The organism is Micromonospora sp. WMMD998 (assembly GCF_029581235.1).
GTDB lineage: Bacteria > Actinomycetota > Actinomycetes > Mycobacteriales > Micromonosporaceae > Micromonospora.
Map to the genome: position 1 here is coordinate 3379937 of NZ_CP120740.1, position 115343 is coordinate 3495279.

General features: G+C 74.0%; 100 protein-coding genes (2 of these 100 running past the window's edge). 73 read left to right on the plus strand and 27 right to left on the minus strand.

From position 1 onward, the window contains the following. Both O7619_RS15745 and O7619_RS15750 read left to right on the plus strand, forming a co-directional pair. Positions 1-58: the 3' end of a CocE/NonD family hydrolase gene (locus O7619_RS15745; RefSeq protein ID WP_282281635.1), read on the plus strand. 1526 nt of this gene lie to the left of the window's left edge; only the last 58 of its 1584 coding nucleotides appear in the window; its start codon lies beyond the left edge, outside the window; it ends in the stop codon at positions 56-58. 54 nt (positions 59-112) lie between these two features. Then, on the plus strand, positions 113-2077 hold the full coding sequence (locus tag O7619_RS15750) for a right-handed parallel beta-helix repeat-containing protein (protein ID WP_282281636.1): 1965 nt from the start codon (positions 113-115) through the stop codon (positions 2075-2077). A 230-nt stretch (positions 2078-2307) separates the two neighbouring features. On the opposite strand, the gene O7619_RS15755 is transcribed toward O7619_RS15750, so the two are convergent. Next, positions 2308-3696 (minus strand): hypothetical protein, encoded by a 1389-nt coding sequence (locus O7619_RS15755; protein WP_282281637.1) that lies wholly within the window; start codon positions 3694-3696, stop codon positions 2308-2310. A 341-nt stretch (positions 3697-4037) separates the two neighbouring features. Here O7619_RS15755 and O7619_RS15760 point away from each other — a divergent pair, with 341 nt between their 5' ends. Then, entirely contained in the window at positions 4038-6443 is a 2406-nt protein-coding gene (locus tag O7619_RS15760) for a helix-turn-helix domain-containing protein (protein WP_282281638.1), read from the plus strand. Positions 6444-6500: 57 nt separating this feature from the next. Here O7619_RS15760 and O7619_RS15765 read toward each other — a convergent pair whose 3' ends face one another. The 3 genes from O7619_RS15765 to O7619_RS15775 all read right to left on the minus strand — a co-directional run bounded on the left by O7619_RS15765 (position 6501) and on the right by O7619_RS15775 (position 11123). Next, on the minus strand, positions 6501-8015 hold the full coding sequence (locus O7619_RS15765; protein ID WP_282281639.1) for a cellulose binding domain-containing protein: 1515 nt from the start codon (positions 8013-8015) through the stop codon (positions 6501-6503). 122 nt (positions 8016-8137) lie between these two features. Continuing rightward, on the minus strand, positions 8138-9589 hold the full coding sequence (locus O7619_RS15770; protein WP_282281640.1) for a fatty acid--CoA ligase family protein: 1452 nt from the start codon (positions 9587-9589) through the stop codon (positions 8138-8140). Next, on the minus strand, positions 9579-11123 hold the full coding sequence (locus tag O7619_RS15775) for an NAD(P)-binding domain-containing protein (protein ID WP_282281641.1): 1545 nt from the start codon (positions 11121-11123) through the stop codon (positions 9579-9581). Before O7619_RS15775 ends, O7619_RS15770 begins: the two co-directional genes overlap by 11 nt. A gap of 63 nt (positions 11124-11186) precedes the next feature. Between O7619_RS15775 and O7619_RS15780 the strand changes: the two genes are divergently transcribed. From O7619_RS15780 to O7619_RS15815, 8 genes are all read left to right on the plus strand, one after another. Continuing rightward, the gene (locus tag O7619_RS15780) at positions 11187-12674 is read left to right on the plus strand and encodes an aromatic amino acid ammonia-lyase (protein WP_282281642.1); all 1488 of its coding nucleotides are present in this window, start codon (positions 11187-11189) and stop codon (positions 12672-12674) included. A gap of 12 nt (positions 12675-12686) precedes the next feature. Next, entirely contained in the window at positions 12687-14249 is a 1563-nt protein-coding gene (locus O7619_RS15785) for an NAD(P)-binding domain-containing protein (RefSeq protein WP_282281643.1), read from the plus strand. Beyond that, positions 14236-15327, plus strand: a complete 1092-nt coding sequence (locus tag O7619_RS15790) for an alpha-hydroxy acid oxidase (protein WP_282281644.1) — start codon at positions 14236-14238, stop codon at positions 15325-15327. The genes O7619_RS15785 and O7619_RS15790 overlap by 14 nt, the downstream gene beginning before the upstream one ends. Next, positions 15324-16655: a cytochrome P450 gene (locus O7619_RS15795; protein WP_282281646.1), complete on the plus strand. Its 1332-nt coding sequence runs from the start codon at positions 15324-15326 to the stop codon at positions 16653-16655. The genes O7619_RS15790 and O7619_RS15795 overlap by 4 nt, the downstream gene beginning before the upstream one ends. Further along, a complete protein-coding gene (locus tag O7619_RS15800; protein ID WP_282281647.1) occupies positions 16652-17920 on the plus strand; it encodes a cation:proton antiporter in 1269 nt (422 codons plus the stop codon). The genes O7619_RS15795 and O7619_RS15800 overlap by 4 nt, the downstream gene beginning before the upstream one ends. A gap of 52 nt (positions 17921-17972) precedes the next feature. Continuing rightward, a complete protein-coding gene (locus tag O7619_RS15805; protein ID WP_282281648.1) occupies positions 17973-18644 on the plus strand; it encodes a response regulator transcription factor in 672 nt (223 codons plus the stop codon). Beyond that, positions 18644-19900: a HAMP domain-containing sensor histidine kinase gene (locus O7619_RS15810; protein WP_282281649.1), complete on the plus strand. Its 1257-nt coding sequence runs from the start codon at positions 18644-18646 to the stop codon at positions 19898-19900. Before O7619_RS15805 ends, O7619_RS15810 begins: the two co-directional genes overlap by 1 nt. 123 nt (positions 19901-20023) lie before the next feature. After that, the gene (locus O7619_RS15815; RefSeq protein WP_282281650.1) at positions 20024-20434 is read left to right on the plus strand and encodes a hypothetical protein; all 411 of its coding nucleotides are present in this window, start codon (positions 20024-20026) and stop codon (positions 20432-20434) included. A 6-nt stretch (positions 20435-20440) separates the two neighbouring features. On the opposite strand, the gene O7619_RS15820 is transcribed toward O7619_RS15815, so the two are convergent. After that, positions 20441-21643: a DUF2254 domain-containing protein gene (locus O7619_RS15820; protein WP_282281652.1), complete on the minus strand. Its 1203-nt coding sequence runs from the start codon at positions 21641-21643 to the stop codon at positions 20441-20443. Between the two features lie 118 nt (positions 21644-21761). Between O7619_RS15820 and O7619_RS15825 the strand changes: the two genes are divergently transcribed. Beyond that, positions 21762-22625, plus strand: a complete 864-nt coding sequence (locus tag O7619_RS15825; RefSeq protein ID WP_282281653.1) for a L,D-transpeptidase family protein — start codon at positions 21762-21764, stop codon at positions 22623-22625. Positions 22626-22667: 42 nt separating this feature from the next. Here O7619_RS15825 and O7619_RS15830 read toward each other — a convergent pair whose 3' ends face one another. Beyond that, entirely contained in the window at positions 22668-23348 is a 681-nt protein-coding gene (locus O7619_RS15830) for a hypothetical protein (protein WP_282281654.1), read from the minus strand. 72 nt (positions 23349-23420) lie between these two features. Continuing rightward, on the minus strand, positions 23421-24707 hold the full coding sequence (locus O7619_RS15835) for a low temperature requirement protein A (protein ID WP_282281655.1): 1287 nt from the start codon (positions 24705-24707) through the stop codon (positions 23421-23423). Positions 24708-24839: 132 nt separating this feature from the next. Between O7619_RS15835 and O7619_RS15840 the strand changes: the two genes are divergently transcribed. From O7619_RS15840 to O7619_RS15850, 3 genes are read left to right on the plus strand one after another with little or no spacing between them, the layout of a single operon-like run. Then, positions 24840-25274, plus strand: coding sequence for a phage holin family protein (locus tag O7619_RS15840; protein WP_282281656.1), 435 nt, complete (start codon positions 24840-24842; stop codon positions 25272-25274). Between the two features lie 20 nt (positions 25275-25294). Further along, entirely contained in the window at positions 25295-25729 is a 435-nt protein-coding gene (locus O7619_RS15845; protein WP_282281657.1) for a ChaB family protein, read from the plus strand. A 55-nt stretch (positions 25730-25784) separates the two neighbouring features. Continuing rightward, positions 25785-26999, plus strand: a complete 1215-nt coding sequence (locus tag O7619_RS15850; protein WP_282281659.1) for a cation:proton antiporter — start codon at positions 25785-25787, stop codon at positions 26997-26999. A 44-nt stretch (positions 27000-27043) separates the two neighbouring features. Here O7619_RS15850 and O7619_RS15855 read toward each other — a convergent pair whose 3' ends face one another. Next, on the minus strand, positions 27044-28027 hold the full coding sequence (locus O7619_RS15855; protein ID WP_282281661.1) for a hypothetical protein: 984 nt from the start codon (positions 28025-28027) through the stop codon (positions 27044-27046). A gap of 472 nt (positions 28028-28499) precedes the next feature. Between O7619_RS15855 and O7619_RS15860 the strand changes: the two genes are divergently transcribed. The 12 genes from O7619_RS15860 to O7619_RS15915 all read left to right on the plus strand — a co-directional run bounded on the left by O7619_RS15860 (position 28500) and on the right by O7619_RS15915 (position 40703). Further along, positions 28500-30074, plus strand: coding sequence for an ANTAR domain-containing protein (locus O7619_RS15860; protein ID WP_282281662.1), 1575 nt, complete (start codon positions 28500-28502; stop codon positions 30072-30074). Between the two features lie 141 nt (positions 30075-30215). Continuing rightward, positions 30216-30626, plus strand: a complete 411-nt coding sequence (locus O7619_RS15865; protein WP_282281663.1) for a DUF1622 domain-containing protein — start codon at positions 30216-30218, stop codon at positions 30624-30626. Then, positions 30623-30883: a DUF1622 domain-containing protein gene (locus O7619_RS15870; RefSeq protein ID WP_282281664.1), complete on the plus strand. Its 261-nt coding sequence runs from the start codon at positions 30623-30625 to the stop codon at positions 30881-30883. The genes O7619_RS15865 and O7619_RS15870 overlap by 4 nt, the downstream gene beginning before the upstream one ends. Positions 30884-30946: 63 nt before the next feature. Beyond that, positions 30947-32626 (plus strand): cytochrome c oxidase subunit I, encoded by a 1680-nt coding sequence (gene ctaD, locus O7619_RS15875; RefSeq protein WP_348774320.1) that lies wholly within the window; start codon positions 30947-30949, stop codon positions 32624-32626. Positions 32627-32721: 95 nt separating this feature from the next. Then, on the plus strand, positions 32722-33045 hold the full coding sequence (locus tag O7619_RS15880) for an NADH-quinone oxidoreductase subunit A (RefSeq protein ID WP_282288846.1): 324 nt from the start codon (positions 32722-32724) through the stop codon (positions 33043-33045). Then, on the plus strand, positions 33036-34148 hold the full coding sequence (locus tag O7619_RS15885) for a hypothetical protein (protein WP_282281665.1): 1113 nt from the start codon (positions 33036-33038) through the stop codon (positions 34146-34148). The genes O7619_RS15880 and O7619_RS15885 overlap by 10 nt, the downstream gene beginning before the upstream one ends. Then, positions 34145-35068 (plus strand): NADH-quinone oxidoreductase subunit H, encoded by a 924-nt coding sequence (locus O7619_RS15890; RefSeq protein ID WP_282281666.1) that lies wholly within the window; start codon positions 34145-34147, stop codon positions 35066-35068. The genes O7619_RS15885 and O7619_RS15890 overlap by 4 nt, the downstream gene beginning before the upstream one ends. Position 35069: 1 nt before the next feature. After that, entirely contained in the window at positions 35070-35591 is a 522-nt protein-coding gene (locus O7619_RS15895) for an NADH-quinone oxidoreductase subunit J (protein ID WP_282281667.1), read from the plus strand. After that, on the plus strand, positions 35588-35893 hold the full coding sequence (gene nuoK / locus O7619_RS15900; RefSeq protein ID WP_282281668.1) for an NADH-quinone oxidoreductase subunit NuoK: 306 nt from the start codon (positions 35588-35590) through the stop codon (positions 35891-35893). Before O7619_RS15895 ends, nuoK begins: the two co-directional genes overlap by 4 nt. Then, positions 35890-37809 (plus strand): proton-conducting transporter membrane subunit, encoded by a 1920-nt coding sequence (locus tag O7619_RS15905; RefSeq protein ID WP_282281669.1) that lies wholly within the window; start codon positions 35890-35892, stop codon positions 37807-37809. The genes nuoK and O7619_RS15905 overlap by 4 nt, the downstream gene beginning before the upstream one ends. A 3-nt stretch (positions 37810-37812) precedes the next feature. Beyond that, entirely contained in the window at positions 37813-39294 is a 1482-nt protein-coding gene (locus O7619_RS15910; RefSeq protein WP_282281670.1) for an NADH-quinone oxidoreductase subunit M, read from the plus strand. Continuing rightward, on the plus strand, positions 39291-40703 hold the full coding sequence (locus O7619_RS15915) for a proton-conducting transporter membrane subunit (RefSeq protein WP_282281671.1): 1413 nt from the start codon (positions 39291-39293) through the stop codon (positions 40701-40703). The genes O7619_RS15910 and O7619_RS15915 overlap by 4 nt, the downstream gene beginning before the upstream one ends. 15 nt (positions 40704-40718) lie before the next feature. Here the strand turns inward: O7619_RS15915 and O7619_RS15920 are convergent, their stop codons facing one another. Beyond that, positions 40719-42104: a DUF2254 family protein gene (locus tag O7619_RS15920; RefSeq protein ID WP_282281672.1), complete on the minus strand. Its 1386-nt coding sequence runs from the start codon at positions 42102-42104 to the stop codon at positions 40719-40721. Positions 42105-42203: 99 nt separating this feature from the next. Here O7619_RS15920 and O7619_RS15925 point away from each other — a divergent pair, with 99 nt between their 5' ends. Both O7619_RS15925 and O7619_RS15930 read left to right on the plus strand, forming a co-directional pair. Next, positions 42204-43658: a cation:proton antiporter gene (locus tag O7619_RS15925; RefSeq protein WP_282281673.1), complete on the plus strand. Its 1455-nt coding sequence runs from the start codon at positions 42204-42206 to the stop codon at positions 43656-43658. Positions 43659-43714: 56 nt separating this feature from the next. Then, complete coding sequence (locus O7619_RS15930; RefSeq protein ID WP_282281674.1) at positions 43715-43891, plus strand: hypothetical protein; 177 nt, start codon at positions 43715-43717, stop codon at positions 43889-43891. A 126-nt stretch (positions 43892-44017) separates the two neighbouring features. Here the strand turns inward: O7619_RS15930 and nrfD are convergent, their stop codons facing one another. The 9 genes from nrfD to ccsA all read right to left on the minus strand — a co-directional run bounded on the left by nrfD (position 44018) and on the right by ccsA (position 54226). Further along, entirely contained in the window at positions 44018-45040 is a 1023-nt protein-coding gene (gene nrfD / locus O7619_RS15935; RefSeq protein WP_282281675.1) for an NrfD/PsrC family molybdoenzyme membrane anchor subunit, read from the minus strand. Next, positions 45037-46008, minus strand: coding sequence for a 4Fe-4S dicluster domain-containing protein (locus tag O7619_RS15940; RefSeq protein ID WP_282281676.1), 972 nt, complete (start codon positions 46006-46008; stop codon positions 45037-45039). The genes nrfD and O7619_RS15940 overlap by 4 nt, the downstream gene beginning before the upstream one ends. Positions 46009-46011: 3 nt before the next feature. Continuing rightward, complete coding sequence (gene fdh, locus O7619_RS15945; protein ID WP_282288847.1) at positions 46012-49236, minus strand: formate dehydrogenase; 3225 nt, start codon at positions 49234-49236, stop codon at positions 46012-46014. 43 nt (positions 49237-49279) lie between these two features. Beyond that, complete coding sequence (locus tag O7619_RS15950) at positions 49280-49588, minus strand: hypothetical protein (protein WP_282281677.1); 309 nt, start codon at positions 49586-49588, stop codon at positions 49280-49282. Positions 49589-49710: 122 nt separating this feature from the next. Then, positions 49711-50601: a cytochrome c-type biogenesis protein CcmH gene (locus O7619_RS15955; protein ID WP_282281679.1), complete on the minus strand. Its 891-nt coding sequence runs from the start codon at positions 50599-50601 to the stop codon at positions 49711-49713. Further along, complete coding sequence (locus O7619_RS15960; protein WP_282281680.1) at positions 50598-51149, minus strand: TlpA disulfide reductase family protein; 552 nt, start codon at positions 51147-51149, stop codon at positions 50598-50600. The genes O7619_RS15955 and O7619_RS15960 overlap by 4 nt, the downstream gene beginning before the upstream one ends. After that, entirely contained in the window at positions 51146-53062 is a 1917-nt protein-coding gene (locus O7619_RS15965) for a cytochrome c-type biogenesis CcmF C-terminal domain-containing protein (RefSeq protein ID WP_282281681.1), read from the minus strand. Before O7619_RS15965 ends, O7619_RS15960 begins: the two co-directional genes overlap by 4 nt. Next, positions 53052-53459, minus strand: coding sequence for a cytochrome c maturation protein CcmE (locus O7619_RS15970; protein ID WP_282281682.1), 408 nt, complete (start codon positions 53457-53459; stop codon positions 53052-53054). Before O7619_RS15970 ends, O7619_RS15965 begins: the two co-directional genes overlap by 11 nt. After that, positions 53456-54226: a cytochrome c biogenesis protein CcsA gene (ccsA, locus tag O7619_RS15975; RefSeq protein ID WP_282281683.1), complete on the minus strand. Its 771-nt coding sequence runs from the start codon at positions 54224-54226 to the stop codon at positions 53456-53458. The genes O7619_RS15970 and ccsA overlap by 4 nt, the downstream gene beginning before the upstream one ends. Before the next feature lie 119 nt (positions 54227-54345). Between ccsA and O7619_RS15980 the strand changes: the two genes are divergently transcribed. The 15 genes from O7619_RS15980 to O7619_RS16050 all read left to right on the plus strand — a co-directional run bounded on the left by O7619_RS15980 (position 54346) and on the right by O7619_RS16050 (position 70309). After that, positions 54346-55362 carry a cytochrome c oxidase subunit II gene (locus O7619_RS15980; RefSeq protein WP_282281684.1) on the plus strand — a complete coding sequence of 339 codons (1017 nt, stop codon included), beginning with the start codon at positions 54346-54348 and terminating at the stop codon, positions 55360-55362. 17 nt (positions 55363-55379) lie between these two features. Further along, a complete protein-coding gene (gene ctaD, locus O7619_RS15985; protein WP_282281685.1) occupies positions 55380-57308 on the plus strand; it encodes a cytochrome c oxidase subunit I in 1929 nt (642 codons plus the stop codon). After that, on the plus strand, positions 57305-57925 hold the full coding sequence (locus O7619_RS15990) for a heme-copper oxidase subunit III (RefSeq protein ID WP_282281687.1): 621 nt from the start codon (positions 57305-57307) through the stop codon (positions 57923-57925). The genes ctaD (O7619_RS15985) and O7619_RS15990 overlap by 4 nt, the downstream gene beginning before the upstream one ends. Further along, positions 57925-58323, plus strand: a complete 399-nt coding sequence (locus O7619_RS15995; RefSeq protein ID WP_282281689.1) for a hypothetical protein — start codon at positions 57925-57927, stop codon at positions 58321-58323. The genes O7619_RS15990 and O7619_RS15995 overlap by 1 nt, the downstream gene beginning before the upstream one ends. Further along, positions 58311-59192 (plus strand): cytochrome c oxidase assembly protein, encoded by an 882-nt coding sequence (locus O7619_RS16000; protein ID WP_282281690.1) that lies wholly within the window; start codon positions 58311-58313, stop codon positions 59190-59192. The genes O7619_RS15995 and O7619_RS16000 overlap by 13 nt, the downstream gene beginning before the upstream one ends. Continuing rightward, positions 59189-59578, plus strand: coding sequence for a c-type cytochrome (locus tag O7619_RS16005; RefSeq protein WP_282281691.1), 390 nt, complete (start codon positions 59189-59191; stop codon positions 59576-59578). Before O7619_RS16000 ends, O7619_RS16005 begins: the two co-directional genes overlap by 4 nt. 3 nt (positions 59579-59581) lie before the next feature. Beyond that, positions 59582-60358 carry a c-type cytochrome gene (locus O7619_RS16010; protein WP_282281692.1) on the plus strand — a complete coding sequence of 259 codons (777 nt, stop codon included), beginning with the start codon at positions 59582-59584 and terminating at the stop codon, positions 60356-60358. Then, a complete protein-coding gene (locus O7619_RS16015; RefSeq protein WP_282281693.1) occupies positions 60355-61218 on the plus strand; it encodes a Rieske (2Fe-2S) protein in 864 nt (287 codons plus the stop codon). The genes O7619_RS16010 and O7619_RS16015 overlap by 4 nt, the downstream gene beginning before the upstream one ends. Then, positions 61215-62927, plus strand: a complete 1713-nt coding sequence (locus O7619_RS16020) for a cytochrome bc complex cytochrome b subunit (RefSeq protein WP_282281694.1) — start codon at positions 61215-61217, stop codon at positions 62925-62927. Before O7619_RS16015 ends, O7619_RS16020 begins: the two co-directional genes overlap by 4 nt. Then, positions 62924-63415, plus strand: a complete 492-nt coding sequence (locus O7619_RS16025) for a YetF domain-containing protein (protein ID WP_282281695.1) — start codon at positions 62924-62926, stop codon at positions 63413-63415. The genes O7619_RS16020 and O7619_RS16025 overlap by 4 nt, the downstream gene beginning before the upstream one ends. 164 nt (positions 63416-63579) lie before the next feature. Further along, on the plus strand, positions 63580-65346 hold the full coding sequence (locus O7619_RS16030; protein WP_282281697.1) for a thiamine pyrophosphate-dependent enzyme: 1767 nt from the start codon (positions 63580-63582) through the stop codon (positions 65344-65346). Beyond that, a complete protein-coding gene (locus O7619_RS16035; protein WP_282281698.1) occupies positions 65343-68420 on the plus strand; it encodes an FAD-binding and (Fe-S)-binding domain-containing protein in 3078 nt (1025 codons plus the stop codon). Before O7619_RS16030 ends, O7619_RS16035 begins: the two co-directional genes overlap by 4 nt. Beyond that, positions 68417-69505 (plus strand): enolase C-terminal domain-like protein, encoded by a 1089-nt coding sequence (locus O7619_RS16040; protein ID WP_282281699.1) that lies wholly within the window; start codon positions 68417-68419, stop codon positions 69503-69505. Before O7619_RS16035 ends, O7619_RS16040 begins: the two co-directional genes overlap by 4 nt. A gap of 1 nt (position 69506) precedes the next feature. Continuing rightward, complete coding sequence (locus tag O7619_RS16045; protein WP_282281700.1) at positions 69507-69872, plus strand: hypothetical protein; 366 nt, start codon at positions 69507-69509, stop codon at positions 69870-69872. Next, positions 69869-70309 (plus strand): PPC domain-containing DNA-binding protein, encoded by a 441-nt coding sequence (locus tag O7619_RS16050; protein ID WP_282281702.1) that lies wholly within the window; start codon positions 69869-69871, stop codon positions 70307-70309. Before O7619_RS16045 ends, O7619_RS16050 begins: the two co-directional genes overlap by 4 nt. 5 nt (positions 70310-70314) lie before the next feature. Here O7619_RS16050 and O7619_RS16055 read toward each other — a convergent pair whose 3' ends face one another. Next, positions 70315-72087 (minus strand): glycoside hydrolase family 15 protein, encoded by a 1773-nt coding sequence (locus tag O7619_RS16055; RefSeq protein ID WP_282281704.1) that lies wholly within the window; start codon positions 72085-72087, stop codon positions 70315-70317. Between the two features lie 150 nt (positions 72088-72237). Between O7619_RS16055 and O7619_RS16060 the strand changes: the two genes are divergently transcribed. Then, on the plus strand, positions 72238-73251 hold the full coding sequence (locus tag O7619_RS16060; protein ID WP_282281705.1) for an SDR family oxidoreductase: 1014 nt from the start codon (positions 72238-72240) through the stop codon (positions 73249-73251). A 20-nt stretch (positions 73252-73271) separates the two neighbouring features. Here the strand turns inward: O7619_RS16060 and O7619_RS16065 are convergent, their stop codons facing one another. Beyond that, positions 73272-73799, minus strand: coding sequence for a YetF domain-containing protein (locus O7619_RS16065; RefSeq protein WP_282281706.1), 528 nt, complete (start codon positions 73797-73799; stop codon positions 73272-73274). Positions 73800-73962: 163 nt separating this feature from the next. Here O7619_RS16065 and O7619_RS16070 point away from each other — a divergent pair, with 163 nt between their 5' ends. Continuing rightward, positions 73963-74685 (plus strand): hypothetical protein, encoded by a 723-nt coding sequence (locus tag O7619_RS16070; protein WP_282281707.1) that lies wholly within the window; start codon positions 73963-73965, stop codon positions 74683-74685. A gap of 60 nt (positions 74686-74745) precedes the next feature. Here the strand turns inward: O7619_RS16070 and O7619_RS16075 are convergent, their stop codons facing one another. Continuing rightward, complete coding sequence (locus tag O7619_RS16075; RefSeq protein WP_282281708.1) at positions 74746-75216, minus strand: GNAT family N-acetyltransferase; 471 nt, start codon at positions 75214-75216, stop codon at positions 74746-74748. A 414-nt stretch (positions 75217-75630) separates the two neighbouring features. Here O7619_RS16075 and O7619_RS16080 point away from each other — a divergent pair, with 414 nt between their 5' ends. The 8 genes from O7619_RS16080 to O7619_RS16115 all read left to right on the plus strand — a co-directional run bounded on the left by O7619_RS16080 (position 75631) and on the right by O7619_RS16115 (position 85578). Continuing rightward, entirely contained in the window at positions 75631-76554 is a 924-nt protein-coding gene (locus O7619_RS16080; RefSeq protein ID WP_282281710.1) for an ABC transporter substrate-binding protein, read from the plus strand. Further along, on the plus strand, positions 76551-77378 hold the full coding sequence (locus O7619_RS16085; RefSeq protein ID WP_282281711.1) for an ABC transporter ATP-binding protein: 828 nt from the start codon (positions 76551-76553) through the stop codon (positions 77376-77378). The genes O7619_RS16080 and O7619_RS16085 overlap by 4 nt, the downstream gene beginning before the upstream one ends. A 2-nt stretch (positions 77379-77380) precedes the next feature. Beyond that, complete coding sequence (locus O7619_RS16090; RefSeq protein WP_282281712.1) at positions 77381-78211, plus strand: ABC transporter permease; 831 nt, start codon at positions 77381-77383, stop codon at positions 78209-78211. Positions 78212-78281: 70 nt separating this feature from the next. Beyond that, a complete protein-coding gene (locus O7619_RS16095; RefSeq protein WP_282281713.1) occupies positions 78282-80291 on the plus strand; it encodes a hydantoinase/oxoprolinase family protein in 2010 nt (669 codons plus the stop codon). A gap of 4 nt (positions 80292-80295) precedes the next feature. Continuing rightward, positions 80296-81858 (plus strand): class I adenylate-forming enzyme family protein, encoded by a 1563-nt coding sequence (locus O7619_RS16100; protein WP_282281714.1) that lies wholly within the window; start codon positions 80296-80298, stop codon positions 81856-81858. Then, positions 81858-83216 carry an adenylosuccinate lyase gene (purB, locus tag O7619_RS16105; protein ID WP_282281716.1) on the plus strand — a complete coding sequence of 453 codons (1359 nt, stop codon included), beginning with the start codon at positions 81858-81860 and terminating at the stop codon, positions 83214-83216. Before O7619_RS16100 ends, purB begins: the two co-directional genes overlap by 1 nt. Further along, entirely contained in the window at positions 83213-83962 is a 750-nt protein-coding gene (locus O7619_RS16110) for an enoyl-CoA hydratase/isomerase family protein (RefSeq protein WP_282281717.1), read from the plus strand. Before purB ends, O7619_RS16110 begins: the two co-directional genes overlap by 4 nt. After that, a complete protein-coding gene (locus O7619_RS16115; protein ID WP_282281718.1) occupies positions 83959-85578 on the plus strand; it encodes a thiamine pyrophosphate-binding protein in 1620 nt (539 codons plus the stop codon). The genes O7619_RS16110 and O7619_RS16115 overlap by 4 nt, the downstream gene beginning before the upstream one ends. A gap of 5 nt (positions 85579-85583) precedes the next feature. Here the strand turns inward: O7619_RS16115 and O7619_RS16120 are convergent, their stop codons facing one another. Then, positions 85584-86408 (minus strand): IclR family transcriptional regulator, encoded by an 825-nt coding sequence (locus tag O7619_RS16120; RefSeq protein WP_282281720.1) that lies wholly within the window; start codon positions 86406-86408, stop codon positions 85584-85586. Between the two features lie 112 nt (positions 86409-86520). Between O7619_RS16120 and O7619_RS16125 the strand changes: the two genes are divergently transcribed. The 17 genes from O7619_RS16125 to O7619_RS16205 all read left to right on the plus strand — a co-directional run bounded on the left by O7619_RS16125 (position 86521) and on the right by O7619_RS16205 (position 104596). Beyond that, positions 86521-88539 (plus strand): hydantoinase B/oxoprolinase family protein, encoded by a 2019-nt coding sequence (locus tag O7619_RS16125; protein WP_282281721.1) that lies wholly within the window; start codon positions 86521-86523, stop codon positions 88537-88539. Next, complete coding sequence (locus tag O7619_RS16130) at positions 88536-89519, plus strand: tRNA U-34 5-methylaminomethyl-2-thiouridine biosynthesis protein (protein ID WP_282281722.1); 984 nt, start codon at positions 88536-88538, stop codon at positions 89517-89519. Before O7619_RS16125 ends, O7619_RS16130 begins: the two co-directional genes overlap by 4 nt. Continuing rightward, positions 89512-90348 (plus strand): 2-amino-5-chlorophenol 1,6-dioxygenase subunit alpha, encoded by an 837-nt coding sequence (locus tag O7619_RS16135; protein ID WP_282281723.1) that lies wholly within the window; start codon positions 89512-89514, stop codon positions 90346-90348. The genes O7619_RS16130 and O7619_RS16135 overlap by 8 nt, the downstream gene beginning before the upstream one ends. A gap of 10 nt (positions 90349-90358) precedes the next feature. Beyond that, a complete protein-coding gene (locus tag O7619_RS16140; RefSeq protein ID WP_018783793.1) occupies positions 90359-90649 on the plus strand; it encodes a BMC domain-containing protein in 291 nt (96 codons plus the stop codon). Between the two features lie 22 nt (positions 90650-90671). Further along, positions 90672-90998, plus strand: coding sequence for a BMC domain-containing protein (locus tag O7619_RS16145; protein ID WP_282281724.1), 327 nt, complete (start codon positions 90672-90674; stop codon positions 90996-90998). Continuing rightward, positions 90998-91264, plus strand: coding sequence for a EutN/CcmL family microcompartment protein (locus O7619_RS16150; protein ID WP_282281725.1), 267 nt, complete (start codon positions 90998-91000; stop codon positions 91262-91264). Before O7619_RS16145 ends, O7619_RS16150 begins: the two co-directional genes overlap by 1 nt. 15 nt (positions 91265-91279) lie before the next feature. Then, a complete protein-coding gene (locus O7619_RS16155; protein WP_282281726.1) occupies positions 91280-92791 on the plus strand; it encodes a 2-hydroxymuconic semialdehyde dehydrogenase in 1512 nt (503 codons plus the stop codon). Further along, the gene (locus O7619_RS16160) at positions 92788-93579 is read left to right on the plus strand and encodes a fumarylacetoacetate hydrolase family protein (RefSeq protein WP_282281727.1); all 792 of its coding nucleotides are present in this window, start codon (positions 92788-92790) and stop codon (positions 93577-93579) included. Before O7619_RS16155 ends, O7619_RS16160 begins: the two co-directional genes overlap by 4 nt. Then, complete coding sequence (locus O7619_RS16165) at positions 93579-94514, plus strand: acetaldehyde dehydrogenase (acetylating) (protein ID WP_282281728.1); 936 nt, start codon at positions 93579-93581, stop codon at positions 94512-94514. Before O7619_RS16160 ends, O7619_RS16165 begins: the two co-directional genes overlap by 1 nt. After that, positions 94511-95539, plus strand: coding sequence for a 4-hydroxy-2-oxovalerate aldolase (gene dmpG / locus O7619_RS16170; protein WP_282281729.1), 1029 nt, complete (start codon positions 94511-94513; stop codon positions 95537-95539). Before O7619_RS16165 ends, dmpG begins: the two co-directional genes overlap by 4 nt. Continuing rightward, complete coding sequence (locus O7619_RS16175; protein ID WP_282281730.1) at positions 95536-96267, plus strand: 4-oxalocrotonate decarboxylase; 732 nt, start codon at positions 95536-95538, stop codon at positions 96265-96267. The genes dmpG and O7619_RS16175 overlap by 4 nt, the downstream gene beginning before the upstream one ends. Continuing rightward, positions 96264-96701, plus strand: coding sequence for a RidA family protein (locus O7619_RS16180; protein ID WP_282281731.1), 438 nt, complete (start codon positions 96264-96266; stop codon positions 96699-96701). Before O7619_RS16175 ends, O7619_RS16180 begins: the two co-directional genes overlap by 4 nt. Before the next feature lie 125 nt (positions 96702-96826). Continuing rightward, positions 96827-98281 (plus strand): family 43 glycosylhydrolase, encoded by a 1455-nt coding sequence (locus tag O7619_RS16185; protein WP_282281732.1) that lies wholly within the window; start codon positions 96827-96829, stop codon positions 98279-98281. Between the two features lie 47 nt (positions 98282-98328). After that, complete coding sequence (locus O7619_RS16190; protein WP_282281733.1) at positions 98329-99828, plus strand: family 43 glycosylhydrolase; 1500 nt, start codon at positions 98329-98331, stop codon at positions 99826-99828. Positions 99829-99955: 127 nt separating this feature from the next. Beyond that, positions 99956-101455 (plus strand): phosphoesterase, encoded by a 1500-nt coding sequence (locus tag O7619_RS16195; RefSeq protein WP_282281734.1) that lies wholly within the window; start codon positions 99956-99958, stop codon positions 101453-101455. Between the two features lie 81 nt (positions 101456-101536). After that, positions 101537-103765 (plus strand): hypothetical protein, encoded by a 2229-nt coding sequence (locus O7619_RS16200; protein ID WP_282281735.1) that lies wholly within the window; start codon positions 101537-101539, stop codon positions 103763-103765. Positions 103766-103915: 150 nt separating this feature from the next. Further along, positions 103916-104596, plus strand: coding sequence for a hemerythrin domain-containing protein (locus O7619_RS16205; RefSeq protein ID WP_282281736.1), 681 nt, complete (start codon positions 103916-103918; stop codon positions 104594-104596). A gap of 18 nt (positions 104597-104614) precedes the next feature. Here O7619_RS16205 and O7619_RS16210 read toward each other — a convergent pair whose 3' ends face one another. Then, positions 104615-107923, minus strand: coding sequence for a BTAD domain-containing putative transcriptional regulator (locus tag O7619_RS16210; protein WP_282281738.1), 3309 nt, complete (start codon positions 107921-107923; stop codon positions 104615-104617). Positions 107924-108010: 87 nt separating this feature from the next. Beyond that, positions 108011-108802: a hypothetical protein gene (locus O7619_RS16215; RefSeq protein ID WP_282281740.1), complete on the minus strand. Its 792-nt coding sequence runs from the start codon at positions 108800-108802 to the stop codon at positions 108011-108013. A 144-nt stretch (positions 108803-108946) separates the two neighbouring features. Here O7619_RS16215 and O7619_RS16220 point away from each other — a divergent pair, with 144 nt between their 5' ends. After that, the gene (locus tag O7619_RS16220) at positions 108947-109717 is read left to right on the plus strand and encodes an SDR family NAD(P)-dependent oxidoreductase (RefSeq protein WP_282281741.1); all 771 of its coding nucleotides are present in this window, start codon (positions 108947-108949) and stop codon (positions 109715-109717) included. Positions 109718-109925: 208 nt separating this feature from the next. Further along, the gene (locus tag O7619_RS16225; protein WP_282281742.1) at positions 109926-111881 is read left to right on the plus strand and encodes a TetM/TetW/TetO/TetS family tetracycline resistance ribosomal protection protein; all 1956 of its coding nucleotides are present in this window, start codon (positions 109926-109928) and stop codon (positions 111879-111881) included. A gap of 22 nt (positions 111882-111903) precedes the next feature. On the opposite strand, the gene O7619_RS16230 is transcribed toward O7619_RS16225, so the two are convergent. The 3 genes in view from O7619_RS16230 to O7619_RS16240 are tightly spaced (at most 37 nt apart) and all read right to left on the minus strand, a layout consistent with a single transcriptional unit that may run on beyond the window. Next, entirely contained in the window at positions 111904-113586 is a 1683-nt protein-coding gene (locus O7619_RS16230) for a hypothetical protein (RefSeq protein WP_282281744.1), read from the minus strand. Then, entirely contained in the window at positions 113583-115028 is a 1446-nt protein-coding gene (locus O7619_RS16235; RefSeq protein ID WP_282281745.1) for a VWA domain-containing protein, read from the minus strand. Before O7619_RS16235 ends, O7619_RS16230 begins: the two co-directional genes overlap by 4 nt. Before the next feature lie 37 nt (positions 115029-115065). Then, positions 115066-115343 carry the end of a serine/threonine-protein kinase gene (locus tag O7619_RS16240; RefSeq protein ID WP_282281746.1) on the minus strand. Its footprint extends 1873 nt past the window's final position, so only the last 278 of its 2151 coding nucleotides appear in the window; its start codon lies off the right edge, out of view — the gene reads right to left on this strand; the stop codon is at positions 115066-115068.

Below are 115343 nucleotides of genomic sequence, written 5' to 3' on the forward strand. Positions count from 1 at the left end.
GGAGATCTCCCACGGCGGCGCTCACCCGTCCCGGCTCGACCTGCCGGTGTGGACGTGAGCGGGCGACCGTGTCGGCGGCTACGTGCACCACTCGACCAGGAGGACTCCCCGGATGACATCCGTGTTCCATGTGGCGACCACCGGTTCGGACCGCGCCGACGGCTGCGCCGAGCGGCCGTTCCGGACGATCAACCGGGCGGCCGGCGTCGCGCAGCCCGGTGACACCGTGGTGGTGCACGCGGGGGAGTACCGCGAGTGGGTGAAGCCACGCCACGGCGGCCTCAGCGACCTCCGCCGCATCACCTACGAGGCGGCGCCCGGCGAGCACGTGGTGATCAAGGGATCGGAGCGCGTCACGGGCTGGGCGCCGTGCGGCGGGACGGTATGGCGGGCGGTCGTCGACAACGCGCTGTTCGGCTCGTTCAACCCGTTCGTCGAGGAGGTGGCCGGCGACTGGCTCGTGTCCGGCGAGGACGCGCCACGCCGGCACCTCGGCGACGTCTATCTCAACGGCCTGAGCTTCTTCGAGGTGGCGAGCCGGGCGGAGGTCGACGATCCGCCCCGGCGCACCGAGATCCTCGACGCCTGGACCAGGGTGACCCATCCGATCGGTGATCCCGACCAGACCCCACTCGTCTGGTATGCCGAAGTCGGCGAGCAGACGACGATCTGGGCCAACTTCCAGGGCGCCGACCCGAACACGGAGCTGGTGGAGATCAATGTACGGCGGAGCGTCTTCTACCCGGAACAGCCGCACCTGGACCACATCACGGTCCGTGGCTTCGAGCTGGCGCAGGCGGCCAGCCCGTGGGCGCCGCCGACCGCCGACCAGCCGGGCCTGATCGGGCCCAACTGGGCGAAGGGGTGGATCATCGAGGACAACGTGATCCATGACGCCAAGTGCGCGGCGATCTCGATCGGGAAGGAGGGCTCGACCGGGCGGAACCACTCGTCTCTCCGCGGTGACAAGCCGGGCTACCAGTACCAGGTGGAGTCCGTCTTCGCGGCCCGCCGGATCGGATGGGACCGGGAGCACATCGGCTCGCACGTGATCCGGCGCAACACGATCTACGACTGCGGCCAGAACGCGATCGTGGGTCACCTCGGATGCGCGTTCTCCACGATCGAGGACAACCACATCCACCGCATCGGGGTGAAGCGCGAGTTCTACGGGTACGAGATCGCCGGCATCAAGCTGCACGCCGCCATCGACGTGGTGATCCGGCACAACCGGATCCACGGCTGCTCGCTCGGCACCTGGCTGGACTGGCAGGCGCAGGGCACCCGGCTGTCCCGCAACGTCTACCACGACAACTGCCGGGACCTCTTCGTCGAGGTCAGCCACGGCCCCTACCTGGTCGAGCACAACATCTTCGGCTCGCCCGCGGCGCTGGAGCTGTTCAGCCAGGGCGGCGCCTTCGTGCACAACCTGATCTGTGGCACGGTACGGCTGGAACCGGTGCTGGACCGTGCCACGCCGTACCACCTGCCGCACAGCACGCAGGTCGCCGGGTACGCGGTGATCTACGGCGGCGACGACAGGTACGTGGGGAACCTCTTCCTGGGCGGCGACCCGGGCGCGGCCTACGGGGCGGGCGCGGAGAGCGAGGGGCCGACGCTGGCTGGCACCGCCGGATACGACGGCCATCCCGCGTCGTTCGCGGAGTACCTGGCCCGCCTCGCCGACCAGCCCCCCAGCGACCAGCAGAAATACGTCGACGTGAAACAACCGGTGTACGCCCGCGCGAACGCCTACGCCGCGGGCGCCCGGCCGTTCGCGGGCGAGCGCGAGCCGTGGGTGCTGGGTGCCGCGACCGCGACAGTCGTGGCCGAGGGCGACGCGGTCTGGCTCGTCACCGATCTCCCCGAAGCGTTCGACGAGGCCCGGGTCGGTGTGGTCACCGGCCGGGATCTGGAGCGGGTCCGCTGCGTCGACGCGGAGTTCGAGGAGGTGGACGGCAGCCCCGCCGTCATGGACGTCGACCTGTCGGGCGCGACCCGGCAACCGGGACGGGACGGCGCCGTCGGGCCGATCGCGGGCCTCCGGTCCGGGGCGCGCCGGACACGCGTCTTCTGACGACGGTTCTCCGGCGCCTTCCCGTCGCCGAGCGCCACGGTATGGATCGAGATGACCCGATGGCATCCCCGCCGTAGCGGTGCCCGGCCTGGCGGCGAGCGCCGGCGCCGAGGTGCGATCACGAGGCAGTACGCGGTGCTGCACCTGCGCCTTCAGGGACTCTCTCGTGGTGCCTGCGGTTCCGCCAACGACCTCGATCAGCCTGTTCCCTGTGCCTGGGCCGGGGCGAGTCAGCCCCGGCCGGAGGTTTGTGCGGTTCCTGCCTCGCCCGGCCCGGTTGTCGCCGGCCCCGGCCCGGTCTTCGCCCCGGGCTGGAAGAGGACGAGGGAAGCCGTCCAGTCGCGGACCGGCCGGCCCGCCAGCAGCAGGCCGGCGGCCAGTAGGCCGAGAGCGGCAGAGGCGAGCCACCAGCGGAACGGTCCTTCGCGGAGGAACAGAGTGACCAGGGATGCCAGCGCCGGCCCGCCGCCGAAGAAGGCTGAGCAGAATGCCGTCATCCGGACCGTCCAGTAGCCACCCCGCCAGACCTGGCGACCGACCAGGATCAGTAGCAGGGCCAGGACGCCGGAGATCGCGGCGCTCCACGCGTTCCCGTGCAGGGCGGATCTGATCAGCAGCGCCTCCACGGTCACCACGGCCGGGGCGGCCAGGGCGATGGCCGCCGGGACCGTCCAGGGGCGGGTACGCAGCTCGCTGGGCAGACCCGGCACAGGGATTCCGGCTCGCCCGTAGAGTGGCCAGATGGCCAGTGGAAGAGCGGTTTCGACCCAACGGTCGACCTTGATGATCATCGATCGGAGATCCCCTTCGTCACCCAGCGCCGCCAGATGCGGTGTCCAGTCGGCGTCGAACCACACCACGGCCTGGACGTAGGGCCTCACGTGGCTGGCGCGCTTCACCGGTCGGTACTCGGGAAGCCCGCGGGGGAAACGCGCCGAGAGGTCGGTCCGGAACGCCTCGTATCGTTGCCCGTCACCGGTGATGATCACGACGAGCCGGTGGGCCAGGTTCCGTTCGATGACGCGTTCGGTCTCCCACCGCACGGCGTCGCCCGGCGAGGCGATCAGCAGCACGAGTCGCGCCCGGGCCAGCCCCGCCAGCACCCGGGCCCGCCACTCCTCGTCCCCGGCGTAGTCCCGTCCGGCGCCGACCGGTGGCAGCGAGTCGCGCGGGCTTCCGAGGGCCACCATCCGGCCGAACGCAGCCGTGGCGTTGCCCAGTTGCTGCTCCTCGGTGGTGGGCGCCGCCGCCCAGGGGCCGTGCCGCGGATCTCCGCCCTGGATCCGGGCCAGGTGTCGGTCGTCGTCGAACGAACGCAGCAGCAACACGATCGGCTCGGCCTCGGCGGTGGTCAACGGCTCCAGCAGCCGGGCGCGGTGCCGGGATCCTTGCCGATAGGCCCAGCGTCCGAAGCCCAGCAGCACGGCCATCAGCGCAACGGCCAGCACGGGGTGCACTGGTTGAAGGCCGCGGCTGCCGCCGGAACGTAGACCCGCGTAGCCGATGCTGCCGAAGGTCATGCCGAGGGACAGGGCGACGAGCCCCACCGCCTTTAACACCAGACCCCAGAGGGGACGCTGGCGGATCGAGGCAGGTGGGCGAGGGGGCTGCTGCTCCATCGTGCCTCCTCGGATTGGACCACGGAAACGTGGAGTTGGCGTGACGAACCTTCCTCTCGGAGGCGCTCACAGCTACTGCTTCCCGAGGCAGGCCAGGGTGGCGTCGGCGACGGTACGCCACTCACTGTCGTCAATGGTAAGCGAGCAGTAGCAGGGGGCCGGGGGTACGTCGGCGATGTCGACCTTGGCCGGTGTCTGCGGCTCGATCGCCTCTGCCTCGGCCGCCGCCTGGCTCGCATGGCAATGCTCACACTCCGTCCACAATGTCTCGCTCTACGTCATGCGCATGTCATCATCGGCGCGCGTGACGTAAGCGCGGACGTCGGGTGGTTGGGGGAGCCATGCCCACGAGTCAGATGCAGCGCGACCGGTTCGGAGATGTGCTCAGGACCCTCCGCCTGGAGCGGGGGCTGACCCAGGAGGAGCTTGCCGAGGCGGCCGGATCCAGCGTCCGCGGCATCCGCGAGATGGAGCGTGGCCGGGTGCGTAGCCCGCAACGACGGACGGTGGCGCTGCTCGCCGACGCCCTGCGGTTGGCCGGGGCGGATCGTGACCGGTTCGCCGCTCTGGCCCGGGCCGAACGGCAGCCGCACGGCGGCCCGGCGGCGCCGCACGAGCGCCCGGCGGCGAGCGTACCCGGGGAACTGCCCGCCGAGCTTCCGGACCTGGCCGGCCGGGCGGAGATCCTGGAACGGCTCTCGACGCTGGCCGCCGACGTGACCGCCGGGCGCCCGGACGCCACCTCGGTGGTGGTGCTGCACGGGCCGCCCGGGATCGGCAAGACCAGCCTCGCCGTCGCGGCCGGACATCGGCTCAGCCCGGCCTTCGCCGGCGGGCAGCTCTTCGTCGACCTGCAGGGCACCCCGCCGGCCGGACCGGTCGACCCGGCCGAGGCGTTGGCCGGACTGTTGCGGTCCCTCGGGGTGCCGGCCGATCGGATGCCGGTGTCACCGTCCGAGCGGGCCGGCTTGTTCCGCACCCTGACCCGGGACCGGCCGCTGCTGGTGGTGCTGGACAACGCCGCGAACGAGGCACAGGTACGACCACTGCTGCCGGCCGGGCGGGGATGCCTCGTGCTCGTCACCTGCCGGCGTCCGTTGGCCGGTCTGGCCGGTGCGGTCCGCCTGCCGCTCGACCTGCTCGTCCCGGCGGTCGGTCGGCTGCTGCTGGCGGCGATCGTCGGCGCCGACCGGATCGCCGCCGAACCGGCAGCCGCGGACCACCTCGTCACGCTGTGCGGCGGGCTCCCGCTGGCCGTGCGGATCGCCGGCAACCGCCTCACCAGCCGGCCGGACTGGTCGATCGGCCGGCTGGTGGACCTGCTTCTCGACCAGCGGCGGCGGCTGACCGTGCTGACCGCCGGCGACCTGGACATCCGGTCCGCCTTCGAGGTCTCCTATCGGCAACTGGATCCGATGGCCGCGCGGGTGTTCCGGCGCGCCTCGCTGATTCCCGACGCCACCTTCGCACCCGCGCTTGTCGCGGCCGTGGCCGGCACCGACGACGACACCGCGGCGGCGGCGCTGGAAGAGTTGGTCGAGGCCGGTGTGCTCCGGACCCTCACCGACCGGTACCAGTTCCACGACCTGGTCCGGCTCTACGCCGCCGAACGCCTCGACGCCGAGGAGGAGCCGGCGTCCCGGACGCGGGCGCACGATCGGATGGTCGACTGGCTGCTGAGGCGTACCCGACAGGCCGGGGCGATGTTCGAGCCGGGCGTCGGTCGGGCCGACTCGGAGTTCGACGACGACCGGGCGGCGGCGTACTGGCTGGACCGCGAGGCCGGCAACTGGCTGGCGGCGCTGCGCGACGCCGCCCGGCGCGGTCGGCACGCCGACGTGGTCGCCGTCGCCAGGGCGCTGCACTGGTATTCCGACGCCAACAGCCACCGGCACGCCTGGGACGAGATCTTCTCGCTGGGAGTGGCCGCGGCCCGGGCCGCCGGCAGCCCGCACGACGAAGCCGTGCTGCTGAACTTCCTGGGCTGGGCCCGGTACTTCTGCCGGGACCGCAACACCGACGGGCTGGCGGCGCTGACCCGGGCGCTGGAGCTGGCCCGGCGGATCGGCGACCGCCGGGAGGAGGCGTGGGCGCTGACCTACACCGCCGCGATCCAGGTCCGGACCGGCCGCGGTGAGTCCGCCGTCGACCACGGCCGGCGGGCCGTGGAACTGTTCCGCGAGATCGGGTACGCCCTCGGCGAGCACAGCGCGGCCAGCGTGCAGGGCGCGGCGCTGGCCTCCCTCGGCCGGTTCACCGAGGCGGCCGGCCTGCACCGCGAGGTGCTGGCGTTCTACGGCCGGGACAACGGTCTCAGCCGTACCGGCGCGGCGGTGGCCCGCGCCGGCGCGATGATGAGCCTCGGTGCGGACCTGGCCGGGCTGGGCCGGTGGTGGGAGGCCGCCGCCGAGTACAACCGCGCCCGGTGGGTGTTCCACCGCAGCGGCGCGACGTTCAGCGAGGCCAACGCCGTCCACCGGTACGGGCTGGCGCTCCGCGCGTTGGGTGAGGCCGACGCGGCGGCCGAGGCGCTGCGGACGGCGCTGGCGCTGTATGCCGCGCTGTCCTGCCCGTGGTGGGAGGCGCAGACCCTGCACGCGCTCGCCGCGCTGGCCGACGCGACTCCGGACCGGGCCGCCGACGCCCGCCGGCTGCGCCGGCGGGCACTCGACCGGTGCGGCGAACTGGACGCGCCCGAGGTGCGGACGCTGCGCGCCACGCTGCGATGCGAGTTGGCGGAGGGTTGACCGCGCGCGTGCCGGGCCCCGCCGGCGACGCGGCGGGGCCCGGTGTCGGTGGACAGGTCAGGTGCAGATGGTGCCGTTGAGGGTGAACGGCGCCGGGGTGGCGGGGGTGCCGTCCGCGGTGAAGCCGACGTTCACGGCGCCGCCGGTCGGGATGCTGACGTTGTGGCTCTCGTTGGTGACGGTCACGTGCGGGCCGGACTGCTGGAAGACACCGTTCCAGTGGCCCTGGACGACCTGCCCGCCGGGGAAGCTCCAGCCCAGCGACCAGCCGGTGACGGCCGGGCCGTCGTTGTAGACGGTGACGCTGGCGGCGTAGCCGGTGCTCCACGAGTCGGTGACGACGAAGGAGACCCGGCAGGTGCTGGCGACGTCCGTCGCCGGTACGAGGTCGCCGTAGTCGTCGCGGGCGGTGGCGAAGTCCTGGAATCCGAAGCCCGGGCCCGCCGACCGGGTGGTGGTGCCGGCGGCGAGCACGGTGCCGTCGGCGTTGACGGCGTAGACCGGGCCGCCGCTGTCGCCGCCCCGGGCGGCCTCGTCGCCGTCGAGCTGGGTGGCCTCGACGAGGTCCTCGATGTCGTCGTAGTGGTAGTCGACCCGCAGGTCGCAGACGGGACCGCCCAGCACGCCGGCGGAGGTGTAGCCGGACTGGCACAGCAGTTGGCCGGGGAAGACCTCGGTCCAGCCGGTCACCCGGGCGCGGACCTCGTCGTGCTGGCCGCCGACGTAGATGTGGCCGCCGGGTGCGGACGTCGAAATGATCATCGTGTCGTGGTCGTCGTTGCTGTCGACCGCGTAGCCGACGAGCGTGCCGGTGCCGGTGGCGGTGTTCCAGCCGACGTGCCAGGGTGAGCCGATCGCGCCGCAGTGCTCGGCGGTGAGGATGTAGCCGGCGTCGGTGTCCGCGTCGCGTACGCCGAAGCCGGCGGTGCATCCGGGCGTGGTGAACCCGATGCCCGCCCCGCCGTCGAACGGCGCGGCGTCGTCGGCCCGCGACCGTTCGACCATCCGGTCGCGTGTGACGACGCGGGTCCGGACGCCGGTGGCCGGTAGCGTCGGCAGGCCGGCGCCGGGGGTGCGGTCGACGGCGATCTCGATGCCACTCCCGTCGGTGCGCAGCCGGACCGAACGGCGTGCGCCCGCCGGGCCGGCCTTCACCGCCGGGGCGAGCCTGGCGGCGGCCGTGCGCAGTTCGGCGCGGGAGTAGGTGGCCGCGGCCACCTCGACGGGCGCGGTGTGGCGGGCGGCGGTGACGGCCGCGGCGATGTCGGTGGGTGGCGTGCCCTTCCACCACAGGGTGACATGGTCGTCGACCAGGCCGACGCCGGCGTAGCCGCGCGCCGGAGCGCGTTCCACCGCGGTGCGGATGACGTTGGCCGCGTCCACCAGCGGGGCCTGGGCGACCATCCGGGCCAGCGTCGGGGCCGGGACGAGGTCGAGGATGGTCTCCGCGGATCCGGCCGTCTCCGGCTGGCCGGAGCCTGCGTGCACGGCCGAGGGACCGGTGAGCGCCGTCGCGCCGACCACCGTCCCGGCGATCACCACCCGGGCGATCGCTTTCCGAATGTCTGTCATGACGGTGAGTCAAGCAACGGTCGATGCCGGGGGACAGGCAGGACGCCCGGCACGAGTGGACCTGCCGGAGGATCGGCCGGTGCGTCGCTCCACTCCCCGGCGGGGCTGCCCGCCCGCGGACCCTAGGCCACCGCGACGTCGTCGCCCATCGTCATGCGCGCCAGGGCGCGTTTGTCCGGCTTGCCGGTCGGCCCCACCGGAACCCGGTCGATGCACCGGATCGTCTGCGGGACCGACAGCTCCCCGAGCGCCTCCTTCACCAGGGCACGCAGCCGTCCGGCATCCGGTGCGCGACCGGCGGCCGGGACCACGTACGCGTGCACCGCCTCCCCGGTGACGTCGTCGGGGCGGCCGACGACGTACGCCTCGGCGACCGTGGCATCCGCGGCGAGCACCCGCTCGATCGGGCCGGCGTACACCAGGTTGGCCTGCACGATGATGACGTCCCGGGTCCGGCCGAGCAGGTGCAGGTAGCCGTCGCCGTCCAGCCGGGCCAGGTCACGGGTGCGGACCCAGCCGTCGACGAAGACGCCGGCGGTCTCGGCCGGATCCGCCCAGTAGGCGGCGGCCTGCGCCGGTGTCCGGACGAAGAGTTCCCCCTCGGTGGCGGGACGGCCGTCGACGTCCCGGATGGACAGTTCGGTCACCGCGGGTGGTCGGCCGACCGAGGCGAGGGTCGCCGGGCACGCCAGCATCTCGGCCGGCGTCACCATCGTGATCATGCCGGTCTCGGTCTGTCCGTAGCCGTGGAAGATCACCGGGCCGAGCACGTCGAGCGCCTCGGCGAGCCGGCCCGGCGGGAGCGGCGAGCCGGAGACCATCAGGGCCCGCAGACTGCTCAGGTCGGCCGGATCGGTGCGCTGGTCGCGCACGAGTTGGTACAACTTGCCCACGGTGATCACACTGGCGGTCGCCCGATGCCGGGCGATCATGCCGGGGAAACCCGGGGGCCGGGCCGCGACAAGCGTGCCGCCGGCGGCCAGGGTGAGGATGCCGTACTCCAGCATCACCTGGCTGCTCAGCGAACCGAAGACGAGATAACGCTGGAGCCGGGTGGCGAGGTCGGCGATCGCCGGGGGCCAACGATCCGGGTACGGCGCCCAGGCCGCGCTCATCGCCGCGTACGTCTGCGCGCAGCCCTTCGGGCGGCCGGTGCTGCCGCTGGTCCAGGTGATCCGGGCGACGTCGTCCGGACGTCCGGCGGCGATCAGCGTCCGTCCGTCGTCGGCGGTGGCGGCCAGTTCGGCGGCCCGGGCGTCGTCGACGAGCAGCGTGTGCCCGTCGGGTTGCCGGGTGCCGTGCGCCGGTGTCAGGTCGGGGCGGATCCCGGAGACCCGCGCGCCGACCGCGAACGCCGCGATGACCGTCGCGAACGCCTCCGCGGTGACGCCGAGCCGCAGGGCCACCCCGGTGCCGGGGCCGGCCCCGGCGGCGCGGAGCCCGGCGGCGACGCGACGGACCAGCCGGGACATCTGGGCGGTGCTGACGATCCGGTCACCCTCCTCGAAGACCGGCCGGTCGTCGCCGGCGGCGAGCAGGTCCAGCACGGGCTGCGGCCAGATCTCACCCGGCATCGGAGAGCACGCCCTTGACGAAGAGCACGAGCGGCTGGTGGTGGACGTCCGGCAGGTCCCAGTCGTTCTCCAGGTTCTCCGCGAGGTGGTGCGCCGCGACGACCCGGCCACCGCGATGGACCCGTACGACCGGGTGCAGGTAGCTGGCGTCGTGCGCGTGCGCGGCGTCGTTCTCGGCGATCCTCGGCACCGTGATGTCGAAGGGGTCGACCTGGTCGTGGTCCGGCCCGTACTCCAGCGTCACCACGAACGCGAACGGTTCCGGGCCCAGGCCGCCGTCGTGCAGGTAGGCGACCGGCACCTCCTCGTGGTAGAGCGCGGTGGCGCCGGAGATGACGACGACGTCGCCGAGGACGGCGAACTGCTGCCACAGGGCCGAGGTGCGGTTGATCCGGGCGATGATCGCCTCGGCGATCGCCTCCGGGGTGCTGTCCAGGGGCGTGGCCGGCCACGGGGTGTCGTGGTGGCGGGCGTTGAGAATCCGGTGCAGGGCCCGCACGCCGTACCGGAATCCGTGGATGAACCCGCTCGTCGAGCGCTTGAAGTCGCGCTGTTGGGTGAGGGTGCCGACGAAGTGCAGGTCGGGTACGTTCACCGCCTCGTACGCCGAGGTCTGCTCGGGGAAGCGGTCGTTGATGACGAGCCGGGGCCGGGCGGACGGGTCGAAGATGCTGGCGTCGAACCGGAATCCGGTGCAGAGGATGACCCGGTCGTAGTCGATCCGCCGGATCGCCTCGACGCTGCGGGCGTACCGGAAGTCGATCCGGTAGCCGCCGTCGTCGCGCCGGGCGATCCGCTCCACGGTGCCGTCGAGGACCGCGTTCTGCGACTTGAGCTGATAGGTGTCGAGGAAGTTGTTGTTCACCGCGCGCAGGTGCCCGACGTAGTGCGTCTGCCACGCCAGTCTGATCGAGTGCGGGCCGGCGACGTGGATGACCGCGGCCGTCCCGACGAGCGCGTCCGCGGTCTCGAACGCCGAGTTGCCCTTGCCGATGATGAGGACGCGCTGGTTGGTGAAGTCGTCCGGGTCGACGCTCACGGTGTCGTAGCGTTCGGCGAGTTCGGCGCCCTCGATCGGCGGGACGTACAACTGGGACAGGCCGGTGGCGACGACCACGCGGCGGGCGGTGACGGTGTCGTCGCCGGTGTGGACGGCGAACCCGTCGCCGTCGCGCGCGATCCGGGTGACCCGGGTGTCGTATCTGATCCGCAGGCCGCGGGCGACGTCGGCGAGGTAGCGCAGCAGGTCCGCGGCGGCCGGGAAGTAGCTCCTGCTGTAGTTCTTGAACAGCAGGGCCGGATCGTCGGTGAGCAGGGAGTTCCAGTCCGCGCGCAGGTTGAACTCCGGATCGTCGGAGCCGGTCCAGACCTTGTTGATCGAGATGAGCTGCCGGTGCCGGGGATAGGTGGCGAAGAACGTGCCCGGCGCTGAGCCGGCCTCCAGGACCAGATAGTCGCGGCCGTCGCGCTCGAGCAGGTGAGCGAGCTGCAGCCCGGCCGGTCCGGCTCCGATGATCAGATAGTCGAGCGTCATGCGGCGCAATCTAGCGACCCGATCTCAGAGCGTTCTGAGAATTCGTCTCTAGGGTGCGATCGCATGACGACAGAGGTGGACCTCGATGTCCCACTGCGGATCGCCGACCTCCGCGCCGCCCGTGACCCGATCAAGGTCGTGGTCGGACCGCGGGTCCGGGACCGGGTCACGGCCGCCCGTGCCTTCCTGTCCGAGGTGCTCGACCACGACCGCGCGGTGTACGGCGCCACCACCGGTTTCGGCGCCCTGGTGGGATACGCCGGCCGCGCCGACCTGCGGGACCAGGCCGACAACACGCTCGCCCACCTCGGCGCGGGTCAGGGCCCGGATCTCGATCCGGAGGTGGTCCGCGCGACGCTGCTGCTGCGGGCCGCGTCGCTGGCCCGCGGCGCGTCCGGGGTCTCCCCGCATGTCATCGACGCGCTCGTGGCGATGCTCGCGACCACGTTCGTCCCCGCGGTGCCCCGGCTGGGTTCGGTGGGCGCCAGCGGCGACCTGATCCCGCTGGGCGCGGCTGCCCAGGCGTTACGGGGTCGGGGCCACGCCTATCTGGACGGGGTTCGGCTGCCCGCGGCGGAGGCGCTGGAGCGGGCCGGACTCGAACCGCTGCCGCTCGACGGCCGGGACGCCCTCGCCCTGGTCAACGGCACGTCGTTGACCACCGCGGCGACGGCGCTGGCGCTGGCCGAGGTGCGCGCCACGCACCTGGCGGTCCAGGTGCTCACCTGCCTGCTCGCCGACCTGCTCGGCAGCGACCCGCAGTTCCTCGACGCCCGGCTGCTGGCCGCGTACGGCCATCCGGGCGCGATCGACGTGGGCGCGCGGATGCGCCGGGTCAGCGACGGACTCGTCGGGTCCGGCAAACGTCCGTTGCAGGAGCCGTACAGCCTGCGGTGCGCGCCGCAACTGCTCGGCGCGGCCGAGGACGCGCTGCGTCACGTCGACGCCGTCGTCGCGGCCGACCTGGCGAGCGTCACCGACAACCCGCTGTTCTTTCCCGACGACGACCTCGTGGTGCACGGCGGCAACTTCTTCGGGCAGCCGGCCGCGTTCGCCGCCGACCTGCTGTCGATGGTGGTGGCGCAGGTCGGCAACCTCGCCGAACGGCAACTGGACCTGCTCGTCGACCCGAACCGCAACGGCGGCCTGCCGCCGATGCTGGCCGCCGGCCCGGGACAGCAGCACGGGCTCCAGGGGGTGCAACTGGCGGCGACCGCGCTGATCACCGAGATCCGCCGGGACACCATGCCGGCGAGCATGCAGAGCGTGCCGACGAACCTGCACAACCAGGATGTCATCCCACTCGGCACCCAGGCCGCGCTGCGGGCGCTGGACCAGGCCCGGCTGCTGCGCCTCGTCGTCGGGTCGCTCGCGGTGGGGCTGCGCCAGGCCGCGTACGTCGGCGCGCGTACGCCGACCGCGTCCGGTTGCGCCGAGGCGCTCGCCGCGGTGGCCGCGGTCGTACCGCCGGTCGACCCGGACCGGCCGCTGGACGCCGACGTGCGGCGCGCGGCCGACGTGATCGCGGATTTCTCCGTTTCTCTTTCGTGAGGGGTGAGCGCATTGACGCTTGACTATCTGATCGTCGGGGCCGGGCCGGCCGGCCTGCAACTCGCCGCTCTGCTGGAGGCCGAGGGCAAGCGCGACTATCTGGTCCTGGAACAGGCGGACATCCCCGGGGCGTTCTTCGCCACCTTTCCCCGCCACCGGCAACTGATCTCCATCAACAAGCCGCACACCGGCTCGGACGATCCGGAGCTGAACCTGCGGCTGGACTGGAACTCACTGCTCAGTGACGACCCGGCGCTGCGGTTCACCAGCTACACGGAACGGTACTTCCCCGACGCCGACGTGATGGTCCGCTACCTGGCGGACTTCGCCGCGAAGACGGGGGTGCGGGTCCGGTACAACTCCCGGGTGACCTCGGTCCGCAAGGTGGACGGGGTGTTCGAGGTCCGGGCCGGGGAGGTCTTCCGGGCCCGACGGCTGATCGTCGCCACCGGGGTCTCCCGGCCGTACCGGCCGGACATCGCGGGGCTGGAGCTTGCCGAACAGTACGCGGAGATGTCCGTCGACCCGCGCGACTACCTCGACCAGAAGGTGCTGATCATCGGCAAGGGGAACTCCGCGTTCGAGACCGCCGACAGTCTGATGGAGACCACCACGTTGATCCACGTCGCCGGGCCGAGTTCGGTCCGGCTGGCCTGGCGCACGCACTACGTGGGGCACCTGCGCGCGGTGAACAACAACTTCCTGGACACCTACCAACTGAAGTCGGCGAACGCGATCCTGGACGGCACCGTCACGCGCATCGCACGCGACGACACCGGTTTCACCGTGACGTTCTCGTTCTCCCGGGCGGACGAGGTGGTCAAGGAACTGCGCTACGACCGGGTGCTCGCCTGCACCGGGTTCGCGTTCGACGCTTCGATCTTCGACGACACCTGTCGTCCGGACCTCGCGATCAGGGACCGCTTTCCCGCGCAGACGCCGGAGTGGGAGTCGGTGAACGTGCCCGGCCTCTTCTTCGCCGGCACGATCTCCCAGGAGCGGGATTTCCGGCGCTCGACGAGCGGGTTCATCCACGGGTTCCGCTACTGCGTACGGGCGCTGCACCGGATCCTGGAGCGACGGTACGGGGACGCGCCGTGGCCGGCGGAGAAGGTGGACGCCACCCCGGAGCTGATCGCCGACGCCGTCGTCGCGCGGATCAACCGCACCTCCGCCCTGTGGCAGCAGTTCGGCTTCCTCGGTGACGTGGTCACGGTGGCCGGATCGGAGGCGCGCTACCACGACGAGGTTCCGGTCGAGTACTTCGCCCGCACCGGCCTGCGCACCGCGGACCACGACTACACGGACGCCTTCGTCGTCACCCTCGAGTACGGCCCCGAGCACGACCAGGTGGATCCGTTCGACGTCACGGTCAACCGGGTCGCCCAAAACGCCGTCGGCCAGGCCCACGACGCCGCCTACCTGCACCCGGTCGTCCGCCACCACCGGGCCGGCCAGGTCCTCGCCACCCACCACCTGGCGGAGAACCTGGAGAACCGGTGGGACCGGCCGGACGTCCACGTGGCGCCGCTGGCCGCGTTCCTCGACCGCTGCCTCAGCCGTGTCGAGCGTTGAGACGCGCCCGCTGGACGGCGCGGCGTGGGACGGCGCGGCCCTGAACCTGGCCGAGCTGGCCGCCGACGCGCGGCGTCGGCTGGACCCGGTGCACTGGGACTTCTTCGCCGGTGGGGCCGGCGAGGAACGGACGGTCCGCGCCAACGAGGCGGCCTTCGGCCGGCGCTACCTGGTGCCCCGCGTCCTGCGCGGCACGCGCCGGCGCGACCTGCGGATCTCGCTGTTCGGCAGCCGGATCTCGATGCCGGTGCTGGTCGCGCCGACCGCGTTCCACCGGCTGGCCCACCCGGCGGGCGAGGTGGCCACCGCACGCGCCGCCGCCGAGGCGGGCACGATCATGGTGGTCAGCATGGCGGCCACCCGGCCGGTCGAGGAGATCGCCGCCGCCGGCGGGCCGCTCTGGTTTCAGCTCTACCCGCAGCCGGACCTCGACTTCACCGCCTCCGTGGTACGGCGGGCGGAGGCCGCCGGCTGCGCCGCCCTCGTCGTCACGGTCGACTCGCCCGTGTTCGGCCGGCGGGAACGCGACCTGCGGCACGGCTTCGTCGACCTGCCGGCCGGAATGGTCTGCGAGAACATGCGCGACGCCAACGGCCGGGTGCGCGACATCGGGATGGACGCCGGGCTGGACTGGGCCCGGATCGCCTGGCTGCGCGAGGTCACCACGCTGCCGATCCTGCTGAAGGGGGTGCTGCATCCCGCCGACGCGGCGCTCGCCGTCTCGTACGGTCTCGACGGTGTGCTGGTCTCCAACCACGGCGGCCGGCAGCTCGACGGCGCGCTCGCCACCCTGGACGCGCTACCGGCGGTCGTCGAGGCCGTGGCGGGTCGGCTGCCGGTGCTGCTCGACGGCGGCGTCCGCCGGGGCGCCGACGTCCTGGTGGCGTTGGCGCTCGGCGCGACCGCGGTGCTGATCGGCCGTCCGGTGCTCTGGGGGCTCGCGGTGGGCGGCGCCGCCGGGGTACGCCACGTGCTCGACCTGCTCCACGCGGACCTGGACCGGGCGCTGGCGCTGGCCGGCGCGACCGGACCGGCCGACCTGTGCGGTGACCTGGTCGCCACGGCGGTGTGCGGATGACCGTCCTGATCGTCCTGGCCGGGATCGGCGCGCTGTGGACCGTCCCGTACTGGCTGCCCCGGACGGTGGTCCGGCTGCGGGAGCGGGTGTTCGTCACGGTCAACGGGGCCGAGGGCGTGCCGGTGCCCGGTCCCACGGTGGGCATGGAACACTTCGAGCGGGTGTACGCGGATCCGGCGGCGGACGGACGCAGCCGGGGGGCCGGGTTGTCGGACCTGTTCTGGTACTGGCTGGCCCCCGGACCGCAGATGCACCAGGAACACCTGGAGCCGGGCGAGCGCTACCGGACCGTGGCCGCCACGACCCGGCGGGTGCTCGCGGTGCGCAGCCGGCGCTGCGACGACCTCGCGACCGCCGCCACCGGGCGGGCGCTCGACCGGTTGCCGACCGACCGGATCAGCCACGTCCGGCTGCGCGATCTGATGATGCCGGTCTGGGCCGAGGTCTACTACGAACTCGTCTTCGGCGAGGCGTGTCCCCCGGACGCGCGGGCGTTGATCGTCGCCAACGCCGACGACGTGGTCAGCGGGCTGAAGTGCACCGGCCTGCGACACATGCGACGGCGGGACCGGTTGACCGGGTATCTGTCCGACCGGATCCGGGCGGGAACCTGTCCGGTGACGCTGCCGCCGCCGTTCACCGCCCAGGAGACGGCCTGGTATCTGCAGGGCGCCTTCTTCAACACCGCGGTCGTGCAGATGTCCGAGGCGATGGCGCACGTGCTGCTCGCCCTCGCCACGCATCCCGACGTCCAGGCGGGACTCGACGACGACGACGCGCTGGACCGGGTGATCGACGAGACGCTGCGGGTGCACCCGCTCTTCGGTGTCGCGCACCGGATCACGTCGGCGCCGATCACCCTGCCCACCGGGGTGTCGCTTCCGGCCGGGACGGTGCTGCTCTTCAACTACCTGGCGTTCCACCGCGGCGGGGCGGCCGGCGACGACCGGTTCGCCCCGGACCGGTGGCTGACGCTCAAGCGCGGCGACGCGCACTTCATCCCGTTCGGGGTCACCGCGAACCGGGCCTGTCCGGCCCGTGGTGTGGCGCCGGTGATGATGCGCGCCGCGACCCGGGAGGTGCTGCGCCGGTACGTGCTGGCCTCGTCGGCCTCCCACACCCGGTCGCTGCCCAGCCGAGGTCCGGCGTATCTGACACCGGTCGGGCTCACCGGTCCGGGACGGCCACGGCTGGCCGCGATGCGGGTGCGGGACCGGTGGGCCGACGTGGGGCGCAGTGTCCGGCAACTCGTGTTCGGCACCTGGATGGTGGTCGACGCCCGTCGCAAGCGTCTGTGCACCACCTACTTCGAGAGGGCGGTCCGATGACCCCGACGGAGCTGGCGCCGCGGTTCTTCATCGCGGTGACCGTGATCCTGATCTTCTGCAAGGGCGTCGCCTGGCTGCTCGGCCGGGCGGGCCAGCCGGCCGTGGTGAGCGAGATGCTCGCCGGCGTCCTGCTCGGCCCGTCGCTGCTCGGGCTCCTCCTGCCGGGCGTGCAGAACGCCCTGTTCCCGGCTCCCCTGCTTCCGGTCCTCTACGTCGTGGGCCAGGTCGGCCTGGTGCTGTTCATGTTCCAGGCCGGGTACGCGTTCAGCGCCCACCGGGTCACCGGGCTCGCCGGCACCGCCGGAGTGGTCTCGCTGGCCGGGGTCACCGCGCCGCTCCTGCTGGGGGTGCTGCTGGTCCTGGTGACGGCCGACGCGGTGCCGATCCGGGCCGACGGGACGTCACTCGGCGTGTCGGCCGCGTTCGTCGGCGTCGCCCTGGCCATCACCGCGTTCCCGATGCTGGCCCGGATCATCACCGAACACGGGCACGCCGGCACCCGGCACGGCACACTCTCCCTGGCCAGTGGCGCGATCGACGACGTGACCGCCTGGATCATGCTCGCCGCCGTCCTGGCGGTCGCCTCCGGCCGGGCCGGGCCGGCGATCGTCACCGCGGGCGGGGCGGTTCTGTTCGGCCTGCTGCTCTGGCTCGGCGGACGGGGGATCGCCGCCGCGCTGATGACCCGTCGTGGTCTCGACGACCGCGCCCGGCTGCTCGGCACGGTCGCCCTGCTCTTCCTGGTCGCCTGGTACACCGACGAGATCGGGCTGTACGCGGTCTTCGGCGCGTTCGCGGTCGGCGTGGTGATGCCCCGTACCGAGAACACCGACAGGGTGGTCGGCACCCTCACCCCGGTCGCCGCGACGCTCTTCCTGCCGTTGTTCTTCACCTACTCGGGCCTGCGTACCGAGTTCGGCCTGCTCGGCTCCGTGCCGGTGCTGCTCTTCGCGCTGGCGTGCGTGACGGCGGCGATCGCCGGCAAGTTCGGCGCCTGCTGGGCGGCGGCCCGGCTCCGCGGCGAGCCGTCGGGTGTCGCGCTGCGGGTCGGCGCGCTGATGAACGCCCGCGGCCTGATGCAGCTCATCGCGCTCAACGTCGGGTTGGAGGCGGGCATCGTGAGCCCGTCCCTGTTCACCGTGCTGGTGCTCGTCGCGCTTGTCACCACGCTGATGACGACGCCGACGCTGAGCTGGATCGAGCGCCGGGAGGCTCGGCGGCCCGAGGCCGTCCGCACGCCCGTGCTGGTGGTTTCAGATTATTGAATAGACAACTACCGAGACTTTCATCGTCTCTTATCTATGAGATTGTGGACGGATGCGGGGTGGACGATCGAACCGGCTGCTGCTGGTCGAGGACGACGCGGACCTGACGGAGCTGCTCACCGAGGCGCTGGGTCACGAGGGCTACCTCGTCGACCGGGCCTTCGACGGTCAGCGCGGGCTGCATCTCGGGCTGACCCGATCCTACGACGTGATGGTCATCGACCGGATGCTGCCGGCACTCGACGGGCTCGACCTGGTCACCCGGCTACGCGCCCGGGCGGTCCCGGCCCGGACCCTGATGCTCACCGCGCTCGGCACGGTCGACGACCGGATCGCCGGGCTGGACGCGGGCGCCGACGACTACCTGGTCAAACCCTTCGACCTCGATGAGCTGAGCGCCCGGGTCCGGGCACTGTGCCGGCGCGCGTCCGAGTCGACCCGCGTGCTCCGCATCGGCGCCGGGCTGCTCGACCTGGCGCCACGCGACGCGGTGCTCGCCGACGGCACCCGGGTGGCGTTGTCCGCCCGCGAGTTCGAGCTGTTGCGGGTGCTGGCGGCCCGGCCGAACGCCGTACATCCACGGGCCGTGCTGCGCCGTAAGGTCTTCGAAGAGGCCGCCGCCGCGTCCATCGTGGACACCTACGTCTACTACCTCCGGCGCAAGCTCGGTCGTGCGGTGGTTCGCACCGTGCACGGGCTCGGCTACCGCCTCGGCACGCTCTGATGGAGACGGCCGAGCGCGCGATCGTCCGACGGACCCGGCTCCGGATCGGCCTGCTCGTCGGCCTGACCATCGGTGCCCTGCTGCTGCTTGCCGGCGGCATCTCCTACGCGGTCCTGGTCCGCGGCCAGGAGGCGCAGATCCAGCGCGAGTTGGCGTGGGGCGCGGCGCACGGCACGATCGATGGCCCGCCCGCCTGCAGTTGGATCTTCCAGTACGACGGCACCACCGTGCACACCGGCAGCAACCCGCCGCCACCGGGCTTCCCGCTGCGGGACGCGCTGGACACCGTGGCGCGCACCCGGACCACCGAGATCACCACGGTCGCGGGTGACGGCACGACCTACCACGTGCGCACCGAGGCCCGTGACGACATGGTGGTCCAGGCGGTGTTCGACGCCCGTTTCCAACTGTCCGACCGCCGGCACCTCCTGCTCGCGTTCAGCCTCGCGGCGGCGGTCGGGCTGCTCGCCGCCATGCTGACCGGCGTGCTCGTCGGCCGTCGAGCCGTCGCACCGCTCGCGGAGGCGCTGACCCGGCAGCGCCGCTTCGTCGCGGACGCCAGCCACGAACTGCGCACCCCGATCGCCCAGGTGCACACCCGGGCCCAGGTGATCGCCCGGCGGGCGCGCCACGACGGCGTCGCCGCGAACCTGGACGACCTGGAACGACTGATCGGCACCACCCGCCGACTCGGCGAGATCGTCGACGACCTGCTGCTCTCGGCCCGGCTCGCCGCCACTCCCGCCGACCGGACACCTCACCCGCCGGTCGATCTCACCTCGCTGATCGGGACGACTGTCGCCGCCGAGACCGAACGCGCGGCCGAACGCCAGGTCGCCCTCACCCTGGACACCCCGGGCGACGCACTGCGGGTGCCGGGTGTCGAGTCCGCCCTGCGGCGGGTCGTCGGCGAGCTGCTCGCGAACGCGCTTGCCCACACCCCGGCGGGAGGCCGCATCACCGTGACGCTCCGGGCCGTCGACACCTGCGCCGAGTTCGTGATCGCCGACACCGGGGACGGGTTCGACCAGGCGGACGCCCGGCGGATCTTCGACCGCTTCCACCGCGGCGCGGCCTCCGGGGACCGCCGATTCGGCCTGGGACTGGCCCTGCTCCAGGAGGTCGTCACGAGTCACCACGGCACGATCGTGGCCGAGGGCCATCCGGGCCGGGGAGCCCGCTTCACGGTGCGCCTGCCCATGCCGCGATCGCCGATCACCACGGGTATGGCCGCGCGGATCAGGAACCCGCGGTGACGGGGCTGTGCCGCATTCCGGCCGGTACCCCGATCGTCACCTGATCGTGACAGTTCCGCGCCGGTGCCGTCACCTGCCGGGGAAACGTTCCTACCGGCGCGACGAGGCGGAGGAGGACCAGGGATGGACAGGCGGGCGCTTGTGGCGGTGCCGGTGGGGATCCTGCTCGTGGCCGGTTGCACGAGCCGGCCGGCGGCGCAGCCCAGCCCGGAGCCGACGTCCACGGTCCGGCTGGGCACCGTCGCCCGGGCCGAGGTGGGCGCACGGCTGACCGTGACCGCCACCGTCGAGCGGGTCATCGGCGACACCGCCTTCGTGGTGCACGACGTGGACCTGACCGAAGGCACGCTGCTCGTGTTGTCGACGGCCGCGCCGGCGCCGGAGCCACCGCAGTTGGTGACCGTGCGCGGCACCGTGGTCGAGTTCTCCCATCGCGACCTCGACGGGCGATACCGGCTCGGTGATTCCGGGCCGTACCGTGCCTTCGAGGGTGGGCGGGCGCTCGCCGCGGACGAGGTCACGGCCTGGGACTGACGCGGGCTACGTCGCCCGGATCCGTCGGACGATGTCGGGCAGGTGTTCCGGCAGCGCCACGGTGCGCAGGTCGGCGAGCACGGCGTCCAGGAGTCGGGTGATCCGTGGCTGGTCCTGTCCCGACCGCCGGATGTCGTCGATCGCGACGGCGAGGAAGCCGTCGAAGACCTGTGTCCGGGCCCGGACGCGCGGGGTGCCGTCGGGGTCGTCGACGAGCAGGCGCTGACCGGGCCGGCCGGCGAGGCGGCGCAGCAGGTCGTGCATCTCCTGGACGCTGCGGACGGCGGTGGTGGTGTCGTTGATCCCGGGGGAGAGGGCACGCTCGGCGATGTCGGTGAGCTGCCGGAACCCGAACCCGACGTCCTGTCCGAGGGTCCGTTCGACGCCCAGGCTCACCGCGACGCACGCCCGTGCGGCCGGCACGGGCGTCGGGGAGGATCTGCCGGGCAGCGGGTGGACCGCGATCAGTGGTTGCCCGGCCACGACGAAGTCGCCCGGCGCGGGCAGGACCGACAGGGCGCAGTCGTGCCGCCGGGCCAGCGCGGCGAGCCGGTCGAGGTCGACGTAATCGACCATCCCGGGCGCGGTGGCGGTGATCACCTGCGCCGGTGGGGCCAGCGGCGCGACGGGTCCGGGCGGCGGGCCGACCGGATACTGGTCCTCGATGACCCGGCGGGTCTGCGCGCCGACCGCCACGATGATGTGCGAGACCCGCATGACCGTGGTGACGTGGTGCAGGTAGTAGACGAACAGCCCGCTGCTGGCGAGCACGAGGACCATCGTCACCGCGAGCGACAGCTCCGGCAGCCGGGTGTCGGAGCCGGCCGGGAGCGCGGCCAGCACCACCATGGCGAACAGCGCGGTCGCCAGGAACGTGCCCAACGCCGCCTGCGTGATCCGGTCCTGCAGGAAGGTCCGGAGCACCCGGGGCGAGTACTGGCTGCTGGCCAGTTGCACGGCCACCACGGTGATGGAGAAGACCAGCGCGGTGAACGAGATCATCGCGGTGATGATCGACGACAGCAGCGATCGGGCGCCGGCCGCGCTGCTGGGCAGGAAACCGCCGGTCGGCAGGCCGAGCTGCAGCTCGGCCACGGACAGCCCGAGCGCCAGCAGCACCGCACCGGCGGCGAACGCCGCCGGCACCAGCCAGAAGCCGGACCAGGCCGCGGTCAGCCGGGCGCGAAGGGTACGCGGGGCGGGGTTCACCCCGCCCTAGTCCCCACTGGCGGCCCTTTGCATACCTACCGAAGGGTCTGTTTACCTGGTGGGGGAGACTCCGACCGGATTCGCGAAGGGGGTGGGCCGGGACCCCGGCACGCTGATCATGAAAAGCCGACACATCACGGCAACCGTCACCTCGGCCGCCCTGCTGGTGCTGGCCGCCGGCTGCGGCGACGACCCGGACCCGGGACCGGCCCCGTCCGGCACGAGCCGGGCGACACCGCCGTCGGCGACCTCGACGGCCCCGGCGACAGGTGCGGCGCCCACGCCCGCGCCGACCACGGCGTCGCCCTCGTCGTCGAGCCCGTCGGCGTCACCCTCGGCGTCGTCGCCCCCGTCGCCGTCGAGCCCGCCCGACGCCGGTGCGCCCGACGCCCTGCGTCGTGGCGACACCGGCGACGCGGTCCGGGCGCTGCAGGAGCGGCTGGACCGGCTCGGATACTGGGTGGGCGAGTCCGACGGCACCTTCGGCCCGCTCACCGAGCAGGCGGTCTACGCGGCGCAGAAGGCCGCCGGCCTACGCCCCGACGGGATCGTCGGCCCGAAGACCCGGGCCGCGCTCGACGACGGGAAACGCCCGGACGCCCGCAGCACCGCCGGTCACCTCGCCGAGGTGGACCTGGACCGGCAACTGCTGATGATCGTCGACGACGGCGAGGTGAGCCGGATCTTCCACACCTCGACCGGCACGTTCGAGCACTACACCTACCAGGGCGAGACCTATCTGGCCGACACCCCGCGCGGCAAGTGGACGATCGACTGGCAGGTCGACGGTTGGCGCGACGGCCCGCTCGGCCGGCTGTACCGGCCGAAGTACTTCCAGGAGCAGGGGATCGCGATCCACGGCTACACGAGCGTCCCGCCGTATCCGGCGTCGCACGGGTGTGTCCGGGTGACCCTGCCGGCGATGGACTGGCTGTGGGCGCAGGACGTCCTGCCGAAGAAGACCCGGGTCTGGGTGTACTGAGCGCTCACGTGCGGGCGGCCGGCGCGGGCCGGACGGCGGCGCTCACTCGTCTGGCCGGCGGCGCTCGTCCTCGGCCCGCTCCCGGCTGAGGAAGAACGCGCCGAGCGCGCCGGCCAGCGTGCCGAACACCGCCACCGAGTACGCGGCCAGCACCAGCTCCAGGACCTGCGCGAAGGTGTCGGTCACGCGCAGCGGCTCACCGGTGATGGTGGTGAAGGCCGCGTCGTGCAGCGCGCGGGGAAGGCTGCGGTAGGAACCGGTGACGACGAGCAACTGCCCGGCCGCGAGGATGACGGCCACGGTCACCACGGCGAGCCAGGCCAGCCGGTCGGTGAGCAGCCGGCCGGCGGACCGCGATCCGCGGATGGCGGCGGCGACCACGCCGCCGCCCCGGGCCGCCCGCAGCGCGCTCGCCGCGCGCAGGAAACGCAGGAACGGCACCGCCAGGAAGATCAACTGCCACCAGTTGTGCTTCCAGAACTCGCGCGCGTGGTGGCGGGCGAGCCAGGCGCGGAGCGTGAACTCGGCGACGAAGACCGCCCACAGGATCCAACTGGTGACGGTGAGCACGGTGCTCAGTGGCTCGTCGTGGACGATCGCCTGCGCGAGCACGAGCAGCAGGAAGAACAGCCCCAGGATGCCCATCGGCTTGTCCAACCGGTGGGCGAGGCCGTTGAGGCGGGCGTCGTCCTCGCGGTGTCGTCGGCCCGGATTGTCACTCACCCTGCGGCAGCCTACCGCGATCGGACACCGGGCAGGTCGTGTCGCGCGCCGTGGTCCCGCAGCGCGACCGCCTCACAGGTGCTCCTTCCGCCACTGGCTGACCGCCTCCTCGACGGCGTGTTCCTCTCGGCGCAGCACCGCCTTGATCCGTCTGCGCCCCCCGGCCATCCGCTGGAACACGGCGAGCGCGCCGCAGACCGCGACCAGCACCGCCAGGGAGACCAGCGGCGGGACGAGCGCGCCGGGTAGGGCGAGCGCGGCGACGAGCAGTGCGGTGGCGACGGTGGAGCGCCCGCCCCGGCCGAACGTGCGACGGGACACCGCGGCCTGGCTCAGGAGGTAGATCACGACCCCGCCGTGCAGGACCGCGCTGACCGGGCCGGACAGCGCGGAGTCCCGCATGGCGACGGCTTCCAGCAGCAGCTTCAGGCCCAACGCGACGGTCACCACGCCGGTGATGGTCCCCAGGTGCAGGTAGGTGTAGACGTCCCGGGCCAGCGGCACCCGCACCCGGTCGCGCGTGCGGTGCAGAACCTGCTCCACCCCGGCCGCCAGGCTGTCGAAGTGCAGCCACCACAACGCGGCGACCAGCGCGATGCCCAGCACGGACGCGGTGATGACCCGGGTGGTCAGGGCGAGCTGGTCGAACCGGCCCGGTCCGAGGCCCAGCGAGATGACCACCTCGCCGAGGGCGACCAGCACGATCAGGCCGTGTCGCTCGGCCCAGTGCCCGGCCGACGGCAGTGACCAGTGCGCGTAGGGCAGGACCAGCCCCACCGCGTACTCGACGAGCAGGGCCGCGGTCCACAGCACCAGGCGGGTTTCCAGGACCGCGCCGGCCGGCACCCACCACGGTGCGGTGAGCGAGACCCCGATGAACACGGCGGCCAGCAGCGGCGGGACGGTGACGGCGCCGAGCTGGACGCGGGTGTGCCCGGCGCGGGTGAGCACGAACAGGAACCCGACCGAGGTCAGCGCGCGCACGATCAGATAGGCGCCGGCGAACACCAGCGGGCCGGGCAGGTCGTCGGGCTGGTCGACGAAGGCCTGCGGGATCGTGATCGCGAGCACGAACACCGCGGCCATGATGCCGAAGCCGAGCACCGGGAGCACGCCGTGGTCGGCGCGGACCACGTTGCCGAGCGCGACGAAACCGGTCCAGCACCACCAGAGCAGCGCCACCACCACCACGCCGGTCGCCAGCCGCGACACCGCCAGGTCACGGGCGACCAGCCCGGTGACGTTGAGGAAGGCGAAAACGAAGATCAGGTCGTAGAACAGCTCCAGCCGGGTGACCCGGCTGCCCGGCGCCACCGGGATCAGCCACCGGGACCGACGCAGGTGCGGTGGGCTGCTCACCCGGCCAGTCTTCTGCATCCGGCGGAGCCGACCCGGGCTATTGCCGCCGTACCCGCCGACGGAGAAGCCGGGGGTGTGCGGCCCGCCCGGCCGGGTACGCCGGGAGCACGCGGTGGCGCAGCGGGAGGTGCGATGAGCGACGGGACCGTGGCCGGCGACGGGCGGCGAAGCCCCACCGAGCGGCTGGCCGAGGACGTGGCCGAGGTGGTCCGCGCAGAGGTCCGGGCGGTGCGCGCGCAGGTGGGCGAGGCGGCCCGCCCGGCGGGGGTGGGGATCGCGTTGCTGGCCGCCGCCGGCGGCTGCCTGGTGCTCGGCGCGGGATCGGCGTCCACCACGGTGCTGCGGGTGCTGGAGACGATGCTCCCGCGCCGCCTGGCCGCCGCCAGCCTCACCGCCGGCTATCTGGTGACGGCCGTGCTGCTGGGACGGGTGGGCCTGGCGCGGCTGCGCGCGGCCGGCGGCCCGTCGGCCCGGCTCGCCGACGACGTGCGGGACATGGTCACCGGCACCGCCGGGCGGGTGCTGCCCGCCGGCGCCGAGGCCGCCCGCGACGAACTGGACAGGTGACGCGGAAACGGGAGGACGACATGCCGGACAAGCACGAGCAGGCCGAGGAGATGCGCGACGACGTCCCGTCGACCATCGCGCGCTCCGACGACAAGGCCGTGCGCACCTACAAGAAGACGCTGGAGTCGGCCGAGGAGAGCTACGGCGACGGCGAGCGCGCGCACCGGGCCGCCTACGCGTCGTTGAAGCACACCCACGAGAAGGTCGGCGACCACTGGGAGCCCAAGGAGCACAAGGGCCCCTCGGACCCGCAGGCGGCCCAGGGCACCCCGGCGTCACGGGAGCGTGAGCGGCCCACCGCCCAGGGGGTGGACGCCAACGCCGGCAAGGGCCACCTGGACGACGTGGCGCGCAAGGTCGGCATCGACGACCCGGAGAACATGAACAAGGGTGAGCTGGTCGAGGCGATCGAGAAGGCCAACGCCCGGGCCACCGCCCGCGCCCGGCGCCGGTGAGGAGTCGACCCCGCGAGTGGGGTGTGGTCGGGGCCGGGGCGGGTAGCGGGCGGCCATGAGTCCGCTGCTGCTCGCGTACGCCCTCGTGGGAGGGCTCGGTGTCCTGCTCGCCTTCTGGTCCAGCGCCATCCGCCGGACCGTGCTGTCCGAGCCGCTGCTCGCCCTGGGCCTGGGGGTGCTGGCGGGCCCGGTGCTCGGCCTGGTCGACGTCGCCGACCGGCTCGGCGCCGAGCTGATCCGTGAGGTGAGCCGCGCCCTGCTGGCGGTGTCCCTGATGGCCGTCGCGCTGCGCTTCTCCGCCTCCGGCTACCGGGCCGTGCTGCGGCCGGTGCTCGTGCTGCTCTCCGCCGGCATGGTCGGCATGGCCGTGCTCAGCGCCGGTCTGTCCTGGCTGGTGCTCGGCGTGCCGTTGGGGCTGGCCGTGCTGTTGGGGAGCTGCCTGACCCCCACCGACCCGGTGCTGGCCTCCAGCATCGTCTCCGGCGGCCCGGCCGAGCGGCAACTGCCCGAGCGGCTCCGGAAGGTTCTCAGCGGCGAGTCCGGCGGCAACGACGGGCTCGCCTTCCCCCTGGTCGTCCTCGCCCTGGCCGCGGTGGGCGCGCAGCCCTGGACCGATCAGGTGACGGCGGCGGTGTGGGGCGTGCTCGGCGCGGTGGGCGTCGGCGTCCTGCTCGGCTGGGTGGCCGGGCACGCGGTGCGGGCAGCGAGCCGCCGGGAGACCCTCGACCAGGGTTCGCTGCTGGTGTTCGCGGTGCTGCTCGGCATCGCCGCGCTCGGCGTGGCGCGGGTGCTCGACACCGACGGCATCCTCGCCGCGTTCGTCACCGGGCTGGCCTACAACCGGGTCATCGGCGACCAGCCGCGCCTCGCCGAGCAGAAGCTCGACGACTCGCTCACCCGCTATCTGCTGCTGCCGCTGTTCTTCCTGCTCGGCGTCGAACTGCCGTGGCGCGACTGGCTCGACGCCGGGTGGCGGTTGCCGCTGTTCGCCGTCGCGGTGCTGCTGCTGCGGCGGCTGCCGGTGGTGCTGGCGCTGAAGAAGCCGCTCGGGCTGCCCTGGCGGGAGTTGGTCTTCCTCGGTTGGTTCGGCCCGATCGGCGTGTCCGCGCTGTTCTACCTGGCCTTCAGCGCCGACGAGGGCGCGCGGCAGGAGACGCTGTGGACCGCCGGCAGCCTCGTCGTCGCGCTCAGCGTCGTGGTGCACGGCGTCACGGCGATGCCGGGCCGCCGCTGGTACGCCGCCGGGCAGCGCGAGATCTCGAAGCGGTAACGGTACGCGGACCCGGGTTTACCGCCGGCGCGCCCGGAAAGCGATCACGGTAGCTCGCGCCTGGCAGCCGCGGTGTCGACCAACGGCACCAGGACGACCACGTCCACCTGACGGCTCGGCGCGCCTGTCCGGGGTCGACCCCTGCCCGCTCGCGTGCCACCCACGCGACGCGGCGGTCGCTCCCGCGCCGACCGACCCGCTGCCCCTCGTGGAGGACGACCATGACCATGTCCGTCTCGCGGTCCGACGCAGACGTCGACGAGATGTTCGCCGCTCTGCGCGATGCCGACGGCCCCACCGCCCGGCGCGCCCGGGACCGGCTGGTCGAGGTCCATCGGCCGTTGGCCGTGGGCCTGGCCCGCCGGTTCGCCCACCGCGGCGAACCCCTCGACGACCTCGTGCAGGTGGCCTGCTACGGCCTGGTCAAGGCGGTCGACGGGTACGACCCCCGGCGCGGGGTGCCGTTCGTCGGCTACGCCACCCCGACCATCCTCGGCGAGCTGAAGCGCCACTTCCGGGACCACGGTTGGGACGTCCGGGTGCCCCGGAGCCTGCAGGAGCGCTACCTGCTGGTGCATGCCGCCGAGGCCGAACTGACCCGCCGCTCGCAGCGCGCGCCCCGGCCCGACGAGGTGGCCGGGCACCTGGGCGTGCCGGTCGACGTGGTGGTGGAGGCGCTGGCCGCCGGACGGGCGTACCGGAACGTGTCCCTGCACCGGCCGGCCGGCGCGGACGACGAGCCGGCGGAGCGGGAGGACCTGCTGGCCGAGCGGGACCTGAGGGTGGACGGGCTCTGCGACCGGCTGGACCTGCTGGCGGCGCTGCGCCGACTGCCGGAGCGGGAGCGCGGTGTGGTGATCCGCTACTTCCACGGCAACCAGACCCAGGAGCGGATCGGCGATCTGCTCGGCGTCTCCCAGATGCACGTGTCCCGCCTGCTGCGCCGGGCGATCGGGTTGCTCCGGCGGGAGATGACCGCCGAGGCGCCGGTCGACGCCGGCGGCGCCGGGGTCCGGGTGACGTTCCACCGTGCCGGCGTCACCACCCTGGCCGGCGTGACCGGGGTTCTCGACGACGACGGCGTGGACGTGCTCCGGGACCGGCTCACCCGGATGGCGGTGACCGAACGGCCCCGCGGGGTGGTGGTGGACCTGCGGCGGGCGTCGGTCGAGTCGCCCCGGCTGGCCCGGACGGTCCTGGACCTGCACCGGGCCTGCGCGCACGTGCGGGCCCGGCTCACGCTTGTCAACGTGCCGCCCAACGGGTTGCACCTGCTGCGGCGGGCCGGGCTGACCCGACTGGTTCCCTGCCTGCCGGTTCGGGGCCGGGCCGCCGGTGTCTGCCCGGCCGGGCCGGGCGTCGCGGCGGGGGGCGTCGAGGCGGAGCGGCCGTCGCCGCCGTGCCGGCCGGCACCCGCGGAGATAGGGTCGGCTGAGGTCCACCCTGTCGTCGCCGAGGGCTCCGGTCACGTCGACGACGCACCGACGGCGAGGAGAACAGGTGACGCGACGGCGGGCCGCGGCTGTCCCGCCCCCACCCCTGGTGGCGACCGTGCAGCGCCTGCAACGCGAGCTGGACGCGCTGCGCCGGGAGCGGCGCGCGCACGCGGTGGTGGAGCAGGCCACCGGTCTGCTGATCGCCCGTCAGGGCTGCTCGCCGGAGGAGGCGTTCGCGCGGCTGAGGCGGATCTCCCAACACAGCAACATCCGGCTGGTGGACGTGGCCGCCGGGCTGCTCGGCGCCGCCGCACCGCCGCCCTCGGCCCCGCCGCCCCCGCCCGAACCGTTCCGGCCGGAGCGTTACCTGCACCCGCCCGCGCCCCGGCCGGAGCCGGACAGCGACGGCTCGGTGCCCCTGACCGGCGAGGCCGCCGCCCGCTATCACCTGGCCCGAGCCGCCATGGCGACCGCCGGCGACGCGAACGCGCTGGCCGAGACGCTGGCGGGGGCGGTACGCCACCTGGGTGCCGACTCGACCCTGCTCGGTCTGCTCGAACCGGACGGCGCGGTCCGGCTGGTCGGCTCGTACGGCCTGCCGCCGTCCGTGGCGAGCATGTGGCAGCGCGCCCCCGGCACGGTGAACATGGCGCTGCTGCGCGCCGCCGTGGACGGCGACCCGCTCTGGCTGACCCGGGACGAGGCCCGCCGCCGGGGCTACGACTTCATCGGCGGCGGAGCGGTGCGGGTCTGCCTTCCGCTGCGCCGGGCCGGCCGCACGATCGGGGTGGCCGCGATCAGCTGGGGCACGCACCGGGATCTCGACGACGTGGCACGGGCGTACCTGAGCGCGCTCGCCGAGGTCGCCGGCCGCCGGTTGTCGGCGCTGTCCGGGGGAGTCGGGGACGCGCCGGCCGCCCACTGGCTGGAGGCGGTGCTCGACGTGCTGCCCGGATCGGTGGCGTGGTGGTCACCGGTGCGCGACGACGACGCGGCGGTCGTCGACTTCCGCCTCGACCGGTGCGGCCCGGACGCGACCGACGGCGCGGAGCGGGGGCGGGACGCGCTCACCGGTCGCCGGCTGCTCGAACTCCACCCGTCGGCGGCCGACGACGGCATCGTCGCCGGGTGCGCCCGCGCCCTGCGCGACGGGCGTCCCTTCCACTGGGGCCCGGGTCAGGTGTGGCGGGCCGGCGGCGCCCGGCCGGCCCGGGTGCTGTTCAGCCTCCGCGCCGTTCCGTTCGGCGACGGACTGCTCGCCAGTTGGCACTACCACGACGAGCAGCGACGGGCCGCGGACCGCACGGCCCGGCTGGAGCGGGCCGGCGCCGTCGGCTGGGTCGAGTGGGACCTCGCGGGCGACTCCGTCGCCTGGTCGTCGGGCGCGTACCGGGTGCTCGGCCGGGATCCGGCCGACGGCCCGCTGCCGCTGGGCGCGCTGCACCGCTGGGCGACGCCGCCGGACGCGCCCCGGGTACGGGCGGCACTGCGCGCCCTGATCGAGCGGGCCGAGCCGGCCGAACTGGAGTTCACCGTGCGTCGGCGCGGTGCGGCGTGGCCGGTGCGGCTCGTCGTCGAGCCCGTCATGGACCCGGACGGCCGGGTGGTCGAGGTGCACGGCGCGGTGGCCCGCCGCTGACGTCGCCAGTCCTGGTGGGTGCCGCTGGTGGCAGGTCCTGATCCGGCTTTCACCTAGCCTCCTAGGACGCGGTGCGCGACGTGACGCATGTCTACCGCCGAGGGGGCGTGACCCCGACCGGTGCGGGCACCGGAGCGCGTCATGGACGATGTGCTCGGTGAGGAGTGGCTGTCGCACTCCGTCGACCTGCTGGTGCGACTGGTGGAGACCGCCGGTGCCTTGATCATCTTCGTCGGCGCGATGACCGCCCTGGTGCGCTTCGTGGTCGTCGGCCTCCGCGACCGGCGGACCCGTGCGTTCGTGCCCGTCAGGCTCGGCTTGGGCCGCTTCCTGGCGCTGGGGCTGGAGTTCCAGCTCGCCTCCGACATCCTGCGCACCGCCATCGCCCCGACCCTGCGGGAGATCGGGGAACTGGCCGCGGTGGCCGCCATCCGGACCGCGCTGAACTTCTTCCTGGCCCGCGAGATCCGGCAGGAACGCGCGGAGTTGGCCCGGAGCGAGGGCCGGGCCACACCGGATCCGGTGGACGAGCCCGCGGGACGGCCGTCGTGAGCGCCCTCATTGGGTACGCGGCGGCGGCCTGCGTCGCCGCCGGGCTGCTCGCCGGGCTGGTCGTGCTGGTCGTTGCCCGGGACGGCCGGCTCGCGCTGCGGGTCGCGCTCGACCTGTGGCTCGCCGCCGGGCTGCTCCGGCTGGCCCTGCCGCCGTCCTGGGACCAGTTGCTCAGCGCGGCGGCGATCATCGCGGTCCGGCAACTGGTCGGTCTCGGCCTGGGGCCGTCCCGGGCGGCGAGCACCGGCGAGAAATGAACCGGCCGAGGTTTCCGGCCCGGCCCGGCCGGACATCGCCTCCGCGCAGGGGAGGGGGAGCTGATGGACCTGTGGACGGCGCCCGGGCCGGTCGACGTGGTGGGGCCGGTCCGCCGGCCGGTGCGGGGCTCGGCGCTGGCGCGGCTGCTGCGTACCACGGACGCCAAGCAGATCGGCATCCTCTACCTGACCACGGCGTTCGGCTTCTTCCTGGTGGGCGGGCTGCTGGCGTTGGTCATGCGGGCCGAGTTGGCCCGCCCCGGGATGCAACTGCTCTCCCCGGAGCAGTACAACCAGATGTTCACCATGCACGGCACGGTCATGCTGCTGCTGTTCGCCACCCCGATCGTGTTCGCCTTCGCGAACTATCTGGTGCCGTTGCAGATCGGCGCGCCGGACGTGGCGTTTCCCCGGCTCAACGCGTTCGCCTACTGGCTCTACCTGTTCGGCGGGCTGCTGGTGCTGGGCGGGTTCGCCACCCCCGGCGGCGCGGCCGACTTCGGTTGGACCGCCTACCAGCCGCTCGCCGGGCCGGCGCACTCGCCGGGCGTCGGCGCCAACATGTGGGCGGTCGGCCTGGTGATCTCCGGACTGGGCACCATCCTCGGCGCGGTCAACCTGATCACCACCGTGCTGACGTTGCGCGCCCCCGGCATGACGATGTTCCGGATGCCGATCCTCACCTGGAACATCCTGGTCACCGCCGTGCTGGTGATCCTGGTCTTCCCACTGCTGGCCGCCGCGTTGCTCGCGGCGCTGGCCGACCGGCAGCTCGGCGCGCACGTGTACGACCCGGCCACCGGCGGGCCGATGCTGTGGCAGCACCTGTTCTGGTTCTTCGGGCACCCCGAGGTCTACATCGTCGCCTTGCCGTTCTTCGGCATCATCACCGAGATCATCCCCGTGTTCTCCCGCAAGCCGGTCTTCGGCTACCGGGGGCTGGTCGCCGCGACGCTGGGCATCGCGGCGCTGTCGATGAGCGTGTGGGCGCACCACATGTTCGCCACCGGCCAGGTGCTGCTGCCGTTCTTCAGCTTCCTGAGCTACCTGATCGCGGTGCCGACCGGGATCAAGTTCTTCAACTGGATCGGCACCATGTGGCGGGGCCAGATCACGTTCGAGACGCCGATGCTGTTCGCGCTCGGCTTCCTGGTCACGTTTCTGCTCGGCGGCCTGACCGGGGTGCTGCTGGCCAGCCCGCCGGTGGACTTCCACGTGCACGACTCGTACTTCGTGGTGGCGCACTTCCACTACGTGCTGTTCGGCACGATCGTGTTCGCCGTCTTCGGCGGCGTCTACTTCTGGTTTCCGAAGATGTTCGGCCGGATGCTCGACGAGCGGCTCGGCAGGATCCACTTCTGGCTGACCATGATCGGGTTCCACACCACGTTCCTGGTGCAGCACTGGCTCGGCGCCGAGGGCATGCCCCGCCGCTACGCCGACTACCTGGCGCAGGACGGCTTCACCGCGTTGAACACGGTCTCCACCATCGGGTCGTTCGTGCTCGGCGTTTCCACGCTGCCCTTCCTGTGGAACGTGTGGCGCTCCTACCGGTTCGGCCCGGTGGTGCGCGAGCCCGATCCGTGGGGTCACGGCCTGTCGTTGGAGTGGGTGACATCCTCCCCGCCGCCGCTGCGCAACTTCGACCGGATGCCCCGCATCCGGTCCGAGCGACCCGCGTACGACCTCCGTCAGGAACGCGCCGCGGCGGTGCCGCCCGGCCCGCGGTCTCCGGCGGACTGACCGATCTCGGGCGGGAACGCCGGCCGGCTGGCAGGGTGGACGACACCGATCGGAAAGGGGACGGACGGATGGGACGGTACGCGCCGGTACTGGCCATGCTCGGGCTGGCCGCCGCCGGGGTGGGCACGCTGTACCTGGCGCACCTGCGCACGGCGGTGGCCGCCACGCCGTCGACCGCCGCCGCGTTCCGGTCCGGGCTGCCGCCCCGCGAGCACGCCGTCTCCCGGTTCCACGTCCGCTGGTACGCGGTCAGCCTGCTCTTCCTCGCCTTCGACGTGGAGATGCTGTTCATGTACCCCTGGGCGGTGGTGGTCGCCGACGTCGGCGTACCCGCCGTGGTGGAGATGTTCGTCTTCCTCGGCCTGCTGATGGCCGGCGTCGTCTACGCCTGGCGGGAGGGCGCGCTGCGGTGGGCCTGACCGGTGACCTTCTGGGCCGCTGGGCGGCCCGCCGGCCGCATCCACTGGTCGTGGCCGCGCCCGGCGCCACCGTCGCCCGCCTGGCCGTGGAGGCGCACGCCGACCGGGCCGGATGGCCGCTCGCGGCGTCCCCGGCGGACGCCGACCTGCTGGTGGTGGCCGGCGAACCGGGGTCCGAGCTGGCGGCGGCGGTCGAGCGGGTGTGGGCGCAGTTCCCGGGTCCCCGCGCGCGGGTGCGGGTCACCGACCCGGCCGGCGCGGCGTCCGCGTTGCGCGCGGCCGTCGCCCGGCTGACCGGGACCGACGGCGAGCCGGCGGACCACGGGCCGGAGGCGGACGGCGGGCAGCACGTCGGGGGGTCGGGACCGTCCGGCCACGGCGACCACGACGGGATGTCCATGCCGGGCGGCCTGATGATGGCCGAGCGGGCCGAGGACCGCGACGGGCTGAAACTGGACGTGCTGCACCTGGCGCTCGGCCCGGTGCTCGCGGACTGGCCGGCCGGCCTGGTCGTGGAGCTGGCCGTGCAGGGCGACGTGGTGCAGTCGGCGGACGCCCGGGTGCTGCCCCCGGCCGATCCGGCGGCGGTGCGGCCGTACCCGGACGTGGACCATCCCGAGCTGCGCCGGCGGCGGCAGGCGGTGGCCCACCTCGACGCCCTGGGCCGGCTCTGGGCGGTGGTGGGCTGGCCGGCCGGCGCGGTCGCCGCGCGTCGGCTGCGCGACGCGCTCGCCGACGACGTCCCGCTCGCCACGGCGTACGCCGACTTCCGGGCGCTGGACCGGCGGGCCCGGCGCTCGCGTGCGTTGCGCCGCGCCACCGACGGGCTGGGCGTGCTGCCCGAGGTGACGGCGGGGCGTGCGGGGCTGGCCGACCCGGCGGCGGTGTGCGGCGACGCGACCGACCGGTGGCGGCGCCGACTGGCCGAGACGGACCGGCTGCTGGCCGGCGGTGACCCGGCCGCGCCGGACCCGGACGCGGCGTCGGTGCTGGCGGTGGCCGCCCGGCTGACGGTCGGGCTCGACCTGGCCGCCGCCCGGGTGGTGCTGGCCTCGTTCGACCCCGACCCGGACGCGGTGGTGGCCGCCGGGGTGCGGTCGTGACCGCCGGTCCGTGGTGGGGTGTGCTCCCGGCCGCCGGGGTGCTGCTCGGCCTCGCGCTGGCCGCCGCGGTGCTGGCGGGACTGCTCGACCCGGCCGGTGGGCCGACGCTCGCGGGCCGGGCCGGGCGGCCGGTGTGGGAGACGGCCCGGTTGCTGCGGCAGCGCCGGCGACAGGTGCTGGCGGCGGACCTGCTGCTGTGGCGGCTCGGGCTGGCCGGGCCGCTGGTGGTGGCGCTGCTGATGGTCGTGGTGGTGCCGCTGGGCGACCGGGTGGTGGCCGACCTGCCGGTCGGCGTGGTCTGGTTCAACGCGATGGACGTGCTGCTCTGGGCGGCCGTGTGGCTCGCCGGGTGGGGCGGCAACAGCGTGCCCGGCCTGGTCGGGGGCTACCGGTTCCTGGCGCAGGCGCTGGGCTACGAACTGCCGCTGATGTTCGCGCTGACCGCCCCGGCGGTGGCGGCCGGCAGCCTGCGGATCGCCGACGTGGTGGCGGCGCAGCGGGAGCTGTGGTTCGTGGTGTGGATGCCGGTGGCGTTCCTGGTCTTCCTCGGCGCGGTGCTCGCGTTCGGCATGTCCGGGCCGTTCGCCTACCCGGACGGACGGGACGTCGCCGGGGGCGTGCTGGCCGAGCCGTCCGGCGTGGACCGGCTGGTCCTGCTCGCCGGCCGGTACGCGCTGCTGGCGGCGGGCGCGGCGACGGCGGTGGCGCTGTTCCTCGGTGGCGGGTCGGGGCCGCTGCTGCCGGCGTGGCTGTGGAGCGTGGTGAAGACGCTGGCGGTGCTGGCCGCCCTGGTGGCGCTGCGTGGTCGGGTGCCGGTGCTGCGGGCCGACCGGTTGATGCGCGTGGCCTGGCTCGTGGTGTTGCCCGCCACGCTGGCGCAGGTGCTCGTGGTGGCCGTGCTCGTGGTGGGGAGGGGTTGAGGTGGCAGTTGTCGCCTTCGTCGTGCTGGCGCTTGTCGCCGTGGCGTCCGGTGTCGCGGTGTTCACGGTGGACTCGATGGCCCGGGCGACGTTCGCGCTGGCGCTGTCGTTCGTCGCGGTCGGTGGCGAGCTGCTCCTGCTCGACCTGGGCTATCTGGGCGTGGTGACCGTCCTGATGATGGTCATGGAGATGGCGATCATGGCGGTCTTCATGGTGATGTTCATGATGAACCCGGCCGGTCTCATGCCGATGTCGATGCTGCACAACCGCCGTGGCGCGCTGGCGGTCTCGGTGGGCGTCTTCGTCGTGCTGGCGGCCGGCTCGGTGCTCGTGCCGTGGCCCACCCGCCGCGGCGAGCCACCCGCCGACCCGACCCGGGCCCTGGGCGAGGCGATCATGGGGTCGAAGATGCTTGTCATGATGGCCGTCTCGGCGGTGCTGTTCGCCACCATGGTCGCCGCGCTGGTGCTCGCCACCGCCCGGGGTCGTTACGACCGCGCGGACCCCGCGGAGCGCCCGTGACGCTGCCGATGTTCCTGCTGCTCGCCTCCGCGCTGTTCAGCGTCGGCCTGTACGGCGCGCTGAGCCAGCAGGCGGTCGTGATGGTGATGATGGGCCTCGAACTCATGATCAACGGGGTGATCGTGGCCGCCGCCGCGCTCTGGTGGTTCCTGGCCCCGCAGCAGCCGGACGGGCAGGTGCTCGTGCTGGTGGTGATCGCCGCGATGACCGTGGAGATGGCGATGGGCTTCGCCGTGGTGACCCTGCTGTTCCGGTCGAGCGACGCGGACATGACCGACATGGCGGGGGAGCTGCGGGGATGAGCGCCGCGTTGTGGGCCCTGGTCGTCCTCCCGGCCGTCGCCGGGGGGATGCTGCTGCTGGCCGGGCGGCGGGCCGACCGGGTCGCGCCGGCGCTGGCGCTGGGCGTGGCCGCGCTGGTCACCGCACTGGCCGGGACGGTGGCGCTGACCCGGCCGTCGGTCGACGCGCCGTTCCTGGCCGGCGCCCGGTGGGGCCTGACGGCCGACGGGCCCGCCGCGCTCGTCGTACCGGCGGTGGCTGCGGTGGCGCTGCTGGTGCTGGCGTACGCCGCCGTCGAGATCCGGTCCGACCGGTCCCGGTTCCACGGGCTGATGCTCGTCTTCCTCGCCGCGGTCCTGCTCACCGCCACCGCGACGACGCTGCCCGTGCTGCTGCTCGGCTGGGAGATCATGGGCGCGATGTCGTACGCGCTGATCGCGTACCACTGGCGGCGCGACGACGCCGTCGCCGCGGGCGGCACCGCGTTCCTCACCACCCGCGCCGGCGACCTCGGGCTCTACCTGGCCGCCGGGGCCGGACTGGCCGGCGGCACGCTCGACCTGACCGGGCTCGCCGGCCTGCCACCCGGCTGGCGGGACCTGGCCGCCGCCGGGGTGCTGGCCGCCGGCTTCGGCAAGGCGGCCCAACTTCCGTTCTCGTTCTGGCTGTCCCGGGCCATGCTCGGCCCGAGCCCGGTCAGCGCGCTTCTGCACTCCGCCGCCATGGTGGCGATGGGCGGCTACCTGCTCGTCCGCGCGCACCCGCTGCTCGTCGCGACCGGCTGGGCGGTGGACGTGGCCGCCTGGGGTGGCGCGTTGACAGCCCTGGCGCTCGGCGTGGTGGCGCTGGCCCAGACCGACCTGAAGCAACTGCTTGCCGCGTCCACCAGCGCCCAGCTCGGGTACGTGGTGCTGGGCGCCGCCGTCGCCCCGGCCGGTGCGGTCGCGCACCTGATCGGGCACGCGGCCACCAAGGCGTTGCTGTTCCTCGCCGCCGGGGCGTGGCTGACCGCGCTCGGCACCCGCCGGCTGTCCGCGCTGCGCGGCGCGGGCCGGCGTCACCCGCTGGTGGGGGCCGTCTTTGCGGTGGGCGCCCTGGCGCTGGCCGGGGTGCCGCCGCTGGCGCTGTGGGCCACCAAGGACGAGGTGCTCGCCGGCGCCCGCGAGCGGTCCCCGGCGCTGTACCTGGTCGGCCTGGCCGGCGCGCTGCTCGCGGCCCTCTACGCCGGCCGGGCGCTCGCGGTGGTCCTGCGCCCGGTGCCGCCCGGCGTCGAGACCGGCTACGACACCGAGCGTGCCGGCACCCGCGAGGTGGCCGCCGGGCAGTGGGGCCCGCTGGTGCCGCTGGCGGTCGGCGCGGCGGTGCTCGGCGTGCTGGCGCTGCCGCCGCTGTCCCGGGCGGTGGCCGGTGCCGTCGGGGCCGGTCCGGCGCCGCCGACCCGGGTCGCCGAACTGACCCTGTCCGGCCTGCTGGCGGTCGCCGGTGTGACGCTTGCGGTCGCCGTCCCGGGCCGGCTGCCGGCCCCGGGCTGGGCGCGGGCCTGGCTGGGGCTCGACCGGGCCGCCCGGCTGCTGGTGGTCCGGCCGACCCTCGCCCTGGCCCGGGGGCTGGCCCGGTTCGACGACCGCGTGCTCGACCGGGCCGTGCACGCCGTGCCGGGCGCGGTTCGCGGCGTCGCCCGGGGGCTGGCCCGGTTCGACGACGCGGGGCTCGACCGTGGGGTCGCCGCCGTGCCGGCCCTGACCCGGCGGGCCGCGGACGCTCTGGCCCGGGTGGACGACCACGGGGTGGACGCCCTGGTGCGCCGGCTCGCCCGGGCCGCCCGCCGGCTCGGCGTGTTGGCCCGCCGGCCGCAGACCGGTCTGGTCCACCAGTACTACGTCCAGGTGGTGCTCGTGCTGGGCGCCGCCGTGCTGATCCTGCTGCTGGCGAGGTGACCCGTGCTGTCCCTGATCGTTTTCACGCCGCTGGCCGTTGCCGTGGTCCTGCTGCTCTGGCGTGGCCTGCCGGCGCGGGCGGTGTCGTGGCTCTGGATCGCGGTCACCGTCGTCGAGGTCGCGGCGGTGCTGGGGGTGTGGTGGGCGTACCCGGGGGAGGGCTTCGGGTACGAGGTGGACCGGCCGTGGATCCCGGGCGCCGGGGCCGGCTACCACGTCGGGGTGGACGGGCTGTCGCTGCCGCTGCTGGCGCTCACCACAGTCGTCTTCGCCGCCTGCGCGGTGTACTCGCTGCGCCGCCAGTCCCGGCCGCGACAGTTCGCCGCGCTCTTCCTCGCCCTGCAGACCACCTGCCTCGGGCTGTTCGTCGCGCTCGACCTGATCCTGTTCTTCGTCTTCTTCGACCTGTCCATCGTGGGCATGTACGCGGTGATCGCCGGCTGGGGGCACGGCCCGCAGGCCCGCCGCTCGGCGTTGACGTTCTTCCTCTACACGTTCCTCGGCTCGCTGGCGCTGCTGCTGGGCTTCATCGGCCTCTACGTCGCCGCCGCGCCGCACACCTTCGACATGGTGGCGTTGACCCGTGACCCGCCGACGCAGGGCGTGGCCGGCGCGCTGGTGCTGCTCGCGGTCCTGCTCGGGCTGGCGATCAAGACGCCGACGTTCCCGTTCCACACCTGGCTGCCGCCGGCGCACACCGACGCCCCGGCCGCCGGTTCGGCCGTGCTGGCCGGGATTCTGCTCAAGATGGGCACCTACGGCTTCGTCCGGATCGCCATGCCGATGCTGCCCGACGCCTGGCGACGTTACGCCTGGGCGGTCGTCGTGGTCGGTGTGGTGAGCGTGCTCTACGGGGCGCTGGTGGCGCTCGCCCAGAGCAACTTCAAGCGGATGGTCGCGTACACGTCGGTCAACCACATGGGCTACGTGGTGCTGGCGGTCGGCGCGGCCGGGCTGGTCGCCGGCTCGGACGCGCAGGCCCGCGCGGTGGCGGTGACCGGCGCGGTCACCCAGATGGTCAGCCACGGGCTCATCACGTCGGCGTTGTTCCTGCTCGCCGGCGTCCTCCACCACCGGGGCGGCACCTACCGGATGGACGCCTACGGCGGGCTGGCCGGGGACACGCCCCGGTTCGCCGCGCTGACCGCGGTGGCGGCGTTCGCCAGCCTCGGCCTGCCCGGCTTCTCCGGGTTCATCGCCGAGTTCCAGATCTTCGCCGGCAGTCTGGGCTCCGCGCCGGTGGCGGTGGCGTTCGCGCTGCCCGGCATCCTCGTCACCGCCGCCCTGTTCCTGTGGGCCCTGCACCGGGTGTTCCTCGGCCCGACCCGGCACCGCCTGTCCGCCACCGCCGACGTGACCGCCGCCGAGACCGCCGCGGTGCTGCCGCTGCTCGCGCTCTCCCTGCTCCTCGGCGTGTTCCCCCGGCTGCTGCTGGACGTGGTGGAACCCGCCGCCCGGGCGGTCACCGACCTGGTGGCCCGGTGAACGAGCGTCCACTCGCCCTGCTGCCGGAGCTGCTCCTGCTGGTCGGCGCGGTCACCACGCTGCTCACCGGCGCGTTCCTGCCCCGGGACCGGCAGTGGGTGGCCCGGCTGGTCGCCGCCGGGGCGTTGCTCGCGGCCGTGGTCGCCACCCTGCCCGCCGTGGGCGAGCGCGCCACGGTGTACGCGCACAGCTACGCCCTCGACGCGGGCACCACCGCCGCCCGGCTGCTGATTCCGCTGGCCGGGCTGCTGGTGGTCGGGATCGCCGCCGGCCGGGTCGCCGGCAACCGGCGGGAGACCGAGTTCTACGTGCTGACGCTGCTCGCCGTGCTCGGCGCGGTGCTGCTCGCCGGCGCGTCGGACCTGCTGCTGCTGGCCGTGGCGTACCTGTTGTCGTCGGTGCCGCTGGCCGGGCTGGCCGGCTGGGGGCGGGACCGGCGCGGCGCCGAGGCGGCGCTCAAGGTCTATCTGGTCGGCGCGCTGGCCGGGGTGGGCCTGCTGGCCGGCGCGGCGCTGCTGACCGCGCTCGGCGGCGGGGCGAGCGACTACGACCGGCTGGCCGCCGGCCTGGTCGGGGCGCCGTCCGCCGCCGTCGCGGTCGGGGTGGTCGGGGTGCTCGCCGGCCTGCTGTTCAAGATCGGCGCGGTGCCGGGCCACTTCTGGGTGCCCGACGCGGTGCAGGGCGCCTCGATCCCGGCCGGCGCGCTGCTGACCACCGTGCCGAAGCTCGGCGGCCTGCTCGCGGCGTACCGGCTGTTCGCCGTCGCGGTCCCCGCCGACGTGGTGGACTGGCCGCTGCTGGTCGCGGTGCTCGCCGCCGTCACCATGACGCTCGGCAACTTCGCCGCGTTCGGCCAGGCCGACCCGCGCCGGCTGCTCGCGTACTCCACCGTGGCGCAGGTGGGCTACCTGCTGATGGCCGTCGCGGTCGCCGGCCGCGCCGAGCGCGCGCTGCCCGCCCTGCTGGTCTACCTCGCCGGGTACGCGGTGACGAACCTGGGCGCGTTCGCGGTGCTGGCCGCCGAGCCGCACGACACCCTCGACGGCTACCGCGGGCTGGCCCGCCGCCGGCCCTGGCTCGCCGGGGCGCTGGCGATCTGCCTGCTGGGGCTCGTCGGCACGCCACCGACGGCGGTCTTCGCCGGCAAGCTGACCGTGTTCACCGCCGCGTGGGACGGCGGGCTGGCCTGGCTGGTGGTGGTCGCCGCGGTCAACACCGTGGCCAGCCTCTTCTACTACCTGCGCTGGCTGGTCCCGGCCCTGTCGCTGCCCTCCGGTGCGCGCCCGCTGCGGCCCGCTTCGCCGGTGGGACCGCGGGTGGTGGCGGTGGTGGCCGCGGTGGCGGCGCTTCTCGGCGCGGCCGGCGCCCTTCCGCTGGCCGGCCTGGTCGAGCAGACGCTGCGACGATGACGGCGGCGGGCCGCGTCATCCCGCGTCCGGCCCGTCCTGGTCCAGTGCGACCGCCAGGCGGTGGCGGGCGCGTCGCAGGGCGGGCGAGGCCGGAATGCGGTTCAGCAGCGGGGCGGCGGTGGCCAGGTCGGCGCGCACCCGCCCGCGCAGTCGGCCGTCGGCCTGGCCGAGCAGGCTGCCGTACGCGTCGAGCACCCGCACGGCGGTCATGTGCTGCTGGGACTCGTGCGACACGACCAACAGCGAGTAGAACACGTCCAGCACCCGGTCCAGGTCGCCGTCCGGGTAGATCACGGCCAGGGTCGGGCCGTCCGTCGACGGCGTGCCGTCCGCGAGCCAGCGGGCAGCGACGTCCTGCAGCGCGTGGATCGCCTGCCGGGCCGTTTCCGGGTTGTGCTTCGCCGTCGACCCGCTCGTCCAGGCGATGTTGGCCAGTTGGTCGATGCCGGTGGTGGCGTCGCCGTCCAGGTCGGGGGTGGCGCCGACGACGACCGCGGACCGCACCTCGTGGGCGACACGTTCGGCGTCGTCGCGGTCGTCGTCGTGGACGGTCGCCACCACGTCACCGAAGGCCAGATGGCCACCGAGCGTGACGTGCAACATGATCTCCGCCCGGGGCACCTGGCGCAGCGCCCGTTCCAGCCGGTCGAGGTCGATGCGGGTGACGAAGCCGGTGACCGGGCTTCGGTAGGTGGCGACCACCGGGTGCGGCGAGGTCCCGGCCCGCCGGGTACGCACGAGCAGGGGCAACTCGCGACGACGGGCCAGCAGCGTCCGCTCCCGGATCTGCCGCAGCACGTTGACCGGACGCATCTGGTCGATGGTCGTGTAGACCAGCGCCAGCAGGCCGATCAGGGCGCACACGGTCAGCCCGGTGGCCAGCGCCGCGCCGATGATCGGGGCGGTGTCGTCCGGCACCGCCGTGACCACCACGTAGGCGTACAGGGTGAGACCGACGAAGAAGCCGAGCAACGCCTGATTGCTCCGCCGACGGACGAACTGGTCGAAAACCACCGGGGACAGGCTGGCGGCGGTCTGCTGGACGGCGAGCAGCAGCACCGAGAAGGTGATCGAGGTGACGGTGACCAGGCCGGTCGCCACCGCCTGCAACGCCGTGGTGGCCGAGTCACGCCCGATCACCTGACCGATCAGCGCGCGGAACCGGTCCACGCCGGGGGTGTGCGTCTGGTCGGCGACGATGGACGCCACGGACAGCAGCAGGAACCCGGCCACGACGAGCAACGGCACGGCAGCGAACTCCCGCAGGCCGCGGACGAGGCGCTGACGGGTCCGCCCGCCCGTGCCACCGGACTCCGCCGTCCGCGGGTGCGCGCCGATCATCACCGACCCTTCGTCGTCGACGGATCCATGGTGGCAGCCGACGGCGACGGTTGCGGTCACCTCGTCGTGGAACGCCGGTCCCGGTTAACCGGGACCGGAGCGGGTAGCGGTAGCCGACGGGTGCCCGCCGGGGCGAACCGGACCAGGAACGGGGTGGCGGTGACGGAGTTCGCGATCTACGTCGCCGCGCTGGGCGCGGTGGCGGTCCTCGCGGTGCTGTCCAACCGGCTCGCCGACCGGCTGCGGCTGCCCGCGCCGGCGCTGTTCCTGTTCGCCGCCGCGATCGTCTCCGACCTGTTCCCCACGCTGAACGAGTTGTCCCTGTACGCGGTCCGGCACCTGGTCGAGATCGCGCTGGTGCTGGTGCTGTTCAGCGGCGGGATGAGCATGGGCTGGCGGCGGCTGCGGCCGTCGCTCGGCCCGGTGGCGCTGGTGGGCGTGGCCGGGACGCTGCTGACCGCCGGCGCGCTGGCCCTGGTACTGCGGTGGGTGTTCGGCTTCGACTGGCTCGCCGCGCTGCTGGTCGGCACGGCGCTGTCCCCGACCGACCCGGCGGCCGTGTTCTCGGTGCTCGGACGGCGGACCGTGGTGGGGCGCAGCGGCACCATCCTGGAGGGCGAGTCGGGCGCGAACGACCCGGTCGGGATCGCGTTGATGGTGAGCCTGCTGGCCGCCGGGACCGCCGGCGGGTGGTCGGCGGTCGCCTCCGGTGCGGGCGAGTTCGCGCTGCAACTGGTGCTCGGTTCGCTGATCGGGCTGGCCGGCGGGTGGTTCATCCTGCAGTTGATGCGCCGGGTGTCGCTGCCGGACGAGAGTCTCTACCCGCTCCAGGTGCTGTTCGCCGCGGTGTCGATCTACGGCGTGGCGACGCTGGCCCGGGGCTCCGGCTTCCTCGCGGTGTTCCTCGCCGGCATCGTCGTCGGCGACGCCCACGCGCCGTTCAAACGGGAGATCCAGCGCTTCCACGGCGCGTTGGCCAGCCTCGGCGAGATCCTGGCCTTCGGCCTGCTCGGCCTGATCGTGTCGTTGCGCAGCATGGTGACCGAACGGGCCTGGCTCACCGGCCTGGTGCTGGCCGTGCTGCTCACCTTCGTGATCCGGCCGATCGTGGTCGGTGGCCTGCTCACCACGGTCCGGCTGCGCTGGGGTGAGCGGATCTTCGTGGTCTGGTCCGGGCTCAAGGGCGCGGTGCCGATCCTGCTGGGCACGTTCATCCTCACCGCCGACCTGGAGCAGGACCTACGGCTGTTCGACATCGTCTTCGCCGTGGTCGCGTTCTCGATCGTGGTGCAGGGCGGGCTGGTCCCGCTCATGGCCCGCTGGTGCCAGGTGCCGATGCGCAGCACGCCGCTGCAACCGTGGGCCGTCGGCATCCGGGTGCAGGGCGAACCGGTCGGGCTGCGCCACTACACGGTCGCCTCCGGCGCCCCGGCCGACGGCCGGCCGCTGTTCGAGCTGAGCCGGGACGAGGGGGTGTGGGTGAGCCTGATCAGCCGCGACGGCGAGCAGGTCCGGCTCGGGCGGGCGACGGTGCTGCGGGCCGGCGACGAGGTGCTGGTGGCCGGCGGTGAGCAGCCCGCCGCGGAGCGGGTCTTCACCCGTCCCGGCGGGTAGCCGTTTCGACGGTGGTCCGCCGGGTAGGCGGCAGCTTCCGGAAGGTGGTGGGTCGGATGAATCTCGGCAAGCTCGGCGACGTGGTGGTGGGCACGGCCGGAGACGTGGCCGGCAGCGTCGTGGACCCGAAGGCGGGCCTCGGCAAACTGCGGGCGGCGGTGACACCGCGGGCGATGGTCCTGCTCGGTGGCGGCCTGTTCCTCGGTTACCTGGTGGCCCGGGCCCGGCACTGACGACCGCGCCCGCTCGCGGTCACCGGCGCCGCGTCGCCCGGCCCGCCTGCTGCCGCACCGCCAGCACGGCGGCCAGGCAACTCGTCAGGACGATGCCGGCGAACGGCAGATAGGGGAGCACCCGTTTCACGAGGCGGCCACCTTCCCGGTGCGCTCCGCCAGCCGTTCACGCTGCGGCAGCACCGTGTACTTCGGGTCACGGGATGAGTCGACGCCGGCGGTGAAGATGCCGAACCGGGTGCAGATGGCGCCGGCCACGAGCGCGGCGCCACCCGCGGCGCCGGCCAGGCGACTGCGCCGTCCGGTGAGCGCGAGCACCGTTCCGGCGAGGCTGAACGCCCGGCCGAGGCGCAACAGCCGGCCGCCGGCCCCGGTGCGCATCGGTTCGGCGAGCAGACCGAGCCGGCGTTCCATCCGCCTGGTGGCGGCCAGTTCGACGGCGGCGCCGAGCACGGCGGCCCGCCGCGCCGGGCCCGCCTCGGCGGTCGGTGACGTGAGCAGGCCGAGGCCGCCGGCGGAGGCGGCGGCGGAGCCGACGAACACGGCGGGCAGTTCCCGGTACGCCTCGTGCCAGCTGGGCACGGCAGTGTTCGCGATCAGCGCGGCCGTGTAGGCGGCGACCGCCGGGCCGAGTAGGGCGGCGCCGGCCGTGCCGAGTCGACCGAGCCGGGGCAGCCGGCCGGTCACCTGGCTGGCGGCGGACACCCCGGCGAGGGGGCCGTAGCCGGCGAGCAGCCAGGATCCGATGCTCATCGGGGAGGTGGGTTTGCAGATCCGCAGCATGTTGATGAATCGCTCCGGCCGCCCCAGGTCGTGGATCAGCGAGTACAGGGAGCCGCCGAGGGCGCCGGCCGCGCCGACCTTGAGCCCGGCGGCGAGCCGGGGGCGACCGGTCAGCTCGGCAGCGGCGGCCAGCGTGGACGACGCGCCGGCCAGCCCGCCGAGGAACAGGTAGCCGGCGATGTCCGGAGCCTCCCAGGTCGGTTCGTTGAGCACCGGCAGCCCGTAGTACGAGCGGAAGTCCGCCTTCGGCACCATCAGCCGCTCGCCGCGCTGCCGGCGCTGTCCGCGCCCGGACGCGCCGACCACGGCCTCCCGCTCGGCGGGCAGCTCCGGGTCGCCGTCGAGTCGTACGTCGGTCCGGTTCACCTGCGTCCTCCGGTGATCGTGACGGCGACGAGCCCGCAGAGCAGCCCGGCGGCTGCCACCGCGACACGTCGCCACATGGCCGGCAGGTCACGGGTGGTGACCACCGGGTCCGGCGGCAGACCGTAGACCTCCGGTTCGTCGAGCAGCAGGAAGAACGCCCCGTCACCGCCGACGCCGTCGGCCGGGTCGTGACCGTAGAGGCGGGCGTCGGTGACACCCCGGTCGTGCAACTGCCGGACCCGCTGCTCGGCCCGCTCGCGCAGCTCGTCCAACTCGCCGAACTGGATGGAGTCGGTCGGGCAGCTCTTCGCGCAGGCCGGCTCCTGGCCGACCGACAACCGGTCGTAGCAGAGCGTGCACTTCCACACCCGGCCGTCGTCCGGGCGCTGGTCGATGACGCCGTACGGGCAGGCGGGGACGCAGTAGCCGCAGCCGTTGCAGATGTCCTCCTGCACCACGACGGTGCCGAACTCGGTGCGGAACAGCGACCCGGTGGGGCAGACGTCGAGACAGGCGGCGTGCGTGCAGTGCTTGCAGACGTCGGACATCATCAGCCAGCGGAAGTCCATGTTCCGTACCGCGCCCACCGCGCCGTCCGGCGGACCCGACGCCGGCATGCCGAGCGAGACGGGTGTCCGGGTCGCCGCCGCGGCGGTGACCGCCGGGGCCAGCTCGGCGTCGGCGAGGTTCGTCTCCTGCCGGCCCAGCCGCCGGGGCTGCTCGACGAACGCGACGTGTCGCCAGGTGTCCGCGCCGAGGCCGACCGTGTTGTCGTACGACATGCCGGTGAAGGTGAGCCCGTCCTCGGGGACGGCGTTCCACTCCTTGCACGCCACCTCGCAGGCCTTGCACCCGATGCAGACGCTGGTGTCGGTGAAGAAGCCCATCCGGGGCGCGTGGTCGTCGTATCCGCTCGCGGTCGCCGGGTCGAGGCCGTGCCGCACCGCCTCCCGCAGGTCGAAGTCCATCGCCTACGCCTCCGTTCCGGTCAGCTCGGTGATGCCGGCGCGGACCTGGTAGTCCCGGACCAGCGCGATCCGGCCCGGACCGCGTGGTCGCCGTCCCGGCCGGATGTCGGCGGAGAACGCCTTGACCTCCTGGATGTGCGAGTTGGGGTCCAACGAGATGGACGACAGCTCGTTGGCCGCGTCGCCACGGCTGTAGCCGTTGGGTCCCCAGTGGAAGGGCAGGCCGATCTGGTGGATGACCCGCCCGTCCACCCGCAGCGGCGCCATCCGCTCGGTCACCAGCACCCGGGCCTCGATGGCGTTGCGCGCGGTGACGATGGTGGCCCACCCGCCGTGCTCCAGTTCGCGCTCCACGGCCAGCTCCGGTGAGATCTCGCAGAAGAACTCCGGTTGCAGCTCGGCCAGGTACGGGGTGTGCCGGCTCATGCCGCCGGCGGTGAAGTGTTCGGTGAGCCGGTAGGTGGTGACCACGTACGGGTACACGTCGGCGCCGACCTGCCGGCCGCTGGGCTGGTAGCGGTTGTGTTCGTGCGGATACAGCAGCCGGGCCGGGTTGCGTTGCTGGCCGTAGAGCGGGTTGTCGACAGGTGAGTCCTGCGGCTCGTAGTGGGTGGGCAGCGGACCGTCGGCGATGCCCGCCGGCACGTAGAGCCAGCCCAGCCCGTCGGCCTGCATGATGAAGGCGTCGGTGCCCTTGAGCGCCGCGACGCCCGTCGCCCCCTCCGGCGGCTGGTAGTCGGGCCGTTTGGTGGGTTCGAAGTCGGGCACGTCGTAGCCGGTCCACCGGCCGGCCTCCTCGTCCCACCAGACCAGCTTCTTGCGCTCGCTCCACGGCCGGCCGTCCGGGCGGGCGGAGGCGCGGTTGTAGAGCAGGCGGCGATTGTCCGGCCAGGCCCAGGCCCACTCCTGGGCGATCCAGTTCTGCTCCTCGGCGGGCTTGCGTCGGGCCGCCTGGTTGACGCCGTCGCGGTAGACGCCGCAGTAGATCCAGCATCCGCAGGCGGTCGACCCGTCGTCCTTGAGCTTCGTGTACGCGGGCAGCGGGTTACCGTCGGCGTCCCAGCCGTTGATCTCCGCGAGCACCGCCTCGGCCGAAGGCTCGGCCACCCTGCCCTCGGTCGGGTAGTCCCAGGTGAGGTCGAGGATCGGTCGGTCCATCTCGGCGGTGGAGCCGGCGAGCTTGCGCCGGATGATCCGACCGAGGTGATACATGAACCACAGTTCGCTGCGCCGGTCGTCCTCGGGTTCCACCGCCTGGTGGTGCCACTGGAGCATCCGGTTGGTGTTGGTGAAGCTGCCGGACTTCTCGGTGTGCGCGGCGGCGGGCAGGAAGAACACCTCGGTGCCGATGTCCTCGGTGCGCAGCTCGCCGGATTCGATCTCCGGACCGTCCTTCCACCAGGTCGCGCTCTCGATCAGGTTGAAGTCGCGGACCACCAGCCAGTCGAGGTTCGCCATGCCGAGCCGCTGCATCTTGGCGTTGGCCGAGCCGACCGCCGGGTTCTCCCCGAGCAGGAAGTAGCCCTTGCAGGTGCCGGCGAGCTGTTCCATGACGGTGTCGTACGTGCAGTGGCTGCCGGTGATCCGGGGCAGGTAGGCGAAGCAGAAGTCGTTCTCCGGTGTGGCCACCGGCCCCCACCAGGCCTTCAACAGGCTGACCGTGTACGCCTTCATGTTGGCCCAGTAGCCTTTTCGTGCCGCGTCGGCGGCGACGAAGTCGTCGAGCGTCTCGCTCGCGTGGGCGTGGGGCATCGGGATGTATCCGGGCAGCAGGTTGAACAGCGTCGGGATGTCGGTCGAGCCCTGGATGCTGGCGTGTCCGCGCAGCGCCTGGATGCCGCCGCCCGGACGGCCCATGTTGCCCAGCAGCATCTGTAGGATGCTGGCGGCCCGGATGAACTGTGAGCCGTCCGAGTGCTGGGTCCAGCCGACCGCGTAGATGAACTCGCTGGTCCGTTCCGGGCCGGAGTTGTCCACCAGGTGGCGGCACACCTGCGCGAAGACCTCGGGCGGGATCCCGCAGATCCGCTCCACCATCTCCGGGGTGTAGCGCGCGTAGTGCCGCTTGAGGATCTGGTAGACGCATCGCGGATGGCGCAGGGTCGGGTCCTGGACGGACTTCCCGTTGAGCGCGGCCCCGCCGGCGCCGTGTTTCTCGCCCCGGCCGCTGGACGCGCCCGAGGTGCGCTGCTCGTACTCGGTGTCCCGCTTGCCGGAGGAGGAGACGACCTCGACGCCCTCGTACTGCCAGCTCTGCTCGGCGTAGACGTGTTGTTCCGGGTCGAAGCCGGAGAACAGCCCGTCCAGGTCCTCGGTGTCCCGGAAGTCCTCGTTGATGATCGTCGCCGCGTTCGTGTACGCCAGCACGTACTCCCGGAAGTCCTTCTCCTCGGCCAGGACGTGGTTGATGATCCCGCCGAGGAACGCCACGTCGGTGCCGGCCCGGATCGGCACGTGCAGGTCGGCGAGCGCGCTGGTGCGGGTGAACCGTGGGTCGACGTGGATGACCACCGCGCCGCGGGCCTTGGCCTTCATGATCCATTGGAACCCGACCGGGTGCGCCTCGGCGTAGTTGGAGCCCTCGATGATGATGCAGTCGGCGTGCTGGGCGTCCTGCATGAAGGTGGTGGCGCCGCCACGGCCGAACGACGTGCCGAGGCCGATGACCGTGGAACTGTGGCAGACCCGGGCCTGGTTCTCGATCTGGATCATGCCCAGCGCGGTGAACAACTTCTTGATGAGGTAGTTCTCCTCGTTGTCCAGGGTGGCCCCGCCGAGACTGGCGATCCCCATGGTGCGCGCCACCCGTTTGCCGTCCTCCTCGCTGCGCCAGGTCCGCCGCCGGGTCTCGATCACCCGGTCGGCGATCATGTCCATCGCCGTCCCCAGGTCGAGTTCCTGCCAGTCCCGCGCGTGCGGCGGACGGTGCAGCACGGTCCGCAGGCGGCCGGAGTCGGTGGTCAGTTGCAGGGACGCGGCGCCTTTCGGGCACAGCCGGCCACGGCTGACCGGGGAGTCCGGGTCACCCTCGATCTGCACCACCCGCTCGTCGCGGACGTACACGTTCTGCGCGCAGCCCACCGCGCAGTAGGGGCAGACCGACTTGACGACACGGTCCGCGCCCGCCGTACGCGGATCGAGCCGTTCGCTGCGGGAGGACCTGGCGGCTGCGCCCCGGCCGTACCGGTCGGCGCCGGTGAGCTGTCGCCACACCGGCCACGCCCGCATCGAGAAGTTCCCCACCGGCCCGTCCCCTCCGCCTCGTTCGGTGTCAGCCCTGCCCGCTCGCGCGCGCGGCCCGCTGCATCTGCGCGTCGTCGGCGGCCCGGCGACGTATCCACGCGTGCACCCGCGGCGACGAGGTGGGGTTGACCTCGCGGTCGTTGACCAGGCGCTGCGTCCGGGACGGCAGGACGCCCGCCCGCTCGCGCCGCGACCGGGTCACCGCGTCCCCGTTGTCCGCCGGCACGCCGGTGGCGATCAGGTAGGCCTGCCCCGGCGGGATGCCGAGCAGGCGGGAGATCTCGTGGTAGTCGCGTCCCTGGTCCAGCAGTTCCAGGATCTGGCGCTTGTCGGGCACGATGACCGCCTCCTCACCGTCCTGACCCTGTCATATCGGTCATCCTCGGCCGGCCGGAATGGTGGATCTGATCGAGCCGCCCGCGCGAGCGGGGGACCGCGTGCCCGGTGCATCGTGGTCGCTCAGCCGGTTCCGACCTTCCGGCCGCTGTCCAGCAGGCGGCGGATCTCCGCGGCGGCGGGGTGCGTCGGCGCGACCGCCAGGAACCGGCGCAGGGTGGCCGGCGCCTCGTCCGGGTGGGTGGCGCGCTGCGCCAGGCCCAGCACCAGCAGCCCGTCCGGCGACCCGGGCGCGTGGTCGAGGACGTCGCGGGCCGTCCGCTCGGCGCCGGCCGCGTCCGCCGCCCGCAGCAGCGCGAAGGCCAGGCGCAGCCGGACGGCGTCGTCGGGCCGCTCCCGCAGCGCCTCCCGGTACATCTGCGCGGCGGCGTCGTAGCGCTGCTGGCCCTCCAGGTCCTGCGCCAGCCGCAACGCGACCGTCGTCGGGTCGGCGCGGGGGGTCACCACCGGTGGGGCGAGCCGGTCGGCGGCCACGGCCACGGTCGCCACCAGGGCGACCAGGCCGCCGGCGGTGAGCCACCAGACCGGCCGGCGCGACCGCCTCCGGCGTCCGGGCGCGGGCCCGGCCCGGGGCCGGGCCCGCAGCGTCCGCGCGGCGGCGATGCCCGTGCCGAGCAGCGCCAGCACCGGCACCAGCCACAGCAGCAGTCCCGGCCCCCGGGCGGGCGGCTCGGCCAGCACCTCCTCGCCGTAGCGCGCGACGAACCACCGGCGGATCTCGGCCGGGCTGCGACCCTGCGCGCTCTGGTCGGCGATCACCTGCCGCATCGAGGCGGCGATGGGGGAGCGGGAGTCGGCCACCGACTCGCCCTGGCAGGCGGGGCAGCGCAGCCCGGCGGCGACCGCCGCGACGGGATCGGCCCGGCCGGCGGGCGTCGCCGACCGGATCAGCCCGGCCGCCGCCGCCGCGACCAGCGCCACCGCCGCCAGCCCCACCGCCAGCCGCCGGATCACGGCACGGCCAGCAGGGCGGACAGGTGGTCGTCGAGCCACTGCCGGGTGACCACCCCGGGCCGGTGCGCGACGACCCGCCCGTCCCGGTCCACGAGGAAGGTCTCCGGCACGCCGCGTACGCCCCACTCGACCGACCGGGCGCCGTCCGGGTCGGGCACGACCGTCAGATTCTCCGCCCGGCTCTGCGCCAGCAGGGGCCGCACCGCGTCCGGCCCGTCCCGCAGGTTCAGCCCGACCACCCGCAGACCGCGTGACGACCACTGCCGCCCGGTCTCGGCCACCAGCGGCAGTTCGTCGCGGCACGGGCCGCACCAGGACGCGAACACGTTGACCAGCACGACCTGCCCGCGCAGCGCCGCCAGGTCGAACCGTCCGCCGTCGAGGGTGGCGCCGGCCAGCGCCGGTGCGGCCGGAGCCGGCCCCGGCCCGGGGTCGGTCGGGCCGGACAGCCGGGCCGCCGCGAGCGCGGCGGCGACGGCGACGGCGAGCAGCAGGGCCGTCGCCGGGACCGGCCGGAGCCGTCCCCACCGCAAGGTTCGGCGGGTCACGCCGGCACCGCCGCTCTCGCCGCTACGGCGGTGTCGCGTGGTGGTCGCCGCCGCCGTGCCCGCAACGTGTCGGCCAGGCCGAGCAGGCCGCCGGCGACGCCCACCGCGCCGCCGGCCCAGACGAGACCGACAAGCGGGTTCACCGCCAGGCGTACGGTCGCGCCGGTGCCGTCGGCGGCCACGGCGAGCAGGGTGAGGTAGATGTCGCGCCGCGGGCCGGCGTCGATCGCCGGGACGGTGACGGCCATGTCCCGCGCCGGGTCGTAGCGCAGCGCCGGGGCGGCGGTGCGGGTATGTCCGCCCGACGAGACGGCCAGCCGGGCGCGTACCGTCATCCGCCCGCCGGGGGCGGACCGCCGCACCGACTCCAGCCGCGCGGACACGTCGCCCACCCGGACCGTCTCGCCGGTGCGCAGCGTCCGCTCGTCAACCCGCTCGTACGTCGCGGACGCGGCAACCCCCACGGCGAGCAGGGCGAGCCCGGCGTGCCCCAGCGTGGCGGCCCGCCACCGGCGACGCCCGAGCGCCGCGCTTCGGTCGCCACGGGCGGTGACCAGGCCGGTGAGCACGAACGCCGCCGCGCCGAACGCGGTGAGCGCGGCCGGGCCGGGCCGGCCGAGCAGGCCCACGCCGGCCACGGTGGCCAGCGCCGCCGCCCCCGGCAGGGCGAGCCGGCGCAGCGCCTCCGCGCGGTCGCGCACCCGCAGCGCCGGTGGCAGCCCGGCCAGCAGCAGCACCACCACGGCCAGCGGCACCGCCGTGCGGTGGTAGTAGCCCGGCCCGACCGAGGCGCACGCGCCGGTGAGCGGCTCGGCCAGCAGCGGCAGCACCGTGCCGATCAGCACCACGGCGGCGACGGTGACCAGCGCGACGGCGTTGACCAGCACAGCCGTGGGCCGGGACCACGCCCTGACGCCCGCCCGGGCGGGCACCGGCCGGCGGCGGGCGGTGAGCACCGTGGCGGCCAGCACGGCCAGCAGCACGAACCCGAGCAGCAGCGGCCCCAGCGGCGACTCGGTGAAGGCGTGCACGCTGGCCACCGCGCCGGAGCGGGTCAGGAACGTGCCCAGCAGCACCAGCAGGAAGCCGGCGCAGGCCAGGACGCTGTTCCACCGTTCCCGGCCCCGGCCGCCGTCCAGGCTGGTGTGCAGGAACGCGGTGGTGGTCAACCACGGCAGCAGGGACGCGTTCTCCACCGGGTCCCAGGCCCAGTAGCCGCCCCAGCCGAGCACCGCGTACGACCACCAGGCGCCGAGCACGATGCCGGCGGTGAGCGCGGTCCACGCCACCAGCGCCCACGGCCGGGCCGCCCGCAGCCAGTTCCGGCCGGCCGGCCCGGCCAGCGGGGCGGCCAGCGCCAACGCGAACGGCACCACCATGCCGAGATAGCCGGCGTAGAGCAGTGGCGGGTGCACGCCCATCGCCGCGTGCTCCTGCAACAGCGGGTTCGGGCCCGGACCGTCGGGCGGGGCCGGTTGCACCGACCGGAACGGGTTGGCGGCGAAGGTGGACAGCGCGAAGAAGAACGTGGTGACCACGCTGACGATCACCATCGCGTACGCGCGCAGCCGGTCCGGCCGCCCGCGGGCCAGCAGGGCGCCATACCCGCCGAGGACGAGGAGCCAGAGCAGCAGCGACCCGTCCATCGCCGACCACAGACTGGTCACCGTGTAGTAGCCGGGCACGTGCCGGCCGCCGTTCTCGGCCACGAATCGCACGCCGAAGTCGTGGCCCAGCAGCGCCGCCTCCAGCGCCGCGCAGGCCGCGACCGCGGCGGACAGCGCGCCGACCGACGCGAGCCGGGCCGGCCGGGCGGGGGAGCCGGTCAACGCCACCCGCAGCCAGAGCAGCGCGGCCAGCGGGGCGGTGAGCAACCCGGCGACGAGGCCGGCGGTGCCCAGCTCACCGAGCATCGGCCGGCTCCGGACCGGGTGCGGAGGGGCGGTACTCGTTGCCGTGCCGCACCACCACGTGGTCGGCGTCGAACACGCCGTCCACGCCGAGCCGCCCCTCGACGACCGCGTCCGCGCCGTCCCGGAACGTCTCCGGTGGCGCGCCGCGTTGCCGCACGGCCACCTCGTGCCCCGATTCGGCGAGCCGGAACAGCACCAGCTCGCCGTCGCGGCGTACCGATCCGGGCACCACCGCACCGCCGAGGCGGACCCGGTCGCGGGCGGCATCCGGGTCGGCCAGCACCTCGCCCGGCGTCCGGTAGTAGGTGAGGGTGTCCCGCAGCGCGGCGGTGACCAGCAGGCCGCCGCCGGCGAGCAGCACCGCGACGAGGACCAGGCGGGCGGGTCGCCGGATCACGGCACCAGGTCCGGCTGGCGAACGGGCGGTCGCGGGGCGGCGGCGCGGACGGCGTCGGCCTGGCGGTGCAGCCGGACCAGCCGGTGGGCCAGCACCCAGGTCGCGGCGACGGTCGCCGCCGCGACGGCCAGCAGCAGTGCCAACGCCATCCGGGGGTCGATCGGCGGCTGTTCCGGGGCCAGCACGGTTGCCTGCTGGTGCAGCGAGCGCCACCAGAGCACGCAGAAGTGCACCACGGGGACGAGCAGGAAGCCGCCGGCGCCGAGGACGGCCACCGGCCGGGTCACCCGCTCGTCGCCGTGCGCCGGCCGGCCGGACCGCTCGGCGAGGGCCCGGCGCAGGGCCAGCGCGGCGGCGTACACCAGGAACAGCAACGCGGTGCCGACCAGCCGCGGATCCCAGGCCCACCAGGCGCCCCACACCAGGTGCCCCCAGAGCGAGCCGGTGGCGAGCGTGACCGCGGTGAGCACGACGCCGATCTCGGTGGCGGCCAGCGCGACCCGGTCCCACCGGGCGTCGCCGCGCACCAGGTGGGCGACGCTGGCCGCGAGCACGACGGCGAACGCCAGGTAGGCCACCCAGGCGGCGGGCACGTGCAGGTACATGAGGCGCTGCGCCGGGCCCTGCGTGGCGTCGGTCGGGGCCAGCAGGCCGCCGGCGAGGGCCGCCCCGGCGGCGAGACCCGCCGCGATCCAGGCGGTGGTACGCCGGGCGGCGGCGCCCCGGGGGGAATCCGCGGTCAGTTCCACGGTGGAGGTTCGCATCATCGTCCCGTCGATGGTCGCCGGCTGCCTGCCAGGTACCAACCTATCGGATTTTACGGACTTAAACCCCCAATCATCGCAATGGGCATGGAAGGCAGGAATCGTCACTACAGTCGACTCCGGTGAACGCGCGAGCCGGAACGACGACGCCCACCCGGCACCTCGCCCGGGTGGCGGTGCCGGTTGCCGTGCTGGCGCTTTCCGGCTGCGCCCGCGGAGCCCCGTCCGCGCTCGACCCCGCCGGCTCCGGCGCGGGGCGGGTCGCCGGCCTGTGGTGGGTGCTGTTCTGGCTGTCCATGGCGGTGTTCGCCGAGGTCATGGTGGTGCTGGCCTGGGCGCTGGTGTTCCGCCGCCGACCCGGCGCGAAGGTCCGGCACGGCCAGCCGCTGCGGTTCGTCACCGTCGCCGGCGCCGGGGTGCCGCTGGTCATCCTGGTGACGGTCTACGCGCTCGGCCTGCGCGACCTGGCGGCGCTCGGCGACGGCCCGGGGCCCCGGGCGACCACCGTCGAGGTGACCGGCCACAAGTGGTGGTGGGAGGTGCGGGTGGCCGGCGTCGCCGGCGCCACCGCCAACGAACTGCACATCCCGGTGGGGGAGAAGGTGCGGATCCGGCTGCGGACCGCCGACGTGCTGCACAGCTTCTGGGTCCCGCAGTTGATGCCGAAGACCGACCTGATCGCCGGCGAGGTCCGCGAGACCTGGCTGCACGCCGAACGGGCCGGCAGCTACCGGGGGCAGTGCGCCGAATACTGCGGCACCCAGCACGCCCACATGGCGTTCCTCGTGGTCGCGGAGCCGCGCCGCGACTTCGACGCCTGGGTGACGCGCCTCGGCGCGCCCGCCGCCGCGCCCCGGACCGACGCCCAGCGACGCGGTCGGGAGGCGTTCGTCCAGGGCACCTGCGCCGGCTGCCACGCGATCCGCGGCACCGGAGCGGACGGGCGGGTCGGGCCGGACCTGTCCGACGTCGGCTCCCGCTGGAGCATCGGCGCCGGGGCGGTGCCCAACGACGGCGGCCACCTCGGCGGCTGGATCGCCAACTCGCAGACGGTCAAGCCGGGCAACTACATGCCGCCCCAGCCGGTCGACGCGCAGCGGCTGCCGGACCTGATCGCCTACCTGCGGTCGCTGAGCTGAACGGGAGGGAGGGAAGGATGTCCACCACCACCGCGCCGGCGTCCGGCGCGAGCCGGGACGAACTGGCCCGGCTGGAGGAGCACTGGGGCGAGCGCGCCTCGGTGCGGGCCTGGCTCACCACCGTCGACCACAAGAAGATCGGCCGCCGCTACCTGGTGACCGCCGGGTTGTTCTTCGCCCTCGCCGGGCTGAGCGCGCTGGCGATGCGGACCCAACTGGCCCGGCCGGAGGCGGAGCTGCTGTCCCCGCAGCAGTACAACCAGCTCTTCACCATGCACGGCACCGCGATGATCTTCCTGTTCGCCACCCCGATGCTGTTCGGCTTCGGCAATTTCCTGGTCCCGCTGCTGATCGGGTCGCGGGACATGGCCTTTCCCAAGCTGAACGCGCTCGGCTACTGGGTGTTCCTGTTCGCGGGGCTGTTCATGTGGGCGAGCCTGCCCTTCGGGGCCGCGCCCAACGGCGGGTGGTTCGCCTACGTGCCACTGACCGCGGAACAGAACACCCCCGGCCTGCACCTGGACGTCTACAGCCTGGGCCTGCTCTTCCTCGGCATCGCCACCACCGCCGGGTCGATCAACTTCATCGTCACCGCGCTGAAGCTGCGCGCGCCGGGGATGTCGCTGAACCGGGTGCCGCTGTTCGTCTGGGCGATCGTCGCCACCGGCTTCATGGTGATCTTCGCGCTGCCGGCGTTGAACCTCGACAACGCGATGCTCTTCCTCGACCGGCGGTTCGGCACCCACTTCTTCGACCCCGACGCCGGCGGCAACGTGCTGCTCTGGCAACACCTGTTCTGGATCTTCGGACACCCGGACGTCTACATCATCGTGATGCCGGCGCTGGGCATCGTCTCGGCCGTGCTGCCGGCGTTCACCCGCCGCGGCGTCGTCGGCTACCCGCTGATCGTGCTGGCCATCGTGTCCATCTCGATCATCTCGTTCGGGGTGTGGGTGCACCACATGTTCGCCACCGGGCTGCCCCAGCTCTCGTACAGCTTCTTCAGCGCGGCCAGCACCATCATCACCATCCCGTCCGGGATCCAGATCTTCGCCTGGCTCGCCACCATGGCGCTGGGCCGGCTGGTGGTCCGGGTGCCGCTGCTGTTCGTGATCGGGTTCGTCGTCACCTTCGTGCTCGGCGGCCTCACCGGCACCATGTTCGCGCTGACCGCGTTCGACCAGCAGGTCACCGACTCCTACTTCGTGGTCGCCCACTTCCACTACGTGCTCATCGGCGGGGCGGTCTTCCCGATGCTGGCCGGCATCTACTACTGGCTGCCGAAGATGACCGGCCGGATGTACCACGAGGGGCTCGGCCGGTGGGCGTTCTGGCTGGTGCTCACCGGCATGCACGTGACGTTCTTCCCGATGCACCTGTACGGCCTGTTCGGCATGCCCCGGCGGGTCTACACCTACCGCAGCGAGGCCGGCTGGGACGGCTGGAACCTGGTCAGCACCATCGGCTCGTACGTGCTGGCGCTCGGGCTGCTGCTGGTCCTGGCCGGGGTGGTGCACGCCGTCCGGCGGGGCCGGCCCGCTCCGCCGGACCCGTGGGGTGGTGACAGCCTGGAGTGGTCCACCGAGTCGCCGCCGAAGCCGTACAACTTCCCGGTCCTGCCCCGGGTGCACAGCCTGCACCCGACCTGGGACGAACCGAGCCGGGAGTCGATGGGCGCCGGCGCGCAGCCGGACCGGGTCCTCGCCGAGGGCCGGCGCACGCTGTTCACCAGCGAACTCGACGGGCGGCGGGAACGCGCGGTGGAGATGCCCGAGGCGTCCGTCCAGCCGCTGGTGCTCGCGCTGGCGATGCTGACGTTCTTCACCGCCATGCTGTTCGCCTGGTATCCGGTGGCGGCCGTGGCGGCGGTGGCGGTCGCGGTCACCATGGCGGTGTGGCTGTGGCCGCCGCGCCGGCCCGCCGAGCAGGTCGGGGTGAGCGCGTGAGCGGCGGGGTCACGGCGGCCACCGGCACCGAGGCGCTCACCACCGAGCTGCCGGTCGGCCGGTCCACCGGCTGGTGGGGCATGGTGATGTTCGTCGTCACCGAGGCGACGCTCTTCGCCTGCCTGCTCGGCAGCTACTTCTACCTGCGCTTCCAGTACGGCGCGCAGTGGCCGCCGCCGGGCATCGGGGAGCCGAAGCTGCTGCGCCCGCTGGTGATGACCGCCGTGCTGCTGCCCAGCAGCCTGCCCGTGGTCTGGGCCGAGCACGGCATCCGTCGGGGCGAGCGGTGGCGGCTGCGATCCGGGCTGGCCGCCACCCTGCTGCTCGGGGTGACGTTCCTGGCGTTGCAGGCCAGCGAGTACGCCGAGAAGCTGCGCGAGTTCACCATGACCACCGACGCCTACGGCTCGCTGTTCTACGTGATCACCGGCTTCCACGGCCTGCACGTCCTGGTCGGCCTGACCATGGTCGGCTGGCTGCTCGCCGCGTCCCTGCGCGGGGGCAGCTTCGGCGCCCACCGGCACGACCGGGTGCGCAACGCGGCCATCTACTGGCACTTCGTGGACGTGGTCTGGGCGGCCATCCTGTTCACCGTCTACCTGTCGCCGAGGCTGTGATGAGCACCCATCCCGGCCCCCGCGCCCGCCTCGCCGGCGGCCTGCTGTTCTGGTACGCCGTGCTCGGCGGCGCGCTCGCCTGGGCGGTGCACCTGCTGGCCGGCTGGGGGGTGGACGAGCTGACCTGCGCCGCCGGGTCGGAGCACGTCGCCGGTCTTCCGCTGCGCGTGGTCGTCGGCGCCGCCGTGGTGCTGCCGGCGCTTGCCACCGTGGGCGCGCTGCTGGCCTCGGCGCTGCTCTGGCGGCGCACCGCCGCAGCGCCGCACGACGGCCGGGACCGCTCGACGGAACGCAGCCGGATGCTCGCCGTGGTGGGGATCTGGTCCAACCTGCTCTTCCTGACCATCATCGTGCTGGGCGGCGTCGCCCTGCTGGTGCTGCCGCCATGCCAGCGCTGACCGCCGCCGGCGGGAACGACGTCGCCGCCGGGCTGCTCGCCATCCTGCTCGGGGCGGCGCTGGCCCTGCTCGCCGCCGGCTACGGCCGGGGCGTGCACGAGTTGTGGGCGCGGCGCGGCGCCGGTGCGATCCTCCCCGGCTGGCGGGTGGCGGCGTTCGGGACCGGACTGCTCGCCGTCCTGGCCGCCCAGAGCGGGCCGGTCACCACGCTGGCGGAGCGGGGTCTCGCCGGGCACATGACGCAGCACATGCTGCTGCTGCTCGTCGCCGGGCCACTGCTCGCCGCCGGCGCGCCCGGGTTGCCCCTGACGCTGTCGTGCCCGGTCCGGGCCCGCCGGTGGCTGGCCCGGCTGCGCGCCGGGGCGGCGGGCCGGTGGCTGCGCCGCCCGGTCGTGGTCGCGTTCGCCGCCGGCGGCGCACAGACCGTCGTGCTCTGGTTCTGGCACCTGCCGGTGCCCTACGCCGCAGCCGAACGGAACCCGGTGTCGCACGTGCTGGAGCACGCCTGCTTCGTCGGCGCGGCCTGGCTGCTGTGGGCGCCGCTGCTCGGCGTCGCCCGGCACCGGCTGCCCGCGCCCACCGGGATGCTGCTGCTGGTCGCCACCATGCTGCCGGCGTCCGCGTTGGGCGCGGTCCTCACCTTCGCTCCCCGGCCGGTCTACCCGGCCGACGTCCTCGGCGCCGACCCGCTGACCGACCAGCAGCTCGCCGGTCTGCTGATGTGGATCCCGATGGACGTGGTGGCGCTGCTGGTCACGCTCGCGTTGTTCCTGCGCTGGCTGCTGGCGCTGCAACGGCGGCGCCCCGAGCGGGTGACCTCGCCGGAGGCCGGGGGCCGGCTGGCCGCTACCGAGGGAGTGGTGTCGTGATCCACCGCATCCGCGCGTCGCTCGCGCTGCTGGTCGCCCTGTCGCCGCTGGCCGCCGTGCCCGGCTGCGCCAGCACCGATCCGCCACCGCCGCCGGAGGTACGCGGCGGGCAGCCGGCCCGGGGCGCGGAACTGATCGCCCGCTACGGCTGCGGCTCCTGCCACGCCATCCCCGGCATCGACCGCGCCGACGGCCTGGTCGGGCCGCCGCTGACCCGTTTCGGGTCCCGCTCCTACGTCGCCGGGAAGCTGGTGAACAACGCCGACAACCTCCAGCACTGGATCGCGGACCCGCAGGAGGTGGAGCCGGGCACCGCCATGCCGGATCTGGGGGTCAGCGCGCTGGACGCGCAGGACATCGCCGCCTACCTCTTCACCCTGGACTGACCAATGGCCGTCTGGACGCACCGGTGGTGGCATCCGGCCCGGGCCGCGACGGCGGGGGCGGCGCTCGCGCTGGCCGCCGGGCCCGCCGCGCTCGCCGCGCCGGCCGGGGTCGCGCCGCCACCCGCGACCGCCGCGCCGGCCCCCGCCGACGGGGAGGCGCTGTACCGGCAGAACTGCGCGAGCTGCCACGGCGACCAGGGCCAGGGCGCCCAACGGGGGCCGTCGCTGATCGGCGTCGGCGCCGCGTCGGTGGACTTCCAGGTCGGCACCGGACGGATGCCGATCCCGCACGAGACGCAGCAGCCGCGCCGCGCCGAGCCGGTCTTCTCGGCCGACGAGATCGCCGCCCTCGTCGCGCACGTCACCAGCTTCGGCGGTGGCGGTCCGGCCATTCCCCGGGTGGGCCCGGGCCGCCTGCCCACCGGGCGGGAACTGTTCGCCGCGAACTGCGCGCCCTGCCACGGCGGCACCGGCGCGGGCGCGCCGCTGACCAACGGCTGGATCGCCCCGCCGTTGTACGACGCCACCCCGGTCCAGGTCGCCGAGGCGGTCCGGGTCGGCCCCGGCCTGATGCCGGTCTTCCCCAGCCAGGTCCTCACTGACCAGCAGGTCGACGACCTCGCCGCCTACGTGCAGCGACTGCGCAGCGAACGGCTGGACCGGGGCGGGAACCCGCTCGGCCGGCTCGGTCCGCTGGCCGAGGGCCTGGTCGCCTGGGTGGTCACGCTGGGCCTGCTCGTCGCCGCCGCGCGGTGGCTGGGCCGGAGGGCCGGCGAGTGAGGCGGCCACCTGTCGCGCCCGCCCCGCCCGGCGTCAACCGGCGGATCGTCCTGTCCTTCCTGGCCGGCGCCGCCGGGGCGATCGGCTTCGCGGTCACCTACGGCCTCGGCGGGCAGACCCGGTGGGAGGGGGTGTGCCTGGCGGTGGCGTTCGCCGGGCTCGCCTGCGGCCTGGCGATCTGGGGCCGCCGGCTGGTGCCGGTGGGCGGCTACGTCGAGGAGCACGAGGGGTTCACCCCGCCGCCCGGGGAACAGGCGCTGACCGCGGCGGTGCTGACCGCGCCGGACAGTCCGATCCGCCGGCGCGGCCTGCTCGCCGCGCTCGGCCTGGCGCTGACCGCGCTCGGCGTCGCCGCGCTGTTCCCGCTGCGGTCCCTGCTCCCGTGGGACCGGGCGCGCCCGGTGCGGGCCCTGGCGGACACGCCCTGGGGGCCCGGCGTGCGGCTGCTGACCGGCGACGGCCGGCCGCTGCGCCCCGGTGACGTGCCGGCCGGCGCGGTGGTCGCGGTGTTCCCCGAGGGCGGTGCCGAGGCCGGGGACGCGCCCGCGTTCGCGGTGCGGCTGCGACCGGAGCGCTTCACCCGGGCGCCGGCGGCCGGGCACCTCGACGGGCTGGTCGTCTACTCGCTGCTCTGCACCCATGCCGGCTGCCCGGTACGGCTCTACCTGAAGGGCACCGGACGGGTGCTCTGCCCGTGCCACCAGTCCTCGTTCGACCTGCTCGCCGACGCGCGGCCGGTCGCCGGCCCGGCCGCCCGCCCGCTGCCCGGGCTGCCCGTGACGGTCGACCCGGACGGCTACCTGCGCGCCGCCGGCGACTTCACCGCCCCGCCCGGCGCCGGCTTCTGGAGCCGGCCATGATCATGGATCGGCTGGCCCGCGCCGTCGACGACCGGCTGCGCCTGTCGCCGGTGGCGCGCAAGGCGCTGGCCAAGGTCTTCCCGGACCACTGGTCGTTCATGCTCGGCGAGATCGCGCTCTACGCCTTCGTCGCGCTGGTGCTGACCGGCGTCTACCTGACCCTGTTCTTCGACCCCAGTTCCGCCGACCGGGTCTACCACGGCTCGTACGCGCCGTTGGACGGCAGCACCACCTCCGCCGCGTACGCCTCGACGGTGCGGCTGAGCTGGGACGTCCGGGCCGGGCTGCTGATCCGGCAGACCCACCACTGGGCCGCTCTCGTCTTCGTCGCCGCCATCCTGGTGCACCTGGTCCGGGTCTTCTTCACCGGCGCGTTCCGCCGGCCCCGGGAGGCGAACTGGCTGGTCGGCGTGACCATGCTGGTGTTGGCGCTGGCCAACGGCTTCACCGGCTACTCGATGCCGGACGACCTGCTCTCCGGTCTCGGTCTGCGGATCATCGTCTCCGTGGTGGAGTCCATCCCGCTGATCGGTTCGTGGCTGGTCTTCCTCGGTCTCGGCGGGGAGTTTCCGTCGGACGCGATGATCCCGCGGATGTTCGTCAGCCACGTGCTGCTGGTGCCCGCGGTGCTGGTCGCGCTCGTCTCGGCGCACCTGGCGATGATCGTGCGGCAGAAGCACAGCCAGTTTCCCGGGCCCGGCCGCACCGAGCACAACGTGGTGGGCTCCCGCCTCTACCCGAGCTACAGCCTGCGCTCGCTGGCGCTGTTCGCCTGGGTGCTGGCGGTCCTGTTCGCGCTCGGCGGGCTGGTGCAGATCAACCCGGTGTGGCTGTACGGCCCGTTCGCGCCCGGCCAGGCCACCTCGCCGGCGCAACCAGACTGGTACGTCGCCTGGGGCGACGGCGCGCTGCGGCTGTTCCCGCCCTGGGAGTTCCGGATCGCCGGTCACCTGGTGCCCGCGCCGTTCTTCCCGGGTGTGGTGCTCGGCGGCGTCACCTTCCTCGCGCTCTACGCCTGGCCGTTCCTGGAACGCCTGTGCTCCGGCGACCGCCGGGCACATCAACTGCTGGACCGCCCGCGGGACCACCCGGTGCGGACCGGGGTCGGCGTGGCGGCGCTGACCTTCTTCGCGGCGCTCGTGGTGACCGCCGGCGACGGCATCCTCGCGCGACTGCTGCGGGTTCCGGTGTACGACGTGCTCGACGTGCTGCGGGTGGTGGTGCTGGTTCTCCCGCTGCTCACCGGTGCGCTGGCGGTGGTGCTGGCCCGGGCGTTGCGGCGCGGCGACGCCGCCCGCCTCGGCGAGCTGACCCGGGCGGACCTGCGGGCCGCCCGCCGCCCGGCCCCGGGCGCCCGGTCGTCGCCGGACGAGCCGGAGCGGCCGGCGGCGGACCGCCCGGGAGAGCGGATCGAGCTGTGGCCGGAGGGCGGGGTGTGGCGCTGGCGCTACCGGGACGAGCCGGCCGGGGTGGCGATCCTGAGCAACCGGGCGGTGCACACCGAGCGGGAGGCGGCCGACTCGGCCCGGCTCGCCTATCCGGGCGTCGACCACGTGACCGTGCCGGGCCCGCCGCCCCCCGAGCCGCCCGGCCGGGTCCGCACCGCGCTGCGCCGCTGGGGCAACGCCGCCCTCGGCGTGTCGTTGCTGGCCGCCGCTCTGCGCCGGGGGCGGGACCGGGGTCGCGGCGGGGGCGGGCGGCGGGTGTGACCGCCGTCGACTCGCTCGTCGGTCATCCGGGCTGGCTGCTCTGGGTGGCGGTGAAGGCGTTCCTGCTCTATCTGACCGCCGTGCTCGCGATGCGCCTCGGTGGCCGCCGGACCCTCGCCGAGCTGTCCGGCTACGACTTCGTGGCCGCCGTCGCGGTGGGCGCGATCGTCGGGCGGCTGCCCAGCGCCCCGGACGCGAGCTACCTGTCCGGCGCGGTGACCCTGGCGGCCATCCTGGCCGCCCACGCGCTGATCACCTGGGTGCGCCTGCGGCCCGCCGGGCGACGGCTGATCGAGAAGGGCCCGGTGGTGGTGGTCGTCCGGGGACGGGTGCTCACCGGCAACCTGCACCGCGCCGGGCTGACCCGCGCCGACCTGGACGCCCTGGTGCGGGAGCACGGCATGGACGGGACCGACGCCGTGCACCTCGCGGTGCTGGAGGGGCGGGGACGACTGTCGGTGCTGCCCCGCGACGGGGGCCACGGGTGACCGCGCCGCGCGGAAACCCGGCGGCCCGATTGGTTTGCGGTCGGGGAGGCCGGGTAGCCGCCGACCTGTCCGCCCTGGTGCGCCGTGTCCGGTACGGCGGGTGACCGCCACCGGGCGTGGCAGTTGTGGACGAGGACGGGCGAACCCCGGAAGAGGAGGACGACGTGCAGGAGATCGTGGGCGAGAGCCTGGCCCGACGCCTGGTGGAGTGGGGGGTCGACACCGTGTTCGGCCTGCCCGGCGACGGCATCAACGGCCTGATGGAGGGCTTCCGCCGGCAGCGGGAGAAGCTGCGGTTCGTGCTGGTGCACCACGAGGAGGCGGCGGCGTTCATGGCCACCGGCTACGCCAAGGCCACCGGCCGGCTCGGGGTCTGCTGCGCCACCTCCGGTCCGGGGGCGATCCACCTGCTCAACGGGCTCTACGACGCCAAGCTCGACCACGTGCCGGTGCTGGCCATCACCGGCATGCAGGAAACGTCCGTTTTGGGCTCGCACTACCAGCAGGAGGTGCACACCACCCAGCTCTACCAGGACGTCGCCTCCTACAACCTGATGGTCACCAACCCGCAGCAGATGCCGGCGGTGGTCGACCTGGCGATCCGCGACGCGATGAGCAAACGGACCGTGGCGCACCTGACCTTCCCCAACGACGTGCAGGTGGCCCCGGCCTCCGACGACCCGTACCGGCACGTCAGCCCGGGCAAGCCGCCGATGAGCGCGGCCACGGTGTCGTATCCGCAACTGCCGCCGGACCCCCGGGAGCTGGCGAAGGCGGCCGAGGTGCTCCGGGCCGGGCGGAAGGTGGCCATGCTCGTCGGCGTGGGCGCGCGCGGCGCCCGCGACGAGGTGCTGGCGGTGGCCGAGGCCCTGGCCAGCCCGATCGTCAAGACGCTGCCGGGAAAGCTGGTGGTGCCGGACGACCACCCGTTGACCACCGGCGGGCTCGGCCTGCTCGGCACCGCGCCGAGCGAGGAGCTGATGGAGGAGTGCGACACCCTGCTGATGGTGGGCACCTCGTTCCCGTACGGGAAGTATCTGCCCGGTCCGGGGCAGGCGAAGGTGGTGCAGATCGACGCCGACCCGAGCCTGATCGGGATGCGGCTGCCGGTCGAGGCCCCGGTCTGCGCGGACGCCCGGCTGGCGCTGCGGGACCTGCTGCCGATGCTCGACCACGGCCCGGACCGGTCGTTCCTGGAGAAGTACCAGGGCAAGATGAACACCTGGCGGTCGGAGATGACCAGCCTGGTGGACCCGGAGCGGTCGCCGATCGCGCCGCAGTACCTGATGGGCTGCGTCGACGACGCCGCCGCCGACGACGCCATCCTGACCTGTGACTCCGGCACCATCGCCACCTGGTCGGCGCGGCACTGGACGATCCGCGGGGACCGGGAGTTCTATCTGTCGGGCAACCTGGCCACGATGGCGCCGGGCCTGCCGTACGCCATCGCCATGCAGCACGCGTACCCCGGCCGGCAGGTGATCGCGTTCGTCGGTGACGGCGGGTTCGCCATGCTGATGGCCGAGTTCCTCACCGCGGTCCGGCACGACCTGCCGGTCAAGGTGGTGATCAACAACAACAACTCGTACGGCCAGATCCTGTGGGAGCAGATCATCCTCGGTTACCCCGAGTACGCGGTGCGGCACCGCCAGCCGGAGGCCGACTTCTCCACCTGGGCGCGCGGCTGCGGCGCGTTCGGCGTCAAGGTGACCGACGCGAAGGCGCTGCCCGGCGCGATCCGGGAGGCGCTCGCGCACCCCGGCCCGGCGCTCGTCGACTGCGACGTCAACCCGAACGAGCCGCCGATGCCTGGCAAGATCAAATATGACCAGGCGAAGCACTTCACCGAGGCGTTCCTGCGCGGGCAGCCGCACAAGGTCGCCACCGTGGCGTCCGTCGCCCGCGACAAGATCAACGAGCTGCGCTCATGACCGAGCTGCTACCCGACCCGGTCCTGCGTCCACCCGAGCCGACCGACGACGTCGACCTGGCCGCGCTCGCCGCCGACCTGCGCGCCGAGGTCGACGGCGAGGTCCGCTTCGACGCCGGCTCCCGCGCCGCCTACTCCACCGACGCGTCCAACTACCGGCAGGTGCCGCTCGGCGTGGTGGTGCCCCGCACGGTGGAGGCGGCGGTCGCCGCGGTGGCGGTCTGCCGCCGCCACGGCGCGCCGCTCACCTCGCGCGGCGGCGGCACCAGCCTGGCCGGCGAGTGCACCAACACCGCCGTGATCCTCGACTGGTCCAAGTACTGCCACCGGCTGCTGGAGGTCGACGAGCGGGCCGGCACCTGCCTGGTCGAACCCGGCATCGTGCTGGACGAGCTGAACGCCCAACTCGAACGGACCGGGCTGGAGTACGGCCCGAGGCCGGCCACCCACAACCACTGCACGCTCGGCGGCATGATCGGCAACAACTCCTGCGGGGCCACCGCCCAGCGCGCCGGCAAGGTGGTCGACAACATCGTCGAGCTGGAGGTGCTGCTGTACGACGGCACCCGGATGTGGGTGGGGGAGACCAGCGACGACGAGTACGCCCGCATCCAGCGCGACGGCGGACGCCGGGCCGAGATCTACCGGCAGTTGCGGGCGCTGCGTGACGAGTACCTGGCCGACCTGCGCACCCGCTACCCGCACATCCCCCGCCGGGTGTCCGGCTACAACCTGGACAGCCTGCTGCCGGAGAAGAACTTCCACGTCGCCCAGGCCCTGGTCGGCTCCGAGGGCACGCTCGTCACCGTGCTGCGCGCCCGCCTGAAACTGATCCCCCGGGTCAAGGCCGACGCGATGGTGTTCCTCAGCTACCCGGACGTCGCGTCGGCCGGTGACGACGTGCCGCGGGTGCTGGAACACCAGCCGATCGCGCTGGAGGGCATCGACGACAAGCTGGTCAGCTTCGAGCGACGCAAGAACCTGCACCCGCACGCGCTGCACGAGCTGCCCGAGGGCGGCGCCTGGCTGATGGTGCAGCTCGGCGGCGACACCCCCGAGCAGGCCCGGGCCGCCGCCGACCGGCTGATCGACGCGGTACGCCGCGACGGCGGGCCGCGCGTGCACGAGTTCGCCGACCCGGCGGACGAGAAACGCATGTGGGGGGTCCGGGAGTCCGCGCTCGGCGCCACCGCCCACGTGCCCGACGCGGAGAACACCTGGCCCGGCTGGGAGGACTCGGCGGTCGCCCCGGACCGGCTCGGCGACTACCTGCGCGACCTCCAGGCGCTCTACCGGGAGTACGGCTACCAGCAGGCGTCGTTGTACGGGCACTTCGGGCAGGGCTGCGTGCACACCCGGATCCCGTTCCGGCTGCGCACCGCCGACGGGGTCCGCGACTTCCGCTCCTTCGTCGAACGCGCCGCCGACCTCGTGGTGTCCTACGGGGGGTCGTTCTCCGGCGAGCACGGCGACGGGCAGGCCCGCGGCGAGCTGCTGCCGAAGATGTACGGCGAGCGGCTGATCCGGGCGTTCGGCCAGGTCAAGACGATCTTCGATCCGGACGACCGGATGAACCCCGGCAAGGTGATGCCGCCCTACCCGCTCGACAGCCACCTGCGCCTCGGCGTCGACTACGACCACGGCGGCGTGTCGACCACCTTCGCCTACCCCGACGACGGCGGCAGCTTCGGCGACGCGGTGCTGCGCTGCGTCGGCGTGGGCAAGTGCCGGCGCCACTCCGGCGGGGTGATGTGCCCCTCCTACATGGTCACCCGGGAGGAGGAGCACTCGACCCGGGGCCGGGCCCGGCTGCTGTTCGAGATGCTCGACGGCGCGGCCCGCGGCGGCGCCATCGGCGACGGCTGGCGCTCCGACGCGGTCCGCGACGCGCTCGACCTCTGCCTGGCCTGCAAGGGCTGCAAGGCCGACTGCCCGGTCAACGTGGACATGGCCACCTACAAGGCCGAGTTCCTGTCCCACCACTACGCCGGCCGGCTGCGCCCGCGCGCGCACTACTCGATGGGCTGGCTGCCGCTGGTGGCCACCGTCGCCGCCAAGCTGCCCCGCACCGTCAACGCCCTCGCGCACGCCCCCGGGCTCAGCCGCCTCGCCAAGGTCGTCGGCGGGATCGACAGGCGTCGGGACATCCCCGTGTTCGCGGCGGAGTCGTTCCAGCACTGGTTCGCCCGCCGCACCCCGACCGGCGACGGCTCCCGGGGCGAGGTCGTGCTCTGGCCGGACACCTTCACCAACCACTTCCACCCGGGGGTGGCCCACGCGGCCGTCGAGGTGCTGGAGGCCGCCGGCTGGCGGGTGCGCGTACCGGACGGACCGGTGTGCTGCGGCCTGACCTGGATCTCCACCGGGCAGCTCGACGTCGCCAAGCGGGTGCTGCGCCGCAGCGTGGACGCGCTGCGGCCACACCTGCGCGCCGGCACCCGGGTGGTGGGGCTGGAGCCGAGCTGCACGGCGGTGTTCCGCAGCGACGCGCACGAGCTGTTCCCGGCCGACGACGACGTCACCCGGCTGCGGGAACAGACCGTCACGCTCGCCGAACTGCTGCACGACCACAGCCCCGGCTGGCAGCCGCCCCGACTGGACGCGCACGCGCTGATCCAGACCCACTGCCACCACCACGCGATCCTCGGCACCGACGCCGACCAGGCCGTGCTCGCCGCGGCCGGCGTCGACGCCGAGTTCCTCGACTCCGGCTGCTGCGGCCTGGCCGGCAACTTCGGCTTCGAACAGGGCCACCACGAGGTGTCCGAGGCGTGCGCGGAACGGGTCCTGCTGCCCGCCGTGCGGGACGCCGCCGAGACCGACGTGATCCTCGCCGACGGGTTCAGTTGCCGTACCCAGGTCGAGCAGAGCGCCTCCTCCGGCCGTTCCGCTCTCCATCTGGCCGAGCTGCTGCGCGCCGCGATGCACCACGACACCGTTCCACGGCGGCCGGAGCAGGGCTGGGGTGACCGGCCCCGACCGCCCGGCCCGGTCACCCGCTGGGCGGCGGTCGGCCTGGTGGCGGTCGCCGGGGTGGCCACGGCGACCGCGTTGGCCCGCCGGTGGGCACGGTGAGCGGCGTCGGCCTCACCGCCGAGGCGTACCGGATCCCCACCGACGCCCCGGAGGGCGACGGCACCCTCGCCTGGAGCGCCACCACCCTGGTCCTGGTGCGGGCGCGGGCCGACGGGCACACCGGGATCGGCTGGACCTACGGCCCGACCGCGGTGGTGGCCGTGGTGGCGGACCTGCTCGCGCCGGTGCTCGCCGACCTCGACCCGGACGACGTGCCGGCCGCCTGGGACCGGATGCGACGTCGGCTGCGCAACGCCGGCCGCCCCGGCGTCGCCGGGCTCGCCCTGTCCGCCGCCGACTGCGCGCTGTGGGACCTGAAGGCACGCCGGCACGACCTGCCGCTGGCCCGGCTGCTCGGCGCCGCCCGCCGGGAGGTGCCGGTCTACGGCAGCGGCGGCTTCACCACCTACGACGCCCCGCGGCAGCACCGGCAGCTCGCCGGCTGGGCGCACGAGCAGGGCATCCCCCGGGTGAAGATCAAGATAGGCGAGTCGTGCGGCACCGACGTGCGGCGCGACCTGGAACGGATGGCCGCCGCGCGCCGCACCATCGGCGACGACGTCGAGTTGTTCGTCGACGCCAACGGCGCGTACCAGCGCAAGCAGGCGATCCGCGTCGCGCACGCCGCCGCCGACCTCGACGTGCGCTGGTACGAGGAGCCGGTCAGCTCCGACGACCTGCCCGGCCTCGGCCTGGTCCGGGACCGGGTCGCGCCCGACGTGACGGCGGGGGAGTACGGCTACGACCTGGTCTACTTCCACCGGATGGCCCCGTACGTGGACTGCCTGCAGATCGACGTCACCCGGTGCGGCGGGATCAGCGAGTTCCTCCGCGCGGCGGCGGTGGCCGACGCCGCCGGGCTCCAGGTGTCCGGGCACTGCGCGCCGCACCAGCACCTCGCGGTTGCCGCCGCCACGCCCAACCTGCGGCACCTGGAGTGGTTCCACGACCACGTCCGGATCGAGGCGATGCTCTTCGACGGCGCGCAGCCGGCCACCGGCGGCGCGGTGCCGGTGCGGACCGATCGGCCGGGCAACGGGCTGGAGTTCCGCGCCGAGTCGGCCCAGCCGTACCGGGTGGCCTGACGTGGGACGTCGACGACCGGGACGGACGCTGCGCGGCGCGGCGGTGACGGGCCGGTTCGCCTGGGGCGCGCTGCTGCTGCTCGCCCCCGGCGCGCTGCTGCGGCCGGTCGGCCCGACCACCACCGCCGCGACGGCGACGCTGCGGGTGCTGGGCGCCCGGCACCTCGCCCAGACCGCGGTCGTCCTCCGGTGGCCGGCGCCGGGCGTGCTCGCCGCCGGCGCGGCGGTCGACGGGGTCCACGCGCTCACCGCCCTCGCCCTCGCCGCAGTCGACCGGCGGCAGCGACACGCCGCGCTCGCCGACGCGGCCGTCGCCGCCGCCTGGGCGGCGCTGGGCGCGACCGTCGCACGAGAGGAGAAGCCGTGAGGACCGAGGAACTACACCAGCCGACCGGCCGGGTGCTGGTCGTCGTCTGTGACAAGGGCGACGAGCCGGTCACCGCCATCGGCGACGCGCTGCGCCGGCACGACCTGCGCGCCGGCCGGGTCACCGCCGTGGGCGGCTTCCAGGAGGCCGAGGTCGGCTGGTTCGACCGGGAGCGGGGCGACTACCGGCCCATCCCGGTCCGCGAGCAGGTGGAGGTGCTGTCGCTGGTCGGGGACGTCGCCGCCCGCGACGGCGAGCCGGTCCTGCACGTGCACGCCGTGCTCGGCCGCTCCGACGGCAGCACCGTCGGCGGTCACCTGCTCTCGGCCCGGGTGTGGCCGACGCTCGAGGTGATCGTCACCGAGGTCGCCCCCGAACTGGCCAAGCGGGTCGACCCGGAGACCGGGCTGGCGCTCATCGCCGGAGCAGGCCGGTAGGTCGCTCAGCGGCAGGGCTCCACCTGGCCGAGCGTCACCGCGGTCTCCACCATCAGCGCGTGCACGAACCCCTGGGGCAGGTTGCCGCGCAGTTGGCGCTGCCGCACGTCGTACTCCTCGGTGTAGAGGCCCGGCGGGCCGCAGGCGGCCCGGTTGCGTTCGAACCACCGGTTGGCGCCCACCGCGTCGCCGGCCTGCCACGCGGACAGCGCGGCGGCGAACCCGCACAGCAGGAACGCGCCCTCGGCGTCGCCGAGCGGTCGCCGGTCCGGACGGAACCGGTAGAGGTAGCCCTCCTGGGCCAGGTTGGCGACGACTGCCCGGTGGGTCCGTTCGGTGCGCGGATCCTGCGGCGGAAGCGCTCCCCGGATGCCGGGCAGCAGCAACGCGGCGTCGACCCGGTCGTCGTCGTACGCGCGCCGCCAGCGCCCGTCCGCGGCCAGCCCGTGCGCGGCGGCGTCGGCGAGAATCCGGTCGGCAAGCGCCGACCAGCGCGCGGCCGGCCCCGCCGTCGCGGTACCCGCCGCCGCCCGCAGCCCCGCCACGCAGGTCAGCTTCGAGTGCGTCCACTGCCGCGGCGGCAGCTCCCAGATCCCGGCGTCCGGCTGCGCCCAGCGCCGCTCGATCGCCTCGGCCGCCACCCGCATCGCTTGCCGGCCGTCGCTGTCGAGCCGGTCGCGGCGCTGCGCGGCGGCCAGCACCATCAGCACCTCGCCGAACGCGTCGAGCTGGAACTGGCCGCGCACCCAGTTGCCGGTGCGGGCCCCCGCCCCCGGATAGCCGGGCAGGCCGTCCAGCTCCCGCTCCGGCGGCACCGGCCCACCGCCGACCGTGTACGCCGGCGCGAGGTCGTCGCCGTCGGCCAGCACCCGGTCGGTCAGGAACGCGACGGCGTCGTCGAGCAGGTCGTACCGGCCCACCAGCGCGGCGGCCTGGCCGGCGAACGACTGGTCGCGGATCCAGGCGTACCGGTAGTCGTAGTTGCGGCCCGCCATCGCCCGTTCCGGCAGAGCGGTGGTGGTGGCGGCGACCATGCCGCCGCCCGGGCGGGTCATGCCGCGCAGCACCGCGTAGGCGAGCGTGGCGTCCCGGCCGGCCGGCCCGTCCAGCGACGGGACCGCCGACGCCCAGTTCTGCTCGGTGGCGCGCCACAGCTCCGCGGGCGACTCGCCCGGCTGGTCGAGCGGGCCGGCGGCCACCTCCAGCACCAGGTCGTGCCGGCCGCCCGCCGGGACCGTCAGCTCACCGGCCAGGAAGCCCTGCCGGTCCCGGTGCAGCCGGCCACCGCCCCGCAACCGCAGGTGCAGCCCGCCGGTGCGGGCCAGCCACCGCTCGCCGTCGCGGGTCACATCCCGCACCGGCTCCCGGCCGAAGCCGGCCCGCGGATCCAGCACCACCCGCACCCGCGCCGGCCGCTGCAACGCGTGGACCTGGCGCAGCAACACCAGCCGGCCCGCCTCGCCGGGAAAGACCAGCGCCTCCCGGGACTCGACGATCCCGTCCCCGGTGACCCACCGGCTGCGCCAGATCAGCGAGCCCGGCTCGTAGTGCCCGCCCCAGACGAACCGGTCCGCCGCCGGGGCAACCAGGTACCGGCCCGCCCCGCCGAGCAGCGCGCTGAACACCGCCGGATCGGACCAGCCGGGCGCGCACAGCCAGGCGACGTCGCCGCCGGGGCCGACGAGCGCGCCCCGGTGTCCGTCGCCGAGCAGCGCGTAGTCCCGCAGCACCGCCGGCGTGGTGCCGCCGGCCGGCTGGTCGGTGCCCGCTGCGGCCATGGTGTCGCCCCTCTCGTCGGTGTCCGTGGCGTGCGGTACCCGCCCGGCCCGCCCTGACACACGCGGGCGACCCGAATCGGCCCCGCCGGGATGACTGGGCCGGGCGCCGACGGGTAGTGCGGGCAGCAGGACTCGACGACGGGAGACGAGATGGGCAGGCGGCGGCAGGACATCCAGGTGGCGGTGGTGACCGGGGCCAGCGCGGGCGTCGGCCGCGCCACGGTACGGCTGTTGGCCCGGCGCGGCATCGCCATCGCGCTGCTGGCCCGCGGGCGGGTCGGGCTCGACGCCGCCGCCGACGAGGTGCGCGAGGCCGGCAGCCGGGCGCTGCCGATCGAGGTCGACATGGCCGACTACGACCAGGTCGTCGACGCCGGCCGGCGGATCGAGGCGGAACTGGGGCCGATCGACCTGTGGATCAACGACGCCTTCAGCTCCGTCTTCGCGCCGTTCCAGCAGACCCGGCCGGAGGAGTTCCGCCGGGCCATGGAGGTCAGCTACCTCGGCTACGTGCACGGCACCCGGGTCGCGCTGTCCCACATGACCCCCCGCGACCGGGGCACCATCGTGCAGGTCGGTTCCGCGCTGGCCTACCGGGGCATCCCCCTGCAGGCGGCCTACTGCGGGGCGAAACACGCCATCGTCGGGTTCACCGAGTCACTGCGGTGCGAGCTGATGCACGAGCGCAGCCACGTCGAGGTGACCATGGTGCACCTGCCGGCGGTGAACACCCCGCAGTTCGACTGGCTGCTGTCCCGGCTGCCCCGACACGCCGAGCCGGTGCCGCCGATCTACGAGCCGGAGGTGGCCGCCCGCGCGATCGTCGGCGCCGCGGACCGACCCGGCCGGCGCGAGTACTGGGTCGGCGCCTCCACCGCGCTGACCATCCTCGGCAACCGGGTCGCCCCCGGGTTGCTGGACCGCTACCTGGCCCGCACCGGCTACCGGTCCCAGCAGACCGGCCGCCCCGCCGACCACGACCGGCCGAACAACCTCTGGCACCCCCTCGACGGGCCCGGCGGGCGCGACTACGGCGCGCGGGGCGACTTCTCCTCCCGGTCGCACGGGCGCAGCCCGCAGGCGTGGCTCTCCCGGCACCGGGTGGGGGTGGCCGCCGGCGTGCTCGGCACGGCGGCCGGCGTCCTCGCCTGGCGCCGGACCTGACCCGCCGACGCCACCAGCGGTCACCCGCCGGGCCGCGCGTGCGCGTCGGGCACGTCGACGAGGGAGCTGCCGTCGCCGAGGCCGGCGCGGGTGATGATGCTGAGGCTCCCGTCGGTCTCCAGCACCACCGCCGCCAGGTCACCGAGGTCACCGGTGCCCTGGCTGCGCGCGGCCTGCCGGATCTCGCTCTCCGCCACCCGTACGCTGCGCATGGTCTCGTGCCGCAGCCGTCCGTCCCGCAGCAGCAGGGTCGGCCGGGCCTTGAGCAGCCGCTGCGACGGCGGCCAGCGGACCGCGAGCAGCGCGACCGCGTACTGGAGGCCGACCAGCAGGGCCAGCGCGAGGGCCCCCTCGACCAGGGAGACGTCCCGGGACAGCAGGATCGTCGCCAGCGTCGAGCCCAGCGCCACCGTGACCACGAAGTCGAACGCGTTGAGCTTGGACAGCGTCCGTTTGCCGGACACCCGGAGGATGACCACCAGCAGGGGGTAGACGAGCAACGCGACGACGAGCAGACGCAACAGGTCCGCCGGGTTCTTCCACACCATCGACGTGAGCTACCCGCCGGGCCGGGCCCCTACACGGCGGAGCGCCCCGCCGCGTGTCCCGGACCGGGTCGGCACGGGTCCACCGATCCCGGTGGCGACCGAGGCGTCGATCGGGCCGTGACGGGGTAGGAGCAGTGCCGTGAGGCGACGAATGTGCGGGCGCGTGACCGGTGGGGTGATCGTCGGTCTGCTCCTGGGGGTGACCCTCGTGGGCGGCTGCCGGTCGGGCGAGTCGCGGGACGCCGGCCGGGAGCGGACCGATCCCGGCGCGGACGAACCTCACACGGCGGTGGCGGACCGGGGCGACCGGCGTACCGCCGTGTTCGTGCTTGTCGACGGCGCGGACGTGGTCCGGGTGCGGACCGCCGACCTCGGTGACGACCTGTACCGGGTGTCGACGCCGGCGGAGGCGAAGGTCCGGCCGGCGGTGTCGGGGTCCGACGGCACGGTGACCGCTGGCCTGGCCGCCACCGACGGCGCGGGTCCGGCGCTGGTCGAGGTGGCGCTGCACGACGACGTGCGATGGCGGGTCCGGCTCGCGGGTGGCGCTCAGGAGGAGGTGCTCGACCTGCGCGAGGGCCGGATCGAGGAGGTCGAGCTGACCGCCGGGGTGAGCCGCGCCGAGGTCACGCTGCCGCCCGCCGCGGGCACCGTGCGGCTGTCGATGACCGGCGGGGCGAGTCGGCTGCTGGTGCACCTCGCCGGCGACGCGCCGGTGCGGGTGCGCGCCGCGGGCGGGGCCGGCCGGGTGAGCGTGGACGGCGTCGACCGGACGGGGGTGGCCGGTGGCACGGTGTGGACGCCCGATGGCTGGGCCGCCGCGACCGACCGGTACGACATCGACGCCGTCGCGGGCGTCTCCGACCTGGTCGTCGACCGCACCTGACCGCGGCCCGCCCGGTGCGGTGTGCCGGAGGCACGGTCGCGCCCAGGACGATGTCGGGGCTCAGGCCGGCGCGGTCGCGGTCCGGTGCATGATGTGTCCGGTCGCGGGGAACGCTTCGTTGCCGGCGAGCCGGCCTGTCCGGGTCTGCGTCAGGGTGAAGCCCTCACTCTCGTAGAGCGCGAGGGCGGCCGGGTTGCCGTCGAGCACGGTGACCTCCACCCGCGGTCCGGCGGCGCTCAGCGCGTGCCGCAGCAGGGCCCGGCCGATCCCCTGCCGGTAGCGCTGCGGATCGACGTACAGCCAGGTGACCTCGTCGTCGGCGAGCGCGACGAAGCCGGCCACCCGTCCGGCGGTCTCGGCGACCCACACGTGACCGTCGAAGAGTCCCTCGGCGTCGGCGGTCTGCGCGAGCGTGCGGAACGCGTCGACACCGGCGGAGCCGCGCAGCTCGTCGAGCCGGGCGGCGTCGTGGATACGCGCGATCGCCGGCCAGTCGTCCTCGGCGTAGGGCCGGATGGCGATGTCGGGCATCGCGCGATCATGGCAGTTGCCGGGGGCTTTCCCAAGCCGATTCTCGAGGAGAGCGCGGGCCGGAGCCGTCACGTAACGGCCGGGTGACGAAACGCGGGTCGTTGCCGCCCTTCGATACTTTCAGTGACCGCCTCGTGTTGGCTCACCGGCGACCGAGATTTCGGATTCGCGGTGACAAGCCGACTGTTCAGGCGCTCCTTGGGTGCTCTCGCCCCGATGCGTGAGCGGTGCGATGGGGGAATCCGGCCGAGTCTGCCTACTCTCTGTGTCTACAGGTCATCTGATGAGGCTCTTGACGTTGTAAAGCGGCTCACAGTAGCGTCCCACATTAAGCAACCAAGACCACAATATGAGCCACTGAAGTCTGGGGTAGCTATGAGAGTGCGAGTGCGGGCCGCAGCCACAGCCCTGCTGATGACCGTCGCCGTGTCGGCGTGTTCCGAGAACCAGTCCGCCGGGGAGCCCGGCGGTGGCGACAGCGGCGCGCCCGCAGCCGCCGTGAACTTCGGGGTCGGGGTCGACCCCGCCTACTCGCCGATCTACCTGGCCGACCAGGAGAAGCTCTTCGAGGAGGCCGGCCTCGACGTGACCGTCACCCAGTACCAGGAGGGCACCGGCGGGCTCGACGCGATCCTGGCCAAGCAGGGCCAGGTCACCGCCAGCACCGAGTCGAGCCTGCTCAACCGGTCCGCCCGTGGTGACATCAAGGGACTCGCGGTGTTCTCGCAGTCCCCCGACTTCATCAAGCTCGTCGCCCGCTCCGGCATCACCGACGTCGCCGGCATCAAGAAGTACGGCGTCGTGCCGGGCACCGTGAACGAGTACGCCACCAACAAGGTCCTCGACAACAAGGGCATCAGCCGCGACGCGGTCGAGTTCGTCAAGGCCTCACCCGCCGAGATGCCGGCGCTGTTGCAGCGCGGCGACATCGACGGCTACATCATGTGGGAGCCGTGGCCCTCGCGGGGCGTCGCCAACGGTGGCAAGGTGCTGCTGACCAGCGGCGACATCGGGTACGTCTACAACCTGGTGATCGGCGTCGACGGCGCCTGGTACGAGGCCAACAAGGAGACGGCCAAGAAGGTCGTCGACACGGTCGGCAAGGCGTGCGAGCAGCTCACCGCCGACCCGGCCAAGGCCGGCACGGTCACCGAGAAGGCGATCAAGGTGCCGGCGGCCGAGGCGCAGAACCTGCTCAAGGGCGTGCAGTGCCAGGTCCGTGACTTCACCGACGAGGACATCAAGCGTTACAACGAGATCGCCCAGTTCCAACTGGACAACAAGATCGTGAACGAGAAGGTCGACGCGGGGAACGTCATGGTCCGGGGGGTGGCGTGAACCGCTCCGGATCCCCGGTCTCGGTGCGCGACGTCGACATCCGGTTCGGCGACTTCGAGGCGGTGCGCGAGGCGAACCTCGACATCGCCGGTGGGGAGTTCGTCTGCCTGCTGGGCCCCAGCGGCTGCGGCAAGTCGACGCTGCTCAACGCGATCGCCGGCTTCGTCCGGCCGGCCGGCGGGGCGGTGACCTGCGCGGACGCGCAGGTCACCGGCCCCGACGTGTCGCGGGGCGTGGTGTTCCAGAGCGCCGAGGCCCTCTTCCCGTGGCTGACCGTGCGGCAGAACGTCGACTTCGGCCCGCGGATGCGGGGCGTCGGCAAGGCGCAGCGGGCCGCCGCGGTCGACCGCTACCTGGCCATGGTCGGGCTCAGCCACAGCGCCGACCGGTTCCCCGGCCAACTCTCCGGCGGCATGCGCCAGCGCGCGCAACTGGCCCGGGTGCTGGCCAACGAGCCGTCGGTGGTGCTGATGGACGAGCCGTTCGGCGCGCTCGACGCGCAGACCCGGCTGGTGATGCAGGTCGAACTCGACCGGATCTGGCGGGAGACCGGCGCCACCATCGTCTTCGTCACCCACGACATCGGCGAGGCGATCCTGCTCGGCGACCGGATCGTCACGATGACCGCCGGACCGTCCGCGGCGATCAAGAACGTCTACCCGTGCGACCTGCCCCGCCCGCGCGACCTGACCGACCCGGCGAGCGCCGCGCTCTTCCGCCGGCTGCGCGAGGACATCGGCGCCGAGGTGGCCCGGACGCTGCAGGCCCAGGGGCTGGACGACGGGCACGACGGCCGGCCCACCGGCGGCGACAGGGAGGCGTGACCATGAGCGTGGACGTACGTACCGTGGCGGAGCGGACCGGCCGGGACACCCCCGGTCCGGCCCGCCGGCGTCGGCCCGGTCCCCGGCTGACCCGGGTCGGGCTGTCGGTCCTGTCGGTGCTGCTCGGCGTCGTCGTCTGGGACCTGGTCAGCCGCAACTACACCGCCTTCTTCCTGCCGTCGCCGCTGCTCACCTGGCGGGGCGCGGTGGACCTGGTGCAGGACGGCACGCTGTGGAGCTCGGTGAGCGCCTCCTCCACCCGGATCCTGACCGGTTGGGCGCTCGGCGTGGTGATCGGCGTACCGGTCGGGCTGCTCATGGGCTGCGTGCCGTGGCTGCGGCTGATGGTGGACCCGTACATCCAGTTCTTCCGGTTCGTGCCGCCGATCGCCTTCGTCACGCTGGCGATCATCTGGCTCGGCCCGGGCGAGGCGTCGAAGATCGCGCTGATCTTCTACACCACCGTCTTCATCGTCGCGTTGAACACCCTCGCCGGGGTCCTGTCGGTCGACGAACTGCGGCTGCGGGCCGCGCGGGCGCTCGGCGCCAATCCGGCCCGCACCCTGGTCTCGGTGGTGCTGCCGTCGACCGTGCCGCACGTCGTCACCGGCGCCCGGCTGGCCATGGGCAACTCGTTCCTGACCATCGTCTCCGCGGAGATCGTGGCCGCGCAGAGCGGTCTCGGCTCGCTCATCTGGACCGCCCGCAACTACGCCAAGACGGAGTGGGTCTTCGTCGGCATCATCGCCCTGGGCCTGCTCGGCTACCTCTTCGACTGGATCCTGCGGGCCGTCACCAGCCGGACCCTGCGCCGCTACGGCGTCACCTTCTGATCCGACCGACCGTGCCGGCGGCCCGACGGCCGCCCGGGTCCGCGCGCCCACCACTAGCGAAAGGCTCGCCATGCTGTGCATCGGCGTCGACATCGGTGGCACCTTCACCGACGTCATCGTGTACGAGCCGGCCACCGCCCGGCTCGCCGAGGCCAAGACCCTGTCCACGCCGGACGACCCGGCCGCGGCCATCTTCGAGGGCCTGGCCAAGCTCGGCGTCCGCCTCGACGAGGTCGACCGGTTCGTCCACGGCACCACCCGGGTGACGAACGCGCTGCTGGAGGGCTCCGGCGAGCCGGTCAGCGTGGTGGCCACGGAGGGCTTCCGGGACGTCCTGGAGATGGGGCTGGGGCACCGGCCGCAGCTCTACAGCGTCAAGGAGGCGGCGCGCCCGCCGCTGGTCCCGCGCCGGCTGCGGCACGTGCTGCGGGAGCGGATCGGCGCCGACGGCAGCGTCGTGCGCCCGGTCGACCCCGCCGACCTCGACGCCGTGCTGGACCGGGTGGCCGCCGCCGGCCCGACCGCCGTCGCGGTCTGCCTGCTGCACTCCTACCGCAACCCGGCGCACGAGCGGGCCGCCGCCGCCCGGCTCGCCGAACGTCACCCCGGGCTGGTCTGCACGATCTCCTCGGACGTGGTGCCGGAGCAGGGCGAGTACGAGCGGTTCGCGACCACCGTGCTCAACGCGAGCGTCCGGTCGACGGTCGCCGACTACCTGCGCGGGCTCGGCACCGCGCTCGCGGACGGCGGCTACGCCCAGCCGCTGTCGATCATGACCAGCAGCGGCGGGGTCGTCTCCACCGACGAGGCCGGCCGGCTGCCGATCAACCTGGCGCTGTCCGGCCCGGCCGGCGGGGTCGCCGCCAGCGTCCACGTCGCCGGGCTGGCCGGCTACCCGAACGTGATCACCTGCGACATCGGCGGCACCAGCACCGACGTCTGCCTGATCAAGAACGGCGCCCCGTTGATGACCAACGACGGGAAGATCGCCGGCTACCCGAACCGCACCTTCCAGGTCGAGATCAACACGATCGGCGCCGGCGGCGGCTCGATCGCCTGGCGCGACCTCGGTGGGGAGCTGCGGATCGGGCCGCGCAGCGCCGGCTCGACCCCCGGTCCGGCCGCGTACGGCCGGGGCGGCACCGAGCCGACGACCACCGACGCGCACCTGGTCGTCGGCCACCTCGACCCGCAGGAGAGCCTCGGCGGCGAGGTACGCCTCGACGTCGACGCCGCCCGCGCGGCGATGAGCCGGCTGGCCGCCGAGTTCGGCCTCGACGACCTGGAGCTGGCGCACGGCATTCTCACCATCGCCACCGTCAAGATGACGAGCGCGATCAAGGAGATCTCGGTCGCCTGCGGCCACGACCCGCGTGACTTCGTGCTGATGCCGTTCGGCGGCGCGGGCCCGATGCACGCCACCGCGCTCGCCGACGAGCTGGGCATCCGCCGGGTGCTGGTGCCGCCGGTGCCGGGCAACTTCTCCGCGCTCGGCTTCGTCACCGCCCAGGCCCGCCACGACTACGTGCGGACGGTGCTGGTGCCGGCCGACGAGACCGGGCTGGCCGCCGTCCGCGACGCCGTGGCCGAGCTGCGCGACACGGCGCGGGCCCAGCTCAAGGCCGAGGACGGGGTCGAACCCGACGAGGTCACGTTCGGCCTGTCGGTCGGCATGCGGTTCCGGGGCCAGTCGTTCGACCTGGCCGTGCCCGTCCCCGACGTGCCGGCGACCGCCGAGGAGCTGGTGGAGGCGTTCCACGCCGCCTACGCCGAGCGGTACGCGTACGCCCGGTCCGGGCACCCCGCCGAGATCGTCAACTGCCGGCTGACCGCGTTCGGCCCGCGACCCGCCGTACGCTTCGCGCCCCCGGCGGGCGCGTCCTCGGAGCCGGGGCGCACCCGGATCTACGGCGCGGCCGGCTGGGTCGACGCCACCGTCCGGCGGCGCGCCGAGCTGGCCCCCGGCTGCGCGGTGCCCGGCCCGGCGGTGGTCCGCGAGAACGGCAGCACGACCGTGGTCGGCGCCGGGTGGACCGCGACCGTCGACGACCACGGAAACCTGCTGCTCGTCAAGGAGTGATCCGGTGATCCCGCCCGCCTTCGACGCCACCGTCCTGGACCGCGCCGCCCAGGAACCGGACCGTCCGTTGTACGCCTTCGACGACGGGGACCGGCCGGTCTCGGCCGGCGAGTTCGCCGACCTCGCCGGCCGGGGCGCGGCGGTGCTCGCCGCGCTCGGTGTCGGTCGCGGCGACCGGGTCGCGGTGTGGGCCGAGAACGGCCTCGGCTGGCTGGTCCTGCTGGCCGCCGCCGCGTGGCGGGGCGCCGCGCTGGTGACCCTGCATCCCGGCCTGACCGCCGCGGAACTCACCACGGCGCTGGTCCGCAGCCGCCCCCGCCGGCTCTTCGTCGCCGACCGGGTGCGGGACCGCGACGGCGGGGCCACCGCCGCGCAAGCGGTCGCCGCCCTGCCGCCGGACGCCCGCCCGGACGGCTGGCACACGTTCGGCGACGACCTGTCCGGGCTGCCCGGCTGGACCGGCCCGGCGCCGGCCCCGGCCGGACACCCCGACGCGAGCCTGAACATCCAGTTCACCTCGGGCTCGACCGGCCCGGCCAAGATGGTGTCGCTCAGCGCCCGCAACCTGGTCACGAACGCCCGCTGGACGGCCGACGCCGCCCGGCTCGGCGGCGACGACCGGATCGCCTCGCCGCTGCCCCTGGCACACGCGGCCGGCCTCGGCAGCGGCGCGGTGCTGGCGCTTGTCACCGGGGCGCTGTGGGTGTCGGTCCGCCGGTTCCGCTCCGCGCCGGTGCTCGCCCAGATCGCCCGGCACCGCTGCACCGTGCTCCAGGTCGTGCCGACGATGGCGGCGATGCTCGCCGACACCGTCGAGTCCGCGCCGGAGCGCTTCGACCTGTCCTCACTGCGGGTCGGCTTCCTCGGCGGCGCCGCGTGCGCGCCGGGGCTGCTCGCCCGGACCCGGCGGGTGCTCGGGCTGGACCGGGTCGCGGTGATCTACGGGCAGACCGAGGCCGGGCCGACGATAAGCGTCGACCCCGGGGACGGAAGCTGCGGCCCGCCCGGCGGCACCGTGGGCCGGATCGTGCCGGACCTGTGCGCGGTCGTCGTCGCGCCGGGCACCCGGACCGAACTGCCCGCCGGGCAGCCCGGCGAGCTGCTGGTACGCGGCGAGTCGGTGACCGCCGGCTACCTCGACGACCCGGTCGCCACCCGGGCCGCGCTCACCGACGACGGGTGGCTGCGCACCGGTGACCTGGGCGCGCTCGACGGCGACCGGGTCCTCACCCTCACCGGCCGGGTCAAGGAACTGATCATCCGGGGCGGCGAGAACGTCAGCCCGGCCGAGGTGGAGGCGGCACTGCTCGACGATCCGGCCGTCGCCCAGGTGTGTGTGCTCGGCGTGCCGTCGCCGCGTTGGGGCGAGGAGGTCGGCGCGCTCGTCGTCGCCACCGCGGGCGCCGAGGCCGATCCGGGCCGGCTCGCCGCGACCGCCGCCGCGCGGCTGGCCCGGCACAAGGTGCCGACGCTGATCCGCGCGGTGCCGGGCCTGCCGTTGCTTCCGTCCGGCAAGGTCGACCGGCGCGCCGCGCTCGGCCTGCTCACCGGTGGGGAGGAGCGCTGATGCAACTCGGCTCGTGTTTCCTGGACTCGTTGACCGTCACCAGCTTCTTCGGCAACGCCGAGATGCGGGGGGTCTTCAACGACCGCCAGCTCATGCAGTCCTGGCTCGACGTCGAGGCGGCCCTGGCCCGGGCGCAGGCCGGCCTCGGCGTCATCCCGTCGACCGCGGCCCAGGCCATCACCGCCGCGGCCCGGCTCGACCGGCTCGACACGGCGGTGCTCGCCGCCGACGCCGCCGACACCGTGCACCCGCTGGTGCCGCTGGTCCGGGCGCTGACCGCCGCCTGCTCCGACGACGCCGGCCGTTACGTCCACCTCGGCGCGACCACCCAGGACGTGATGGACACCGGGTTCGTGCTGCGGGCCCGGGCCGGCCTGGACATCGTCGCGCGCCAGGTCGACGAGCTGGTGCGCGTCCTGCGCCGGCTGGCGCTGCGGCACCGGGCCACCCCGATGCCGGCCCGCACCCACGGCCAGCAGGCGCTGCCGACCACGTTCGGGCTGCGCTGCGCGGTGTGGCAGAGCGAGCTGCAACGGCACCGGACGCGGCTGGCCCAGATGCGGGCCCGGCTGCTGGTGACGAGCATGGGCGGGGCGGCCGGCACGATGGCCGGCTACGGCCCGCAGGCGTTCGCCCTGGAACGCGCGGTGGCCGACGAACTCGGCCTCGGCGTCGCGGACACCCCGTGGCACGCCACGTCGGACCGGTTCGCCGAGTGCCTGATGGTCCTCGGGCTGGTCGCCGCCAGCGCGGAGAAGCTGGCCCGGGAGGTCTACTTCCTCGGGCGCACCGAGGTCGGCGAGGCGTACGAGCCGCAGCGCGCCGCCCAGGTGGGCAGTAGCACCATGCCGCACAAGCGCAACCCGATCCGGTGCGAGGCGGTGATCGCCGCCGCCGGCACGCTGCGCGCCCAGGTGCCGCTGGCGTTGCAGACCATGGTCGCCCAGGACGACCGCGACATGGGCGTCGGCATGACGCTGTGGAAGCTGCTGCCGGAGTGCTTCATCCTCATCGGCGGCGCGCTGGAACGGCTGGTCGAGGTCTTCGGCGACCTCGGCGTCAACCCGGACCGGATGCGGTCCAACCTGGACCTCACCGGCGGGCTGGTGCTCTCCGAGGCGGTCATGCTCCGCCTCGCCGAGCCGCTGGGCCGGGAACAGGCCCACCACCTGGTGATGCGGATCGTCCGCGACAGCCTGGAGCAGAACCGGCCGTTCGCCGACGTGCTGCGCGCCGACCCGCAGGTGGCCGCCGCCCTGCCCGGCGCCGACCTGGCCGGGCTGCTCGACCCGCTGTCGTACGTCGGGCACGCCGCCGCGCTCGTCGACCGGGCCCTTCTGACCTCGGAGTCACCATGACCACTGACCAGTCCGTGCTGCTGGACCGATCCGGGCGACTCGCCCGGGTGACGTTGAACCGGCCGTCCCGACGCAACAGCTTCGACCTCGCCATGCTCGCCCGTTTCGAGGACGTGCTGCACGACCTCTTCCGGGACCACACGGTCGAGGTGGTGGTGCTGACCGGCGCGGGAACGGCGTTCTGCGCCGGCACCGACCTGCGGGAACTGGCCGGCCTCGACGCCGGGACCACCATGCACGTGCAGCGCCGCACCGCCGAACTCGTCGAACGCTGGTATCGGCTGGAGCAGACCACGGTCGCCGCCTTCAACGGGCCGGCGATCGGCTCGGGCGCGGTGCTGGGGCTCGCCAGCGACCTGCGGGTGGCCGCCGACAGCGCGTACCTCACCTTCCCCGAGGTGACCTTCGGCATCCCGTTGACCTGGAGCGGCATGGCGATCCTCGCCGACCTGGTCGGCGCGGACCTGGCCAAGCGCTGGCTGCTGCTCGGCGAGCGGATCGAACCGGCCGACCTGCGGGACCTGCGCCTGGTCACCGGCGTGGTCGACGCCGACGGGCTGCCGGAGGCCGTCGACCGCGTCACCGACCGGCTGCTCGCCACCTCGCCGGTCGGCCGGTCGATGACCAAACGCGCCGCCCGGCTGGCCGGCCCGCGGTTCGACGCGGTGGCGAACGACTCCTACCTGGGCGCGTTGGGCGTGGCGCTGCGCCCGCCGGGCGAGTACCTCGACGGGGGTGCGCGGTGAAGGTCTTCGAGGCGATCGCCGACGCCGTCGTCGCGCACGGCGTCGACACCGTGTTCGGCCTGCTCGGCGACGCCAACATGTTCCTCGTCGCCGACCTGGTGGAGCGGTACGGCGTGCGGTTCGTCGCGGCCCGCAACGAGAACGCCGCGGTGATGATGGCCGACGGGTACGCCCGCAGCACCGGCCGGTGCGCGGTCGCCACCGTCACCCAGGGGCCGGGGCTGGCGGTGGCCGGCGCGGCGTTGACCATCGCCCGGCAGGCCCGCACCCCGCTGGTCCTGGTCGCCGGCGACACCCCGCCCGGCGACCCGCTGCACGTGCAGCACTTCGACCAGCAGCCGTACGCGCTGGCGACCGCCGGCACGTTCGTGCCGGTGGCCGCCGCCTCGACCGCCGTACGCGACGTCGGGCTGGCCTTCCGGACGGCCCGCGAGATGCCCGGCCCGGTGGTGCTGAACGTGCCGATCGACCTGGCCGACGCGCCGGTGCCACCCGGCCCGGTGCTCGCGCCGCCGGCGGTGCCCCGCGCGCCGCGCCCGCTCGTGCCGGATCCGGCCGACGTCGAGGCGCTGGCGCGACGGCTGCGGTCGGCGCGCCGCCCGGTGCTGCTCGCCGGCCGGGGCGCCGAACCGTCCGCCGCCGCGATCCGGGAACTCGCCGACCGCAGCGGGGCCCTGCTCGCCACCACGCTGATGGCCGCCGGCCTGTTCACCGGGCACCCGTACGACCTCGGGGTGGCCGGCGGGCTGTCCCGGCCGCTGACCCGGCGGACCCTGGCCGGGGCGGACCTGGTGGTGACGTTCGGCGCCGGGCTCAACCGGTGGACCGCCGACCACGGCGCGCTCTTCCCGGACGCGGTGGTGGTCGGCGTGGACGTCGACCCGGCGGCGATCGGGGCCCGCTGGCCGGTGGCCGCCGGGGTGGTCGGCGACGCGGGGGAGACGGCCCGGGCGGTGTCGGCGGCGCTGACGCCGGTGGCCCGTCCGGAATGGCGCAGCCCGGACCTGGCCGCCGAGCTGGCGGTCGCCGACCCGTTCGCGGGCCTGGACATCGGGTCCCGGCCGGGCCGGATCGATCCCCGGGAATTCATCCGGATCTGCGCCGAGCGCCTGCCGCGCGAGCGGACCACGGTGGTCGGCGTCGGTCACTTCGGTGGCTGGCCCAATCTGCTGCTCGACTCGGCCGCGACCGACAGGTCGTTCCTCGCGCCGTGGGAGTTCGGCAGCATCGGCGTCGGGCTGCCGTTCGCGGTGGGCGCCGCCGTGGGCCGGCCCGACCGGCCGGTGGTCGCCTTCGAGGGCGACGGCAGCCTGCTCACCGGCCTCGGCGAGCTGGACACCCTGGCCCGGGTCGGCGCGCCGGTGCTGCTGGTGCTGCTCGACGACGCCGCGTACGGCGCGGAGGTGCGCAAGTTGGCCCCGCGCGGGGTGGACCCGGCGTTGGCCCGCTTTCCCGAACGGGACCTCGCGGCGGTGGCCCGCGCGCTCGGCCTGCCGGCGTGGACGGTCACCGACCCGGCGGGCGCGCGGGCGGCCTTCGACGAGGTGCTGCCGCTGGCCGGGCCGGCGGTGCTGCACGTGCGGATCCGCCCCGACGTGGTGCAGGAAAAGTTTTGACCGGGTCAGTCGCCCCAGACGTCGCCGAAGCCGTGGCCGAGCTGGCGGGACAGCTCGTCGGCGGTCCGGCGGGCCGCCGCGGCCAGCTCCGCCACCCGGGTCTCGTCGAGCCGGAAGATCGGGCCGGAGACGCTTATCGCGCCGGTGACCCGGCCGTGGCGGTCGCGGACCGGGGCGGCCACGACCCGCAGGCCCTCCTCGCTCTCCTGGTCGTTGAGCGCCCAGCCCTGCTGCCGGACGGTCGCCATCCGGGCCACGAACGTGTCCAGGTCGGTGATGGTGTTGCCGGTCAGGGCGGTGAACGGCGCGGTGGCGAGCATGGCCCGCAGCGCCGCCTCGTCGTCGTCGATCAGCAGGGCCTTGCCGGCGGCGCTGCACCACAGCGGGATGCGCCGGCCGAGCCGGGAGACGAGCTGGAGGTTGCGGGTGCCCTGCACGACGTGCAGCGAGATCGCGTCGAGGCCCTCCCGGACCGACAGGTTGACGCTCTCGCCCTCCTCCTCGGCCAGCCGGTGCACCAGCGGGCGGGCGACGGTGTGCAGGTCGAGGCCGGCGAGGTAGCGCGCGCCGAGCTCGAAGACGGTGACCCCGAGCCGGTAGTTCCCGTTCTCCTCGTTGCGGTGCAGGAAACCGGCGTCGGCGAGCGCGCGGAACAGTCGGCTGGCGGTCGACTTGTGCAGGCCCAGCTCGCGGCTGACGTCGCTGACCTTGCGTTCGGCCTCGGTGCCGCGGAAGGCGAGCAGCACGCTGAGCGCGCGGTCCAGCGCCTGCGTGCCGGACTCGCGGGGGAGCGGCCCGGCGTCCGGGCCGGCGTCAGTGGCGTACGACATCTTGCTTCCCACCTTCTCGGTTGCTAGGTTTCATAATATAACTCTAGGACCACATTATGGTCCAGCCCGATGGTCCAGCCCGGTAGCGAACCGGAACCAGTGAGGCATCCGCATGACTGTGAACCCGATCGACCTGGAAGTCGTCACCGAAGGTCTCATCTCGATCGTCCGGGAGATGCGACAGACGATCTTCCGCACGGCGCACTCGCCGGTGATCGCCGACGCGCAGGACTTCTCCTGCGCGCTGTTCGACCCGCAGGGGCAGATGGTCGCCCAGGGCCGGGACATGCCCGGTCACGTCATCGCCATGCCGGCCTCGGTCGCCGAGATCTTCGCCGACTTCGCCGACGAGATGCGCCCCGGCGACCTCTACATCGTCAACGACCCCTACCGCGGCGGCAGCCACCTCAACGACGTCACCCTGATCAGCCCGGTCTTCGTCGACGGGAAGCTCTTCCTCTTCCCCTGCGTGCGCATGCACTGGGCGGACATCGGCGGCATGACCCCGGGCAGCGTCTCCGGCCAGGCCACCGAGATCCTCCAGGAAGGGCTGCGGATCCCGCCGATCCGGCTGATCGAACAGGGCCGGCCCAACCGGGCCGCGTTCGACATCGTCTTCGCCAACGTGCGGATGGCCGAGGAACGCCGCGGCGACCTCGAATCCAGCATCGCCGCCTGCCACACCGCCGAACGGCGGCTGCGCGAACTCGTCGCCCGCCACGGCGCCGACCTGATCGGCGAATCCGTCGCCGCCAACATGGACCGCACCGAGCAGCGGCTGCGCGACATGATCCGGGCGCTGCCCGACGGCACCTACCACTACGAGGACTACCTCGACCTCTACACCGACGGGGACTACGACGCCGCCATCGTGCGGTGCCGGCTCACCGTCGACGGCGACGAGATCGAGGCCGACTTCCGCGGCTCGTCGAAACAGGTGGCGGCCGTGGTGAACTCCTCCCGCGCGATGACCGTCGCGGGCGTCTTCATCGCGGTCAAGTCGGCGCTGGACCCCGGCGGACTGGTCAACCACGGCGCGTTCCGGCCGCTGCGGGTGCTCACCGAGCCGGGCACCGTCGCGCACGTCAGCTATCCGGCCCCGGCCAACGCGCACAGCGAGGTCCGCAAGCGGGTCATCTCGGCCGTCATGGCCGCCCTCAGCCAGGTCGCGCCCGACCTCATCGCCGCCGACCAGTTCGGCACCACCTTCCAGAACCTCATCGGCGGCGTCGACGAGCGCACCGGACGGCCCTACCTTTACTACGACTACCCGGCGGGTGGCAACGGCGGCTTCCTCGAATCCGACGGGCCGAGCGCGATGAACCCCGTCGACCTCGGCGACATCTCCACCATCCAGTCCGTCGAACGGCTGGAGACCGAGATCCCGATCCTCGTCGAGGCGTGCGAGCTGCGCGCCGGTTCCGGCGGCGACGGGGTACGCCGGGGCGGGCTCGGCAGCCGCCGGGAGACCCGCCTGCTGGCCAGCGGCGGCGCGTACTCGGTGCAGACCGACCGGACCACCGTCCCCCCGTACGGGCTGCGGCACGGTGGCCCCGGCGCGCCCACCGTGACCCACATCCGGCGCCCCGACGGCGAGCGCGTCGACTTCGCCACCCCCGGCAAGGTCGCCGGCTTCCCGATGCGCGCCGGTGACGTGCTGGTCATGGAGTCGGCCGGCGGCGGGGGCTGGGGCGACCCGCTGGAGCGGCTGCCCGAGGACGTGGCCGAGGACGTCGCCCAGGAATACCTGACCGCCGCCGAGGCGGAGCGGCGCTACGGCGTCGTGCTCGACCCGGCCGGCCGGGTCGACGCGACCGCGACCACCGCCCGCCGGGCGCGGCTGCGCGAGGAACGGCGCTGGCTGCGCACCACGGTCACCGACCACCCGGCCTACACCGGCCGGCGCGGGCAGCGGCGGCTGGCGTACGTGGCCCCCGGCAGCGGCCTCGCCGAGGACACCCTCGTCGAGGTCCACGGTGGACACCCGGCCCCGCTGCGGGCCTGGATCCGGCACGACGCGGCCCTGGCCGCGGACGAACTGGCCCTCGACGACGACGGGCTCCAGATTCTCGGCACCGCCCCGCACGACCGTTCCTACGTGCGGGTGCTCGCCGGGGAAGGACGGTCATGAGCAAGGTATTCCGGGTGCCGCTGGCACCGGCCCGCGGCGGCGCCACCACCGCCCCCCGGGCCCCGCAGCCGACCACCAGCGCGCCACCACGGTGCGGCATCGTCGCCGGCTGCCTCAGCCCGCACCCCCCACACCTGATCTACGGCGAGAACCCGCCGCAGAACGAGCCGCGGTCCACCGGCGGCTGGGAGACGCTGCGCTGGGCGTACGAGCGGCTGCGGGCCCGCATCCGCGAGGTGCACAAGCCCGACGTGCTCATCGTCCACGCCCCGCACTGGATCACCATGGTCGGCCACCACGTCAACTGCGTGCCGAACCCGCGCGGCATCTCCGTCGAGCCGATCTTCCCGCACCTGTTCCGCTACCGCTACGACTTCCGCAGCGACGTCGAACTCGGCGAGGCGATCGCCGCGGAGGCCAGCGGGCTCGGGCTGGTCACCAGCACGATGCGGGACCCCCGGGTGCGCGTCGACTACGCCACCATCGGCGCCCTGCACCTGGCGAACCCGGCCTGGGACATCCCGGTGGTGTCGCTGTCGGCGAACAACAACCCGTACTTCTACTCCGACGCCTCGCTGGAGGAGATGGAGGTGCTGGGCGAGGCCACCCGGCGCGCCGTCGAGGCCACCGGCCGGCGGGCCGTGCTGCTCGCCTCCAACTCGCTGTCGCACCTGCACTGGCACGAGGAACCCGAACTGCCCGAGGACATGGAACGGGAACACCCGTACAACAACCACCAGTACCGGTGGGACATGAAGCTGCTGGAGGCGATCCGGCGCGGACCCACCGCGCCGCTGCGCGAACTCATCGTCGAACACATCGAGGCGACCGCCTCGGAGACCAAGGCCGGCAGCCTCACCTGGATGCTCGCCGCGATGGGCTGGCCCAAGGTCGCCGGCGACGTGCTCGGCTACGGCACGATCATCGGCACCGGCAACGCGGTGGTGGAGTGGCTGCCCGAGGGGAGCCACCATGGCTGACCGGACCGGCGTCGTCGCCGGGGCGCTGCTGCCCGGCATGCCGCACCTGCTCGCCGACGACCCGGCGCCGAGCTGGTCGGCGCTCGCCGCCGGGGCCCGCGACGTCGGCGCCCGGCTGCGCCGCCTCGACCCCGACGTGGTGCTGCTGCTGTCGACCCAGTGGTTCACCGTCCTCGGGCACCAGTTCCAGTGCGACCCCAACCCGCGCGGCCGGCACGTCGACGAGAACTGGTACGCCTACGACTACGGCCTGCTCGACTACGACCTGCGGTTCGACGTCGACTTCACCGAACGCTGGGCCGACCGGGTCCAGGCCGGCGGGTTGCAGGCCCGGCGGACCCGCTACGAGGGGTTCCCGATCGACGCCGGCACCATCGTCACCTCCGCGCTGCTCGACCCGGAGCGCAAGCTCCGCTGGGCGCAGGTCTCCTGCAACCTCTACGCCGACGCCGGGACCCTCGCCGAGGTCGGCCGGGCCGGCGCCGCCGCCGCCCGCGACGCCGGCCTGCGCGCCGCCGTCGTCGTCGTGACCGGGATGTCCTCCGGGCTCCTCCAACAGTGGATCGAGCCCGGCCAGGACCGCATCGGCGCCCCCGGCCACGAGCAGTGGAACACCCGCATCCTCGACCTGCTCACCAGCGGCAAGGTCGACGAGGCGCTCGCCGTGCGGGAGGACTTCGCCCGGCAGGCGCAGGCCGACAGCCAGTTCCGGGCGCTGGCCTTCGCCGCCGGCGCGGACGCGGCCACCGGCCCGGCCCACCTGCACGCCTACGGCCCGATCTGGGGCACCGGCGGCGCAGTCCTGTCCTGGAACCTGACCGACCACTAGAGGAGAGACCATGCGGAACATGGCCGTGGGCTTCGTCGAAGCCGAAGGCTTCACCCCCGTCTTCGACGCCGTCGACGCGATGGTGAAGGCCACCGAGGTCGAGGTGACCAAGGTCGTCCGGCTCGGCGGCGGCATCGTCGCCGTCGCCGTACGCGGTGACCTCGCCACCGTCGAGGAAGCCGTCGACATCGGCGAGGAGACCGCGCGGGCCAAGAGCCGGTCGGTGCGTTCGATCGTCTTCGCGAGCCCCTGCGACGCCGTCAGCGCGCTGGCGGCCGACCCCCAACTCGTCGGCAACTGACGCCCGGTTAGGAGAACCAGACATGTCGTCCGACATCGCTATCGGAATCATCGAGACCCGCGGCATCGTGGCCCTCTCGGCGGGCATCGAAGCCATGATCAAAACCGCCGACGTCAGGTGCGTCGGCGTCGAACGGGTCACCAGCGGCTACCTCGCCGTCGCCGTACGCGGCACCCTCGCCGCCGTCCGGCAGGCCGTCTCGGCCGGCGAGGCCGCCGTCAAGGCCCACGGAGAGCTGCGCAGCTCGCAGGTCTATCCCAAGCCGCACCCGACCACCGGGGCGCTGCTCGACGGTCCGGAGACCGCCCGGATCCGCGAGGTCATGGCCGCCCTGCGCGGAGAAGGCTGATGGTGCTCGGCGAGGTCGTCGGCAAGGTGTGGGCGGACCGCATCCTGGCCCCGCTCCAGGGCCGGCGGCTGGTCCTGGTCCGGGTCCGGCCCGACGGCCCCGACCTGGTCGCCGTCGATCCGCTGAACGTCGGCGTCGGCACCACGGTCCTGGTCGTCACCGACGAGGCAGCCGCCGCGGTGGCCGGCGAGACCACTGTCGACGCCGCGGTCGTCGCCCTGGTCGCCGACCCGGACGCCACCGACTCCGCGCCCACCACCGCCTGACGAGAGGTGCACCTGATGACCGACGGGCTCTGGTCCCCGAGCCTGCTCGCCGGCCGGCCGGCCGGCGAGCCGACCGTGCTGCCGAACTTCGTCGACGGCGAGTTCGACACGTCCGGCGCGCGCTTCCCCAAGGTCTCGCCGGTCACCGGCGAGACCATCCGCCACGTCGCCGAGGCCGACGAGTCCACCGTGGACGCGGCGGTGGCCGCGGCGCGGTCGGCGGTGCGCGGGCCGTGGGGCCGGATGGGGGAGCGGGAACGCGCCGCGGTGCTGTACCGGGTCGCCGACGAGCTGGAGCGCCGGTTCGAGGACCTGGTGGCGGCCGAGGTCGGTGACACCGGCAAGTCGATCTCGCAGGCCCGGACCCTCGACATCCCGCGGGGCGCGGCCAACTTCCGGGCCTTCGCCGAGATCGTGGCGACCGCGCCGACGGAGTCGTTCACCACCGCCACGCCGACCGGCGGGCGGGCGCTGAACTACGCGGTGCGCAAGCCGGTCGGGGTGGTCGCGGTGATCGTGCCGTGGAACCTGCCGCTGCTGCTGCTGACGTGGAAGGTCGCGCCGGCGCTCGCCTGCGGCAACGCGGTGGTGGTGAAGCCGTCGGAGGAGACGCCGTCGTCGGCCACGCTGCTGGCCGAGGTGATGGCGGCGGCGGGGGTGCCCGACGGTGTCTTCAACGTGGTGCACGGGTTCGGGCCGGGCTCGGCCGGGGAGTTCCTGACCCGGCACCCGGGGGTGGACGCGGTCACGTTCACCGGCGAGTCGGCCACCGGCGGGGCGATCATGCGGGCGGCGGCCGACGGGGTGAAGGCCGTGTCGTTCGAGCTGGGGGGCAAGAACGCCGGTCTGGTCTTCGCGGACGCGGATCTCGACGCCGCGGTCGAGGGCTCGGTGCGGTCGTCGTTCACCAACGGCGGTCAGGTCTGCCTGTGCACCGAGCGGCTGTTCGTGCAGCGGCAGGTGTTCGACGAGTTCACCGCCCGGTTGGCGAAGCGGGCCGACGAGTTGACGTTCGGCTGGCCCGCCGACGAGGCCACGGTGAACATGCCGCTGATCTCGCACCGGCACCGGGAGAAGGTGCTCGGCTACTACGACCTGGCCCGCGCCGACGGCGCGACGGTGCTCGCCGGTGGCGGCGTACCCCGCTTCGACGACGCCCGCGACGGCGGCGCCTACGTCCGGCCGACGGTGCTGACCGGCCTGGCCCCCACCGCCCGGATCAACCGGGAGGAGGTCTTCGGCCCGGTCTGCCACGTGACGCCGTTCGACGACGAGGACGAGGCGTTCGCCCTGGCCAACGACAGCGAGTACGGGCTGGCCGGCACCGTGTGGACCCGGGACGTCGGCCGGGCGCACCGGGCCGGCGCCCGGCTGGACGCCGGGATCGTGTGGGTGAACACGTGGTTCCTGCGGGACCTGCGCACCCCGTTCGGCGGGGTGAAGGCGTCCGGGGTCGGCCGGGAGGGCGGCGTCCACTCGCTGAACTTCTACTCCGAACTGACGAACGTCTGCGTGGACCTGTCATGAGCGACGTCGACCGGGCCGCGGCGCTGCTCCGCGCCGCCCACGAGACCGGGCAGCCCGTCGCGCCGCTGCGCGGCGACCTGCTGCCGGTCGGGGACGTCGACGCGGCGTACCAGGTGCAGCGGGCGCAGGTCGCCGAGTGGGAGGCGGCCGGCCGGCGGCGGGTCGGCGCGAAGATCGGCCTGACGTCGCGGGCGGTGCAGGAGGCGTTCGGCGTCCACCAGCCGGACTTCGGGGTGCTGTTCGCGGACATGGCGGTCCCCGACGGCGACGAGATCGACCTCGGCCGGCTGGTGCAGCCCCGGGTGGAGGCCGAGGTCGCGTTCGTGCTCGGCGCGGACCTGCCGTCCGCGCAGCCGACCACCGCCGACGTGATCCGGGCGACCGACCACGTCCTGCCGGCGATCGAGGTCGTGGACTCCCGGATCGCGGGCTGGGACATCTCCATCGTGGACACGGTCGCCGACAACGCCTCCTCGGGCCTGTTCGTCCTCGGCGACCGGCCGCGCACGCTGTCGCAGGTCGACCTCCGGCTGGCCGGAATGGTGCTCGAACACGCGGGGGAGCCGGTGTCGGTCGGCGCCGGCGCGGCCTGTCTCGGCCATCCCGTGCACGCGGTCGTGTGGCTGGCCCGGAAGCTGGCCGCCGCGGGCAGTCCGCTTGTCGCCGGTGACGTGGTGCTGTCCGGGGCGCTCGGCCCGATGGTGCCGGTCACCGCCGGCGCGGCGTACGAGGCACGTATCTCCGGTCTGGGTTCGGTCCGGGTCTGTTTCAGCGAGGGGGTGCGGTAGTGAGCACGGGTGTGGCGGTGATCGGGTCGGGGAACATCGGCACCGATCTGATGATCAAGGTGTTGCGGTTGTCGGAGTCGCTGCGGATGGTGGCGATGGTCGGCGTCGACCCCGCCTCCGACGGCCTCGCGCGGGCGCGTCGGCTCGGCGTGGCCACCACCGCCGACGGGATCGACGGGCTGCTGGCGATGCCGGAGTTCGCCGACGTGGCGGTGGTGTTCGACGCGACGTCGGCGGGGGCGCACCGCCGGCACGCCGCGCTGCTGCGCGAGCACGGTCGGCTGGTGGTGGACCTGACCCCGGCCGCGGTCGGCCCGTACGTGGTGCCGCCGGTCAACCTGGACGAACACCTGGACGAGCCGAACGTGAACATGGTGACCTGCGGCGGCCAGGCGACCGTACCCGTCGTCGCCGCCGTCGGCCGGGTGACACCCGTGCGGTACGCGGAGATCGTCGCGTCGATCGCGTCGCGCTCGGCGGGCCCGGGCACCCGGGCGAACATCGACGAGTTCACCGAGACCACGGCGCGGGCGATCGAGGTCGTCGGCGGCGCCTGCGCCGGCAAGGCGATCATCGTGCTGAACCCGGCGGAACCGCCGTTGCTGATGCGGGACACCGTCTACTGCCTGTGCCCCGACCCGGACGTCGACCGGGCGGCCGTCGCGGCGTCGGTCGAGGCGATGGTCGCCGACGTCGCCGGGTACGTGCCCGGCTACCGGCTCAAGCAGCAGGTGCAGTTCGACCCCGTGGACACCCACGTGCCGGCGCTCGGCGGCCGGTTCACCGGGGTGCAGGTGTCGGTGTTCCTGGAGGTGTCCGGGGCCGGGCACTACCTGCCGGCGTACGCCGGCAATCTCGACATCATGACGTCGGCCGCGCTGCGGACGGCGGAGCGGATGGTCGCACGACGCGCCGAGCGGGAGGTACCGGCATGACCGGGCTGTACATCCAGGACGTGACGCTGCGGGACGGCATGCACGCGGTACGGCACCGGTTCACCGTGGACCAGGTCCGGTCGATCACCGCCGCGCTCGACGCGGCCGGCGTCGCGGCGATCGAGGTCGCGCACGGCGACGGGCTGGCCGGTTCGAGCGTGAACTACGGGCACGGGGCCGCCTCCGACGCGGACTGGATCGCGGCGGCGGCGGAGGCGGTCACCACCGCCCGGCTGACCACGCTCCTGCTGCCCGGCATCGGCACCATCGCCGATCTGCGGGCCGCCCGCGACCTCGGCGTGACGAGCGTGCGGATCGCCACGCACTGCACCGAGGCGGACATCTCCGCCCAGCACATCGGGTGGGCGCGCGACAACGGCATGGACGTGTCCGGGTTCCTGATGATGTCGCACATGAACGAGCCGACGGCCCTGGCCGAGCAGGCGAAGCTGATGGAGTCCTACGGCGCGCACTGCGTCTACGTCACCGACTCCGGCGGCCGGCTGCTGACCCGGGACGTCGCCGAGCGGGTCGACGCCTACCGGCAGGTCCTCGACCCGGCCACCCAGATCGGCATCCACGCCCACCACAACCTGTCCCTCGGCGTGGCGAACAGCGTGGCGGCGGTCGAACACGGCACCGTCCGGGTCGACGCCAGCCTGGCCGGGCACGGCGCGGGCGCCGGGAACGCGCCCCTGGAGGTGTTCGTCGCCGTCGCCGAGCTGCACGGCTGGGAGCACGGCTGCGACGTGTTCGCGTTGATGGACGCCGCCGACGACCTGGTGCGGCCGTTGCAGGACCGGCCGGTCCGGGTGGACCGGGAGACGCTGACGCTCGGCTACGCGGGGGTCTACTCCAGCTTCCTGCGGCACGCCGAATCGGCGTCGGAGCGCTACGGCGTGGACGTCCGCTCGATCCTTGTCGAACTCGGCCGCCGCCGCATGGTCGGCGGGCAGGAGGACATGATCGTCGACGTCGCCCTCGACCTGGCCACCGCCACCGCCCCGACCGGAGGGGACCGATGACCACCGTCGACCAGCTCGCCGCGCGTCTCGACGCGGCGGCGACCAGCCGGGTCGCGGTGCCGCAGCTCGGTGCCGACGTCGGCCTGGACGTGCCCACCGCCTACCGGGTGCAGGAGGCCGTCGTCGCGCACCGGGTGGCCCGTGGCGAACGCCCGGTCGGGCTGAAGCTGGGCCTGACCAGCCGGGCCAAGATGGCGCAGATGGGCGTCGACGAGGTCATCTGGGGTCGCCTCACCGACGCCATGCGGATTCCCGACGGCGGCACGCTCCGGTTCGCCGACCACATCCACCCGAAGGCGGAACCGGAGGTCGCCTTCCTCGTCGAGGGCGGCGCGATCACGGCGGTCGCGCCGGCGATCGAGGTCATCGACTCCCGGTACGTCGACTTCCGCTTCACCCTGCCCGAGGTCGTCGCCGACAACACCTCGGCGAGCGGGTTCGTGCTCGGCGCCTGGCAGCCGGTGCCGGCCGGGATCGACAACCTCGGCGTGCTGCTGGAGGTCGACGGACGCGCCGTCCAGGTCGGGTCGACGGCGGCCATCCTCGGCGATCCCCGGCGGGCGCTGCCCGACGCGGTCCGGCTCGCCGGCGCGTACGGCGTGGAGCTGGCCGACGGCGCGGTCCTGCTCGCCGGCGCGGCCACCGCCGCCGTCCCGCTGCGCGGCGGCGCGCACGTCCGGGTCACCGTCGAGAGGCTCGGCACGGCGTCCCTGCGGGTCGGCCCGTGACCGGGCGGAGCGGGGCGGACGCGGGCGGGGTGGTGCCCGGCCTGGCCACGCCGCGTGGCCGGTTCCCGCACGTCCGGGTCGACGGCGACCTGATCTTCGTCTCGGGCACGTCCAGCCGCCGGCCGGACAACAGCATCGCCGGCGCCCGGGTGGACCCGATGGGCGTCACCGACCTCGACATCCGCGCGCAGACCCGCGCCGTCCTCGACACCATCCGCGACATCCTGCGCTCCGTCGACGCCGACCTGGGCGACCTGCTCCAGGTCACCACGTATCTGGTCGACATGAACGACTTCGGCGGCTACAACGAGGTCTACGCCGAGTACTTCGACGAGACCGGCCCGACCCGCACCACGGTCGCGGTGCACCAGTTGCCGCATCCGCACCTGCTCATCGAGATCCAGGCGGTGGCGCGCCGCCGCGCGACCCGCTGACCGCGCGGGCCGCGCGCTCACATCTTGACAGACTTCGATGTTAACGTGAACATTCGTTAACCGGCGTGTAACCACCGCCGAAGGCTGTTCGGCCACGCGCGCTGGCGAGGTCGCAGGAGGTTTCCATGGCAGGAGCGGATCGGGCGTCGCGGTCGCGGGGTCGGCGGGTCGTGGCGGTGCTGGGTGCCCTGGGCCTGCTGCTGGGCGCGGGGGTGGCGTACGGGGTGCCGGCCGCCTCGGCGGCGACCGTGGACACGTCGGCGTCGTACGTGTTCGTGAATCGGCACAGTGGTAAGGCGATGGATCTCTACGACTGGTCGACGGCGGAGAACGCGCCGGTCAAGCAGTGGACGCGTAACGACCTCGCGGTGCAGCAGTGGCAGTTCGTCGACGCCGGTGGCGGGTTCTACAAGGTGCGGTCGCGGCACAGCGGGAAGGTGTTGGAGTTGCCCGGCGGCGGCGACGGCATCACTCTGGTGCAGAGCACCGACCGGTCGTCGGCGACGCAGCAGTTCCGGTTGCAGGATTCCGCCGGTGGGTTCGTGCGGTTCGTGAACCGGCAGTGGAACAAGGTCATCGACGTGTGGGAGTGGTCGACGGCCGACGGTGGACGGTTGGCCAGTTACTCCGATCTCGACGGCGCCAATCAGCAGTGGCAGCTCATCCGCCTCGGCGGCGGGACGCCGAGTACCCCGGTGCCGGCCTACCCGCGGCCCATGACGGTTTCCGGGGACATCGGCGTCCACGACCCGACGGTGGTGAAACGACCCGACGGCACCTACCTCGTCGCGCACACCGGTGACAACATCGCCTTGAAGACTTCCACCGATCGGGTCGCCTACCGCAACGCGGGCACCGTCTTCCCCGGTGGCGCGCCGTGGACCGCCACGTACACCGGCGGCGCGCGCAACCTGTGGGCTCCGGATCTGTCCTACCGCAACGGGCGCTACTACCTGTATTACTCGGCGTCGACCTTCGGTTCGAACCGCTCGGCGATCTTCCTGGCCACCAGCGCCACCGGGGCCTCGGGGAGCTGGACCAACGAGGGGCTGGTCATCGAGTCGCGGGCCTCGGACACCTTCAACGCCATCGACCCGAATCTGTTCGTGGACGACCAGGGCCGCTGGTGGCTGACCTTCGGCTCGTTCTGGTCCGGCATCAAGATGATCGAGATCGATCCGGGCACCGGACGCCGGCTCGGCGGCGCGATGCACAGCCTCGCCACCTACAGTCCGGGCATCGAGGCGCCCGTCCTGGTCAAGCGCGGCTCGTGGTACTACCTGTACGTCTCGTTCGACCGCTGCTGTCAGGGCGCCGCCAGCACCTATCGGGTGATGGTCGGTCGGTCGGCGAACCCGACCGGGCCGTTCGTCGACCGCGCCGGCCGGGACATGCTCTCCGGCGGCGGCACCGAGATCCTGGCCTCGCACGGCAGCGTGCACGGACCCGGCCACCAGGCGGTCCTCGCCGACACCGACGGCGACCTCCTCTTCTACCACTACTACGCCGACAACGGCACATCGCTGCTCGGCATCAACCACATCGGCTACGACGCCGCCGCCTGGCCCTACGTCTCCTGACCCACCCACCGTCACCGCCCCACGATCACGTCGACCCGGGAGGGCGCATGCCGCTTCGACACCTTCTCCGTACGGCTCACCGCCCGGTGCCCGCCGGGGCCCCGGCCCGGCGGCGCCCGCGGCCGATCCTGGCGGCGGCGCTCGCCGTGCTCGCCGTGTCCGCCGGTCTGCCGGTGGGCGGGCCCGCGCAGGCCGCGCCCGCGGTGAATCACACCAACCCGGTGGTCAACCAGCGGGCCGATCCGCACATCGTCCGGCACACCGACGGCTACTACTACATGACCGCGACGGTGCCGCAGTACGACCGGATCGTGCTCCGGCGGGCCACCACCCTGCAGGGGCTGTCCACCGCCGCCGAGACGACGATCTGGCAACGCCACACCAGCGGGGAGATGGGCGCCCACATCTGGGCCCCGGAGATCCACTTCATCAACAACAAGTGGTACGTGTACTTCGCCGCCGGACGGACCGACGACGTGTGGCGGATCCGGATGTACGTGCTGGAGAACGCGGGCGCGAACCCGATGTCCGGCGGGTGGACCGAACGCGGCCGGATCACCACGCCGTGGGACACGTTCAGCCTGGACGCCTCCACGTTCGCCGTCGGCGGCGTGCGCTACCTGACCTGGGCGCAGCAGGAGCCCGGCATCGCCACCAACTCCAACGTCTACCTCGCCCGGATGGGCGCCAACCCGTGGCAGATCACCGGCCCGGTCACCCGGCTGGTGGTGCCGACGTACGACTGGGAGACCCGTGGTTACCGGGTGGCCGAGGGCCCGACGGTGATCCAGCACGACGGCCGGGTGTTCCTCACCTACTCGGCCAGCGCCACCGACGCCAACTACTGCCTCGGCATGCTGAGCGCCTCCGCCGGCGCGAACCTGCTCGACGCCGCCGCCTGGCGCAAGAGCCCGACCCCGGTGTTCGCCAGCAACGCGGCCACCGGCCAGTACGGCCCCGGACACAACTCCTTCACCGTGTCCGAGGACGGGCAGAGCGACATCCTGGTCTACCACGACCGCAACTACCGGGACATCACCGGTGACCCGCTCAACGACCCGAACCGCCGGACCCGGATCCAGAAGCTCTACTGGAACGCCGACGGCACCCCGAACTTCGGCATCCCGGTCGCCGACGGGGTCACGCCGGTCCGGCTGCGGGCACACGACCTGACCGACAGCTACATCCGCCACTACGACTACCGCGCCCGGGTCGAGCCGAACGTGACGAACCTGGCCGACTCGCAGTTCCGCATCGTCCCCGGTCTCGCCGGCGCCGGGACGGTGTCGTGGGAGTCGGCCAACTTCCCCGGCTACTACCTACGCCACCGTGGCTTCGCCCTCTACGTCGAACGCGACGACGGGTCGACCCTGTTCGACGGCGACGCGAGTTTCCAGCGGCGGGGCGGCCTGGCCGACAGCGCCGGACTCTCCCTGGAGTCGCAGAACTATCCCGGACGGTACGTCCGCCACCGCGACGGCCTGCTCTACCTGGAAACGGTCACCTCGAACGCCGACCGCGCCTCGGCCACGTTCCACCTCGAGTAGCGACCGCGCCGGATCCGCGCTTCTCGGTCCGCTGTTCATCTGCCGCCCGCCGATCATGCAACCGCGGTTCAGACGGCTCCTCAAGGCTCGGCGCAGAACGTGAGACGCGCGGAACCGAGGAGTGCTCGTGACGGACAGAGATATGGACAACGCCGACCGGCCGCAGGTGTCCCGCCGGCAGTTGGTCAAGTACGCCGGCGTCGGGGCGACGCTCGCCGCCGCCGGCCCACTCGTCGGCGGCGAGCCCGCGGCGGCCCGGGAGAACAGGAGCGCGGAGGCCGCACGGGGCGGGCACCACAGGCGGGCGTGGCGGGCCGGTGACCACCACGTCCACTCCGAGTACAGCGGCGAGTTCGACACCTCGACGAACCCGCCGACGTTCCACAAGGGCGCCGACGCGGTGTACCCGATCGTCACCAACGCGATCATGGCGAAGAACTTCGGGCTGAGCTGGGCGATGTGCACCGACCACGGCGGCCCCACCCACTCGAAGGTCAACCTGGAACAGGCGTACCCCGATCTGCTGCGGTCCCGCCGGCTGGTGCCGGAGGTGTTGCAGTTCTGGGGCATGGAGTTCGACGCGCCGGCGCTGGACCACCACACCCTGATGATCCCGCGCCACGACGACGAGGCGAAGATGCTCTTCGAGCTGGAGAGCCGCTTCGCCAAGCGGGATCCGTTCCCGGCCGACCCGGGCCGCGACACCGAGGCCAAGATGATCGAGTTCCTCAAGGTGGCCCGCGGCATGCCGCTCAAGCCGCTGGTGATCGCCCACCACACCTCCCGGTCGGCCACCGGCCTCGGCGTGTACGGCCAGGACACCCCGCGGGAGTTCCGCAACGGTCACAACGTCGCCCCGGAGGTGTACGTCGGCTTCGAGGGCGCCCCCGGGCACCAGGCCGCTCCGCTCAACGGCGGCAGTCGAGGCGGCTACGGCAACCATCCCACCTACGGCGGCTACGACCAGATGACCGCCCGGGTCGGTGGGCTGTGGGACTCCCTGCTCGGCGAGGGACGCCGCTGGTGGATCACCGCCACCTCCGACTCGCACGTGCACTGGACCCGCGGCGGCTCCGACTTCTGGCCCGGCGAGTACAGCAAGACCTACGTGCTGGCCCGGCAGGACTACGGCGACATCATGGACGGCCTGCGCAACGGGCGGATCTGGGTCACCACCGGCGACCTCGTCACCAGCCTCGACGTCACCGCCCGGTGCCAGGGCCGCGCGGCCGAGACCGGGCAGACCATCACGGTCAGCCGCCGCCAGCGCCGGGACGTCGAGATCGAGATCCGGTTCCGGCCGCTGCACGGCCGCAACGCCAACGGCGACCGGCCCGAGGTCCGCCGCGTCGACCTGATCGTCGGTCGGATCACCGGCCCGAACCCCGACCCGGACGCCGACACCAATCCCACCACCAGGGTCGTCGCCCGCTTCGGCCCCCGGGACTGGCGCCGGCAGGGCGCCGACCACGTCATCCGCCACACCCTGCGCGACGTGGACGGCGACCTGTACGCCCGGGTACGCGGCACCAGCACCGACGAGGCGGAGCCGCTCGCCGACGGGCTGGAGAGCCCGTGGGAGGACCTGTGGTTCTACTCGAACCCGGTCTTCGTCCACGTCCGCTGATTCCCCGTCGGGGACCACTGCGTGACGCTGTTTCCGGCATTTTGCCAGCGGGACGGCGAAGGTCTTTGTGAGGCTGTCATCGTGGTGGTGGCGCGCGGTGACGAGGCGGTCGAGCTGCGTGTTCACGGAGTGTCCGGCGCCTCGGCGGAGGCGATCGTCGACCACCCGATCGTGGTGCGGGTGGCGGGGGACCGGCACGCCGGCTTCTACCGGGTCCGGGAGGGACTGGGCTCGGCGGGCGGCGCTACCGCCGGCGTGGTGGTGGAGGCGTACCGGTGGGGGGCCCTGACCGCCGGGGTGGCGGTGCGGACGGCGTCGATGCTGCTGTTGTTGCCGTTCATGCTGGGTAACCTCGCGGTCTGGCTCCGTCCCACGCTGGCGGACCGGTTCGGTCTGCTCGGCGGGCTGTGTCGCCTGCTCGCCGGCTCGCTGACCGTGGCGATCACGCTGGCGTTGGTCGGGGTCACGATGAATCTGCCCGGCTGGCAGTGCGTTCCCCACGTGGAGTGTCGGGACGGGCGGCCGTACCTGTCGTGGCTCGTGGCGGTGCCGATGGGTCCGCGCCTGGCGGTGCTGGCGTTGGTGCCGCTGCTGGCGTTGCGGGTGTTCTGGGCGGTCGGGTCGCGATCGGCACGCGCCTTCGAGGGCTTCGGTACGGCGCCGCCGCGCGCGCGGTTCCTGGAGTCGACCGGGAGCCTCGCCGCGCCCGGCATCTGGCACGACGAGCGGATGACGTCGTGGCTGCGGCAGCTCCACGTCGGCCTGGGCGCCGGCACGGTCGACGTGGCCCTGGTCGTCGCGGTGTCGCACGGCCGATGGAACGCCCTCGCCGTCGGACTTGTCGGCCTCGCCGGCGGACTCGTGGCGTTCTGCGCCGCGCTGCTGCTGGTGACGGTCCCCACCCGGTGGGCCGGGCCGTTGCGACGCCTGCTGTGGATCCTCACCGGGGTGGCCACCGTGTCGAGCCTGGGATACGCCGTGTCCCAGCGGGAGGCTGTCGTGGCGGTCGGGCAGATGCCCGGATACGAGGGGGCCGTCGCCGGCCTGTTCGCGGCGCAGGGGCTGCTGCTGGTCCTGATCGCCGCGGTGACCCTCGTCCGGCAGCGCACCCGGCCGGACGGTGCGCGCGCCCTGCTCCGTGGACTCGGCACACCGCTGGTGGCGGCGATGTCGGTGACCGTCGCGTCGGCGTACACCACCACGCTGGTGTTCCGGACCGCGGACCAGCTCGACCGGGGCCGCATTCCCGATCCGATCCGCCCCAGCCCGCCTGCGCTGGGGCCGCTGGAACCACCGGTGGCGTACTGGTGGGCCGCGCTCGCCGGGCTCGCCGCGTTGCTGGTCGTCACCGCCGCGGTCGCCGTCACCCTGCCTGCCGCCCGGCGACGGCGACGGGCGTACGCGCGGGAGGTGGTCGAGCGGGATTATCCGGACGCGCCCGCCTCGGCGGCGCCTCGGCTGGAAACGGTCCGCGACACGATCGCCAGTTCCTTCGTCACCGAGGAACTCGGGCCGACGCTCGTCGCGTTCTTCGTGGTGTCCTCGCTCGGTCTCGCCACGGTCGCGCTCGACCTCGTCGGGATCGGACCCAGCCAACTCGCCGACCGCCTCAACCGGCGGCATGACGCCCTCGCCGTGCTCACCGCGTACGTCACCGACATCGGCATCTGGATCATCAGCCTCCTCGTCGTCGGACTGCTGATTCTGGGCTACCGGGCGTACCGGTCGCCGGAGACCCGCCGGCTCGTCGGTGTCCTGTGGGACCTGGGCACGTTCTGGCCACGCACGGTGCACCCCTTCGCGCCGCCCTGCTATGCCGCCCGCGCCGTGCCCGAGCTGACCCGACGGGTGTGCGCGCTCGCCGCCCGGGGGCCCGTGGTGATCTCCGGGCACAGCCAGGGCTCCGTGCTGGCCGCCGCCACGGTCCTGCAACTGCCGCCCGAGGCGCTACCCCGGGTCGCGCTGCTGACGCACGGCAGCCCCCTGTATCGCGTCTACGCCCGCCTGTACCCCGCCTTCCTCGGCGAACGGGTGCTGTGCGAGCTCGGGGAGCGGATCGACTGGCGGTGGCGCAATCTCTGGCGCGACACCGACCCGATCGGCGCGCCGATCTTCGACCAGCCCGACGTCGCGCGGGACGTGCCGCCGATGGCCGCCACGGTCGACGTGCGCCTGCGGGATCCGCCGAGCGTCACCGTGGAGCCCGCGGACACCGTCCCACCCCCGGTGGAACGCCACTGGCCCTACCACACCCAACCCGAATACCAGGACGCTGTCCGGTTCCTCCTCGACCGGATGAGCCGTGGGTGAGATCCCGGCCCCCCCCCGTCCGCGCGGCGACGGAGGTCGGGCGCGACCAAGTCGACGCCAAGTGGGCGCCATGCGGGGGGCCGCAGGCTCGGGGCACGAGATCGCACCGAGCGGGCCGCCGACCCAGGCGGCCGGAGGAGAAACATGAGCATGACCGGATCCGAGACCGGGCCGAACCTCGTCGGCTTCCGGATCAACCACCGCACCATGCGGGCCGACACGCGACGGTTGGCCGAGCTGGCGGACCGCGTGGCCACCGGCCAGATCGGGTACGACCGCCGCCGGGCGGGAGCCCTGCGGACGTACGTCCGGCTGCTCTGCGACGGCATCCACCATCACCACCGGATGGAGGACGAGGTCCTCTGGCCGGTGCTGGAACGCTCCGCCGCGGACGAGATCGACCTGCGGGAGCTCAGCGACGACCACGCCTCACTCGATCCGGTGCTGGACGAGGCGCGCGCGGCCGTGGACGACGTGGTCGCCGTGTTCGCCTCCGGCGGCGCGGGGGGCGAGCGGGCGCGGGTCGCCGCGGGTCGCCTCGCCACGGTCCTGGCCCACCTGCGTGACCTCCTGGACGAGCACATCGAGGAGGAGGAACGACTGGTCTTCCCGGTGATCCGGCGGTACGTCAGCGTGGCGGACTGGAACACGGTGGAGCGGGCGGTGCGCAAGGGGGGCGCGTTGCGTTTCGAACTGCCCCGCATCGAGCGGTACGCGCAGCCGGACGAGTGGGCCGAGCTGAAGCGGACGGCGGGACCGGTGCTGCGGCTGACGCTCGCGGCGTTGCGGCCGGGCTTCCGTCGCCGGGAGGCGCGGGTCTTCGGCGGGTGAGCGGGCCGGCGGACCGGCTCAGGCCGGCGCCGCCACGTAGGCCGAGTCGTCGCGCCACGGCACCGCGTCGACGGCGCGGGCCAGCCGCAGCCCGGCGTCCCGGTGCGCGGCGGCGGTCGCCGGTTCGCCGAGCGCGGCGGCGAGTTCGGCGAGGGTCTGGTCCACCGGGCCGAGCGAGATCGACCCGCACTCCAGCCCGGCGAAGCGCCCGGCCCACGGCGTCAGCTCCCGGTAGCAGCGCCGGGCGGCCGGGCGGTCGCCGAGCCGGGCCGCGACCTGACCGCGCAGGGTCATCCAGTACAGCCACAGGTAGTCCGGGCGCACCGGCGCGTCCGGCCGCCACACCGCCCGGGCCGCGTCGTGGTCACCGGCGGAGAGCAGGGCGTGGGCCAGCACGTCGTGGGCGTCGTCCGGCACCCGCGCGTGCACCTGCCGGAGCTCGTCGACCACCTCGTGTCCGCGTCCGGCCACGCTCAGCACGGTGAAGCGGCCCATCAGCCCCATCGCCGCCGCGTTCGGGCCGCCGACGCGGCTCATCCGGTCGCTGACCTCCGCGTAGCGTCGGGACGCCTCGTCCAGGTCGCCCCGGAACAGGGCGCGCAGGCCGGTGAACCAGCCCATGACGGCGAGGATCAGGCCGAGCTGCCCGGTGGTCGCCTCCGCCACGGCGCGGTCGACGTGGTGGCGGGCCCGGTCGAAGTCGACGTCGGCGAGCGCCGCCTGGTAGAGGATGTGGTGGGCCTGGCAGCGGTACGCGGTCAGCCCCGCCGCGTCGGCCGTCGCGAGCAGCTCCCGGCCCACCGCGGGCAGTTCGGCGCGGTGCGCCGGCGCGACGGTGACGAAGTAGCGGGCGTTGAGCGCGCGGCACAGCACGCCCGGGTCGTCCTGACGGCGGGCCAGCGCGAGGGCCTCCCGGGTGACCTCGTCGGCGCGGCCCAGGTCGGCGCCCTCGATCTCGAACGCGAGCGTGCTCAGCAGTTGTGAGCGCAGCGTCGGGCGGTCCTGGCCGACCCGGGCCAGCTCCCGCTCCAGCAGCCGCACCAACGGCTCGTCGACCACCCGGTCGGGCCGGATGGTCCAGGTGACCGGGGCGTCGATGCAGGTCAGCGCGGCGTGCACGGCCGCCGGGTCGTCGAGGTCGGCGGCCAGCCGGAGCGCCTGAGCCCGGGCGGCGCGGGCGGTCAGCACGTCCCCGGCGAGCGCGCTGGCGGCGGCCAGGTCACGGTGCAGGTCCAGACGGGTCCGGACGGCGGTGGCCGGCGCGAGGTCGACGGCGCGCAGCGCGCCGGCCCAGAGCGCGGCGGCCTCCCGCGGCGCGCCGAGGTCACCGGCGCGGCGGGCCGCCGCGGTGAGGTGGACGACCGCCTCCGCGGCGGTGGACCGGGTGAGGGCCGCGAGGGCGTGCCGCCCCAGCGCCGCCACGTCGTCGGCGCGCTGCTCGCGCAGCACGGCGAGGACGCGGCGGTGGATCCGGGTGCGGCGCAGCAGGGGAACGCTGTGGTAGAGCGCGTCGCGCATCAGCGCGTGGGCGAACCGCACCCGCCCCGGTGCGGGTTCGACGAGCAGACCCGCGGTCACGCCGGCCTCCAGCCCGTCGAGGATCGGCTCCTCCGGGCCACCCTCGACGGCGAGCAGGATGTCGACGTCGGCCTCCGTGCCGCAGACCGCCGCGTGCCGCAGCACGGTGCGGGCGCCGGCCGGCAGTCGCGCCAGCCGGCGGGCCAGCACGTGACCGAGGCCGGCGGGGACGCCGTCGAGCGCCGCCGCCGGCCCCTCGGCCGCGACCAGTTTGGCCAGCTCGATGGTGAGCAGGGGATTGCCGGCCGAGCGTTCCCCGACCGTGTGCGGCAGTTCCGGATCGGCGCTGTCCACCCCGTGGCGGCGCAGCAGCTCGGCGACGGCGTCCGGGCCCAGGCCGCCGAGTTCGAGGTCGACCGCGGGCACCCCGGCCAGCGCCGCCCGCGCCCCCACCAGGTCGTCGGTGACCTCGTCCGGCCGGTACGTCGCCACGACGAGCGCCGGCGCACCGGCGAGGGCGGCGGCGAGGTGCCGGAGGATCCGCAGGGTCTCCCCGTCGGCGCGGTGGACGTCCTCGATCACCAGCAGCAGGGGCGCCCGGGCGGCCAGCCGGGCCAGGTAGGCGGCCAGCGCCAGGCGGAGGTGGAACTCGTCGTACCCGCCGGGGCCGCCGCCGGGCGGGTCGGTGTCCAGCAGCAGACGCAGGCCGTGCGCCTCGGCGTCGTCGAGGGGGAGGAGCCGGCGGGCGGCGGTGACCACCTCGCGCCAGGCCCAGGCCGGCGGTGCGCCCTCGATCTGCGGGCAGTTCCCGACGAGCGGCTGCCAGCCCTCGGCGGCGAGGGACCCGGCGAGATGCTGTGCCAGGGCCGACTTGCCGGCTCCCGCCTCGGCGCCGACCCAGCAGATGCCGAGACCGGATCCGGTGGCGCGGGTGGCCGCGGCCCGGAGCCGGGCCAGTTCCGCCTCGCGGCCCACCGGGTGCGTCGACTGCGTCGCGGTGGTGGCCGGGGGCCGGATCGTGGCTGCCGGCGCGGGCACGCCGGCCTCCAGACGCGGGCTCTGGCGCAGCAGATCCGTCTCCAGGGTCCGCAGCTCGCGGCTGGGGTCGATGCCCAGTTGCTCGGCCAGCGTGGCGCGGACGGCGCGCAGCACGTCGAGCGCGTCGGCCTGCCGCCCGAGCCGGTAGAGCGCGACCGCGAGCAGCATGGCGCCGCGTTCCCGCAGCGGGTGCTCGCGCACGTGCGGGTCGAGGTCGCGCACGACCTCGTCCGGCCGGTTCAGGTCGAGCAGGAGCCGCGCCCGCTGCTCGACGGCGCTCAGCCGGAGCTGGGCCAGCCGCTCGCCCTCCCGCTCCGCCCACGGCTCCCCGCCGAACTCGGCGTACGGGGTGCCCTCGTGCCAGCAGTCCAGCGCCGCGTCCAGGGCACTCATCGCGGCTTCCGACCGCCGCTCGGCGTCCGGCGGGACCGCCCGCAGCGCCGCCTCGAACCGCCAGGCGTCCACGTCCGAGGTCGGCAGCCGCAGGGCGTAACCGGGGGCGGCGGTGACGAGGACCCGGGCCGGGGCGCGCCGCGGCCGGTCCGGCTCCAGCGCCCGGCGCAGGTTCGACACGTACACCTGAAGGGCCGCCTGGGCGCGCGGGGGTGGGTCTCCCGACCAGAGATCCTCGACGAGCCGGTCCACCGACACGGCGTGGCCGCCGCCGGCGACGAGCCGGGCCAGCACCGCCCGTTGCCGGGGCGCGCCGAGGTTGACCGGGGCGCCGCCGCGGGTGGCCCGCACCGGACCGAGCACGCCGATCGTCGTCACGCTGCGACCCTAGTGGGGCGGGCCGGCCCGGCAGATCCCACGTTCGACGGTCCCGGCCGGTCCGCTCGGGTTCCGGCCCGCCGCCGGTCAGCGGGTGGAGACGCCTCCGCTGAGCGCGTCCGACGTCAGGCCGGCCTCGTGCCCGACCACCACGACGTGCACGAAGGCCTGGGGCATGCCGGTGAAGTGCCAGGTGCGCCGGCCGGTGTCCGACGTGCCGGGGACGATCGCCCAGGTGGCGCCGACCTCGGTGGTCGGGTAGTCCTCGCCCGGCGTGGTCTGCAACCAGCTCAGGTCGATCCGGTAGTTGTCCTCCCGGACCGAGTTGTCGGTGAAGGTGACGTCCAGGGTGCGCTCGCCCGCGTGGTACCCGGGGGTCAGCGTCAGGTCGCCGGGCGGCACCGGCCGGACCGTGTACTGCGGGCAGGACAGCGGGGCGACCTCGGGCACCGGTTGGCTGCCGTCGGGCACGTTGTTCGCGGTGACGCAGAACCGGTGCGTGCCGGCCGCCGCCGAACTGGGCACCGTGAAGGAGAAGCCGACGAAGGCGCCCCGCCCCGCGTGCCACAGGTCCGCCGGCCGGGTCACTGCGGGCGGCACGTCGGTCCCCACCGTCACCCGCACCGGGCCGCCGTTGGGGTCGCTGGCCCAGCCGCTGACCCGCACCGCCCCGCCGACGTACTCCCACGACTCCAGCGCGCCCATCGGGTACTTGTCGCTGCCCACCGGCGGCGGCGGTGGCTCCGTCGGGCTGTCGTCGCAGGCCGGCGGTGGGTTGGGTACGTCGCAGTAGGGGCGGGCGAGCGCGGTTCCGGCGGTGACCGCGACCAGGCCGGCGCTGACGGTGAGCGCCAGGCCGGCGGCGAGAAGTTTCTTCATGGGCGCAGCACAGCAGCCGCCACTTGGGTCCGACTTGGCATGTGGCCCGGGGGCGCGTTAAGCCGCCGCCAAGCTGTCCGGGAGAGCTTCCCACCGAATTCCACGCGGCGCCGGGGTGGGCCGCGCGACGACGGAGGGAACGGCATGGGCAACATTCTGGTCACCGGTTCGGTGGACGGCATCGGTCGGCGGACCGCGGCGCACCTTGTCGCCCGGGGGCACCGGGTCGTGCTGCACGCCCGGAACGAGGAGCGGGCGGCGGTCGCCAAGGCGGCGCTTCCGGCGGCGGAGGCGATCGTGGTCGGCGACCTGGGTTCGATCGAGGAGACCACCGCGCTCGCCCGGTCGCTGTCCGGGTACGGCCGGCTGGACGCCGTCGTGCACAACGCGGGAATCGCCCGGCTGGACGCCCCGGCGCGGGAGTTGACCCGGGACCGGCTGGAGTCGACGTTCCAGGTGAACGTGCTCGCGCCGTACCTGCTGACGGCCCTGTTGCCGCGGCCCGGGCGGCTGGTGTTCGTGTCGTCGGCGATGGCCGCCGACGGTGTGTCCGACCTGACCGACCTGCGGTACGACGCGCGTCCGTGGAACGGGGTCGAGGCGTACTGCACGTCGAAGCTGCTGGACCTGGCGCTCGCGTTCGCCGTGGCCCGGCGGTGGCCCGACGTCCTGAGCAACGCGGTCGACCCCGGCTGGGTGCGCACGCGGATGGGTGGCGACGCCGCGCCGACGAGCCCGGACGACGCCGCGCGGGCCCAGGCGCGCCTCGCCGTGGGCACCGGCCCCGACGCCCTGGTCAGCGGGGCCTACGTGAGTGACCGCGACTGGCGACCGGAGCGCGGGCGGATCGACCCGGTGGCAGACGAGCTGCTCGCGCGGTGCGCGGAGCTGACCGGCGTCGCCTTGCCCGGGTGACGACACGGCCGCGGCCCCGGCGCGGAACGCGAACAGCCCGGGCGACCTAATTCGGTCGCGGCGGTCGCCGTGGCCGTGCGAGCCTCAACGGCGGCACACCACCGTGCCCGGTGCGGGGGCATCGACCGGGCACGATCACGACGAGGAGCGACCATGCGAGCAGATTCCACGCTTCGGACCCTGGACCGTCCTACCGTGGAGTTCTGCCGTGGCCCTGTTGAACCTCGGAATCGTCGCCCATGTTGACGCCGGAAAGACCAGCCTGACCGAACGCCTGCTCTACGAGGCGGGCGCCGTGTCCCGGCTCGGCAGCGTCGACGCCGGCACGACGCGCACCGACTCGATGGAGTTGGAGCGTCGGCGCGGCATCACCATCCGGGCGGCCGTCACGTCGATCACGATCGGTGATCTGCGCATCAACCTGCTGGACACCCCCGGCCACCCCGACTTCATCGCGGAGGTCGAGCGGTCGCTCGCCGTGCTGGACGCCGCCGTGCTCGTGGTGTCGAGCGTGGAGGGGGTGCAGCCGCAGACCGTCGCCATCTGGCGGGCGCTGCGGCGCATCGGCGTACCGACGATGCTCTTCCTCAACAAGGTGGACCGGCGCGGCGCCGACACCGACCGGGCGGTGACCCAGGTCCGCCGGCGGCTCGCCGCCCGGCCGGTCCTGCTCACCACGGTCGTCGGCCAGGGCACCCGCGACGCCCGGGTGCGGGTCGTGGGCCTCGACGCCGAACCGGTGGTGGAGGCGGTGGCGGAGGTCGACGACGCGGTGGCGGCGCGGTGGCTCACCGACGCGCCGGTGCGCGGGCGCGAGGTCCGGCGCGCGATCCGGCACGCGGTACGCCGCGGCGCGCTCACGCCGGTGGCGTGCGGCTCGGCGATCACCGGCGCCGGGGTGCGCCAACTGTGCCACCTCCTGACCGACCTGCTGCCCCGGGGCGAGCAGCGCGACGGTCCGCCGGTCGGCACCGTCTTCGCCGTCGACCGGGACGGCCACGGCCGGCGAACCTGGCTGCGGCTGTGGTCCGGGCGGCTACACGTCCGGGACCGGGTCCGGCTCGCCGGCGCCCGGCCCGAGACGGTCACCCAGATCGCCGTCATCGAGCCCGCCGGCGTCCAGGTCCGTCCCTCGGTGGCCGCCGGGCAGATCGCCGCCGTGCGCGGCCTGTCGGCCCGGATCGGCCAGCACATCGGGGAGCCGCCGCGGCGGCACGCCTACCGGTTCCCGCCGCCCACCCGCCAGGCGGTCGTCGAGCCGGTCGAACCGGACCAGCGCCTGGCGATGTTCGCCGGCCTGGCCGAGCTGGCCGACGAGGATCCGCTCGTCGACCTGCGGCTCGACGAGCACCGGGCGGAGGCGGTGATCCGCCTGCACGGCGAGGTCCAGAAAGAGGTGCTGGCCGCGCTCATGGCGGACCGGTACGGCGTCCGGGTGCGGTTCTCCGGCACGCTCACGGCCTGCATCGAACGGGTCGCCGGCACCGGTGTCGCCGAGGAACGGGTGCGCGAGCGCGGCAACCCGTACCTGGCCGGGCTGGGGTTGCGCATCGAGGCCGCCCCGGTCGGGCACAGCATCGAGTTCCGCCCCGGCGTCGAACCCGGCCGGCTCCCGCCGGCGTTCGTCGCCGCCACCGAGGAGGGCGTGCGGGCCGCGCTCCGGCACGGCCGGCACGGCTGGCCGGTCACCGACTGCGTGGTCACCATGACGGCGTCCCAGTACTGGCCCCGACAGAGCCGGCCGCACCAGAAGTTCGACAAGTCCATCTCGACCGTCGCGGCGGACTTCCGCAACCTCGCCCCGGTCGTGGTCGCCGCGACGCTCCGCCAGGCCGGTACCCGGGTGTGCCAACCGGTCGAGCGGTTCGACGTCAACGTTCCGCAACACGCGGTGGAGACGGTGATGGCGCTGCTCGGCCGGCTCGGAGCGGCCGTGCACGACATCGCCGGCGCCGACGGATATCTCGAGGTGCACGGCACCCTGCCGTCGGCGCGGGTCCCGCACGTGGTCGCCGCGCTTCCCGACCTCACCGGTGGCGAGGCCGTGCTGACCACCACCTTCGACCACTACGCGCCGCTGACCGGCGAGGAGCCGGCCACGCTGCCCCGGCGCGGACCCGACCCGGACGATCGGGAGGCGTGGTTCCGGGCCGTGCCGCGGTAGGCCGCCGCGCCACCGTACGCCCTCACCAGTGCCGGGCGACCGACGCCGCGTCGCGGTCGGCGCGGAAGAAGCGCGTGACGGCCAGCCGGGTCGCCCGGGGCCGGCTGCCGTCCGCGCCGATCTCGATCAGCAGGTCCCGGTCGGCGCGGTCCGCGGCAAGCGTGCTCAGCAGCGACAGGCAGGTCCGGCCGGTGTCGCCGGTCGGGTCGGCCGCCCAGTGCGCCAGCAGCGCCGCCAGCACGTCGGCCCGCAACCCCGGGTCGTCGGTGCTCCACAGCGTCCCCGTGGTGACCAGAAGTTGCCCGGCGGCGACGGCCCAGCCCGGCTCCACCAGCCGGCTCCGCAGCAACGCGGGCGGCACCCCGGCCCGCTGGAACACGTGCGCCCCGACGAACGGCGATCGTGTGGTGTTCATCAGGGACATCCAGCCGTCCGGGCTCAACTGCCGGGTCAGCGGTCCCGCCGCCAGATGCTCGACCAGGCTGGGCCAGACCGGGACCAGGGCGTGCCGGTCGGCGCGGAACAGGTCGGTGGCGAGCAGCAGGTCGCGGATCCGCTGCGGCCAGTCGGCGAGCTGCCGCGCCGGCGGATGGGGCGCGTGCGTCGCCGTCCACTCCGCCACCGCGGCGACCGGGTCGGCGCCCGCCACGGCCGCGGTCGCGGCGACCTCGACCAGCTCGGTGTGCCGCCCGGCCAGCCAGTCGGCGACCGCCGGGCCCTCCGGGGGACGGTCGCGCAGCGCCGCGCAGGTGGCGTCGAGACGGTCCCGACCGCCGCGCAGCAGGGCCCGCACGAAGTTGTCGAGCAGGGCCGCCGGGCCGGGCGGGCCGACCGGGTCGTCGCGGCGGTCGCGCCAGATCAGCGCGGCGACGGTGGCGATCAGCGGGTTGCGCACCGGGTTGGTGATCCGCTGGGTGTGTGTCCAGGCGAGGAAGCCCTGGGCCTCGTCGTGGTCCGGGAACCACCTGCGGGCCAGCGCGGTGACGTCGGCGCGGGTGAACGGCGCGAGCTGGTAGGCGGGATAGTCCGCTCCGAGCGTGGCCAGCTCGGTGGCGTCCAGCGGCCGGGTGGTGACCAGGATCCGGTACGGCGGCGCGGGGGAGCGGCCCGCCGCGGCGAGCCGGTTGAGCACGTCGCTCCGCTCGTCCGGGTCGGCGACCGCGTCCACCCCGTCCACGCAGACCAGCCAACGGACGCCGGGCGGCGTCCGGCGGAAGTCCGGCGACTCGCCGTACGTGGCGGCCAGTGCGTCGGGCAGCGCGTGCCGGACCAGCGCGGCGGCCGGCAGGCGTACCAGCACCGGGCCGCGGGGCCGGCGCCACCGGCGACCCCGGTGGCGGAGCCAGCGCGCGGCCGAGCGGGCGCTCTCGTACGCGATCAGCGCGGTCTTTCCGCTGCCCGGCTCACCGACGAGCAGCACGTGTGAGGCGCCGCTGAACAACTGCCCGGCGTCGACGGTCTCCTCGGGTCGGCCCAGCCGAGGCGCCGCCCGGCGGGGCACGTACACGTCGGAGAGCGGGCGCACCTGCTCGCCGAAGCGGTGCGGGTGGACGATCCCGGCGTCGGCCTCCCGCTCCCACAGCCCGGTGAGCGTCGCCGACCAGCCCGGCCGGCGCAGGTGCCGGTGGACGGCGACGGCGGCGCCGGCCAGCGCCAGGCTGCTGCTCACCACGCTGGCGACCTTGGCCCAGAGGTCCAGGGTCATGGGCGCTCCGACGCCGGTCCGTCGGTGCCGTGCGCGGCCCCGCAGTCCTGGCAGTACGCCCCCGTCTGCGGCTCGCCGCAGTGTGACCAGGGCGCGACCGGGGCGGCCGGCGTGGACGGGCGGCGTCCGTCGCCGTCCGCGCCCCACCGGGTGGTGGTGTGCGCCGCGACCCGGGACGGCTCGGCCCGCCGCCAGTCGACGTCCTCCTTGAGCCGGACCAGGCCGGCGGCGGCGTCGTGCACGTCCACGATCCGGGCGATCCGCCGTACGTCGGCGTCCTTGCCGGCGTCGTGCGCGAGCGCCACCGCCCGCCCGAGCCGCTCCTCGGCCTCGCCGACCCGGCCCGCGCGCGCCGCCGCCAGGCCACTGTGGAACGCCGCGGCGTAGTCCTGCTGCCCGGTGTAGAAGGCGACGCTCGGGTGGATCTCCGAGTTGCGCAGCGTGTCGTCGGTCCACTCCACCGTCAGCGGCACCTCCACGGTGGCCGCGCCGGTGTCGGTGTCGGTGCTGAGCCAGCCGATCCGCCGCCGGGTCCCGGCGGCGAGCGGGTCCACCTCCAGGCCCAGGTGGTAGTCGCGGTGGTCGTGCGGGCTCCAGGCGCCGATCGGGTACGCGGTGGTCAGCTCGCCGTCCGGCGCGCCCCGCCCGGTGAGGTCGGCGATGGTCGGGTGCACCTGCTTGACGAACCGGACCCGGGCCAGCTCGGTGGTGCGCACCCGCAGCCGCGCGTTCGCCACCCGCCGGGCCATCGCCCGGGACAGGACCGACCGGAACTCGTCGCCCAGGCCGGTGAGGTCCTCCACCGGGACCACCGGGTTCGCGCCCAACGCCTCGGCGATGCCGAGCAGTTCGGCCGCGTCCCAGTCGTGCACACCGTCGGCCGAGCCGATCGCCCGGCAGTCGACGGTGAGGTGTCCCTCGCACTCGCCGACGGCGGCCCGCAGGTCCTCCGGGCGTTCGGTCTCGTTGCGGCCGTCGGTGAGCAGGATGGCGTGGCCGATCGCGTCCGGCCGGGTCGCCAGCAGCCGCCGGGCCAGCCGCAGCCAGGCGCCGATGGCGGTGCCCCCGTGCGGGGAGAGGGAGTGCAGCGCGCGGCGGGCGGCGGCCCGGGTGCGTTCGTCGGCGACCGCCAGCCGCTCGTCGCCGGGGAAGACCATGGTGGCCGCGCCGGTGCCGGCGACCACCGCGAAGGCGACCCCGTCGGGCAGCGCGTCGATCGCGGCGACGCCCGCCTGCCGGGCGGCCCGCATCTTGGCCTGCGGCGCGCCCATCGACCCCGACGTGTCCAGCAGGATGACCTCGGCCAGGCCGTCGTGGCGCGCGTCCCCGGCCGGTTCCGGGCCGCGCACGGTGGCGATCACGTCGAGCACCGTGCCGTCCGCCGGCAGGTATTCCGCGTGGTGCGCGGTGACCGCGAGCGGTCGGCCGTCGGCGTGTTCCATGGGCGCCTTCCTTCGTCTCAGGGCCGTCGGGCCGCGGTCACCACCACGTCACCGGCCGGTAGGCGTTGGCCAGGTCGACCAGCTCGATCCGGTCCCGCCGGTCGGCGGTGCGCCGGGCGCGGGAGCGGCACCGGCGCTCGAAGGCGCGACGCAGGCTGGTGTCGTCGAGCGGTTCGCCGAACAACCGCCGGCCGGCGTGCCGGGGGTCGGTGAGGTCGCAGTCGAGCGCGATCCGCAGGATGTCCGACTCGACGCTCTCCCGCTCGGCGAACGGCGGCAGCTTGTCCACGATCGTGGCCGCCTCCAGGGCGGTGG

Coding starts and splice junctions, on each gene's coding strand:
- O7619_RS16155 (WP_282281726.1), top strand. CDS start 91,280: ATGACCGACGGGCTCTGGTCCCCGAGCCTGCTCGCCGGCCGGCCGGCC.
- O7619_RS16230 (WP_282281744.1), bottom strand. CDS start 113,586: ATGACCCTGGACCTCTGGGCCAAGGTCGCCAGCGTGGTGAGCAGCAGC.
- O7619_RS16090 (WP_282281712.1), top strand. CDS start 77,381: ATGAGCGTGGACGTACGTACCGTGGCGGAGCGGACCGGCCGGGACACC.
- O7619_RS15840 (WP_282281656.1), top strand. CDS start 24,840: ATGAGCGACGGGACCGTGGCCGGCGACGGGCGGCGAAGCCCCACCGAG.
- O7619_RS16130 (WP_282281722.1), top strand. CDS start 88,536: ATGAGCAAGGTATTCCGGGTGCCGCTGGCACCGGCCCGCGGCGGCGCC.
- O7619_RS15805 (WP_282281648.1), top strand. CDS start 17,973: ATGCGGGGTGGACGATCGAACCGGCTGCTGCTGGTCGAGGACGACGCG.
- O7619_RS16135 (WP_282281723.1), top strand. CDS start 89,512: ATGGCTGACCGGACCGGCGTCGTCGCCGGGGCGCTGCTGCCCGGCATG.
- O7619_RS16010 (WP_282281692.1), top strand. CDS start 59,582: ATGGCCGTCTGGACGCACCGGTGGTGGCATCCGGCCCGGGCCGCGACG.
- O7619_RS15965 (WP_282281681.1), bottom strand. CDS start 53,062: ATGCTCGGTGAGCTGGGCACCGCCGGCCTCGTCGCCGGGTTGCTCACC.
- O7619_RS16140 (WP_018783793.1), top strand. CDS start 90,359: ATGCGGAACATGGCCGTGGGCTTCGTCGAAGCCGAAGGCTTCACCCCC.
- O7619_RS15850 (WP_282281659.1), top strand. CDS start 25,785: ATGAGTCCGCTGCTGCTCGCGTACGCCCTCGTGGGAGGGCTCGGTGTC.
- O7619_RS15930 (WP_282281674.1), top strand. CDS start 43,715: ATGAATCTCGGCAAGCTCGGCGACGTGGTGGTGGGCACGGCCGGAGAC.
- O7619_RS15800 (WP_282281647.1), top strand. CDS start 16,652: ATGACCCCGACGGAGCTGGCGCCGCGGTTCTTCATCGCGGTGACCGTG.
- dmpG (WP_282281729.1), top strand. CDS start 94,511: ATGACCGGGCTGTACATCCAGGACGTGACGCTGCGGGACGGCATGCAC.
- purB (WP_282281716.1), top strand. CDS start 81,858: ATGCAACTCGGCTCGTGTTTCCTGGACTCGTTGACCGTCACCAGCTTC.
- O7619_RS16190 (WP_282281733.1), top strand. CDS start 98,329: ATGCCGCTTCGACACCTTCTCCGTACGGCTCACCGCCCGGTGCCCGCC.
- O7619_RS16110 (WP_282281717.1), top strand. CDS start 83,213: ATGACCACTGACCAGTCCGTGCTGCTGGACCGATCCGGGCGACTCGCC.
- O7619_RS15780 (WP_282281642.1), top strand. CDS start 11,187: ATGACGACAGAGGTGGACCTCGATGTCCCACTGCGGATCGCCGACCTC.
- ccsA (WP_282281683.1), bottom strand. CDS start 54,226: ATGATGCGAACCTCCACCGTGGAACTGACCGCGGATTCCCCCCGGGGC.
- ctaD (WP_282281685.1), top strand. CDS start 55,380: ATGTCCACCACCACCGCGCCGGCGTCCGGCGCGAGCCGGGACGAACTG.
- fdh (WP_282288847.1), bottom strand. CDS start 49,236: ATGCGGGCGTGGCCGGTGTGGCGACAGCTCACCGGCGCCGACCGGTAC.
- O7619_RS16220 (WP_282281741.1), top strand. CDS start 108,947: ATGGGCAACATTCTGGTCACCGGTTCGGTGGACGGCATCGGTCGGCGG.
- O7619_RS15770 (WP_282281640.1), bottom strand. CDS start 9,589: ATGCCGGGTGAGATCTGGCCGCAGCCCGTGCTGGACCTGCTCGCCGCC.
- O7619_RS15940 (WP_282281676.1), bottom strand. CDS start 46,008: ATGGACTTCGACCTGCGGGAGGCGGTGCGGCACGGCCTCGACCCGGCG.
- O7619_RS16145 (WP_282281724.1), top strand. CDS start 90,672: ATGTCGTCCGACATCGCTATCGGAATCATCGAGACCCGCGGCATCGTG.
- O7619_RS16095 (WP_282281713.1), top strand. CDS start 78,282: ATGCTGTGCATCGGCGTCGACATCGGTGGCACCTTCACCGACGTCATC.
- O7619_RS16185 (WP_282281732.1), top strand. CDS start 96,827: ATGGCAGGAGCGGATCGGGCGTCGCGGTCGCGGGGTCGGCGGGTCGTG.
- O7619_RS15880 (WP_282288846.1), top strand. CDS start 32,722: ATGCTCGGGCTGGCCGCCGCCGGGGTGGGCACGCTGTACCTGGCGCAC.
- O7619_RS16175 (WP_282281730.1), top strand. CDS start 95,536: ATGACCACCGTCGACCAGCTCGCCGCGCGTCTCGACGCGGCGGCGACC.
- O7619_RS15750 (WP_282281636.1), top strand. CDS start 113: ATGACATCCGTGTTCCATGTGGCGACCACCGGTTCGGACCGCGCCGAC.
- O7619_RS16035 (WP_282281698.1), top strand. CDS start 65,343: ATGACCGAGCTGCTACCCGACCCGGTCCTGCGTCCACCCGAGCCGACC.
- O7619_RS15995 (WP_282281689.1), top strand. CDS start 57,925: ATGAGCACCCATCCCGGCCCCCGCGCCCGCCTCGCCGGCGGCCTGCTG.
- O7619_RS16065 (WP_282281706.1), bottom strand. CDS start 73,799: ATGGTGTGGAAGAACCCGGCGGACCTGTTGCGTCTGCTCGTCGTCGCG.
- O7619_RS16235 (WP_282281745.1), bottom strand. CDS start 115,028: ATGGAACACGCCGACGGCCGACCGCTCGCGGTCACCGCGCACCACGCG.
- O7619_RS16215 (WP_282281740.1), bottom strand. CDS start 108,802: ATGAAGAAACTTCTCGCCGCCGGCCTGGCGCTCACCGTCAGCGCCGGC.
- O7619_RS16075 (WP_282281708.1), bottom strand. CDS start 75,216: ATGCCCGACATCGCCATCCGGCCCTACGCCGAGGACGACTGGCCGGCG.
- O7619_RS16060 (WP_282281705.1), top strand. CDS start 72,238: ATGGGCAGGCGGCGGCAGGACATCCAGGTGGCGGTGGTGACCGGGGCC.
- O7619_RS16020 (WP_282281694.1), top strand. CDS start 61,215: ATGATCATGGATCGGCTGGCCCGCGCCGTCGACGACCGGCTGCGCCTG.
- O7619_RS16120 (WP_282281720.1), bottom strand. CDS start 86,408: ATGTCGTACGCCACTGACGCCGGCCCGGACGCCGGGCCGCTCCCCCGC.
- O7619_RS16205 (WP_282281736.1), top strand. CDS start 103,916: ATGACCGGATCCGAGACCGGGCCGAACCTCGTCGGCTTCCGGATCAAC.
- O7619_RS16055 (WP_282281704.1), bottom strand. CDS start 72,087: ATGGCCGCAGCGGGCACCGACCAGCCGGCCGGCGGCACCACGCCGGCG.
- O7619_RS15905 (WP_282281669.1), top strand. CDS start 35,890: ATGAGCGCCGCGTTGTGGGCCCTGGTCGTCCTCCCGGCCGTCGCCGGG.
- O7619_RS16125 (WP_282281721.1), top strand. CDS start 86,521: ATGACTGTGAACCCGATCGACCTGGAAGTCGTCACCGAAGGTCTCATC.
- O7619_RS16000 (WP_282281690.1), top strand. CDS start 58,311: ATGCCAGCGCTGACCGCCGCCGGCGGGAACGACGTCGCCGCCGGGCTG.
- O7619_RS15865 (WP_282281663.1), top strand. CDS start 30,216: ATGGACGATGTGCTCGGTGAGGAGTGGCTGTCGCACTCCGTCGACCTG.
- O7619_RS15810 (WP_282281649.1), top strand. CDS start 18,644: ATGGAGACGGCCGAGCGCGCGATCGTCCGACGGACCCGGCTCCGGATC.
- O7619_RS15755 (WP_282281637.1), bottom strand. CDS start 3,696: ATGGAGCAGCAGCCCCCTCGCCCACCTGCCTCGATCCGCCAGCGTCCC.
- ctaD (WP_348774320.1), top strand. CDS start 30,947: ATGGACCTGTGGACGGCGCCCGGGCCGGTCGACGTGGTGGGGCCGGTC.
- O7619_RS15765 (WP_282281639.1), bottom strand. CDS start 8,015: ATGACAGACATTCGGAAAGCGATCGCCCGGGTGGTGATCGCCGGGACG.
- O7619_RS16160 (WP_282281727.1), top strand. CDS start 92,788: ATGAGCGACGTCGACCGGGCCGCGGCGCTGCTCCGCGCCGCCCACGAG.
- O7619_RS16150 (WP_282281725.1), top strand. CDS start 90,998: ATGGTGCTCGGCGAGGTCGTCGGCAAGGTGTGGGCGGACCGCATCCTG.
- O7619_RS16080 (WP_282281710.1), top strand. CDS start 75,631: ATGACCGTCGCCGTGTCGGCGTGTTCCGAGAACCAGTCCGCCGGGGAG.
- O7619_RS15775 (WP_282281641.1), bottom strand. CDS start 11,123: ATGACGCTCGACTATCTGATCATCGGAGCCGGACCGGCCGGGCTGCAG.
- O7619_RS15825 (WP_282281653.1), top strand. CDS start 21,762: ATGAAAAGCCGACACATCACGGCAACCGTCACCTCGGCCGCCCTGCTG.
- O7619_RS15845 (WP_282281657.1), top strand. CDS start 25,295: ATGCCGGACAAGCACGAGCAGGCCGAGGAGATGCGCGACGACGTCCCG.
- O7619_RS15815 (WP_282281650.1), top strand. CDS start 20,024: ATGGACAGGCGGGCGCTTGTGGCGGTGCCGGTGGGGATCCTGCTCGTG.
- O7619_RS15795 (WP_282281646.1), top strand. CDS start 15,324: ATGACCGTCCTGATCGTCCTGGCCGGGATCGGCGCGCTGTGGACCGTC.
- O7619_RS15760 (WP_282281638.1), top strand. CDS start 4,038: ATGCCCACGAGTCAGATGCAGCGCGACCGGTTCGGAGATGTGCTCAGG.